Origin of the sequence: Streptomyces radicis (assembly GCF_003626575.1) — a bacterium.
Classification (GTDB): Bacteria; Actinomycetota; Actinomycetes; order Streptomycetales; family Streptomycetaceae; genus Streptomyces; species Streptomyces radicis.
The window spans coordinates 112,355-224,873 of the sequence record NZ_RBDY01000010.1 but is presented as its reverse complement, the minus strand read 5'-3'; the positions used below and the strand labels follow the sequence as shown (position 1 = coordinate 224,873).

Sequence of the window (112,519 nt, the reverse complement as noted above, 5' to 3'; positions counted from 1 at the left end):
GAGGCGCGCGCCGAGGGCGTCGAGGTGGAGGCGGGCGACCTTCTCGTCCAGGTGCTTGGGGATCGTGTAGACGCCCGTGGGGTACTCGTTGGTCTTCGCGAACAGCTCGATCTGGGCGATCGTCTGGTTGGCGAAGCTGTTGGACATGACGAACGACGGGTGGCCCGTGGCGTTGCCGAGGTTCAGCAGGCGGCCCTCGGACAGCACGATGATCGTGTGCCCGTCGGGGAACGTCCACGTGTGGACCTGCGGCTTGACCTCGTCGCGGACCACGCCGGGGAGCTTGGCGAGGCCCGCCATGTCGATCTCGTTGTCGAAGTGGCCGATGTTGCCGACGATCGCCTGGTGCTTCATCCGGGCCATGTCGGCGGCCAGGATGATGTCCTTGTTGCCCGTGGCGGTGACGAAGATGTCGGCGGTCTCGACGACGTCGTCGAGGCGGGCGACCTGGTAGCCGTCCATCGCGGCCTGGAGGGCGCAGATGGGGTCGATCTCGGTGATGATGACCCGGGCACCCTGGCCGCGGAGGGACTCGGCGCAGCCCTTGCCGACGTCGCCGTAGCCGCAGACGACGGCGACCTTGCCGCCGATCAGGACGTCGGTGGCGCGGTTGATGCCGTCGATGAGCGAGTGGCGGCAGCCGTACTTGTTGTCGAACTTCGACTTGGTGACGGCGTCGTTCACGTTGATCGCGGGGAACAGGAGCGTGCCCTCGCGGAACATCTCGTAGAGGCGGTGGACGCCGGTGGTGGTCTCCTCGGTGACGCCGCGGATCTCGGAGGCGGCCTGCGTCCACTTGCGGGGGGACTCGGCGACCGTGCGGGTCAGCAGCTCCAGGATGACGCGGTGCTCGTCGCTCTCGGCGGTGGAGACGTCGGGGACCGTGCCCGCCTTCTCGTACTCGACGCCCTTGTGGATCAGGAGCGTGGCGTCACCGCCGTCGTCCAGGATCATGTTGGGGCCGCCGGTCGGGGTGTCGGACCAGGTCAGCGCCTGCTCGGTGCACCACCAGTACTCCTCGAGGGTCTCGCCCTTCCAGGCGAAGACCGGGATGCCGGCGGCGGCGATCGCGGCGGCGGCGTGGTCCTGGGTGGAGAAGATGTTGCACGAGGCCCAGCGGACGCGGGCGCCGAGCGCGACCAGGGTCTCGATGAGCACGGCGGTCTGCACGGTCATGTGCAGCGAGCCGGTGACGCGGGCGCCCGCCAGCGGCTGGCTGGCGGCGTACTCCTCGCGGATCGCCATCAGGCCGGGCATCTCGTGCTCGGCGAGGGTGATCTCCTTGCGGCCGAAGTCGGCCAGCGAGAGGTCGGCGACCTTGAAGTCCTGAGCGGTGGAGTCGCTCGTTGACATGACGACTGCTCCTCAAAGCGATGCGATGCGGACACGATGCGGCCACGGGCATGCGGACATGAGCGCACGTCCGAAACCCCGCAGTCCGTCGGAGGGCCTTCTTACCCCTCGGCCGGGCCGACCCTCGGGCCGCCCGACTGCCATCAGCAGCGACGTCGACTTCCGGCCCGAATGTACACCGAGGCCCCCGGCGCGGCTCAAGACGGCCGGTGATTCCCGGCCAGAATCAGGTCATGGATCAGGTCGCGGATCAGCTCAGGGCGCGGTGGTGGCGCGGAACAGGGTGCCCTCGCCGGTGGTCAGGACGGCCTCCCCGGCGGGAACGTACGCCGACTCGCCGCGTTCCAGGGTGAGTTGGGCGCCGTCGGGCCCGGTGAGCATGGCGCGGCCCGCCGTGCAGAGCAGGATCTGCGGGGTGCCCGATGGCAGGGCGCGGGCCGGGTCGCCCGCGGCCAGCGGGAGGCGGGAGAGGCGGAACTCACCGATGGGCGCGGGGTACACCTCCTCGCCCGAGCCGTCGGGGGCGGGCGCGGGCCGCAGCACGCCGGGGGGCGCCGCCTCGAAACGGACGACGCGCAGCAGCTCGGGGACGTCGACGTGCTTGGGCGTCAGGCCGCAGCGCAGGACGTTGTCCGAGTTGGCCATGATCTCGACGCCGAGTCCTTCGATGTACGCGTGCGGGACCCCGGCGCCGAGGTAGAGGGCCTCGCCCGGCGCGAGGCGTATGTGGTGCAGCAGCATCGCGGCCAGGACGCCGGGGTCGCCGGGGTAGTGGGTGGCGAGGGCGGCGTAGGGCGCGTACTCCGGGCGCTCGGGCGCGAGCCGCGCCGCCGCCTCGGCCGCGGCGTTCACCGTGGCGGCCATGGCCTCGGGCTCGGCGGTGAGCACGGCGGTGAGGACGTCGCGCAACGCCTCGCCCTCGGGGCGGGCGCGCAGCAGGTCGGCATACGGCTTGAGGCGCGGGACGCCGAGCCCGTCGAGCAGCTCGGCGGCCTCGGCGGCGGGCCTGAAGCCGCACAGCCCGTCGAACGGGGTGAGCGCGCAGATCATCTCGGGCTTGTGGTTGGCGTCCTTGTAGCTCCGGTGGGGGGCGTCGAGCGGGACGCCGCGCGCCTCCTCGTCGGCGAAGCCCTCCTGAGCCTGGCCGAGGTCGGGGTGGACCTGGAGGGACAGCGGGGTCTCGGCCGCCAGGAGCTTCAGCAGGAACGGCAGCCGCGGCCCGAACGCCTCCACGGTCGGCCCGCCCAGCTCGCCCACGGGGTCGGCGGCGATCGCGTCGGCCAGCGAGACGGGCCCGGCGCCGCGGTCCACGCGGGAGGGCGCGCCGGGGTGGGCACCCATCCACAGCTCGGCCTGCGGGTCGCCGGTCGGCGCGGTGCCGAGCAGCTCGGGCAGCGCGGTGGCCGAGCCCCACGCGTAGGTCCTGATGGTGTTGACGAGGCGGTCCATCGGTGCGTGAGTCCTTCGGGGCTTCGAGAGCGGCGGCGGAGAGGCAGCGGCCCGGGCGTCAGGAGCCCGAGCCCGCGGCCAGGGCGAGATAGACGGCGGCGAAGTCGAGCTGGGCGACGAACTCGGCGGCGGTCTCGAGGGGCCCGCCGCCCCGTGCGAAGGCCAGCTCGCTGAACGCCACGCCCCGCTCGAACGCCAGGGCGCGCGCCGCCGAGGCCGCGCCGGGCACGCGGGGCGCGCCGGGCGCGTTCTCCGGCGCGGCGGGGTCGGGTGGCGCCTCGGAGTCCGTGTCGCTCAGCAGCAGGACGCGGGCGCGGAGCGGCTGGGGCTCCTCGACGCGGTCGCGGAAGAAGTCGTCCGGATCGGCGCCCGGCACCAGGCTGCCGCCGAGCAGCGCGCCGTGCTCGGTGAACGCGCCGGGCACGGGCGCGGCGAGCGCGGGCCGGGCTGCGAGGCCGGTGAGGGTGGCCGCGGCGTGCCGGGCGGCGGCGTGCGCGAGGGGGCCCTCGCTCCACAGCAGTGGCACGGTCGCGGCGAACTCGGCGGCGAGGGCCTTGGCGACGTTGTCGTGGGTACGCGTGGTGGGGCCGCAGCGCTCGGCCACGGCGTCGAGCCGGTCGGCCATGGCCAGGACGTCGGCCGCGGGCGCGGTGAACAGGCCGAGCCGGTCGCCGAGCGGCAGCAGCGGCGCGATGAGCGCCCACGCGGGCCCGGGTGCCAAGGGGTGGTCCGCGGGCTCGGCGTGCGGGGCGGGCCCGTAGGGGATGCCGAGGCCGCGGCGGTGGGCGGTGGCCTCGGCGAGCGGCGAGATCTCGGGCGCGACGGTGACGGTGGCGCAGCCGCGGCGGTACGCGGCCTCGAGCAGCAGCGTCAGCCCCGGCTCTGCGCCGTCGGCGGAGAGGATCAGCAGCAGGTCGAGCGGGCCGACCCAGCGGGGCAGGTGCCAGGTGAGCGCGCCGGGGTCGGCGAAAGGACCCGTCGGCTCGATGGGGGCGACGCGGACGCCGTCCCCCGCGAGGGCGGCGAGCAGCCCGGCGGCCAGCGGAACGGCGGGGCCTGTGCCCGCGATCAGCAGCGTGCCGGGGCGGTCGTCCGGGGTGAGGCGGGCCACGGGCGACTCGTCGGCCGCGCGGGCCGCGGTGCGCACATGGGCGCCCGCGCCGGCGACGGCACGGAGGAGGCCGCGGCTGTCGGCGCGGACGAGCGCGTGCGGCTCGTCGAGCAGCGTTTCGTCGATCATGGCAACTCCGGTGCCGGGCCCCGGGGTCAGCCGGTGCGGCGGGCTTCGCTCTCCAGCAGGGCGGGGATGCCGTCCTGCACGGGGTAGGCGAGCGAGCAGCCCTCGCCGTTGCACACCAGCTCCGAGCCCTCCTCGCGGAGGGTGGCGTGGCACGCGGGGCAGACGAGGATGTCAAGCAGTGCGGCCTCGACGAGCGGCATGGCGTCCCTCCCTGGGTGACCGGCTTCCGCTGGTCACCCTACCCGGAGGGACGCCGCACAGACATCCGGAAGCCGGGGGCCGGGGCTCGTCAGCCCCTGACGATCGCCAGGACCTCGTCGCGGACGCGGTCGACGGTGGCGCTGTCGCGGGCCTCGATGTTGAGGCGCAGCAGCGGCTCGGTGTTGGACGGCCTGAGGTTGAACCACCAGTCGTCGGCGGTCACGGTGAGGCCGTCGAGCTCGTCGAGCGTGACGCCCGGCCGGTCGGCGAACGCGCCCTTGACCGCGGCGGCGCGGCCCGCCTGGTCGTCGACGCGGCTGTTGATCTCGCCGGACGAGGCGTACCGGTCGTACGCCGAGACCAGCTCGGACAGCGGCCCCGGCTGCTCGCCCAGGGCGGCCAGCACATGGAGGGCGGCGAGCATGCCGGTGTCGGCGTTCCAGAAGTCGCGGAAGTAGTAGTGCGCGGAGTGCTCGCCGCCGAAGATGGCGCCGGTTTCGGCCATCTCGGCCTTGATGAACGAGTGGCCCACGCGCGTGCGGACCGGGGTGCCGCCGTGTTCCTTGACGACCTCGGAGACGGTCCACGAGGTGATCAGGTTGTGGATGATCGCGGACCCGGGCGCCTTGGCCAGCTCGCGGGCGGCGACCAGGGCGGTGATGGCGGACGGGGGCACGGGCTCGCCGCGCTCGTCCACGACGAAGCAGCGGTCGGCGTCGCCGTCGAACGCGAGGCCCGCGTCGGCGCCCGTGGCCCTGACGCGCGCCTGGAGGTCCACGATGTTGGCCGGGTCGAGGGGGTTGGCCTCGTGGTTGGGGAACGTGCCGTCCAGCTCGAAATACATGGCGTCGAGCTCGATGGGCAGCCCGGCGAAGACGGTGGGGACGGTGTGGCCGCCCATGCCGTTGCCCGCGTCGACGACGACCTTGAGCGGGCGGATGGAGGTCAGGTCCACGAGGGACGTGAGGTAGCCGGCGTAGTCCTCGAGGACGTCCCGCCTGTGGATGGCGCCCCGCGTGGCGGCCGGCTCGGGGGCGCCCTCCGCCAGCCAGCGTTCGACGAGCGCGCGGATGTCGGCCAGGCCGCTGTCCTGCCCGACGGGCCTGGCGCCGGCCCGGCACATCTTGATCCCGTTGTACCGGGCGGGGTTGTGGCTCGCGGTGAACATGGCGCCCGGCAGGTCGAGCGCGCCGCTCGCGTAGTAGAGCTGGTCGGTGGAGCAGAGCCCGATCTCCGTGACGTCCGCGCCTCGTCGCGCGGCGCCGCGGCCGAACGCGTGGGCGAGGCCGGGGGACGAAGGCCGCATGTCGTGGCCGATGACGATGGCGCGTGAGCCGGTGATCTCCGTGAAGGCGGCGCCGAAGAGCTCGGCGAGGCGCTCGTCCCACTCGTCGGGGACCACACCTCTGACGTCGTAGGCCTTCACGATCTGTGACAGGTCCGGCACAGCTAACCCCTTGTCTTGAGGTCTTGAGGATGGGCGGTGTGTGCTGTCAGGAGCGCTCCGCACCTCAATGTACCGGCCGGGCGTTACGGCTCAGGTGAACGCAGGATCCGCAAGTGCCCGCGGCGGGCGACCTCCATGGGGTCGGCCCCGGGGGCGGCGACGGGGGGCGCCTCGCGGCGCTGGGGGGCGCGCGCGGCCTCGCGCACGGCGTCGGCCAGGGCCTCCAGGTCGTCGGTGCTCGGCCGGGCCGCGCCCGCGTCGACGGCGAGGCGGACGACCTCCCAGCCACGGGGGGCGGTGAGCCGCTCGGAGTGCTCGGCGCACAGGTCGTAACAGTGCGGCTCGGCGTAGGTGGCGAGGGGGCCGAGAACGGCGGTGGAGTCCGCGTAGACATAGGTCAGCGTCGCGACGGCCGGGCGGGCGCACGCGGTGCGCGAACAGCGACGTACGGGGCTCACGATGGTGAAACGTACCGCACTCCTGAGCGGGTCGCGACGGATCGGCGCCGCGTCACCCGCCCGTGTCGTGACAGGGCGCCCGGCCTGTACGGATTCGTCGCAAGGGTCACCGTCGGGGCCGGAACGCGAGCGGTGCGCGGGTGCGTTCTGACCCCGCGGCGCCGCGTCCTCTATGGTCGTTGCGATGGACACTTCCGGCAGCGTCCCCCCCGTCCCGTCCGGCCCGGCCGACCGTCATCGGCACCGGGACCGGCACGGCCGCGGCATGCGCGGACCCGTCGCCCCGCCGCAGGTTCCGCTCGCGGTGAGCAGGGCGGACACGTTCGACTCCCTCGTGCACGACTCGGCCGAGCGGCTGCGGCGGCGGCTGCCGCAGCTGGCGGGCGTGGACTTCGGCGTGCGGGAGGTGCCGTTCCTGCCGCGGGACGGCGAAGGGTCGGCCGACGGGGTCGTCCCGCTCGGCGGTGTCGAGCGGGCCTCGGGCGGGCGGCCCGACCGGATCGTGGTCTACCGGCGGCCCGTCGAGCTGCGCAGCCGCGACAAGGACGAGCGCGCGCAGCTCGTGCACGAGGTCGTCGTGGAGCAGGCGGCCGAGCTGCTCGGCCTCGCGCCCGAGTCCGTCGACCCCAAGTACGGGCAGGAGTGAGCCCGCCGCTCAGTCGGCGAGCACGGACAGGTCGGGGGCGGTCTCGGGGACGGCGACCGTGGAGCGGTCGTCGGGCACGGTCTGCACGGTGAACGTGTCGCGCCCCTCGCTCTCCATGCTCAGCGTCCGCGCCGCGTAGAGGGGGCCGCCCGACGGCTCGATCGTCAGGGCGTAGAGCCCCTCGGTGCCGTCGGGGACCTCGGGCGCGAACGTCAGCGTCGTCGCGCCGTCCACGGTGTAGGTCTCGGTGACCGGCTCGCCGCCTTCGGCTCCCGCGGACAGGGTGACGTCGACCTCGACCGCGTCGCCAGGGGCGACCAGGGAGAGCTGGGTGCCGTCCGCCGAGCTCCCCGAGATCGTGGCGCGGCCCTCGACGGGGGCGGTGCCGGTGATGTACGCGGCCTCGCGCTCGTCGTCCTCGCCGCGCACCACCTGGAGGGCCGCGACAACGGGGCCGCCGCCCGATCCCTCGGCGGGCGTCAGCACCAGGGAGCCCGTCTCCCCCTGGGTGAGGGGGCCGAGGTCGACGGCGGTCAGCGTCCCGGCGTGGACGGAGACCGTTTCGTTCCCCGCGGGGGTGATGGTGCCCGATGGCCCGGCCAGGGAGACGTCGAGCGTGAGGTCCTCGTCGCCCGGCGCGAACGCCACGAGCCGCACGCTCTCCGCGTCGCCCGGGATGCCCGGGAGCACGGCCTCCCCGGCGGGGGCGGTGCTGGGGGGCAGCCAGTCGGAGCCGCGTTCGCTGTCGAGCGCCTCGATCTGCGCGCCCACGCGCCCGGTGCGGGCGGCGACCCGCACGGCCAGGTCCTCGACCTCGTCCGCGTGCAGCGTCGAGAGCCGGATCGGCACGGTGGCGCCGCCTGGCACGGTGATGCCCTGGCCCGCCTCCGCCTCGATGCGCCCCTCGGGCCCGTAGAGGTCGATGTCGACGACGGTGGCGGCCTCGTCGGGGTTGGTGATGTGGACGTAGTCGGAACGGCTCTCCGCGGTGCTCGCCCCGGCGAACCAGAAGTCCGTGTCCGGGATCTGGCACGACGTGCCGAGCAGGCCGCTGCCGACGCCCGAGGTGACGGACGTGGTCTGCTGCACGGTCCAGCCGGGGGCGAGCGCGCCCTCAGCCGTGCCGGTCAGGGCCGGGGCCCCCGCGTCCCTGACGCGCGTGGTGACCGGCGTGCCCGGGGCCTCGAGGGTGACGACGGGCTCGGGCGCCTCGTTCTCGCCGTCCTCCTCGTCCTCGTCGGGGGCCTGCGCGCCGGGGGCGTGCTCGGCGGCGGGCAGCAGGGCCGCGGCGCCCGCCTCATCGCCCTCGCCCGCCCCCTCGCCAGCACCGGCGGTCGGCGGGGTGAACGCGGTGTACCACGTCGATGACGCCTCGGCCGCCGTGGGGCGTGGGCAGGTGAGCGCGGTGCGCTGGACCGGCTGTGGGCTGCCGAGCTCCAGGGTCTCGATCTCGTCGTCGCCCGAGCCGAGCGAGGCGAAGCCGGTCACCGCGGCCAGGGCGGTGACGACGGCGATGAGGGAGAGGGACGCGCGGTTCACTGCTGAGGGCTCCCGTCGCCGTGGTCGGCCGGATAGTCGTACGGCGCCGTGTGTGGGGGGTCGGGGTCGTAGTAGGGCTGTTGCTGCTGCGGGATCTGGTCGCCGTAACGCTGCTGCTGAGGCTGCTGCGGGTACTGCCCCTGGTGCCCCTGGTCCTGGTAGCCGCCCTGCTGGTAGTACCCCTGGTCCTGGTACGCGTCGCGGTAGGGCTCGTGGTACGGGTCGGGGTAGCCGGGGTAGGGCGCGGCGGGCTCGGGGTCCTGGGCGGGCGGGGCCTCGGGCGGCGCCAAGGGCTGGGCGGGGATGCCGGGGAACTCCGCGGTCTCCGGGCCCTCGCCCGCCTCATCGGGAACGCCGGGGGCCGCCGCGGCGGCCGCGGCGGCCTCGCGCCTGGCGCGGCGGCCCGTCGGGGGCGCGGTGGGCGCGGGCTCGTCGGGCAGGTCGTCGTCCAGCTCGCGGCGGCGGCCCGGCAGCGCGAGGACCGTGAGGACCAGCAGCCCGAAGCCCTGCGCCCAGGTCCACAGCGTGTGGCCGCCCGAGGTCTCGTGGACGATGTCGAGGCGGCCGCCGTTCGCGGGCAGCTCGAAGCCCTGGGCCCAGTCGCCCACGGTGACGGGCGTCAGCCGCTCGCCGTCCAGGGTGGCCACCCAGCCGTCCGACGCGGCGTCGGCCATCCGCACCACGCGGCCCTCGGGCCCCTCGGGCACGTCGGCGTGGACCTCGACGGCCTCGGACGCGACGGGCACGGCCGCGGCGGCCCCGCCCTGCTCATCGGGGGGCACCACCATGACGCGGGAGACCTCGCGGTCCACCCGCCACAGGGCGCTGCCGTCCTCCTGGCTGAGGCGCTGGAGCCCCGGGGTGGTGTCGAGCACGCGGTGCAGCTCGCGCGGGGAGCCGTCCTGCACCAGGACGTAGCGCACGGCGTACGCGGCGAGCACGGTCGTCTGGTCGGCCCCTGAGCCCGCGGCGAGATCGCCGACGGCGGCGCTCAACGGGGCGTTCTCGCCGAGGAGTTCGGCGAGGTCGGCGTCGCCGAGGCGGGCGCCGGAGCCGCGGACCAGGGTGTAGTCGACGCGCCCGACGGGCCCGTCGGGCTCGCCGCCGCCCTCGAGCACCAGCGTGCGGGCCTGGTCGCGCGTCGAGCTCTCCTCCGCGACGAACGCGGGCACCTGCACGGGGTTGGCGCGCTCCAGGGGGCCGTCGGCGCCGCCGATGATCCATCCGGCGGCCACGAGCAGCGGGCCCGCCGCGGCGGCGCCCGCGATGGCGACGGCCAGGGGCTGGCGCCAGCCGAAGCTCTGCGCGGCGACCCGGTACCTGGCGCCGTCGGCGCCGAGGACGGCGGCGCTCAGCAGGGCGAGGCCGTAGACGAGGGTGGCGGGCCCGGCCCAGCCCTCGCCGTCGGACCAGACGGCGAAGAGGAGCGCGACCAGCGCGGTGGCCCACGCGGCGGTGACGGCCAGGCGCCGCTCGTGCCGCAGCAGCGCGGCGAGCGCGGCGAGCAGCAGCCCGATCAGCAGCCAGGTGCCGGGGGTGCCGGGGCCGCCGGGGTTGATGTTGAGGAGCTGGAACGCGTCGGCCCCGCCCGTCTCGAACGGCAGCCCGGCCTCGGCCAGGAACGCCTCGGGGTCGAACAGCGCCGACCACGACCACGGTCCGAGCAGCAGCACGGGCGTGGCCAGCAGGGCGGCCATCCTGACGGCCTTGGCGCGCAGCAGCCCTGGCTCGGGGCGCGGCGGGAGGGCGACGGCGGCGAGCGCGAGGACGGCGGCCATCGGCCAGACCACCGGGGTGAACGCGGTGCAGACGGTCAGCAGCAGCGCGGTCGCCCAGACCGCGCGCCACGAGCCGCGCCCGCCGCCCGCGGCGTACCCGGCGGCGGTGACGGCGGCGCGGGCCATCGGCGGGAGCAGCACGGCGAGGATCGCGGTGCCGACGCGGCCACCGGCGAGCGCGCCGGTGACGGCGGGCAGGAAGGCATAGGCGATGCTGCCCCACGCGCGCAGCACGCGGGACATGACCAGGGGCCTCGAGGAGAAGTACGCGCTCGCGCCGGCGAGCGGGACCGAGGCGACGAGCAGCAGGGTCATGGCGAGCCCTGTGCTGCCGAGCAGGGCCGTGGACAGCAGGGCGAGCAGGGCCAGATGGGGCGGCGCCGACTCGTCGCCGCCGACGCCGATGGGCTGCCACGTCTCCAGGTAGCGGTCCCACAGGGCGCCCGCGTCGGCGGGCGCGGGCAGCAGGGCGCCGCCGGTGAGCGCGCCGCCGCCGATCAGGTCGCGGCACGCGAGCAGCGCGGCGATCAGCAGGACCGCGAAGAGCATGGGGCCCGGCTTGCGGACCAGGCGGCGGACGCGGGCGAACTGCTCGACCTGGAGGTCGTCGGCCTCGTCGTCCGTGGGCCCCGACTCGACCGCGCCGTGTCGGCCGCCGGCCGCGGCCGCGGGCTCGGAGCGGCCGCCGACGTTGCTGACGACCTGTTCGACGGTGGTGCGGATCGTGGCGAGCGGCGGCGGGAAGAGGGGCCGCAGCTCCCCCGGGTCGACCGCGGCGGCCGCCTTGGCGCGCCGACGGCGGGCGCCGAGCACGCGGCCGGGGCGGAGCAGCGCGGACAGCAGCCCGGCGGCCTCGTCGAGCGCGCGCCCTGGGAGCTTGCCGACGAGGTAGCCGAGGACGCGGAGCAGCGTGCCGAGGACCAGCCGGAACAGCACCCAAGGGAGCGTGCGGCCACGGGCGTTGACCAGCAGGGCGTAAGCGGCGGCGGCCTTGTCGACGCGGTGCGGGCTGCCGCCGAGGCGCCCCGCGCAGTCGATGGAGCGGCGCTCGCGCGAGGCGGCCTCGGCGTGCCGCAGCACGGCGCCAGGGGCGATCAGCACGCGGTGGCCCGCGGCCTGGGCGCGCCAGCACAGGTCGACGTCGTCGCGCATGAGCGGCAGGCGCTTGTCGAAGCCGCCGAGCTGCTCGTAGACGTCGCGCCGGATCAGCATCCCCGCGGTGGAGACGGACAGGACGGGCCTGACCTGGTCGTGCTGGCCCTGGTCCTGCTCGCGGCGGTCGAGGCCCGTCCAGCGGCGGCCGCTGTTGGCGATGGAGACGCCGACCTCGAGCAGCTGCCTGCGGTCGTACCAGCCGCGGAGCTTGGCGCCGATGATGGCGGCCGACGGGCTGGCGTCGGCCTGACGGAGCAGCTCGGCGAGGGCGTCGGGCTCGGGGGCGGCGTCGTCGTGGAGGAGCCAGAGCCAGTGGACGGGCTCGCCGTGCGGGAGCTCGGGGAGGTCGTAGGTGCTCGTGTCCCACGTGCGGGTGACGGGGTCCCAGGCGTTGGGGCGGCGGAGATAGGGCAGGTCGTCCGGGGTGAGCACGGGCGCGGTGCGGGCGGCTTCCGCGACGGCGCTGCCGAAGCCGGTGCGGCGGGCGAGGTGGAGGACGCGCTCGGCGCCGAGGGCCTCGGTGACGAGGGTGGCCGACGCGTCGGCGCTCCCGGTGTCGGCCGCGATGACGTCCTGCGCGGGCCGGTCCTGTCCGAGCAGTCCGGCCAGGACGTCGGGGAGCCAGCGTTCGCCGTCGTGCGAGACGAGCACGGCGGTGACGACGTGCCGCGGGAATTCGGGATGGGCGGCCTGCTGCGGCGCCTGCTGGCTGTGCACGGACATCGAGGTGCGGGCCCCGGTTCGCTGGACGGTGTGGACGCCGCCGCCCTCGAAGGTGGCGGAGCAACGTCTCGGACAGCGCACCACACTAGCGCTTGGGACCGTCACGGCCCGCCGGAGCGCCCGCGGGGGAACCCGTCCGTAATGGGTTCGGGCGGGGGGTGGTCAGACAGCGGCCTTCTTCAGGCGGCGGCGTTCACGTTCGGACAATCCACCCCAGATTCCGAAGCGTTCATCGTTGGCCAAGGCGTATTCGAGACATTCCGAACGGACCTCGCACGCGAGGCACACCTTCTTGGCCTCGCGCGTGGAGCCGCCCTTCTCGGGGAAGAAGGACTCGGGGTCGGTCTGGGCGCACAGCGCGCGCTCCTGCCAGCCAAGTTCCTCGTCGGCCTGGTCGACCAGCAGTTGTTGGAACAGCTCGGTCATATGGGCGCCCCTCGTCTTCTTTGCTTCCCCGTGATGCCGCCGTTATCGATACCGCTCGAACGACATGAGTGAAATTACAGGTGGGGTGCTCAGCGGCAGTCAAGCCACGATCAGTTATTCACCCGATGATTCACCCTGTGGCACCACAAGCGCACGGAAAGTGTTCAAATCGACACAAACTATGCCTGCTCGCACAGCTTGCGACCGCGTATTCCGGTCGTTCTCCCCTCACTTCGCACACCTCTCACGAGGGAGGACGAGCCGGGGTCCCGAATCGTTGCCCGCCGCTTCCCATCGAGACACGGATCACGGTGGGGTCACGGATGCGCAACGGCGTCCACGCCCGCGGACGAGGGCGCACCTGTCCGATCCGGGCACGCATAAACCTTTCCTCGACCTCGCCGACCTGAAGTGGTGAAAGAATGTCGACGGCCGCGCGCTGACGTTGACACCCACGCGCGACCGCATCCGTCGTGACGCCCACCCAGAGAAGCACCGAGACGACAAGACCTCATGGACAACGACAACGCCATCGCCGGTGACCCCACCGCGCTGCCGCACCTGCTGCCGCCCCCCGCCGAACACCCCGCCACCGTCGCGGAGTTCGCCGCGCTCATCGCCGGGATCGCGGAGGACGGGAGCTGTTGGCGGCCCCTGGTGCGGTACGACGCGGCCAGCCGGTGGTACCACCGGCTGCTCACCGGCCCCGGCTATGAGGTCTGGCTGCTGAGCTGGGTGCCGGGGCAGGGCAGCGGACGGCACGACCACGGCAGGTCGTCGGGCGTCTGCGCCGTCCTGTCGGGGGCGCTCACGGAGAGCGCCGCGGGGCGCGGGGAGCGGGTGCTCACGCCGGGCTCGATGCGGGCGTTCGCGCCCGGGTACGTCCACGAGATGGTCAACGTCTCGCTCGAGCCCGCCGTCAGCCTGCACGTGTACTTCCCCGGCCTCACCGAGATGCGCATGCACCCGCGGCTCGCCGCGTCGGGGCGCTCGGCGGGGGAGGAGCCCGTGCCCCGGGCGACCCTCACCTGCTGACAGACTGGGGCACATGCAACGCATCGTGGTCCTGTCCGGCGGCATCGGCGGCGCCCGCTTCCTGCGCGGCCTGCGGCGCGCCGCCCCCGACGCGGACGTCACCGTCATCGGCAACACCGGGGACGACATCCATCTGTTCGGCCTCAAGGTCTGCCCCGACCTCGACACGGTGATGTACACGCTGGGCGGTGGCATCCACGAGGAGCAGGGCTGGGGGCGGGCGGACGAGACGTTCACCGTCAAGGAGGAGCTGGCCGCCTACGGCGTGGGACCCGAGTGGTTCGGCCTGGGTGACCGGGACTTCGCCACCCATGTCGTCCGCACCCAGATGATCGCGGCGGGCTACCCCCTGAGCGCCGTCACCGAGGCGCTGTGCCGACGCTGGGAGCCTGGCGTGACGCTGCTGCCGATGACGGACGACCGCGTCGAGACACATGTGCTGATCGACGACGGCGACAGCGGGCGCAAGGCCGTGCACTTCCAGGAGTACTGGGTGCGGCTGCGCGCGGCCGTCCCCGCGCACGCCGTCGTGCCGGTCGGGGCCGAGCAGTCGCGGCCCGCGCCCGGCGTGCTCGAGGCGATCGCCGCGGCCGACGTCATCCTCTTCCCGCCGTCCAACCCCGTGGTGAGCGTCGGCACGATCCTCGCGGTGCCCGGCATGCGCGAGGCCATCGCCGACGCGGGCGTGCCGGTCGTCGGCCTCTCCCCCATCGTCGGGGACGCGCCGGTGCGCGGCATGGCCGACAAGGTGCTCGCCGCGATCGGGGTGCCCGCCACGGCGGCCGGCGTCGCGCAGCACTACGGCTCAGGGCTGCTGGATGGCTGGCTCGTGGACTCGGTGGACGCCGGTGCGGTCGAGGCGGTGGAGGCGGACGGCATCCGCTGCCGGGCCGTTCCGCTGCTGATGACCGACGCGGCGGCGGCCGAGGCCATGGCGCGCGAGGCGCTGGCGCTCGCGAAGGAGGTGGGCGCCGCGTGAACGCCTCGCCCGCCCCCGGCTACCGCGTCTGGGCGCTGCCCGGCATCCCCGAGGTCAGGCCGGGGGACGAGCTGGCCAAGCTGATCGCGGACGCGGCCACCGCGCCGGGGCTGCCCGGGCTCGCCGACGGCGACGTGCTGGTGGTCACGTCGAAGGTCGTCAGCAAGGCCGAGGGCAGGGCGCGGCGGGCCGAGGGCAGGGACGAGGCGATCGACGAGGAGACCGTCCGCGTCGTCGCGCGCCGGGGACCGGCCAGGATCGTGGAGTCGCGGCACGGCTTCGTGATGGCGGCGGCGGGCGTGGACGCCTCCAACACCCCACCGGGAACGGTGCTGTTGCTCCCCGAGGACCCGGACGCCTCGGCCGAGCGGATCAGGCGCGGGCTGCGGGACCTGCTGTCCGTCGAGGTCGGCGTCGTGGTCACCGACACGTTCGGCCGCCCGTGGCGCGAGGGGCAGACGGACGTGGCGATCGGCGCGGCCGGGGTCGAGGTGCTGAACGACTTCCGCGGCACGACCGACCCCCACGGGAACGAGCTCGGCGTCACCGTGACCGCCGTCGCCGACGAGCTCGCGGGCGCGGGCGAGCTGGTCAAGGGGAAGGTCGACGGGCTGCCGGTCGCGGTGATCCGCGGCCTGGCCCACCGGGTCATGGACGCGGGCGGCACCGCGCGCGACCTGATCAGGCCCGCGGCCAACGACATGTTCAGGCTCGGCACGTCCGAGGCGGTCCGCGAGGCGGTGACGCTGCGGCGGACGGTCAGGGCGTTCACCGAGGCGCCGGTGGACGGCGCGGCGGTGCGCCGCGCGGTGGCCGCGGCGATCACGGCGCCCGCGCCGCACCACACGACGCCGTGGCGCTTCGTGCTGCTGGAGTCGGCCGGGGCGAGGGCGCGGCTGCTCGACGCGATGCGCGACGCGTGGGTCGCGGACCTGCGCGGGGACGGCAGATCCGAGGAGAGCGTCGCCCGCCGCGTGCGCCGCGGCGACGTCCTGCGCGCGGCGCCGTATCTGGTGGTGCCCTGCCTCGTGGCCGAGGGCGCCCACCCCTACCCCGACGCCCGCAGGGCGGCGGCCGAGCGCGAGATGTTCGTGGTCGCGATGGGCGCGGCCGTGCAGAACCTCCTGGTCGCCCTCGCGGGCGAGGGCCTGGGCTCGGCGTGGGTCTCCTCGACGATGTTCTGCCGCGACGTGGTCCGCGAGGTGCTGGCGCTCCCGGCGTCGTGGGACCCGATGGGCACGGTGGCGATCGGCCACGCGGCCACCCCACCCGCCCCCCGCCCCCCGCGCGACCCGGACGCGTTCGTCGAGGTGCGCTGAGGCCGCGCCGCTCAACAGCCGCTCAACAGGCGAACTCGTCCGCCTTCTTCGGGGGTTGTGCCTCCGACGGGGGTGTGGTCGGGGGTGGGGCGGGGAGGGGGGTGTCGGTTCTCAGGGAGTGGAACAGGCGGGTGGCCTCCTGCTCGTTCCAGCGGACCGTCGAGCCCAGGCCGGGGACGTGGTGGGAGGCGTCCTTCAAGGGGACCGACGCGAACTGGGCACCGTCCGTGGTGAAGTGGCGCATCAGGCCCGCGAGTCGGAGCATCTCTTCGGCGCCGAAGCCAGGGTCGACGCGGACGGAGTCGAGGAGGGCGTCGGCCGTCGTGCTGACCTGGGCGGGGTTGAGCAGGACGCCCGTGCTGACCGCCTCCTTCAGGAACGCGGCGAGGAAGCGCTGTTGACGCTCCATCCGGTCGAGGTCGGACGTGCCGTCGAGGTGGCGGGCGCGGACGTAGGCCAGGGCCGTCGGGCCGTCGAGGGTGCTGGTGCCCGCGGGGAGGTCGAGCCCCGAGTAGGGGTCCTTCAACGGGCGCTTGGCGCAGATCTCGACGCCGCCGATCTCGTCGACCGCGCGCATGAAGCTGACGAAGCTGACCTCGAGGTAGTGGTCCACGCGCAGGCCCGTCAGGTCCTCGACCGTGTTGACCATGAGCGATGGACCGCCGTGCGAGAGCGCGGCGTTGAGCTTGTCGGCGTGCGGCTCGTGGTGGCTGCCGTCGGGGGTGAAGGTGTGCTCGGGGAGCTCGGCGTAGGAGTCGCGCGGCAGGCTGACGACGGTCGCGCGCTCGCGGGACTCGGACACGTGCAGCAGGAGAACGGCGTCGGCGCAGCGGCACGAGGCGTCGCCCACGTGGTACTTGGCGCGTTCATCGGCGGACAGGCCGTCCCTGCTGTCGGTGCCGATGAGCAGGATGTTCAGGCCGCTGCCCGCCTCGGGGCGGTCGCGCAGACCCGAGAACGGGTCGACGCGGCGGACGTTGTGCTCGGCGGAGGTCACCATCGCGTGGCCCACTCCGCTGGTGAGCAGCACCAGGGCGGCGAGTGCCCCGGCGATCCGGAGAGCCTGGCGGCGGCGGTTTCGGCGTCGGACCTGCATCGTCGGTCACCTCCCGCCCGTCACCGTATGTCCATACGATCTACGGCCTGGGGTGGCGCGCGCCCGGGTCGCCCGATCGCGGTAACGTGAGCCGGTGACCACCATTCCGACCCCCGCGGTGTCCGTGATCATGCCGGTGCTCAACGAGGAGCGGCACCTGCGCGACGCGGTCCGGCACATTCTGGAGCAGGAGTATCCCGGCGAGATCGAGGTGGTGATCGCCCTCGGCCCCTCGTCCGACCGCACGGACGAGATCGCCGCCGAGCTGGTCGCCGCGGATCCCCGGGTGCGCACCGTGCCCAACCCCACGGGCCGCACCCCCGCCGGGCTCAACGCCGCGATCAACGCCTCACGCCACCCCGTCGTGGTGCGCGTGGACGGGCACGGCATGCTCTCGCAGGGCTATGTCGCCACCGCCGTGCGGCTCCTCGACGAGACAGGCGCGGCGAACGTCGGCGGCATCATGCACGCCGAGGGCGAGAACGACTGGGAGCGCGCCGTGGCCGCCGCGATGACGTCGCGGATCGGCGTGGGCAACGCCGCGTTCCACACCGGTGGCGCGGCAGGGGAGGCGGAGACGGTCTACCTCGGGGTGTTCAGGCGCGAGGTGCTCGAGCAACAGGGCGGGTACAACGAGGAGTTCATCCGCGCGCAGGACTGGGAGCTGAACTACAGGATCCGGCGGGCGGGCGGGCTGATCTGGTTCTCGCCCGAGCTGCTGGTGTCCTACCGGCCCAGGCCCTCGGTGCGTGCGCTGGCCAAGCAGTACCGCAACTACGGGCGTTGGCGGCACGTGGTGGCGCGTTACCACGCCGGGTCGATCAACCCCCGCTATCTCGCGCCGCCCGCCGCGCTGCTGGCGATCGTGGCGGGCATGGTGGCCGGAGTGGCCCTGACGCCCTGGGGGTTCGTCGTCCCCGCGGGCTATCTGGCCGCGATAGGCCTCGGCTCGCTGCCCGCGGGGCGCGGCCTGTCGGTGGGGGCGCGCGCGCGGATCCCGCTCGCGCTCGCGACGATGCACCTGTCGTGGGGCTGGGGCTATCTGACCAGCCCGAGGAAGCTGGCGCGCACGGTGATCGCCTCGCGCCGTGACCCGGTCACCGCGCCCTGACCCCGAGCCCGGCCTACCAGGTGTAGGCCGGGTTCACGCTCATGCAGCTCTCGTCGTCGCCGCCCAGGATCGACTCCTCGTCGACGACCGGCCCCTCGTCGTCGGTCTCGCCGCCCGCGTCGCCCTCGGTGGGCTCCGCGCCCGCGGCGGGGAACGCCGTGCCCTCGCGCCAGTCGGCGCCGATGACCACGGTGACGGACTCGACGGTCGCCGACACCAGCACCGCTTCGGCGGGGATGCCCAGGGCCTCGGCGACGGCGTGGGCGTTGGCCTCGTTGCCGCCGTCGGGGTGGAGCACCTGGGTGGCGGGGGCCGAGACCTCGGTGGCGTCGGTGCCCGCGAGCAGGAAGCCCTGGCGGTGCAGCTCGTCGGTGATCACTCCGGCCCGGCCGTCGACCGGGGCGTTCACCTGGTCGCCCGTGCCGTTGCGCACGGCGACGGGGATGTCGGCCGCCGGGTCCGCGGGGGTCTCGGGCGACTCGCTCGCGCCGCCGCCCTCCCCCTCGTCGGTGGGCTCGGCGGGCTCGGCGTCCTGGTCGTCGAGCGGTATGTCGCCACGCACCAGCTCGAACAGGTCCGCCGCCTTCTCCGGGTCGGGGATCACCGTGGCATCGGGGTTCAGCGGGTCGGGGAGCCAGGGCAGGGTCACGCTGTTGATGCGGTCGCCAGGGACGTCGCGCAGGTCCTCGCCCAGCTCGTAGAGCCGCTGCACGGAGCCCAGGCCGTGGTCGACGGTGAGGGCGCTGGTGGCGGCCTCGGCGAGGTCCATGAGCTCGGTCGGGTTGGTGAGCGACGTGCCGGACTGCAACTCGTCGGCCATGTTGCTCAGATACATCTGCTGGGCGCGCGTGCGCCCGATGGCGTCGCTGCCGTTCTCGAAGCCGTGCCGGGTGCGCAGCCACTGGAGGGCCTGCTCGCCCTCGACGACGGTGGTGCCCTCCTCGAGGCGCAGCTGGGAGCGGTCGTCGTAGATGTTGGCGTCGACGCAGACCGGGACGCCGCCGACCGCGTCGGCCATCTCCACGACGCCGGCGAAGTCCAGCAGCATGAAGTGGTCGATCGGGATGTCGGTCATCCGCTCCCAGGTGGCGACGACGCAGCCGGGACCGCCGTGGTCGAGCGCGGAGTTGATGCGCGCCCTGGCCACCTCGGGGTAGACCTCGCCGGTGTCGGGGTCGGTGCACTCGGGGATGGAGACCATGGTGTCGCGCGGGACGCTGATGAGCGAGATGTTGCTGCGGTCGGCCGAGGCGTGCATCAGCAGCTGGACGTCGGCGCGCTGGCCGCCCTCGCCGCCGCCGCCGAGGTCCTGGTTCTCGTCGCCGGTGCGGGAGTCGGAGCCGAGCAGCAGGATGTTGAGCGGCGTCTGGCCCGCGGCGTTGGGCTCGGCGCGCTCGAGCTGCTCGCCGCTGAGGTTCAGCTCGTCCTTGGTGAGGTTGCTGTTGAGGTGGCGGAGGTAGAGGAATCCGGCGACGGCGACCGCGACGAGGACGAACGCGAGCCCCGCGGACGTCCAGACGAGGACGCGGCGCCAGCGGGGCTTCTTCTTCCCCTCGCCGCGGCGGGCGCGCCCCGACCCCGTGCCGTCGCCGCCCTCCCCACCGCCGTCGCCCCGGTCGCCCCCGTCGCCGGTGCCGCCGTCGGCCGACGGCCTCGGCGGGGGAACGGCGTGGTCGCCGTTCGTGTTCCGGTAGAGGCTCTCGTCCCAGCCGAGCTGCTCGGCTCTGGAGACCCCATGTGCGGGGCCACCCTCGTTCTCACCGGGTATGCCGGTACTCCGCACGGGAATCCCCCACAATCCTCAGATCCGCCGCGCCGTCATGACGCGCAGACGTCCTCGTCGTCCGCCGTGATGCCGTCGACGTCCTCGGGCCGCTCGGGGGCGACCTCGATGGGCTGGCCCGCGCCGGCGAAGTCGTCGCCGAGGACCAGCACCATCGGCTGGTCGCCCGCGTCCTCCGACCCCTCCTGGAGCGCCGAGTCCGGCAGGCCCATCAGCTCGGCCAGGGTGGCGGCCATGCCCGCCTGGTCGCTGCCGAACTCCAGGGTGGTCTCCGCCTGGGGGGCCGCGGCGTTGCCCTCGTTGGTGGCCAGGGTCATGCCATGGGTGTTCTGCATCCAGGCGAGCGTCTCCTGGGCGGCGCCCATGACGTCGCCGCCGTTGTAGACGTCGACCCGGACATCGGCGGCCGGGACGGCCTCGGGCTGCTCCTCGGCGTCCCCGCCCTCCTCCGAGCCGCCCTCCTCGCTCCCGTCCTCCGTCATGGAGACGTCCTGCTGGAGCATCTGGAAGATCGGGCGGGCCCTGCCCTCGTCCAGCACGACGGTGGCCCTGGCGTCCTCGGGCTCGTCGGGGTTGTCGACCACGGGCAGGGTGACAAAGGTCATGTCCGACATCGGGACCTGGCCGACCTCGGACGCGAGGCCGTAGAGCTTGTCGATGCTGCCGATCTCGGTGTCCACCGCGAGGGCCTTGGTGGCGGCGTCGGCGAGGTCGTAGAAGCTGCCGAGGCTGGAGAGCAGGTCGCGCTCGGTGATCTGCCGGGCCATCGACGCCAGGAACTGCTGCTGGAGCTCGATCCTGCTGAGGTCGCTCCCGGTGCCGACCGAGTAGCGGGTGCGGACGAACGCCAGCGCCTCCTCGCCCTCCAACACGTGGTTCCCCGCGTCGAGTTGGAGGTGGGACTTGGGGTCGTCTATGGGCTCTTCGACGCAGACGGGCACGCCGCCGACCGCCGACGAGAGGTCCTTCACGGCGTTGAAGTCGGCCATCATGAAGTGGTTGATGCTGACCCCGGTCAGCTCCTCCACCGTGCGCCACACGCAGCCGGGGTCGCGCCCGTCGGTGCCCATGCTCTGGTTGAAGCGCACCCCCTGTGAGCCGGGGATGGTGACCGTCGACCCGTCCTCCTGCACGACCTCGCAGTCGGGGATGTCGGTGATCAGGTCGCGCGGGATGCTCAGCCCCGTGGCGTTGGTGCGGTCCTCGGAGAAGTGCATGAGGATCGTGGTGTCCGCGCCCTCGCTCGCGTCGCCGCCGTAGCTGTCGTTGCCGTCGCCGTCACGCGTATCGGTGCCGATGAAGAGGATGTTGACCGGCTCGTCCGACTGGTACGGGTTCTCGATGCCGACGTCGTACTTCTCGATGTTGTTGTTGAACCGGTTGTAGAGGTACCACCCGGCGGCGCAGCCGACGATCAGCAGCATCGCGAGGGTGCCGCCGATCCACATGAACACCCTCTTGGTGCGCGAGCGTTGCTTCTTGGCCTTGCGGCTCGCGCCCTTGCGGCGGCTGCCCCCGCCGCCGGTGGCGCGGCGGTCGCGCTGCGGCGGAACGGGCCGGTCGCCCGCGGGCGACTTCTCCCGTTCACCTGGCGCCGTCGCCGCCGACGACGACGGACCGCGACGCTGAGGCGGCGGAGCGTTATGTGAACCGCGCGGCCGGTTCGACGAGGACGGTCCCTGCTGCTGCGGCCGTTCGCCCTGTCGTGCCCCGGGCAGCCGCAGCTCGTAGGTACCGGTCTCCGGGTTGAACACCCACTGATCCGCGGGATCGATGTCTCCCGCACCCCCGCGTCCCTGCGCTTCCACGAGTCCGTGCGCCCTCCGCTGTGCCTACTAGAGGATCAGACGGCACACACTAGCCGCCAGGTTCCGCGCCCTGCGATCGCGGTGACACACACCACCTCGAGCGGTGGGGGTAATCATCCGGCTAGTGACCCTTTTCAGGGTTTTTCGAAGCGGCTCTCTTTACGTTCGCATGGGATTAACGATCGATATCCGTAACGGGGAACGCGTGGGTCCGGGGCGCGCGGGGGTCGCCCTGGGCCGTGGAGCCCCGGGGAACGCCATGGTGGAGGAGCCAGCCCGTCGCCGCGGTCACCAGGAGCGCGACGGCCACGGCCAACGCCAGCCACAGCGGCCAGCGGTGGCCGCCGCGGGCCTCGGACCCGGATCCCGGCCCGGATCCCGGCTCGGACGGCGGCTCGGGTGACGGCTCGGGCCGCGGCGCGACGAGCCGGTGGTAGGTGGGCTGTTGCGGCACCCTCATGGGCACGATCCTGGGGGCGCCCGGCGCGGGCGGCCACCGTCAGTCGGCGAAGTGGGTGACGCGCTCACTCTCCCGGCGCGCGGCGAGGGCCTCGGGGGCGAGGCGTTCGGCGTTGCGGCAGAGCACCACGGAGGCGCCGACGGCGAGCGGGGCCAGCAGACCCGTGGAGATCCCGGCCCAAGTGCCGTAGCCCACGAGGGACATGACGCGCGAGCCGGTGGTGAGGCCCAGGGTGTCGGCGTCGGCGCGGGCCCGTTCGACGGCCAGGCCGCCGGTGAGTTCGGCGCCGTCGACGACATAGGCGACATCGGACGGCCCGGTCGGGTCGTAGGCGGCGAACGTGTCCGGCTGGACCGGCACCGCCACCGCGTAGTCGGTGAACCCGGCGGGCGGCCGGGGAAACCGCGCGCCCAGGGGGCGCAGGGCGAGGGCAACGCGCTCCCCCGGGCACGCGCGCGCGGCCTCGAGCGTGTCGGGGCCGCTGACCACCAGGTCGGCGGCGGCGGGGTCGCCCCCGACGTCGGCGACGACGCCCGCGGCGGAGCACGCGAGCAGCCAGACGGCGGTCTGCCAGTGGGCGGGGAGGTGGAGCGCGAGCCGGTCGCCGCGCTCGGCGGCCAGCTCGTCCTGGAGGAGATTGGCCGTCTTGGCCACCCAATTGGCGAGGGTGGCCACGGACAGCTCGACCCGTTCCCCGGTGGCGTCGTCGTAGTACGTCACCAGCGGCCGGGCGCCATCCGTGGCGAGCGCGGAACGCAGCAGGTCGGCGGGGGTGCGGTCGTGGATGTTCATCGGCGCAAGGGTACGCGGGGGCGCCGCTCCCGGCGGTGGACGGGCGGGGCGGCCCCGCCTGACCCAGGGTCATCGTTCGGTCACCCACCGATGGACAGCGGTTGGATTCTGTGCGGAAGATCCAGATATGCGCTCATTTCTGGTATCTCCTCTTGCTTCCGCGATCGGCGCTGCCTGCGCGGCCGCCGTCGCCCTCCCCCTGCTGCTGCCGGGCAGCGCGGTCGCGCAGCCCGCGGAGGCGGGCGCGCGGGCCGGCGGCACGCAGTCGCTCGCGCTACGACCCCTCGACTTCGAGACCCGCTCGGGCGGCGATCCCGGCGGCGGGTCGCCCGAGCCCGTCGAGCCCCTGGGCACGCGTGGCCTTCCCGCCACGGACACCGACCCGTTCTCGCTGCTCGGCGTCGTCTGGGACGACCCGTCCGACGAGCTGAACGGCACAGTGCAGGTGCGCGCGAGGGACGCGGCGACCGGGGACTGGTCGGACTGGCTGGCCCTGGAGCCCGGCGCCGACCACGCGCCCGACCCCGGCACCGCCGAGGCGGGCGCCGACCACGTGCGCGGCGGCACCGCGCCCCGCTGGGTCGGCGCCTCCGACGGGGTGCACGTCCGGGTCGAGCCGGGCGGGGGCGCGCGGGCCGCCGAGCTGCCCGACGGGCTCTCGGTCGAGCTGATCGACCCCGGCGTGGGCGAGGCGGACGGGGAGCTCGCCGGCGAGGTCGCGCCAGGCGGCGGCGCCGCCGCGGGCGACCACGAGGGGCCGCGCCCGCCCATCGTCATCCGCTCCCAGTGGGGCGCGGACGAGGGCCTGCGGGAGAGCGGCTTCGTCTACACCGACTCGGTCAAGACGGCGTTCGTCCACCACACCGCGGGCGGCAACAACTACGCGTGCTCCGAGGCCCCTTCGCTGCTGCGCGGCATCTACCGCTACCACGTGGAGAGCCAGGGCTGGCGCGACGTGGGCTACAACTTCTTCGTCGACAAGTGCGGAACGATCTACGAGGGCCGCGCGGGCGGCGTCGCCCTGCCCGTGCAGGGCGCGCACACCTACGGGTTCAACCACAACAGCATGGGCGTGGCCGTCCTCGGCACCTACTCGAGCACCGACCCGGGCCGTGACGTGCGGGACGCGCTGTCGCTGCTGACCGCGTGGAAGCTCGGCCTGCACGACCGCGACCCCGCGGCCAGCGCCAACCGCACGTCGGGCGGCGGGAAGTACCCCGTGGGCACCACGGTCAAGCTCAACAACATCTCGGGCCACCGCGACGGCTACGCCACCGAGTGCCCCGGCGACGCGCTCTACGACGACCTGCCGACCATCCGCGACACGGCCCACCGCCTCCAGGGCCGGTGACGGGGGGCGCGCGGGGAAACCGTTAGCCTGTTCGACCGTGCCGGACCCCAGCCTCACCCGCGCCTTTCGCCCCCCTGGCCCCTTCGACCTGCGCCGCAGCATGCTCGTGCTGCGGCGCGGCCCTGATGACCCGGCGTTCCGCGCGGGGCGCGACGGGGTGGTGTGGCGCGCGACCCGCACGCCGGCGGGCCCGGCGACCCTGCGGCTGACGGAGGCGGCGGACGGCGCGGCGCCCCGGGTGACCGCGGCCGCGTGGGGCCCGGGCGCCGCGTGGGCGCTCGACCGGCTGCCCGCGCTGCTCGGCGCCGACGACGAGCCCGAGGCGTTCGTCCCCCACCACCCGCTGATCGCCGAGTCGCTGCGCCGCAACCCCGGGGTCAGGCTGATCCGCACGGGTCTGGTGATGGAGTCGCTGATCCCCTCGGTCCTCGAGCAGCGGGTCACCACCGAGGAGGCGTACCGGGCCTGGCGGCTGCTGCTCAGGTGGTACGGCGAGCCCGCGCCAGGGCCCGGGGCGGCGGCGGGGATGTATGTGATGCCCGAGCCGCGGGCGTTCGTCCTCATCCCCTCGTGGGAGTGGCACCGCGCGGGCGTGGACCCCAAGCGCTCCGCCGCGGTGGTGCGCGCGGCGCGGGTCGCGCGGCGCATGGAGGAGGCGGCGGCGATGGCGCTGCCCGAGGCCATGGCGCGCCTGACGGCCGTGCCCGGCATCGGCCCGTGGACCGCGGCGGAGACGCTGCAACGCGCCAACGGCGACCCCGACGCCCTCACCGTCGGCGACCTGCACCTGCCGAGGATCGTCGGCTACGCGCTCGGCGGCGAACGGGACGCGGACGACGACCGGATGCTGGAGCTGCTCGCGCCCTACGCGGGGCAGCGCCACAGGGCCGCGCGGCTCGTCCTGCTCACCGGGATCGCGCCGCCCCGCCGCGCGCCCCGCCAACGCCACGCCAGGATCGCCCGCTTGTAGTCCTCTTTACCCTGGAAGAGGTGGTGTCGAGGGAAAGGGCGAAGGGGAGTGGGACGATGACCGAACGCAAGCCACCGGGCGTGCCCTTCGAGTCCTGGGTCGACCGGCGGATCCGCGAGGCCGAGGAGCGGGGCGAGCTCGCCGATCTGCCGGGCGCGGGCAAGCCGTTGCGCGGGCTGAGCCAGCCGTACGACGAGCTGTGGTGGGTGCGGGAGAAGATGGCGCGCGAGGGCCTTTCGTACCTGCCGCCGACGCTCGCGCTGCGCAAGGAGGCCGAGGACGCCCGCGCCGCGGTGGACCTGGCCCGCTCCGAGCCTGAGGTGCGCGCGCTCCTCGACGAGGTCAACGTCAAGATCCGCGAGGCGATCCGCCGCCCGCCGGACGGCCCTCCGCTGAACCTCGCGCCGTTCGACGTGGACGCCGAGGTCGCCAGGTGGCGGGCCGCGCGCGAGGCGGGCTGAGCCCCGGGGCCACCCTCGGGGCTCGACGCCCCGGCTACAGCGGGCGCTTGCGCAGCTCCATGATCTCCCTGCGCCTGGCCAGCCGGTGCGTGCGGCGGATCTGCGCCTCCTGGAAGCGGCGGCGGTCGCGGTCGTCGCCCGGGACGACGGGCGGCACGGGGCGCGGCCTGCCGCCCTCGTCGACCGCGGCGAAGACCAGATAGGCGGTGCCGACGCGGGTCGCGGGCGTCGACTCGTTCCACCGCTCGGCCAGCACCTTGACGCCGATCTCCATGGAGGTGCGGCCCGTCCAGTTGACCTGGGCGTGCACATGCACGAGGTCGCCGACCTTGACCGGCTCGAGGAAGACCATCTCGTCCATCGACGCCGTGACCGCGGGCCCGCCGGAGTGGCGGCCCGCGACCGCACCGGCCGCGTCGTCGACGAGCTTCATGATCACGCCGCCGTGCACCGTGCCCAGGAGGTTCACATCGGCCTGCGTCATGATGTGCGACAGGGTGGTGCGGGACGCCGCGGTGGGTTTACCCGGAAGGTCGGCCATGGGCCTAAGCGTAAGCGGGGTCGCGCGCCCCGGCGGATTGCATCAGCTCTGCCACAGTGCGGACCCGGCTGTCCGTTCGGCGGTCGGGGGCGGCACACTGGCATGTCATGAGCGACTGGCCCGACGGTTGGACCGACGACCACCAGGCCCGCCCCCCGCATCCCCAGGGGGGTAGGGGTCAGGACCGCTATGGACAGGGCAGCGGCAGCGCCCGACCCGAGAACGCCCGGGTCATGCCGCACGTCGGAAGACCGCCGCGCCAGCGGGCGCCCCGGCACGACGACGCGTACGACTCCGGATACAACGAGGGCCAGCTCTACCAGGGCAACGGCCAGGGCCGCCGCTCCCCCGCGCCTCCCCCACCCCCGCCCCCGCCCGAAGGCCACGACCCCTATGACGACCGCGACCCCGGGCCGCGCCGCCCGCGCGGCCCGGTCAACTGGCGCCGCCGCATCGGCTTCACGGCGCTCGCGCTGGCCCTGGTGCTGCTGGTGACGGGCGTGGGCATCTACTTCTGGGCGGACGGCAAGCTGCGCCGCGAGGTCGACCTGGCCTCCGTCGAGGACCGGCCGACCGGCGGACAGGGCACCAACTACCTGATCGTCGGCTCCGACAGCCGCGAGGGGATGAGCGAGGAGGAGCAGCAGGAGCTGCACACCGGCTCCACCGAGGGGCAGCGCACGGACACGATCATGATCCTGCACGTGGGCGACAACGGGAACACGATGGTCAGCCTGCCGCGCGACTCATGGGTGACCATTCCCGAGTTCACCGGCTCGGTCTCGGGGAACCGGATACCCGCGCAGCAGCAGAAGCTCAACGCCGCCTACGCGATCGAGGGCCCCGAGCTGCTGGTCCGCACGATCGAGTACAACACCGGGCTGCGCATCGACCACTACGCCGAGATCGGGTTCGGCGGCTTCGCCAACGTGGTGGACGCCCTCGGCGGCGTCGAGATGTGCTTCGACGAGCCGATCCAGGACGAGAACTCGGGCGCCGACTTCGAGGCGGGCTGCCACCAGCTGAACGGCGCCGAGTCGCTGGCGTTCAACCGGCAGCGGTACCAGGAGGCCATGGGCGACCTGGGGCGCACCCAGAACCAGCAGGAGTTCCTCGGGACGCTCGCCGACCAGGCCGCGTCGCCCTCGACGCTGCTCAACCCGTTCACACTCTTCCCGACCATGAACGCCGGGCTCGACGCGCTCATCGTGGACGAGGACATGAGCCTGTGGAGCCTGCGCGCGATGTTCTGGGGGATGCGCGGCGCCGAGCGCATGAACATCCCGGTCGCCGACCCCGGCTACGCCACCGAGCACGGCTCGGCGGTGCTGTGGGACATGGAGCTGACCGAGCAGCTGATCTCCCAGCTGGAGAACGACGAGCAGGTCACCGTCACCACCGAGTGAGCCGACCGCCGCCGGGCCCCCCGCGCCCGGCGGCGTGCCTCACCCCACCCCTGTCACCGGGCCGCCCGGGTCACTGGGCGCAGAGGCAGAACGGGTGACCCACCGGGTCCGCGTAGACCCGCCAGCCGCGACTGCCCCCGTTGTCGCCCTCGAGCAGCGTGGCGCCGAGCCGCAGCACCTCGCCCTCGGCCTCGTCGAGGCGCTGCTTCGGCACGTCCAGGTCCAGGTGGAACTGCTGCGCGTGCTCCGTGCCCGGCCAGCTCGGCGCCCGGTACCCCTCGGACCGCTGGAACGCCAGCGTCCGCCCGTGCGGCCCGTCGAGCTCGACCCACGCGTCGTCGCTGCGGTCCTCGGCGACCTTCCAGTCGAGCACCGCGGCGTAGAACGCCGCGAGCGCGCGCGGCTCGGGACAGTCCAGGACGGTGACCCCCAGCGTGGCGATGGCCATGTGCTTCTCCTTCCACGCGCGTTACCCGTTGGGCGCGTCTGATGGTAACTGTGACAGTTACCACATCATGGCGGCTCACCGGTAACGTTGCAAGCGTGGGAGAGAAGGAGACGCCCGGCGGTCTCGTTCTGATCGAGGAATTGATCAATACGGTCGATCTGGAGTCGGGAGAGGACCGCCTGGCCGGGGCCGATGGCCTGGCCGCCCTCGCCGACCGGGCCGGGGTCGCGCTGACGGCCGCCGACCGCGCCGGGGTGGTGGCGCTGCGCGAGGGGCTGCGGGAGGCGTGTCTCGCGCACACGGGACCGGCGATGCGCGAGGGCTCGGCCGAGGCGCTGACCGAGGCGTTCGCGGGCGCGCCGCTCGCGCTCCGCGTGGACGGCGCGACGGGGGGCGTGGCGCTGGTCCTGGCGCCGGGGCTGCGCGGCGCGGCGGCGCTGGCCGCGCGGGTGGCCGCGTTGGTCGCGGTGGCCGAGGCGGACGGGACATGGCGGCGGCTCAAGGTGTGCGAGGCGGACACGTGCCGGTGGGCGTACTACGACCACAGCCCCGCGGGCCGCCGCCGCTGGTGCTCGATGCGGGTCTGCGGCTCGCGCGCGAAGATGCGCACCTACCGCGACCGGGCCAGGCGGCGCCAGGGCTGAGGCCGCCGGACTGGCCGGGGGGAACGGGCGTTCGTACACTCGTCACGATGCTGTCGCCCGCGGTACTGCCGTCCCCGGTGGCCGAGCTGCCCGACCCCGGCCCCGAGCTGGCCGCCGCGGGCGTGACGCTGCGGCTCAAGCGCGACGATCTCATCCATCCGACGGTGCCAGGCAACAAGTGGCGGAAGCTCACCCCCAATCTGCGCGCCGCGGCCGACCTCGGCCACGCGCGGCTGCTGACGTTCGGCGGCGCGTGGTCCCACCACATCGCGGCGGTGGCCGCGGCGGCCGCGGCCCAGGGGTTCGCCAGCACCGGCGTGATCCGCGGCGACGAGCTGGCGCGCGCGCCGCGCAACCCCGTGCTCGCGGCGGCGGAGGCGGCGGGCATGGAGCTGGTGTTCGCCGACCGCACCACCTACCGCGCGACCCTGCGCGCCCTGGACGAGCCGGCGACCCGCGCCCGCCTGGAGGAACGTTTCGGCCGCTGCTACGTCCTCCCCGAGGGCGGCTCCAACGCCCTGGCCGCGCGCGGCGCGGCCGAGATACCGCGCGAGCTTCCCGACCTGGGCCCGCAGGACGTCGTGTGCGTCCCGGTCGGCACCGGCGGCACGCTCGCCGGGATCGCCGCGGGCCTGCCCCCCGGCGCCACGGCCCTCGGCGTCGCGGTGCTGCGCGGCGGCGAGGGGTATCTGGAGGGCGAGGTGACACGGCTGCAACGCGCCGCGTTCGGCCGGGACTTCGCCAACTGGCGCGTCGCCCACACCCACCACGGCGGGGGCTATGGCCGGATACCTCCCGAACTGGCGGCGTTCGCCGAGGAGTTCGAGCGACGCCACGCGCTCCCGATCGAACGCCGCTACGTCGCGAAGGCGCTGCACTGCCTCAACGACCTGGCGACGGCGGGCACGTTCCCCCGGGGCACCCGCCTGACAGCGGTGATCACGGGCCCACCGGACGCGCCCTGAGGGGCCGACTGGCCGACTAGTGTCGGCGGCATGAGCACGACGCCTCGGGCACACGCCCCAGCCACCGCGCGCGAGACCGAGCGGTACCACCTCGATCAGCTCATCTCGGCGGCCGAGGCCGAGCACGGGCCGATCACCGACGAGGAGATCCGGGCGCTGCGAGAACGACTGCACGAGGCCCGCGAGAAGCAGGCGCCCGGCGGAGTGAGCACCGATCGGCGCCCGCGGGCGACGTCGTCCAGCTAGCCCTCCCCGACGCCGAAGAGGGGCAGGCACGGGTCAAGGCCCGTGATCTCCGTCGGGGGGTGGCCGGGTGCCTTGGCCTCCCATGTGGTGCGCGGGAGGCGCAGGCGGATCTCCGTCGCCGGGCCGCCGCGGACGACCAGGCGCTCGATGCCGTCGCGCTCGTAGCCCAGCTTGCGGGAGACGCCGAGGGACGCGGCGTTGTGGTCCATCGCGGACGAGACCGCCTCGTGCGCGCCCAGCCCGTCGAACGCCAGGCGCAGCACCGCCGCGCGCATCTCCGTGCCGATGCCGAGGCCCTGGTACGCGCGGCCGAGCCACGAGCCCGAGCTGGTCCGGCGCAGCACCGCGAAGTCGCGGGCGGAGAGGTCCTGCACGCCCACGGGGCGGCCCTCGAAGAAGACGGTGAGCTGGAGCGACCAGTGGTCCGGCGTCCAGGTGCCGCGGCGCAGCCAGTGGTGCTGGACGACGGAGCGGGCGCGCTCGGCCGCGGGCAGGTCGGTCCAGGGGTGCATGAACGGCATCTCCTCGGGCGGGTGGACGCCGAGCGCCGCGAGATCGGCCAGCGCCGCGAGCTCCTCCCCGTCCGGCAGGCGCAGCTCGAGCCGGGGCGTCGTCAGGCGGAGCCCGAGAAGGGGCCAGTGGTCGATCAGCATGCGCCGATTGTGCGGGGCCACGCGGTCGGCGGCATCAGGTTTTCGGTCCGCGGGGCGCGGGACCGCGGGCGCGGGGCCGTGCGGCGCCGCCTCAGCCCACGCTCTTCGCGCGCGCCGCCAGGAGCCGCGTGCAGCCCCACACACACGCCCACAGCGCGATGCCGATCAGCATGAGCCACCCGGCGATCTCGTAGTCCTCGCCCGAGCGCTGCGAGAGCGGGCTCGCCAGGTAGACGCACAGGATCGCGCCGATGACCGGGAGCGCGGTGGGGGCGCGGAAGTGCCGGTGCGCGACGCGGTCGCGCCGCAGGACGAGCACCGCGACGTTCACGACCGCGAAGACGCACAGCAGGAGCAACGACGTGGTGCCGCCGAGCGCGGTGAGGTCGGCGTAGCCGATGAGCAGGAACGCCAGCAGCGTGGTGAACGTGATCGCCACCCACGGGGTGCGGCGGCGGGGCAGCAGGCGGCACAGCGGGGCGGGCAGGGCGCGTTCGCGGGACATGCCGTAGAGCAGGCGGCTGGCCATGAGCATGTTGATCAGCGCCGAGTTGGAGACGGCGAACATCGTGATCCACGCGAACACGTCGATCGGGAAGTCGGGCGCGCCCGCCTGGACCACCTTGAGCAGCGGGGTGTCGCCCTCGCCCAGCTCGGCGGGCGCGACCAGGGTGACGCTGGCGACCGCGACCAGGATGTAGATGACGCCCGTGATCGTCAGGCCGATCAGCATGACGCGGGGGAAGATCCGCACGGGGTCCTTGGTCTCCTCGGCCATGTTCACCGAGTCCTCGAAGCCGACCATGGCGAAGAACGCGAGCGCCGTGGCCGCCGTGATCGCGCCGAAGGCCGTGTCGCCGCCCGGGGTCTCGAAGTCGGTCACGCGCGAGAACTCGCCGTTGCCCTGGAGCAGCGCCCACGCGCCGACGCCGATGACGATCAGCAGGCCGCCGAGCTCGACGGTGGTGAGGGCGACGTTGGCCTTGACGCTCTCGCCGACGCCGCGCAGGTTGACGAGGCTGATCAACGCCATGAAGCCCAGCGCGATCGCCATGGCGACGCGGCCCTGGTCGCCGTCCACGTCGAGCGCGGACAGCAGGTTGGCGGCGAACGCCTTGGACGCGCTCGACGCGGAGGTCAGCCCCGAACACATCACGGCGAACGTGACGAGGAAGGTCAGGAAGTGGATGCCGAACGCCCGGTGCGAGTACGCCGCCGCGCCCCCGGCCCTCGGGTACTTGGTGACCAGCTCCAGATAGCTCGTCGCGGTCAGCATCGCCACCAGGAAGGCGCACAGGAACGGCACCCACACCGCCCCGCCGACCTCGGCGGCGACCTGGCCCGTCAGGGCGTAGACGCCGGTGCCGAGGATGTCGCCGACGATGAAGAGGAGCAGCAGCCCGGGGCCCATGACGCGCTTCAGCTCGGGGCCGTCACCGGCGTTCCCCTCAAGCGCGTCAGGCCCGGCCCCCTGGTCGGGGGGAATGACGGCTTCCGCTCCCCCGTGATCGCTTTTCGGCATGCGAGGTGCTTTGCCGAATGGTCCGAGGTCAAACCCGAACGCACTCGAACCGGGGCGTGGCGATCACGCGGTCGGGCGGCCCAGGGCGCGATAGGTCCAGCCCGCCTTGCGCCACAGCGCGGGGTCCAGGGTGTTGCGCCCGTCGAGGATGTGCCGCTCGCCGACGACCTCGCCGAGCGCGGCGGGGTCGAGCTCGCGGAACTCCCGCCACTCGGTCAGGTGCAGCACGGCGTGCGCGCCCTGGGCCGCCTCGGTCGGCGAGTCCGCGTAGCGCAGGGTGGGGAAGACGCGTCGGGCGTTCTCCATGGCCTTGGGGTCGTGCACGGTGACCTCGGCGCCCTGGAGGTGGAGCTGGCCCGCGATGTTGAGCGCGGGCGAGTCGCGGACGTCGTCGGAGTCGGGCTTGAACGCCGCGCCGAGGACGGCCACGCGCTTGCCGAGCAGCGAGCCGCCGAGCGTCTCCCTGGTGAGGTCGACCATGTAGACGCGGCGGCGCATGTTGATCGAGTCGATCTCGCGGAGGAACGCCACCGCCTCGGGCGCCCCCAGCTCGCCCGCGCGGGCCATGAACGCGCGGATGTCCTTGGGCAGGCAGCCGCCGCCGAAGCCGATCCCGGCGCGCAGGAACTTCTTGCCGATGCGGTCGTCGTGCCCGAGGGCCTCGGCGAGCTTGACGACGTCGCCGCCCGCGGTCTCGCAGATCTCGGCCATGGCGTTGATGAAGGAGATCTTGGTCGAGAGGAACGCGTTGGCCGCCGTCTTGACCAGCTCGGCGGTCGGCAGGTCGGTGACGATGAACGGGGTGCCGTCGCCGAGCGGCCCGGCGTAGACCTCGCGGAGCAGCACCTCGGCGCGCTCGCCCGTGACGCCCGCGACGATGCGGTCGGGGTGCAGGGTGTCGTCGACGGCGAAGCCCTCGCGCAGGAACTCGGGATTCCACGCCAGCTCCGCGGCGTCCCCCGCGGGCGCCAGCTCGGCGACCCTGCGGGCCAGCCTGGCGGCGCTGCCGACCGGGACGGTGGACTTGCCCACGACGAGTGAGGGCCTGGTGAGGTGCGGGGCGAGGGAGTCGACCGCGCTGTCGACATAGCTCATGTCGCACGCGTACTCCCCGGGCTTCTGCGGGGTGTTGACGCAGATGAAGTGGATGTCGCCGAACTCCGCCACCGCCGCGTAGGACGTGGTGAACGACAGGCGGCCCGTCGATCCTGGCAGCCCGGCGACGTGCCGGCGCAGCATGTCCTCGAGGCCCGGCTCGTAGATGGGGGTCTCGCCGCGCGTCAGCAGCTCGATCTTCTCGGGGACGATGTCGAGGCCGAGCACCTCGAAGCCCAGCTCCGCCATGGCGGCGGCATGGGTGGCGCCGAGGTAGCCGAGGCCGATCACCGTGATCTTCGGGGACATGACTCCGAGCATAGACCCCGGTGTTGCCGGGCAGCCCACGTATCCATGGCCGCTCGTCCGGCCTAGGATGAGCAGCGAGTTAACAGTCGTTATCGTGGCGGATCGTCGCGGCGGATCGTCAGGGAGTGAGTGACGTGGCAGGAGCACCGGAGTTCGACCTCTACCGCCTCGCCGAGGAGCACGATCTGCTCCGGGAGTCGGTGCGGGCGCTGGCGGAGGCGAAGATCGCGCCGTTCGCGGCCGACGTGGACGAGCGCGGCCGTTTCCCGCGGGAGGCGCTCGACGCGCTCGTGGCGAGCGACCTGCACGCGGTGCACGTGCCCGAGGAGTTCGGCGGGGCGGGCGCGGACGCGCTGGCGACGGTCATCGTGATCGAGGAGGTCGCCCGCGTGTGCGCCTCGTCCTCGCTGATCCCCGCGGTGAACAAGCTGGGCTCGCTGCCGCTCGTGCTCTCGGGATCGAAGGAGCTGAAGGAGCGTTACCTCACGCCGCTCGCCAAGGGCGAGGCGATGTTCTCGTACTGCCTCTCCGAGCCCGACGCGGGCTCGGACGCGGGCGGGATGCGCACGCGCGCGGTGCGGGACGGCGACGTGTATGTGCTCGACGGCGTCAAGCGCTGGATCACCAACGCCGGGGTCAGCGACTTCTACACGGTGATGGCGGTCACCGACCCGGAGAAGCGGACGCGCGGCGGGATCTCGGCGTTCGTGGTCGAGAAGGGCGACGAGGGCGTGTCGTTCGGGGCGCCCGAGCGGAAGCTGGGCATCAAGGGGTCACCGACGCGCGAGGTCTACCTGGACAACGTCCGCGTCCCCGCGTCGCGCATGATCGGCGACGAGGGCACGGGCTTCGCCACCGCGATGCGCACCCTCGACCACACCAGGATCACGATCGCGGCGCAGGCGGTCGGGATCGCGCAGGGGGCGCTCGACTATGCGAAGGGGTATGTGCGGGAGCGCAAGCAGTTCGGCAAGCCCGTCGGGGACTTCCAGGGCGTGCAGTTCATGCTGGCCGACATGGCGATGAAGCTGGAGGCCGCGCGCCAGCTGACCTACGCGGCCGCCGCCAGGTCCGAACGGAACGACGCGGACCTGACGTTCTTCGGCGCGGCCGCCAAGTGCCTGGCGTCCGACGCGGCGATGGAGATCACGACGGACGCGGTGCAGCTGCTCGGCGGCTACGGCTACACGCGCGACTACCCGGTGGAGCGCATGATGCGCGACGCCAAGATCACCCAGATCTACGAGGGCACGAACCAGGTCCAGCGGATCGTGATGGCACGGAACCTCCCGTAGCGGGGCGGACCGCGGGGGCCGCTCCGAGCCGATCGCGGGCGCCGAGGAACACCCCCGCCAGTGCCGGTGGGGCGTTCGCCTGTCCGGGGATCAGCGCTTCACGCCGCGGACGATCAGGGTTCCGATGTGTCCCTCGGTCGGGGCGTCCAGGACGGTTGCTTCGACGTCCCGGAAACCGCTCTTGGCGAGAAGCGCGGACCACGTGCGGGGCGTGTAGCTGTACCGGTAGGTGAACATGGCCTTGCCCGCGAAGCCGCCCTTGTACATCCCCTGGGGGCCGTAGGCCCCGGGGATGGGCGGCGGTTGGGAGAAGGCCAGCGTGCCATCAGGGTTGAGCCGCTCGGCGATCAGCGGAAGGAGTTTCGCCGGGTCGGTGAACCACACCGCTCCGAAGATCGAATAGATGGCGTCATACGTCTCGGTGCTCGCCGCCAGGTGCTCGAGCACTTCCGCGCAAATGAACTCCGCTCCCGTGGGCCCCCAGCGTTCGGTCAGATGTGTGACGGCGACCGGAGACAGATCCAGGCCCGTGACCTTGACTCCCTGGCTCAGGAGAAACGCCAGAGCCCGCCCGGAACCGCAGCCGATCTCCAGCGCCGTTCCTGGTGATCCCAGGAGCTCGGGGCCCGGGCCGTGCCCGGCGTACTGCGTCCAGCAGAACACCGGGTCAGCCTCGAGGGCCTTGTCCTTCGTGCTCTCGGCGAAGGTGTCCCAGAGTTCGCGTTCGGCGTCGATGTCGTGCTGAGCGGGCAACTGTCGGCCTCGGTTCCATGTGGTTGGGTCGGTGCCCCCGCTCCGGGGAGACGGGGGCACCCGGTACGGGTGATGTCAGTGGCTGTCAGGGACCTTGTTGTCACACGGAGAGCACTCCGCCGCGTCCATGCCCCACAGTTCGGCGTCCACGGCGAATCCGTTGTCCCGCAGGATGTCGGCCGTCCGCGTCACGGTGCCGTCGCAGCGCCGCTGGATCAGGGGCGCATGATGCTTGTAGTGGCCGCTGTTGTACTCGTCGCACAGGGCGAAGTACAGCGGGGTGTCCAGGATCAGGGCGTGCACGGCCACGTCCACCGTGTAGCCGACGCCCATGTCCACGCCTTTCCGCTCCATGGCGGTGATCGTGTACGCGACGGCCTGACCCAGCAGCCGTTCGGCGGTGTCACGGGTCATGACGCTGTTGTCGCGCAGCAGGAGCGCGATTTCTCGATCCCACAGCGTCGGCTCGGTGTCGGTGATCAGGTGGGGCACTCGGTGGGCCAGTGCGTTGAGGATGATCTGCGGGTCACGGGTGCGGGGCCGAACGGCTGTGCTCATCGTGCGTACCTCCAGGGAGAAGGGTTGCCTCCGGCTGTCAACTGGCTGTGCCAAAGACGCTACGGAGACCGGAAGTTGCGGATCCATGGAATTGCACGAGCTTGCACGCCGATTCGCACGGCCCGTCGCACGCCATTGACGCCTTCTCCCCAGGTCAAAGATGCTGGTGCAAGCCCGGGCAAGTGCCTGGACCAAGGAGGCTGTCATGACCGTGGAGTTCGTCGGGATCGACCCCGACACCGACCGGGACCACTGCCCCACTGTGTGGGTGGACCCGGAAGCTCAGGAGATCTTGTTACAGGGGTGGAAGCCGACCCCCGAGACGCAGGCGGACTGCGAGGGAAGCAGCCCCGCGAACGGTCCGGTGCCCGACAGTGAGGCCGTCGTCAGGATTCCGGCCCGGATGATTCCGATGATCAGGGAGGCGTGTGATGTCGTCGAGCGTGCCCAGCTTCGCTGAGCTGCTCGGCCGGTGCGAACGATCCGCCGTCCACCTGGAGCTGCGCGACTCGTACGCCGCCACCGACCGGTTCGAGGCGTGGCAGCGCGGGAAGCGGATCGACTGGGAGGACCGCGCGTCATGGTGGCATCCCTACGACCAGCTGATCGCCGACACCGTGGCGCGGGGAGTGGTGATCCGCAGGGCGCGGGTGATCTCCGAGCCGGTGTCGGAATACATCCGGTGGGAGCACTACGTCACGCGCGCCAACGTCACCGCGGGGGAGCAGGTCCGCTGGCTCCCCCGGCGGAATGCCACCGCCATCGCCCTGCCGGGGAACGACTTCTGGCTGTTCGACGACGCGCTGCTCCGGGTGCACCACTTCTCGGGTGACGGCGTGGTGGTGGAGGACGAGATCACGGCGGACCAGGAAGCGGTGACGCTGTGCTCCGCCGCGTTCGAAGCCGTCTGGGAGCGAGCGATCCCGCACCACCGGTACACGGTCTGACGAGAGCCAGCTCCTTGCCCCCACACCCCTCTTCACGCGTTCAGCAGGCCCGGGAGAAACTGGCGGGCCGCCTGCGTGAGATCCGGCGGGACGCGGGGATCAGCGGGCGGGAGCTGGCCGTCAGGTGCGGTTGGTCGGAGTCGAAGTCATCCCGGATCGAGAACGCCAGGACGCCTCCCTCCGATGCCGACATCCGAGCGTGGTGCCGAGCCTGTGCCGCTGACGACCAGACCCCCGACCTGATCGCGGCCAACAGGCAGTCCGACGAAGCACACGTGGAGTGGAGACGGCTTCAGCGCACCGGCCTCCGGCGCCTACAGGAGAGCACCGGGGACCTGTACCGACGGACCACGACCTTCCGCGTCTACGTATCCGATGTGATCCCCGGCTTCGTCCAAACGGCGGGGTACGCCTCGGCACTGCTGTCCTCCATCGCGGATTTCCGAGGGACACCGGACGACGTGCGCGCGGCGGTGGCAGCCCGGATGCGGCGGAACGAGGTGCTGAGCGAGGGCGGGCGCCGGTTCTCCTTCGTGCTGGAGGAGTCGGTGCTGCGCTACCGGCTGTGCAGCGCCGCGACCATGGCGGCGCAGCTCGGCCACCTGCTGGGAGTCATGGACCTGCGGAACGTCGCCGTGGGCATTGTCCCGTTCGCGGAACAACGGGCCGTGTGGCCCATGCCGACCTTCACGATCTTCGATGACCGAAGGGTGCACGCCGACACCTTGGACGCCGCGTCCACGCTGATTGAGCCCAGCCAGGTCGAGCTGTACACCCGTGCCTTCGAACGTCTCTCGCGGCAGGCCGCGCGGGGAGCGGCGGCCCGCGCCCTCATCGCGGACGCGGTGGCATCCCTGGGCTGACCCCCGTGGACCGCGGCGGCGCGCGGACCCGCTCTCACCGCGGGGCGCGCTTCGCCGCCTCCGCCTTGCGCTCGTGGACGATGGCCTCGATCCCGTCCAGGATGAAGTCGAGGCCATAGGCGAAGTCCTCATCCGCGCCCGCGGCCTCGGGGCCGAAGACGCCCGCCTCCACCACCCGCGCCAGCGCCGGGTAGCGCCCCGATCCGATCACGCGGGCCAGCAACTCCCCGTAGACCTCGCCCCACTCCTGATAGGTCACGCCGGTGCGCGGCGCGGCGCGGCTCAACGTGATCTCCTGACGGACCTCGCTCAGCACGTAGTTGGTGAGGAGCATCAGCACGCCGACCATGTCGTCCTGGGCGAGGCCGCTGCCGTCGAGCGACGCGAGCACGGCCTCCATCCACGCGAGGTTGTTGGGCCCCATGGGCGGGCTGCCGATCGGGACATCGATCATCCAGGGTCGGTCGAGCAGCATCGTGCGGCACTCGCGCGCGTACGCGGTCAGCCGCCCCCGCCAGTCGTCGGGCCAGTCCGACGTGTCGGGGCGCCCCGTCGCCATCTCGAACATCAGGTCGACCAGGTCGTCCTTGCCCGGGATGTACCGGTAGAGCGACATCGTCGTCACGCCGAGCCGCTCGGCGACCTTGCGCATCGAGACGCCCACCAGGCCCTCGGCGTCGGCGATGTCGATGGCGGTCTGGACGATCCGGTCCACGGTCAGGGTGCCGCGCGGCCCTCTGCTGCCCGGCCCCTTGGTGCGCCACAGCAGGTCCACCGCCGCCTGGAGGTCGCGACGGGCCCGGCGCTGCTCGGTCATCCTCGCCCCTCACTGAAGTGATTGACGGCATCCTAAAACTGTGTAGGGTGTATACCCAAGTCTACGACGTACACAGTTTCTCGGACACGGGGATGGGGATGGGGAGATGGCAGAGCACGCGATCGTGACGGAGGGGCTGCGCAAGCGATATCGCGACACCTACGCGCTCGACGGCGTCGACCTCGCCGTGCGGACCGGCACGGTGCACGGCCTCCTGGGGCCGAACGGCGCGGGCAAGACGACGGCCGTGCGCGCGCTGGCCACGCTGCTGCGCTACGACGCGGGGCGCGCGGAGATCCGCGGGTTCGACGTGGCGCGGCAGCCGGAGGAGGTGCGCGAGCGGATCGGGCTCACCGGGCAGTACGCGGCGGTCGACGAGCAGCTCAGCGGGCGGCAGAACCTCGTGATGTTCGGCAGGCTCCACAAGCTCGGCCGCGCGGCGGCCAAGCGGCGGGCCGACGAGCTGCTCGAGCGCTTCCGGCTGACCGAAGCGGCGGGGAAGAACGCGGGGGCGTACTCGGGCGGGATGCGGCGCCGCCTCGACCTGGCGGCCAGCCTGGTGCGCTCGCCCGAGGTGCTGTTCCTCGACGAGCCGACCACGGGCCTCGACCCGCGCAGCCGCAACGACGTGTGGGACACGATCCGTTCGCTGGTCAAGGGCGGCACCACGGTGCTGCTGACCACGCAGTACCTGGAGGAGGCCGACCAGCTGGCCGACCGGATCTCGGTGATCGACGCCGGGCGCGTGGTCGCCGAGGGCACGGCCGACGAGCTGAAGGCGACGATCGGCGCCGACCGGGTCGAGGTCGTCGTCAGGGACGCCGCCGACCTGTTCGGGGTGGCCGCGCTCATCTCCCGCGTGTGCGGGGTCGAGCCCGAGACCGACCAGGACACGCGCCGGGTGAGCGCGCTGGTGGCCGACCGGGTCACCGCGTTGACCGAGGTGGTCAGGGCGCTGCACGCGGCGGGCGTCGTGGTGGAGGACATCGGCACCCGGCGGCCCACGCTCGACGAGGCGTTCCTGCGGCTCACCGGGCGAAGGACGGCGGAGAAGAGCGTGAGCGCGACGGGGGTGGCCCGATGAGGCGGACGCGTCGGGCGATGGCCGACGGCCTGACCATGACCCGACGGAACATGGCGCACCTGGTCAGGACGCCCGAGGAGGTGGCGCTCTACTTCCTGCTGCCGATCATGTTCGTGCTGGTCTTCGGCTATGTCTTCGGCAGCGGCATGGCCCTGCCCGACGGCGGCGACTACCGGGAGTTCCTGCTCCCCGGGGTCTTCGCGATGACGATGCTCTACGGCCTCGGCGCGACCGGCTCCGCGGTGGCGGTGGACGCGGGGCGTGGCGTGATCGACCGCTTCCGCTCGATGCCGGTGGCCCGCTCCGCGCTGCTGACCGGGCGGAGCACGGCGGACCTGCTGCGGGCGCTGCTCGAGACGTCGGTGCTGCTCGTGTGCGGGCTGCTGGTCGGCTGGGAGTGGCACCGGGGCGTCGGCAGGGCGCTGGCCGCGGTGGCGCTCGTGCTGGCGCTGCGGGTGGCGATCACCTGGATCGGGATCTATCTGGGCCTGGTCGTACGCGACCCCGACACGGTCGGGATGATCGTCTTCCCGCTGGCGTTCCCGCTGACCGCGGTGTCCAACGTCTTCACCGCGCCCGAGCTGATGCCCGACTGGCTGGGGACGGTCGCCGAGTGGAATCCCCTGTCCGCCACGGTGACCGCGATCCGTGAGCTGTTCGGCAACCCGGGCCTGGGCGGCGGGGGTTGGGCGAGCGACAACGCCCTGCTGCTGGCCATCGGATGGCCTGTGCTCCTGACGGCGATCTTCGCGCCGCTCTCGGTGCGGACATACCAGAAGCAGGGCGACTGAGCGCCGCCCCCGAGAACGCGGCAGGCCCCGCGGGGTGGGCGGGGCCTGCCGTTGTCACGTAGTCACGCTGTCGCTCGTCGGGTCACGGGATCAGAGAACGACGCCCTTGCCCGCGAGGTAGGCCAGCGGGTCCACGTCCGAGCCGTAGTCGGGGCCCGTGCGGACCTCGAAGTGGAGGTGCGGACCCGTGCTGTTGCCGGTCGAGCCGGACAGGCCGATCTGATCGCCGGCGTTCACCGTCTGACCGACGCCGACCGATATGGACGACAGGTGGGCGTACTGGCTGTAGTGCCCGTCCGCGTGGCGGATGACGACCTCGTTGCCGTAGGCGCCACCGCTGCCCGCGGTCACGACCTCGCCCGCGCCGATCGATGACACGGGGGTGCCGGTGCCGACGGGGAAGTCCACGCCGGTGTGGTAGCCGGAGGACCAGGAGGACCCCGCGACGCGGTAGCCGGTGGTCACCGAGGCGTCGACCGGGGAGACGAAGCCGCCTGCGGCCTCATCGGCGGGCTCGGGCGCCGGGGCGGGCTCCTCGGGCGCGGGCTCCGGCTCGGCGGCGGGCGCGGGCTCGACGGGCTCGGCCGTGGCCTCGACGGGAGCGCCGATGACCAGCTTCTGACCGGGACGGATCAGATTCGGGTCCTCGCCGACCACGCCGCGATTGCCGTCGTACAGCTCCTCCCAGCCGGGGAGGCCCTCGGCGCGGGCGATCTTGGACAGCGAGTCGCCGCTGACCACGGTGTAGGTGTCATCGGCGGGGGCGGCGTTGGCCGCTCCTGCGGCGACGAACGGCAGCGCCACACCGGCGCCACCGGCCATCAGGACCAGGGAGATACGTGAGATGCGCCGTGCGCGTGGGCGACGGTGACGTCCGCGTGCGGACATAGGTGTGCTCCTCTCGAACGCCTGCGAGGTGAGCTGTCGGGTTCGGGCCGGAGTCGCCCGGCCCCTGGGACCACTGGGATCCCGGGGGCTTCACCCCGAGCCGGTGCGTAGGACAACGCCCCGGCGAATGGTGGGTCCCCCGCTCCTGTCAGACGGAAGTGCTGCGGTTCCCGCTACCGGTGACAGGATTCGGCGTCCGGAGCGGCCCGCCGCGGGGGTGCGGCGCTGGAGCACGTTAAACCGATGAATTCGGACGAGACAACTAAGAGCGGATGATCACACCATGATCGGCGATACCGGTATGGACCGTTCCGCGACCGCCCGTGACCGCTCAACGACGCAACGCGATCGGGTGTTGGCGCATGCCGCCCCCCAACTCGCGGCGGGGCACGGACACTTGGCGACGGAACGGCCGGGGCGCCGCCGCGCGGGGCGGACGGGCGGCGACGCCCCCGAGTGAGGTCGGTCACCAGCCCGTGCCGCCTCGGCGTTATCCACCTTGATGAGCCAATTGCCCGAATCGCCCGTTCTGGGGTTCCCGAGGGGCCGTCAGGCGGCGTCGAGCTCCTCGATCGTCGCGAGCGACGGGCCACGCCGCGCGGACAGGTCGCGGGACACGGCCTCCGCGTCGCGCAGCACGCGCACGGCGTTCCCCCAGGTCAGCTTGGACAGGTCGGCGCGCGACCAGCCCCGGTCGAGCAGCTCGGCGATCAGCCGGGGATAGCCGGACACGTCCTCGAGCCCGTCGGGTAGGAACGCCGTGCCGTCGTAGTCCCCACCCAGGCCGATGTGGTCGACGCCCGCGACCTCGCGCATGTGGTCCAGGTGGTCCGCGACGGTCGACACCGTGGCGCGCGGGCGCGGGTGCTCGGCCTCGAACTCCGCGAGCAGCCGCAGCGCGGGCTCGGTGTGGTCGAGCGCGTGGCGGCCATGGGCCTCCAGGTGGGCCGCCGCGCGCTTGTCCCACGCCGACGCCTCGGGCAGCACGAAGGAGGGCACGAACGTGGCCATCGCCACCCCGCCGTTGCCCGGCAGCAGCGCCAGCACGTCGTCGGGGATGTTGCGCGGGTGGTCGCACACGGCGCGCGCGGAGGAGTGCGAGAAGATCAGGGGCGCCTCGGTCACCGCGAGCGCCCCGCGCATGGTCGAGGGCGCCACATGGGAGAGGTCGACAAGCATCCCGACGCGGTTCATCTCGCGGACCACCTCCTCACCGAACGCGGAAAGGCCGCCGTGGCGCGGCTCGTCGGTCGCGGAGTCGGCCCAGTCGATCGTGTCGTTGTGCGTCAGCGTCATGTAGCGGACGCCGAGCAGGTGGAACGCGCGGAGCGTGCCGAGTGAGTTGGCGATGGAGTGCCCGCCCTCGGCGCCCATGAGCGACGCGATACGGCCATCGGCGCGCGCGGCCTCCATGTCGTCGGCGGTCAGCGCGGGCCGCAGCTCCGAGGGGTAGCGCTCAGCGAGCCTGCGCGCCATGTCGATCTGCTCGAGGCACGCGCTCACCGCGGCCTCCCCCGCCAGGTCGGCGCGCACATAGACCGACCAGAACTGCGCCCCCACCCCGCCCGCGCGCAGCCGCGGCAGGTCGGTGTGCAGATGGGCGCTCTGGTCGGTCGCGATGTCGCGCCGGTCGAGGTCGTAGCGCACCTGCTGGCGCAGCGCCCACGGCAGGTCGTTGTGCCCGTCGACCACGGGGTGCTCGGCGAGCAGCTCACGGGCGCGGGCGAGGGAGTCGGTCATGCCCTGGCCTCCTCGCGCTGCGTCAGGGTGGCGCGCAGCCTGCGGCCCTTCTCGACGGCCTGCTCCTTGAGCCGGTCCTGGAACGCGGTCATCGCCTCGCGCAGCGCCGCGTCGTGCGCGGCCAGGGTGCGGACGGCGAGCAGCCCGGCGTTCCGCGCGCCGCCGACCGAGACGGTCGCGACGGGCACGCCCGCGGGCATCTGCACGATGGAGAGCAGCGAGTCCATGCCGTCCAGGTGCGCCAGCGGCACCGGGACGCCGATGACCGGCAGCGGCGTCAACGACGCGATCATGCCGGGGAGATGGGCCGCTCCCCCGGCGCCCGCGATGATCACCTTGAGCCCGCGCCCCGCGGCCTCCTCGGCGTAGCCGACCATCTCGTGCGGCATGCGGTGCGCGGAGACCACGTCGGCCTCGAACGGTACGGCGAACTCCTCGAGGGCCTCGGCGGCGCCGCGCATCACGGGCCAGTCGGAGTCGGAGCCCATGACGATGCCGACCAGGGGCGGCGCGGGGCTGTTCATTCGTCGATCGTCCCTCTGAGGTAGTCGGCGGCGTGCCGGGCCCGCTCGATGACATCGGGCAGGTCGTCGCCGTAGGTGGTGACATGGCCGACCTTGCGGCCGGGCTTCACGTCCTTGCCGTACATGTGGATCTTGAGCCCCGGGTCGCGGGCCATGCAGTGCAGATACGCGGGGTACATGTCGGGGAAGTCGCCGCCCAGGACGTTGGCCATCACGGTCCAGGGGGCGCGCGGGCGCGGGTCGCCGAGCGGCAGGTCGAGCACGGCCCGCAGGTGGTTGGCGAACTGCGAGGTGGCGGCGCCGTCCTGGGTCCAGTGCCCGGAGTTGTGCGGGCGCATGGCCAGCTCGTTGACCAGGATCCGCCCGTCGGCCGCCTCGAACAGCTCCACCGCGAGATGGCCCACGACGCCGAGCTCGCCCGCGACGCGCAGCGCGAGCTCCTGGGCGTGCGTGGCGCGCGCCGCCGGCAGGTCGGGCGCCGGGGCGATCACGGTGTCGCACACGCCGTCCACCTGGCGGGACTCCACGACGGGGTAGGCGACGGCCTGGCCGTGCGGGGAGCGGACGACGTTCGCGGCCAGCTCGCGGACGAAGTCGACCTTCTCCTCGGCGAGCACCGGCACCCCGGCCAGGAACGGCGCGGCGACGTCGGCGGCCTCAGCGGCGGACCGCACGACCCACACGCCCTTGCCGTCGTAGCCGCCGCGCGTCGTCTTGAGCACCACGGGGAAGCCGCCCACCTCGGCGGCGAACCGCGCCACGTCGGCCGGGTCGCGCACGATCCGGTGGCGGGGGCAGGGGATGCCGAGCGCGCCGAGCCGGGCGCGCATCACGCCCTTGTCCTGGGCGTGCACCAGGGCGTCGGGGCCCGGCCTGACGGGGATGCCCTCGGCCTCGAGCGCCCGCAGATGCTCGGTCGGCACATGTTCGTGATCGAACGTGATCACATCGCACCCTCGGGCGAACGCACGCAGCGTCGCGAGATCGCGGTGGTCGCCGACGACCACGTCGCCCGCCACGAGTGCCGCCGAATCCTGCGGGGTGTCGCTGAGCAGCCGGAACCTGATGCCGAGCGGGATGCCCGCCTCGTGCGTCATCCGGGCGAGCTGACCGCCTCCGACCATGCCGACCACGGGAAATGTCACACAGCCAGCGTATCGGGCGCGTTCGGACACCGGCCCGGCGCCCGGAACCGGCCGCCTCCCCCGTACGTCCCTCGGGGAGTGACAGCGGTGGGATGACCGCGGTGGAAGGGGTTCCTTGGACAGCGGCTCGGCCCGCCGCGGGGCGGCTCGTTAGCATGGCGACCATGAGCGACCGGCGCACGCTCCGCGACCGCCTGCGCGGCATCGCCCAGGAGGCCGCGAAGTTCGGCACCGTGGGCGCGTTCGGCTTCCTCGTGAACGTGGTGGTCTTCAACCTGTGCGCGCACGTCGCCGACCTCGCGCCGCTGCGCGCGGGCGTGATCGCGACCTCCGCGGCGATCTGCACGAACTACCTCGGCAACCGCCACTGGACCTACCGGCACCGCGACAAGACGGGGCGCAGCAGGGAGGCGGGCCTGTTCCTGCTGTTCTCGTGCGTCGGCATGGTGATCGAGAACGGCGCGCTCGCCCTGTCGCACTACGGCCTCGGCTTCACCTCGCCCCTGGCGGACAACCTCGCGAAGAACGTCATCGGCCTGGGCATCGGCTCCCTCTTCCGCTTCTGGTCCTACCGCACGTGGGTCTTCCGCACGGTCACCCCGCCCGCGGCGGCCCCGGAGGACGAGACCGCGTCGGTGGCCGCGCTCACACCCCGGCGGGAGGCTGCTCCGCCTCGCGGCTGAGGAAGATCGCGAACACCGGGGGCCGCTGCTGGAGGAGCTCGAGGCGGCCGCCGTCCGCCTCCGCCAGGTCGCGGGCGACGGCCAGGCCGAGGCCCGTGGAGTTGTGGCCGCTGACCGTGCGCTCGAAGACGCGGGAGCCCAGCTCGCCCGGCACGCCGGGGCCGTTGTCCGTGACCTCGACGACCACCTGGTTCCCCGTGGTCCTGGTGCGCAGGGCGACCGTTCCCGCGCCGTGCATCAGGGAGTTCTCGACGAGGCACGCGAGCACCTGCGAGACCGCGCCTGGGGTGCCGACCGCGCGCAGGCCCTGCTTGCCCGAGTGGACGATGACGCGCTCGGCGCTGCGGTAGGCGGGGCGCCACTCCTCGACCTGCTGGATCACGATCTCGTCCAGGTCGAAGCCCACCGCCGAACCCAGCCTGGGATCACGGGAGTTGGTGAGCAGCCGCTGCACCACGTCGGTCAGCCGCTCCACCTGCGCGAGCGCGATGGCCGCCTCCTCCTTGACCGTCTCGCGGTCCTGGGTGGCGATGATCTCCTCCAGGCGCATCGACAGCGCCGTCAGCGGCGTGCGCAGCTGGTGGGAGGCGTCGGCGGCCAGCCGCCGCTCCGCGGTGAGCATGCGCGCGATCCGCTCGGCGCTCGCGTCGAGCACGTCGGCGACCCGGTCGAGCTCGGGAACGCCGTAACGCCGGTGGCGCGGGCGCGGATCGCCCGAGCCCAGCCGTTCCGCCGTCTCGGCCAGGTCGGTCAGCGGCGCGGACACCCGGCGCGCCTGCCGCACCGCGAGCAGCGCCGCGGCGGCGACGGCCAGCAGGGAGACCACCAGGATGATCACCAGCATCCGGTTGATCTCGTCGTCGACCTCGCTCCTCGCCTGCTCGACGGTGATCGTCTCGCCGTGCGCGCCGGTCGCATCGGCCGCGAGCGTGGCGCCGTCGTGGCGGCGGCCCAGGGTGACGTCGGGGGCGTCGGGGAGGTCGATGCGGACGAAGCGGTCCGCGGGCGCCGAGGCGCGCAGCTCGGCCTCGGTGACCGGCTCGCCCGAGGCGATGCGGCTCTCCACGTCGGCGAGCACGCGCGCCACCTCGGCCTCGAGGCGGTCGCGGGCGCTCGACTCGATCGTGCGCGTCTCGACCGCGAAGAGGGAGAGCCCGAAGACGGCGATGACCACGAGCACCACGGCCAGCGTGGAGTTGATCAGGCGGCGCCGCACGCCTCCCCGCCCCCCGTCAGCTCTTCTCGAACCGGAATCCCACGCCCCGGACCGTCGCGATGTACCGGGGGTTGGCCGCGTCGTCCCCGAGTTTCTTGCGCAGCCAGGAGATGTGCATGTCCAGGGTCTTGGTGGACGACCACCACGTGGTGTCCCACACCTCGCGCATCAGCTGCTCGCGCGTGACCACGCGGCCCGCGTCGCGCACCAGCACGCGCAGCAGGTCGAACTCCTTGGCGGTCAGGTGCAGCTCGTCCTCGCCCATCCAGGCGCGGTGCGACTCGACGTCGATGCGGATGCCGTGCACGGCGGGCGCCGGGACGCTCTCCACGGAGCCGCGGCGCAGCAGGGCCCGCACCCTGGCCAGCAGCTCGGCCAGCCGGAACGGCTTGGTGACGTAGTCGTCGGCGCCCGCGTCCAGGCCCACCACGGTGTCCACCTCGTCGGCGCGGGCGGTCAGCACCAGCACCGGCAGCCCGAGCCCCTCGGTGCGCAGCCTGCGGCAGACCTCGAGGCCGTCCATGCCCGGCAGCCCCAGGTCGAGCACCACGAGGTCGACGTCGCCCCGCAGCCCGGCCCGCAGCGCTCCTGGACCGTCCTCCCTGACCTCGACCTCGTATCCCTCGCGTCGCAGCGCCCGGGCCAGAGGCTCCGAGATGGACGCGTCGTCCTCGGCGAGCAGTACTCGGGTCATGCGCTGATGGTAGACGGCAACGGGGGGCGCGTTCCGGTCAGTCGCCGAAGGGTCGGTCGAAGGGTCGGTCGAACGGTCAGTCGCCCGTGGGCGCGGCCAGCTCGGCCCACACGGTCTTGCCCCCGGTGGCGGGCTCGGTGACCACGCCCCAGTCGAGGCACAGCCGCTGCACGATGAACATGCCGTGCCCGCCGGGGCGTCCCACGCGGCGCGTGGTGCGCAGCGCGGGGATCCCGGCGCCGCGGTCGGCGACCTCCACGCGCAGCAGCTTGGCGCCGCGCCCCAGGCGCAGCTCGTCGGGGCCCTCGGCGTGCAGGCAGGCGTTGGTCACCAGCTCGGAGACGACGAGCAGCACGTCCTCGGCGAGGGCGCGCGCCTCCTCGGTGGCGGCGGGGAGCCAGCCCCAGTCCTGTAGCGCGGCGCGCGTGAACTCGCGGGCCCGCGAGACGACCCCGCTCGAGCCCACGAGACGCAATCGGCGCACCTGCTGGATGTGCTCGGCCTCCTGGACGTGCCGCCCTCCCTGGACCGGCCGCTCCTCGTCGTTCCCCATGACGGTGTCGTTCCGTGCGATGTCGTTGCGCGTGATGGCGTCGCCGCGCGTGATGGGGTCGTTGCGCGCCATCGCGGGCGCGGGCGGCTCCGGGCTCTGATCGCCCATGGGAGATGGCCGTGTCACACCCATGCGCGCCTCCCCTCACCGCAGTGCCGCTCCGCCGGCCGGCCCGCCATGACCGTCCCCCGGCCCGGCGTGAGTGGTCTTCTGCCCCTCTGGACGGCGACCACACCCGACCGATCCTGGCAATAGTGTGACCCGGCGGACCCGTTCCGTACAGCGGGCCTCCGACCGGTCAGTCCGTGGGCATGGCCGCGAGGGCCTCCTCCACGCTGCGGTGGACCGTGAAGACGGCCGTGGCGCCCGTGATCTCGAAGATCCTGGCCACGATCGGGCTCATGGCGGCCAGGTGGACCTGCCCGCCCGCGGCCTCCGCGTCCAGGCGCGTGGCCAGCAGCACGTTGAGGCCCGTGGAGTCGCAGAACGCGAGCCCCGAGCAGTCGATGAGGATGCGCGGGCAGCCCTCGGCGACGCACTGTCCCAGGACCTCACGCAAGGCGTCGGCGGAATGGTGATCGAGCTCACCCACGGGGGCGACCACCGCGCCCGAGCCGACGCGCCGCACCTCGACCGTCAACGAACGCCGGTTCGCGTCCTCCGGCACCGCACGGTCCATGCAGCCCCCTCCGAGTCGGAAGCCCGTTCCTGGCCAGGTTCGAAACCTTAGCCCCTGAGGCGACGCCCCAACACCCGAACAAGTCTCGCTTTCCTCCGAATTCGGACGTAAGGGACTTGCCACGGGCGGTGAGTGACCGGTAGGTCTAGAGGACATCGGATGGTTGTCCACCCGGCTTTGGAGGCGCCGCAACACCAACGCACGTACGGCTTCGGCAGCCATATGCCGAGTGAAGAGACGGAGGACACATCATGTCGTCACCGGCCCCCCACATCTCAGAACCGCGTACCGACGCCAGCAAGGCCGACGCGCAGTCCTCCCCCGCCACGCGAGAGTCGGCGGTGGACGACGTGCTCGCGTCGCTGCCCGAGATCCCACCGTTCGACGAGGTGGCGCCGCTGGACGCGCGTGCTCTGTCGAAGAGCCTCTTCGAGCGCCTCGCGGTCCTCGACGAAGGCACTCACGAGTACGCGTATGTACGCAACACCCTGGTCGAGCTGAATCTCGCGCTGGTGAAGTTCGCCGCGTCGCGGTTCCGTTCGCGCAGCGAGCCGATGGAGGACATCGTCCAGGTCGGAACGATCGGTCTGATCAAGGCGATCGACCGCTTCGAGGCCGATCGGGGCGTGGAGTTCCCCACGTTCGCGATGCCGACGATCGTCGGCGAGATCAAGCGTTTCTTCCGCGACACCTCCTGGTCGGTCCGGGTCCCGCGGCGGCTTCAGGAGCTCAGGCTCGACCTGGCGAAGGCCGGGGACGAGCTGGCCCAGAAGCTGGACCGCTCCCCGACCGTCGCCGAGCTCGCCGAGCGGCTGAGCATCAGCGAGGAGGAGGTCGTGGAGGGCATGGCCGCGTCGAACGCGTACACGGCCAGCTCCCTGGACGCGCAGCCGGACGAGGACGAGGCCGAGGGCACCTTGGCCGACCGCATCGGCTACGAGGACCACGGCCTCGAGGGGATCGAGTACATCGAGTCCCTCAAGCCGCTGATCGCGGAGCTGGCGCCGCGCGACCGGAAGATTCTCTCGCTGCGCTTCGTCGCGAACATGACGCAGTCCGAGATCGGCGAGGAGCTTGGCATCTCGCAGATGCACGTCTCCCGGCTGCTGGCCCGCACGCTGGGTCGGCTGCGCCGCGGACTGCTGGTCGAGGAGTAGCCGGGGAGCAGCCGAGGAGCAGGGGCTTCGAACGCCGACGGCCGGTCGCCTTCCCCGCGGGGTGGGGCGGTCGGCCTTCGGCGTTCCTGGGCTACGGCGTTCCGGGGCTACGGCGTTCCGGCGTCCCGGTCCACGACTCCGGCTCGGGCTCGGGCTCGGCGAGGGCCAGGGCGCCGGGGATGGCCTCGAACGCCTCGGTCATCAGGGCGCACAGGGCGTCCCGGTCCGCGCCCTCGGCGCGCCCCGCGCGCCCCGCGCCCTCGGCCGACCAGCGGCCCACGGCCCAGTGCCAGGCGGTGAGCATGATCTCCATCAGGATGAGGTGGCGCAGCCGCGCGGCGCGCCCGTCGTCGCCACGGCAGCCGCGGGCCAGCTGGATGTCGAGCACGCGCTCGGTGACGTCGGCGCAGTGCCGAAGGCTGTGCGCGACCAGCGCGGGGGTGCGGTCGCACAGCGCGCGACTGGCCACGAAGCGCCCCTCCCAGCCCTCGGCCATCCCGCGCACGGAGGCGAACAGGGCCGCCTCGTAGTCCTCGAGGGGCGCGCGGCTCGGCGGGCGGCGCTCGATCTCCGCGACATACGCCGCCCACAGCTCCTTCTCGGGCGCGAGGGCCACGTCCTCCTTGGAGCTGAAGTTCCGGAAGAAGGTGCGCTGCGAGACGTCGACCGCGGCCACCAGCTCGTCGAGCGTGGTCTCGCCGAAGCCCTGCCGCGTGAACAGCCGCAACGCCTCCTCCACCAGCGCGCGCCGCGTGCGCAGCTTCTTCCGCTCGCGCAGCGTCAGGTCGGTGTCACGGGTCGGGGCGGTCATGAGGCGAGTCTATCGACCGCTTTCGCTGGCGAGCAGCATTCGCCAGTTGCCAGCTAACGCCGGTCACTGGCATATTTCTCGGAGCCGGACCGTCGGGGTCAGGCACCGCACCGCACCGCACCGAGGAGCCAGCCATGCGCGCCTGGACCATCGACCACTCCGCCCCCGACCACCTCGCCCTGGCCGAGCACCCGGATCCGGAGCCGGGCCCCGGCCAGGCGTTGATCGAGGTGGCCGCGTTCTCGCTCAACTACGGCGAGGCCGTCGGCGTCGTCCCGCACGGCGAGAACGGCACGGTGCCCGGGTGGGACGCGGCGGGCGTCGTGGTGCGCGCGGCGGCGGACGGCTCGGGACCCGCGGTGGGCACCCGGGTGGTGACGCTGGGGCCGGGGGGCGCGTGGGCGGAGCTGCGCGCCGTTGACACGGACTGGATCGGCACGCTCCCCGAGGGCGTGGACCTGGGGGAGGCCAGCACGCTTCCCGTGGCGGCGGGCTCGGCGCTGCGCGGGCTGCGCCGCCTCGGCCCGATCCTGGGCCGCCGCGTCCTGGTGACGGGCGCGGGCAGCGGCGTGGGGCGTTACACCCTGCAACTGGCCGCGCGCGGCGGGGCGCATGTGATCGCGCTCACCACCGACCCGGCCAAGGAGGAGACGCTGCGCGCGCTGGGCGCGCACGAGGTGGTGGTCGCCGACCGCGGCGCCAGCGGGGGCGCGTGGCTGGTGGAACGCCTCTCCGACGGGCCCGTGCACGGGGTGATCGACATGGTGGGCGGGGCGATCAGGGTGGCGGCGTACCGGACGGTGGCGCCCGGCGGGACGTTGATCGCCATGGGCCACTCGTCGGGGGCCGCCGAGACGTTTCCGCACGGCGACTTCGCGGGGCCGCTCGGCCACGACCGGGCCATCACGTCGTTCTTCCTGCTGCACGACGGGGCGGGGATCGGCGCCGACCTGACGTGGCTCGCCGGGCTGCTCGCGAGCGGCGGCCTTGACGCGGGCGTCGGCTGGCGCGGGCCCTGGACCGGCGGCGCGGAGGCCCTGGCGGCGCTGGCCGAGGGCAAGGTGCCGGGCAAGGCGGTGCTCGATCTGCCCTCGGCCACGTGACGCGCGCCCGAGGGCCACGGAGGGGAATGGGCGTGCGAGGGATGAATAATCATCGCGGTGGGGAGGCCGCGGTGGTTAGTGTGCCCGGCATGGAGCGGATGGTTCTCTCGGTCAATCTCGGCAGGGCGAGCGCCGCGGCGCCGACGGACTCGGCCAGCGGCCTCACCGGCATCGACAAGCGCCCGGCGGAAGGACCCGTGGCGGTCGCCGCCCCAGGGCCCAAGGGGGTGGGGGGCAGCGGTCTCGCGGGGGACGCGGTGTGCGACCTCCGCCACCACGGCGGCGACGACCAGGCGGTCTACGTGTACGCGCGCGAGGACCTCGACCACTGGGGGCGCGCGCTGGGGCGCGAGCTGCCGGGGGGCGTGTTCGGGGAGAACCTCACCACATCGGGCATCGACGTCAACGACACGCGCGTCGGCGAGCGTTGGCGCGTCGGCCCCGACCTGGTGATCGAGGCGAGCAGCTGCCGCGTGCCGTGCCGGACGTTCGCGGACTGGCTGGGCGAGCAGGGCTGGGTGAAGCGTTTCACCAACGAGGCGAGGCCCGGCGGGTACTTCCGCGTGCTCCAGCCCGGCACGATCCGCGCGGGCGACCCGGTGGAGGTGCTGTACCGCCCGGACCACGAGGTGTCGGTGTCCTTCCTGTTCCGCGCGCTCACGACGGCGCCCGAGCTGCGGCCCCGGCTGATCGCGGCGGGCGAGGCGTTGCATGAGGAGGAGCGGGCGCGGGCCGCCACGTGGGCGGCGCAGGCGGGGAGTTCGCCGAGCGCGGCGGCACCGGCCGCGGGGGCCGCGGAGGCGGCGCCGACGGCGTGAGGCGTCCGAGCCGGCCCGAGCCTGGGGATCCCAGTTGACTTCCTCTCCCGCCCAAAGGCGGGAGAGGAAGTCAACTTCCCTCCGGCTGAGCGGGCTGAGTACCCTCCAGGGCCTCGGCGAGCGCGCGGGCGTGCAGGTGGCGGTGGATGTAGAAGGCCAGCCCGACGCTGATCAGCGCCACGGCGAAGAAGGGGGCGCGCAGGGCCGCCTCACGCGAGACCTGCGCCTCGACCAGGGCCACGAGGCCGCCGAGCGCCAGGATGCCGAGCGGCATCGCGCCCCAGCCGAGCAGCCGGTAGACGCTGTTGACCCGGCCCAGCAGATGATCGGGAATGATCGTCTGACGAAGCGAAACGGTCGTCACATTCCAGAGCACCACGCCAAACCCGGTCGCTCCCATAACCGTTCCGACCAGCCAGGCGTTCGACGCGAACCCCGCCACCACATGGGCCACGAGGTCAAGGGCGCACAGCATCAGCAGCGAGCCGGTCGCGCCGATGCGGCGGGTGACCCGGCCCGCCAGCATGCCGCCGAGGAAGCCGCCCACGCCGCCCGCCGACACCAGCAGGGCGAAGCCGAGCGCCCCGAGCCCGAGCACCTCCTGCGCGTACAGCACATAGATGGCCGCGACCCCCGCGCCACCGGCGTTGAACAGGGCCAGCGCGATGGCCAGTCGGCGCAGCACCGGGTTGCGCCAGAGCCAGCGCACGCCCTCGGCGATCTCCGCGCGCATCGAGCGGCGCGCGGGCGCGGCGGCGCCGTTGTCCGCGTCGGCGCCGTTGTCCGCGGGGGCGCTCCGCGCGCGGAACGTGCCCCGCAGGGTCAGCAGCAGCACCGCCGCGACCAGCGCCGTTCCCGCGTCGAACGCGAACGGCACGGCCAGCGCGAGCCCGATCAGCACGCCGCCGAGCGGCCCGGCCAGGAAGTCGTCGGAGACGATCTGGGCGGCCATCAGGCGGCCGTTGGCCTCGGAGAGCCGCTCGCGGGAGACGACGGAGGGCAGCAGCACCTGCGCGGTGTTGTCGAAGAGCACCTCGGCGAAGCCGAGCGCGAGGGCACAGGCGTAGAGGAGCGGCAGGGTCATGGCGTCGAACGCGACGAGCAGCCCGACCGTTCCGACGACGGCCGCGCGCGCCAGGCTCATCGCGAGCAACACCCGCCGCCGGTCGAGCCGGTCGGCCAGGACCCCCGCGGGCAGGCTGAACACCAGCCAGGGCAGCCGCAGGGCCAGGCCCATGAGCGCCACGAGAAAGGCGTCCGTGGTCAGCTCGGTGGCGAGCCAGGGGAAGGCGATGCCGGTGGCGCCCTGGCCGAGGTTGGTGACGGTGGTGGCCGACCACAGCTTCCAGAAGGGCGCGCCGAAGCCGCGTTCGCGCGCCCCCGCCGCCCCGTCTCCGGCCCGCGCTCCGGCCCTGTCCCCGGCCTGATCCTCGGTGTCCGTCATCCCCGCTCCCCTCGGTGCCGCCCGTCGACCCTAAGCCTTCGCCGGGCGGGGCGTCAGGCCACGCGGTGGCCGCCCTGCCAGACGGCGGCGACCAGGGGGACACCGGGGCGGTAGGCGAGATGGCTGGGCGAGGGCGCGTCGAGGAGCGCGAGGTCGGCGCGCGCGCCGGGCGTGAGGTGCCCGATGTCGGCGCGCCGGAGCGCGGCGGCGCCCCCGGCGGTGGCGGACCACAGCGCCTCGTCGGGGGTCATGCCCATCTCGCGGACGGCGACGGCGACGCAGAACGGCATGGAGCTGGTGAACGACGAGCCGGGGTTGCAGTCGGTGGCGAGCGCGACGACGGCGCCCGCGTCGAGCAGGCGGCGCGCGTCGGGGTAGGGGGCGCGGGTGGAGAACTCGCACCCCGGCAGCAGGGTCGCCACCGTGGAGCCCTGGGCGAGGGCGTCCACGTCGGCGTCGGTGAGGTGGGTGCAGTGGTCGGCCGAGGCGGCGCCGAGCTCGACGGCCAGCCGGACGCCGGGACCCGCGGTGAGCTGGTTGGCGTGGACGCGCGGGAGCAGGCCGCGGGCGCGGCCCGCGGTGAGGACGGCGCGCGCCTGGTCGGCGTCGAACGCCCCCTCCTCGCAGAACACGTCGATCCAACGGGCGTGCGGGGCACAGGCGTCGAGCATGGGGCCGGTCACGCGGGCGACATAGGCGTCGGGGGCGGCGGCGTACTCGGCGGGGACGACATGGGCGCCGAGGTAGGTGGTCTCCTCGGCGTGCTCGCGGGCGACGCGCAGCGCCCGGGACTCGTGCTCGGCGGTGAGGCCGTAGCCGGACTTGACCTCGACGGTCGTGGTGCCCTGGCGGCGCATCTCGGTGAGCAACGCGGTGAGGTTGGCGGCCAGTTGGGCGTCGGTGGCCCGGCGGGTCGCGGCGACGGTGGTGCGGATGCCGCCCGCGGTGTAGGGGCGGCCCGACATGCGGGCGTTGAACTCGTCGGTGCGGTCGCCCGCGAACAGCAGGTGGGAGTGGGAGTCGACGAAGCCGGGGATGACCGCCCGCCCGCCCGCGTCATGGTGACTGTCAGTGGGGGGTGTTTCACTGTGGGTACCGATCCAGGCGATGCGGCCGCCGTCGATGACGACGGCCGCGTCGTGGATCAGGCCGAGGGGTCCGGAGCCGAGGGAGGGGTCGTTGGTGACAAGCGTGCCGATGTTGACGATGGCGGTGCTGGCGGTGGGAGCGCTGCTGGTGGGGTCGCCGGTGGGAGCCGTGGCGGGGGTGGTGGTCCCGTGCGCGGTGGCGTGCTGCTCTGGCATGGGGTGGTCCTCACCGGGTGGTCCGCAGCGCGGAGATGGCCTCGCGCAGGGCTTCGGGGATGTCGTGGACGAGCTGGTGGGCGCCGTCCCTGACGATGTGCAGGCCGCCGACGACGGTGTGTCGCACGTCAGCGGCGGTGGCGGCGTACACGGCCGCCTCCAGGGCCATCCGCCGGGGCGGCCCCGCGGTCCTGACGCTGTCGAGGGCGACGGTGGTGAAGTCGGCGAGGGCGTCGGGTTCGAGGCGCCCGGCCTCGGGCCAGCCGAGGGCGGCGTGGCCCTCGTCGGAGGCGGCGCGCAGGAGTTGGCCCGCGGTGAAGTGGCCGCGCGCCCTGGTGCGCAGGCGCTCGTGCTCCTCGACGGCCCTGGCCTCGGCGAGCAGGTCGATCACGGCGTGGCTGTCGCTGCCGACGCACAGCGGGCTGCCCGCGGCGCGCAGCGGCCCCGCGGGCCCGATGCCGTCGGCGAGGTCGCGCTCGGTGGTGGGGCACAGGCACACGGTGGTGGCGCTGCGGCCCAGCAGGGCGATGTCCTCGTCGGTGAGGTGGGTGGCGTGCACGGCGGTGGTGCGCGGGCCCCACACCCCGTGGTCGTTCAGGAGTTGGGTCGGGGTGCGGCCGTGTGCGCGCAGGCAGTCCTCGTTCTCCCTCGGCTGTTCGGAGAGGTGGACGTGCAGGGGCCGCCCCCGCTCCTGGGCGAAGCGGGCGACGGTGGTGAGCGCGTCGGCGGGGACGGCGCGCACGGAGTGGATCGCGGCGCCGAGCCGCGCGGTGGGGCCGCCGCTCAGGGCGTCGGCGCGCTCGGCCCACGCCTCGGCCGTCCCGTCGGAGAAGCGCAGCTGGGTGCCGGAGAGCGGCTCGCCGAATCCCGCGGCCAGATAGCACGTGTCGAGGAGGGTGATCCTGATGCCCGCCGCCGTGGCCGCGGCGACGAGCGCCTTGGCCATGAGGGCCGGGTCGCCGTAGCGGGTGCCGCCGGGGCCGTGGTGCACATAGTGGAACTCACCGACGCAGGTGATCCCCGCCAGCGCCATCTCGGCATAGACGGCGCGGGCGAGCGTGTAGTAGCTGTCCGGCGTCAGCGCGGCGGCCATCTCGTACATCGCGGTGCGCCACGTCCAGAAGGTGCCGCCGCCCACCTGGGTGGCGGAGCGCAGGGCACGGTGGAACGCATGGCTGTGCGCGTTGGCCAGGCCAGGCAGCGTGAGCCCGCGCAGCGTGACCGCGCCGACGGGCGGGGCCGCGGTCCCCGGGCGGACGGCGGTGATGCGGCCCGCGGGCGAGGTGGCGATCAGCACGCCCTGCTCGACGGTGGCGCCCAGCCAGGCGTGTTCGGCCCAGTACGTCTGCGTGGTCAGCGGCACAGCAGGCCCTCCAGCACGTCCGCCAGGGCGCTCACCCCGGCCAGGCAGTCGCCCTCGTCGGCGTGCTCGGCGGGGGCGTGCGAGACCCCGGTCGGGTTCCGCACGTACAGCATGGCCGTGGGGACGGCCCCTGAGAGGATCCCGGCGTCGTGTCCCGCGCCGGTCGGCAGCGCGGGGGCGCCGCCGAGCAGCCGGGCCGCCCGGTCGCGCAGGTCGGCGGCGAAGGTGACGCCCTCGGTGTGGGACTCGCGGGTGACGGCGACGGTGACGCCGTCCCGGCCGCCGCGCTCGGTGGCGGTGGCCTCGATCCCGGCCACCAGGTCGTCGAGGGTCCCGGCGTCGGGGGCGCGGGAGTCGAGCCAGCCGGTGACCAGCGAGGGCACGGCGTTGACGGCCCCGGGGTCGACGGTCACCCTGCCGAAGGTGGCCAGGGCCCCGGCGAGCCTGGCGCGCTTGCGGGCGGCGAGGACGGTATGGGCGTAGGTGAGCATGGGGTCGCGCCGGTCCTCGATGCGGGTGGTCCCCGCGTGGTTGGCCTCGCCGTGGAAGTCGAACCTCCAGCGGCCGTGCGGCCAGATGGCCGAGGCCACCCCGAGGGGCCGTTCGAGGTCGACCAGGGCCCGGCCCTGCTCGATGTGCAGCTCGACGAACGCGCCGATGCGGGCGAGCCGTTCGGGGTCGGGCCCGAGGGCGCCCGGGTCGTGCCCCGCGCGCTCCATCGCGTCGGCGAGGGAGACGCCGTCGGCGTCGGTCAGCGCGCGGGCCCGGTCGGGGGCGAGCAGCCCGCAGCTGAGCCGCGAGCCGACGCAGGCCACTCCGAAGCGCGCGCCCTCCTCGTCGGCGAACGCCACGACGCCGAGCGGCCGGTGCCCCGGGGCCAGGGCGCCCCTGGCCCTGAGGGCGTCGAGCGCGGCGAAGGCGGAGACGACGCCGAGCGGCCCGTCGAACGCCCCGCCGTCCGGCACGGAGTCCAGGTGCGACCCGGTGACCACGGCGTCACCCGCGGCGGGGTCGCCGAGCCAGGCCCACTGGTTGCCGTTGCGGTCGACCTCGTGGGCGAGGCCGCGCGCCCGCGCCTCGTCGGCGAACCAGACGCGCAGCTCACGGTCGACGCCCGTCCAGGCGTAGCGGCGGTATCCCGTGCCGGGCCCACCCGCCCGGCCCACGGACAGCAGGTCCCGCCACATCTCCGCGAACGCCTCGGTCACCGGGTGCCTCCCTCGTCGGTTCGGTCGTGCGCGGCGCGCGGGTCAGCGACGCTCGCGCATCGGGACGCGCACGCCGCGCGCCTCGGCCACGGCCTCCGCCTCCTCGTACCCCGCGTCCACGTGCCGGATGACGCCCATGCCGGGGTCGTTGGTGAGCACCCGCCGGATCTTCTCCCCCGCCAGGACGGTACCGTCGGCGACGGTGACCTGCCCCGCGTGGATCGAGCGGCCCATGCCCACCCCGCCACCGTGGTGGAGGGAGACCCAGGAGGCGCCGGAGGCGACGTTCACCATGGCGTTCAGCAGCGGCCAGTCCGCGATCGCGTCCGAGCCGTCGCGCATGCCCTCGGTCTCGCGGTACGGGGAGGCGACCGAGCCGCAGTCCAGGTGGTCGCGGCCGATCACCACGGGCGCGGCCAGCTCGCCACGGGCCACCATGCCGTTGAAGCGCTCGCCCGCGCGCTCCCGCTCGCCGTATCCGAGCCAGCAGATGCGCGCCGGGAGCCCCTGGAAGCGCACGCGCTCCCCGGCGAGCCTGATCCAGCGGGCCAGCGGCTCGTTGTCGGGGAAGAGGTCGAGCACCGCGCGGTCCGTCGCCGCGATGTCGGCCGGGTCCCCGCTCAGCGCGGCCCAGCGGAAGGGGCCCTTCCCCTCGCAGAAGAGCGGCCTGATGTACGCGGGCACAAAGCCGGGGAAGTCGAACGCCCGGTCGTATCCGGCGAGTTGGGCCTCGCCCCGGATGGAGTTCCCGTAGTCGAATACCTCGGCGCCCGCGTCCTTGAAGCCGACCATGGCCTCCACGTGCCGCGCCATCGACTCCCTGGCCCGCAGGGTGAAGCCCTCGGGGTCGCTGGCCGCGTAGTCCGCCATGTCCTCGAACGGCACGCCCACCGGCAGATACGCCAGCGGGTCGTGCGCGCTCGTCTGGTCGGTCACGATGTCCACGGGCGCGCCGGACGCGAGCAGGCGCGGCACGGCCTCGGCGGCGTTCGCCACGACGCCGACCGAGAGCGCCCTGCGCTCGTCGCGCGCCCGCGCCGCCCTGGCGAGCGCCTCGTCGAGCGAGTCGGCGCGCTCGTCCAGGTAGCCGTGCGCGATGCGGCGCTCCAGCGCCCTGGGGTCGCAGTCGACGCACAGGGCGGCGCCGCCGTTCATGGTCACGGCCAGCGGCTGGGCGCCGCCCATCCCGCCGAGCCCCGCGGTCAGCGTCAGCGTCCCGGCGAGCGAGCCGCCGAAGCGCTTGGCGGCGACGGCGGCGAACGTCTCGTAGGTGCCCTGGAGGATGCCCTGGGTCCCGATGTAGATCCACGATCCCGCGGTCATCTGCCCGTACATCGTGAGCCCAAGGCGTTCCAGCCTGCGGAACTCCTCCCAGGTGGCCCAGTCGCCGACGAGGTTGGAGTTGGCGATCAGCACGCGCGGCGCCCACTCGTGCGTCGTCATCACGCCCACAGGGCGCCCCGACTGGACGAGCATCGTCTCGTCGGGACCCAGCGTCCGCAGCGTGGCGACCATGGCGTCGAACGACCGCCAGTCGCGCGCGGCCCGCCCTGTGCCGCCGTAGACGACCAGCTCGTCGGGGTGCTCGGCGACCTCGGGGTCCAGATTGTTCTTGAGCATCCGCAGCGCCGCCTCCTGCGGCCAGCCGCGGGCGCTGAGCGCGCTCCCCCTCGGCGCGCGGACGGGTCGGGGTCCTGCCATGGCCAGCCTCCCCTGTCTCGGCGGTGGTGGGCTGAATATTCACTCACCTTAGGGCCTGAATAATTTCAGTCAACCACGCCCGGGCAGATCGTCGGACTGTCATGCTTGTCTTAGGGCAGGGTTCTGTCCATGCGACGCGACCTGGCAGTCAGGGCGGCGCTCGAACGCCGCCTGATCACCCCCGACCACCCGGTGGCCGCGCTGCTCGACCTCGACGGGGTCAGAGAAGCGGCCACCGCACTGCACTCGGCCTTCGCCGAGGTGACCGCGCCCGGCCAGCGGGTGCTGCACACGTTCGCCGTGAAGGCGGCCTCGCTCGTCCCGGTGCTGCGGCTGCTCGACGGCTTCGGCATCGGCTGCGAGGTGGCCAGCCCGGGCGAGCTGGCCCTGGCCCGCGCGGCGGGCCTCGCGGCCGACCGCATCGTGCTCGACTCCCCGGCCAAGACGGAGGCGGAGCTGCGCGAGGCGTTGGCCCTCGGCATCGCGCTCAACGCCGACAGCGCGCAGGAGCTGGCCCGCCTCGACGCGCTCATCGCCGACGAGCCGACGTCGGCGCCGCCGCTGGGCCTGCGGATCAACCCCCAGCTCGGCGGCGGCACGATCGACGCGATGAGCACGGCGACGCCCACGGCCAAGTTCGGCGTGGGCCTGCGCGACCCGGGCGCCAGGGAGTGGGTGGTGCGGGCGTTCATCGACCGGCCCTGGCTGACGCGCCTGCACTGCCACGTGGGCTCGCAGGGCATGGCGCTCGAACGGATGGCGGCGGGCGTGCGCGCCCTGTACGAGCTGGCCGAGGAGATCAACGCGGCCGCGGGCACCCGGCGCGTGGACACGCTCGACATCGGCGGCGGGCTGCCGGTGGACTTCGCGTCGGACGAGAGCGCGCCCGCGTTCGCGGAGTACGCGCGGCTGCTGCGGGCGACCGTGCCGGGGCTGTTCGACGGGCGGTACGGGCTGGTCACGGAGTTCGGCCGCGCCCTGCTCGCCAAGTCGGGCCTGGTGCTGGCGCGCGTCGAGTACACGAAAACGACCGGCGGCCGCCCGATCGCGATCACCCACGCGGGCGCGCAGGTCGCGGTGCGCACGGTGTTCGCGCCCGCCTCGTGGCCGCTGCGGGTCGCGGCCTACGACGCGACGGGGGCGCCGAAGCGGGGGCCCGCGGTGCGGCAGGACGTGGCGGGCCCCTGCTGCTTCGCGGGCGACCTGGTCGCCCGCGACCGCGCTCTCCCCGCGCTCGAGCCCGGCGACCTGGTGGCCCTGCTCGACACGGGCGCGTACTACGTCACGACCCCGTTCGGCTACAACGCCCTTCCGCGCCCCGGGATCTACGGCTACCACGCGGAGGAGGCCACCCCCACGACGTTCACCACCCTGCGCCGCCCCCAGACACTGTCCGAGCTGGTCCAGGAGTACGGCGGCGATTGCTGATCGCACCGCGTGCGGCTCAACGCACCGCGTGCGGCGGAGCGGTTCACCGGCGCTCCGCGCCGGTCCTTCCCGCCCACCCGCCCTGGACCGGTGGTCGGCGAAGGCCGCCGGACAACGGCGGCACACGCTGCGGGCCGGGCTTGCGCCCGCTCCCTTCCGGGGCGGAGAACGCCGCGCCAGCGGCACCGCTCAATCCAGGAACAGGCCACGTTCCGTCGCGCGGACGTCGAAGTGGTCGAGGCGGGGCTGGGCGTCCGGCAGGGCGTCGCACAGCGCCTCGAGCACCAGGCGGCTCAGCAGCAGCGGCCCGCAGGCCGTGTCGAACGACAGGGCCGTGCTCACCGGCGCCGAGAGCAGCAGGTCGTCGGGGTGCGCCACGGGCGCCACCGCGCTGTCGGCCACCGTCACCACCCGCAGCCCCGCGCCGCGCGCCGCGTCGAGCGCCTCGCCCACCTCGCGCGGGTGGCGCGGCAGCGCGAAGCACAGCAGCGCGTCCGCGCCCGCCTCGGCCGCCGCCTCGATGCGGTCGATCAGCACCGAGCCACCCGAGTCGAGCAGCCGCACGTCGGGGTGGACCTTGGCCGCGAAGTAGGCGAAGCCGTACGCCTCGGCCGCCGCCGCCCGCAGGCCGAGGACCGGCAGCGGGCGCGAACGGGCGAGCAGCCGCCCGGCCTCGGCGATCCGGTCGGTCAGGTCGGGCTCGGCGAGGGCCGCGGCGAGCCGCCGCAGGTGGTCGATCTCGGCGAGGACGGCCCGCTGGTGGGCGTTGACCGGCTCGGCGGGCTCGGCGACGGCGGCGGCCTTGCCGTTCCGCAGGCGTTCGCGCAGCCGCCGCCGCAGCGCGGGGTAGCCGTCGAAGCCGAGCGCCACCGCGAAGCGGGTCACCGACGGCTGGCTGACCCCGGCCCGCTCGGCCAGCTCGACGCTCGAGAGGAACGGCGCCTCGTCGCCCGCCCGCAGCACGCACTGGGCGATGCGCCGCTGGGTGGGGGTCAGCCGATGCCCCTCGAACAGCGTCGACAGCCGTGCGCTCGCCTCGCTCATCCGGCAGATTCTATGCGCCGGAAATGGGGGGCTACCCCTAGTGTCAAGGGCGCCTGCTACCCGTACGGTGAAGGTCATGACGAGTGGCCGAGACGCCGACCTGAACCAGGACTCCGATCTCAAGCGGGATCTCGAGGCCGCCGTGCAGACTCGCAAGGAGCTGGGCGAGACCTACGAGACGGAGCTCGTGGAGTCCTTCCTGGAGAAAGTGGAGCAGCACATCGACAGCACGGTCGACAAGCGGGTGCGTCGGCAGCTCGCGGAGCAGCAGATGGTGATCGCCCGCGGCGGACGTTCCCCGGGCGGTGACGAGGGCGGCGGCCCCGGGCCCGCGTTCGGCCTGGCCGCGCTGTCGCTCGTGCTCGCGATACCGCTGTCCGCGATCGCCGCCGTGCAGACGGGCCTCGCCGGGCTGCTGATCTGCTGGGGCGGCATCGTCGGGGTGAACGCCTGCTACGCCGGGCGCGACGCGCTGCGCCGCGGCCTGGGGCGGGGCGACCGCGAGGACTGGTGAGCGGACTGGTGACCTGGCCCTGTCCGGGGCGCCGGGAAGAGGTTGGCGGGGACCGCCGCACCCCGGCGCGAGCGCCAGGGGCGGGACGACGGCGGTCCCCGCGGGGACGCGGGCCGGGTCGGGGCCTCGCGTCCGGGCGACCAGGGAGGTCCGGGAGCCGCTCCGGAGGTCTCTGGTGCCGACACCGAGAACTCTGCCGGAGCGGTGTTAACGACGCGTTGCCCGGCCGTGACACTTCAGGATCTCTTACGCCACGTCGCTATTTCTCCCCGCCCGACCAGCGCGACCGGCACGACCCGCGCCCCCCGCACCACGACCCGCGCCCCCGCGTCACTTCTCCCCGGCGAGGAACGCCAGCAGGTCCTGGCGGCTGACGACCCCCGTGGGCTTGCCCTCCACCAGCACCACCGCCGCGTCCGCGCCCTGGAGGACGGCCATCAGGTCGCCGACCGGCTCGCCCGACCCGACATGCGGCAGCGGCGCGCTCATGTGCTTCTCCAACGGGTCGTCCAACGCCGCCCGCTGGGTGAACAGCGCGTCGAGCAGCTCGCGTTCGACCACCGAGCCCACGATCTCGGCGGCCATCACGTCGGGGTGCCCCGCGCCCGGCTTGACCACGGGCATCTGCGAGACGGCGTACTCGCGCAGCACGTCGATCGCCGCGCCGACCGTCTCGTCCGGGTGCATGTGGACGAGCGACGGCATGCCGCCCTCCTTGCGGCGCAGCACGTCCCCGACGCGCGTCTGCGGGCCGCCGTCCTCGAGGAAGCCGTAGTCGGCCATCCACTCGTCGTTGAAGATCTTGCTGAGGTAGCCGCGGCCGCCGTCGGGGAGCAGGACCACCACGACGTCGTCGGGGCCGAGCCGCCGGGCGACGGTGAGCGCGCCGACGACCGCCATGCCGCACGAGCCGCCCACCAGGAGGCCCTCCTCCCTGGCCAGGCGGCGGGTCATGCGGAAGGAGTCCTTGTCGGAGACGGCGACGATCTCGTCGGCGATGTCGGGGTCGTACGCGGTCGGCCAGAAGTCCTCGCCGACGCCCTCGACCAGGTAGGGGCGGCCCGAGCCGCCGGAGTAGACGGAGCCCTCGGGGTCGGCGCCGATGACCTTGACGCGGCCCTCGCTGACCTCCTTGAGGTAGCGCCCCGTCCCGGTGATGGTGCCCCCGGTGCCGACGCCCGCGACGAAGTGGGTGACGCGCCCCTCGGTCTGCCGCCACAGCTCGGGGCCCGTGGTCTCGTAGTGGGACCTGGGGTTGTTCGGGTTGCTGTACTGGTCGGGCTTCCAGGCCCCCGGCGTCTCCCTGACCAGCCGGTCGGAGACGTTGTAGTACGAGTCGGGGTGCTCGGGGTCGACGGCGGTGGGGCAGACGACGACCTCGGCGCCGTAGGCGCGCAGGGTGTTGATCTTGTCGAGGGACACCTTGTCCGGGCAGACGAACACGCAGCGGTAGCCCTTGCGTTGGGCCACGATCGCGAGGCCGACGCCGGTGTTGCCCGACGTGGGCTCCACGATGACGCCACCGGGGCGCAGCTCGCCCGACCGCTCGGCCGCCTCGATCATCCGCAGCGCGATCCGGTCCTTCACGGAACCGCCGGGGTTGAAGTACTCCACCTTGGCCAGCACGGTGGCGGAGATGCCCTCCGTCACCGCCGTGAGCTTGACCAACGGGGTATTGCCGACAAGGTCGATCATCGACTCGTAATACTGCACCTGGTTCTCCGGACCTCAGGGATTCACTGGGGACGGGGTGGGGACGGGTTCTTCCGCCCACCGGAGCTTGAACCCTATTGCGTTGCGCGGCGGGCCGCGCTGGGCACGACACAAGTGGAGGCACGGCACGGACAGGAGGCGTGGAACGCGGATGTCGAGGGCGAGGGTGGCGCGAAGGATCGCGACCGCCGCGGCGTACGGCGGCGGGGGGCTCGGGCTGCTCGGCGGCGCGGCGGCGGGCCTGGTGCTCACCGAGGTGCGGTACACGCGCTGGCGCGTCGGCAAGGGCACCGAAGAGGACCCCCCGGTGGCCGAGGGCATCTACGGAACGGCGTTCGCGGCCGCGCCGGGCCCGCCCTGGCGCCTCGCGATGCTGGGCGACTCGACGGCGGTCGGCCTGGGCGTGCGGCGCGCGGGACAGACACCGGGAGCGTTGCTCGCGTCGGGGCTCGCGGCCGTGTCCGAGCGCCCCGTCGAGCTGCACAGCGTCGCGCTCTCGGGCGCCGAGTCGTCCGACCTGGAGCGGCAGGTGTCGCTCCTGCTGACCGAGCCCGGCCGGGCGCCCGTGCCGGATGTGTGCGTGATCATCATCGGCGCCAACGACATCACCGGGCGCGTTCCCCCGGCGCGTTCCGTCAAGTACCTGGCCGAGGCGGTGGCCAGGCTGCGCACCGCGGGCTGCCAGGTCGTCGTGGGGACGTGTCCCGACCTGGGGTCCGTCGAGCCGATCGGGCAGCCGCTGCGCTGGATCGCGCGACGCCTGTGCAGGCAGCTGGCCGCGGCGCAGACGATCGCGGTGGTCGAGCTCGGCGGCAGGACGGTGTCGCTCGGGGCGCTGCTGGGCCCTGAATTCGCCGCGAACCCACGGGAGTTGTTCGGCCCCGACCGCTACCACCCCTCCGCCGAGGGCTATGCCACGGCCGCGATGGCGCTGCTGCCCACGGTGTGCGACGCGGTGGCCGCGTGGCCCGCCGAGGAGCGGGCCGAGGCCAGGCGGCGCGAGCGGCTGCTCCCCGTGGCGGCCGCGGCGGCGCGCGCGGCCTCCGAGAGCGGCACGGAGGTGAGCGCGGCTGACTCGGGCGGCAGGCGCGCGCCCTGGGCGCTGATGCGCCGGCGCAGGCGCCGTCCGCTCCCCGAGGAGGAGCGGCACCATGACGAGGGCCGTCACGAAGAGGGCCAGCAGGACCGCGAGATGACCCCCATGTGATAGCCAGGCACGTGACGGCCGCGCCGACACCCGGCGCGGCCCACCGCACAGCCAACGGGAGGCACCGTGCCAGAAGCAGTGATCGTCTCCGCCGTACGCTCCCCCATCGGGCGGGCGTTCAAGGGGTCGCTCAAGGAGCTGCGCCCGGACGACCTGACCGCCGCCATGGTGCGGGCCGCCCTCGACCGGGTGCCGGAGCTCGACCCCGGGGACATCGACGACGTGATGCTCGGCTGCGGCATGCCGGGCGGCGAGCAGGGCCACAACCTCGCCCGCGTGGTCACCGTCGCCCTGGGCCTCGACGACGTGCCGGGCTGCACGGTCACCCGGTACTGCGCGTCGTCGTTGCAGACCACGCGGATGGCCTTCCACGCGATCAGGGCCGGGGAGGGCGACGTCTTCGTCTCCGCAGGCGTCGAGACGGTCTCGCGCAGCGTGAACGGTTCGTCCGACGGCCAGCCCGGCAGCCACAACCCCCTCTTCGCCGCGGCCCGGACGAGGACCGCCGAACGCGCCGAGCACGGCGGCCAGGGCTGGCAGGACCCGCGCCTCACCGGCGAACTCCCCGACGTCTACATCGCGATGGGCCAGACCGCGGAGAACCTCGCGCGCGCGAAGGGCATCACGCGCGAGGAGATGGACGCGTTCGGCGTCCGCTCCCAGAACCTCGCCGAGAAGGCCATCGCGGATGGCTTCTGGCAGCGCGAGATCACCCCCGTCACCACCCCCGACGGCACGGTGGTCGCCGCGGACGACGGGCCGCGCCCCGGCGTCACCCTGGAGGGCGTCGCGGGCCTGAAGCCCGCGTTCCGCCCCGACGGCCTGGTCACCGCCGGGAACTGCTGCCCGCTCAACGACGGCGCCGCCGCGCTGGTGGTGATGTCCGACACGAAGGCGCGCGAGCTCGGCCTGACCCCGCTCGCGCGGATCGTCTCCACCGGCGTCTCGGCGCTCTCCCCCGAGATCATGGGCCTCGGCCCGGTCGAGGCCAGCCGCAGGGCGCTGGCCCGCGCGGGGATGTCCATCGGCGACATCGACCTGGTCGAGATCAACGAGGCGTTCGCCGCCCAGGTCATCCCGTCCTACCGCGAGCTGGGGATCGACCTCGACCGGCTGAACGTCAACGGCGGGGCCATCGCCGTGGGTCACCCCTTCGGGATGACGGGCGCGCGCATCACCACCACGTTGATCAACTCCCTGAGCTGGCACGACAAGCAGATCGGCCTGGAGACGATGTGCGTGGGCGGTGGGCAGGGGATGGCGATGGTGCTCGAGCGCCTGTCCTGAGCGGGGCGTGCGGTGCGCATGGTAGACAAGTGACCCCCGTCACCCGGTATATCCGGGCGATACCGAAGCGGGCCCGGGATGTGATCCATGCCGCCGCCCGGGGAGAAGTCGCAGGTCAGCCGGGTATGGGGGGCGCGTTCAGGACGAAAGACCCGTCCCATTCATGACCTTGCGCACTGCACGCCGTGGCCGCGCCCCGGAAACCTGGGATAAGAAGTCAGGGACCAAGAGCACTGGGAGCGACTCCGTGAGCGCCATATCCGTGATCCTGCTGGCGGCGACAGGCACCGCCCTCGCCCTGGGCGCCGTGGCCCTGCGCACCACCCGTCACCTGCGCGCCGAGCTGGCCACGCTCACCGGCGAGCTGGCCGAGCGCGCCGCCGCTGACGAGGCGCGCCCCGAGCGCGCCGAGATCCCCGCGCAGGAGATCCGCCGGGCGGTGGCCGAGGCGCTGGCCGACGAGCGGGAGCGCGAGCTGGCCGAGGCGCGGGCGTACTGGGCCGAGCAGGAGGCCAGGGAGCACGAGGGCCCTGGCGCGCTGCTCGCGGGGCGCGGGCTCGGGTACGAGGTCGCGGACGCCGACGAGGAGCTGCTCGACGCCCTGCTCGAGCGCTACCTGCTGAGCGACTCGGGCTATCCGGCGGGCGAGCGGGGCGAGCCCGAGGCCGGGAGCGGGGAGTCGCCCGAGCTGGCCGCGGCCCGCCGCCGCCACCCCTCGCACCCGGGGTTCACGCTGTCGGGAGAGCCCGTGGAACGCGGCGACGCGGAGGAGTACCGGCGCACGGCCGACCGGCTGGCCCGCCTCGCGGACGCGCACACGCCGCTCGCGGACGTGCGCCGCGGGCCGCTCGGCACGCTGGACATCTTCCTGTTCGCCGACGGCACGACGCTGTGTCTCTCGCCGAGCCACCAGGAGGCGGCGGAGCGGCTCGCCCTGGCGGTGCGGGAGGGCGACTGCCCGGTGCTGATGGGGGGTTCGGCGGTGTCGGGGGCGTTCGCGCTGACGTTCTCGTGCGGCGCCGACAGCGTCTATCTGCTGGCCGACCGCGTGGTCGCCTCGTCGTACCTGAGCGAGTGAGGAGCGGCCCGATGAACAGAACGGACAGGGCGGACCGGGCGGGCGCGGTGGACACCGGCCCCTTGGACGCGGCGGTCGACGCGGAGGCGGACCGGCTGCGGCGCCTGCCGGAGAGCAGGCTGCGCCGGGGCGCGGCGGCCGAGGCGCTCGCGCTGGCCCGCGCGCTGGCCGACCGGGCGCAGCGCCTCGAACGCCCCGACTTCCCGCCGCGGCCCTTTCCCGACGCGGGGATCCACACGGTGGGCGACCAGGTCGCGGTCGCGGGGCACGACCTGTCCGAGGCCCTGCGGGCGGTGGACGACGAGGCCCTGGCCCTGCGGGAGTTGGCCGGGGCCCTGGCGCTGCTGCCCCGGCGGGGCGGCTGACGCCAAGAGGTGAGCAGAGGTGAGCAAGCGGAAGGGCCCCCGCCTCGGCGGGGGCCCTTCCGGCTGTGTGATGTCCTGCCGCCCGGGGCGGCACGCGCGCTAGTCGCCCTGAAGGATGGCGATCAGGCGCAGGAACTCGAGGTAGATCCAGACCAGGGTCAGGGTCAGGCCGAACGCGGCCAGCCAGGACTCCTTCTCCGGGGCGCCGTAGGTGATGCCGTCCTCGACCATCTTGAAGTCCAGGGCGAGGAAGCACGCGCCCAGGACGACGCCGATGATGCCGAAGACGACGCCGAGGCCGCCGTCCCGCAGGCCCAGGCCGTTACCGCCGCCGATCATGGCGACCACGACGTTCACCAGGGACAGCAGGATGAAGCCGAGCGCCGCCGCCATCACGAAGTGCATGAAGCGGGTGGTGACCCGGATGATCCGCTGCTTGTACATGAACAGCACGCCGGCGAAGACCGCCATGGTGCCGATCACGGCCTGCATCGCCGCGCCCGGCGCCGCGGCGTTGATCGCGTTGCTGATGGAGCCGAGGAAGAGGCCCTCGAACACCGCGTAGGAAAGGATCAGCGCGGGGGACGCCTCGCGCTTGAAGGACTGCCACAGGCCGAGGCCGAGGGCGACCAGGGCGAAGAGAATGCCGAGGCCCACCGGCATGTCGGTGACCCAGGCGACGGTCGCCGCGGCGACCACGGTGCCCAGGGTGAGCGCGGTGCGCGAGACGACGCTGTCGATCGTCATCACGCCGGCGCGCGCGGGCGCCGGCGGCACAGCTCCGCCCTGGGGACCCACCTGCGGCTGCGCGTACGGGTTCCCCGGCTGCGCGTAAGGATTGGTCGGTGCCCCAGCGTACGGATTCCCGGTCTGCGGCTGCGGTCCGGCGTTGAAGCCGGCGTAGCCACCGTCCCGACTGAACCCCCGACGCGTGAAGACCGGGTTGCTGCTCCTCATCTCACTCCTCCATGGCCGCACGGCACGGCCTTGACTACCAGAGTAATGCGTTAGCAAAGACTGCACGGTAGTGCACTCGTAGAAACGAGCGGTAGGGGTGTGTTGGTTCCCTCTGCACGCCCCTGCCCGCTCAACGAGCGGGCGGGGCGGCGAATTCCCGTCGGCCCGCCCTGCCGTGGGCGTGGGTGGCGGGGGTGGGCGGGAGGGCTGTCAAGATCCTCGGCCGTAAGCTCTGGGGTGCCCGGAGCCGGACTTGAACCGGCACGGCCCGAAGGCCAGCGAGTTTTAAGCTCACCGTGTCTGCATTCCACCATCCGGGCACAGATCCCAAGCCGTACCGGGCGCGTCCGCGCCAGTCTCTGTACTGAGCTTATCCGGCCACTTCCCCCGAACACCGGTGCCCTAGACAGAAGTTGTCTGATTTTATGAGCCCCTGATGGCGCGTCACCACCACGGGGGCCGGTCACAGGCCGATCGGGCTGGCGGAAGGCTCTGTTCCGCCGTTCGAGGAATGACGCAAATCAACCCTCCGCATCCACTTAGGTACGCAGGGATGTCGTCGCGCCCGCCCGGCCAGGTCAGGCCCGTCTCCTACCTGAGGAGGACGCGGGGGCGGCGCGGGTACCTCTGAAGGACGCCACGGAACCCACACGCGGAGGGATCCCGGGCCATGGCGTCCTCCGCGAGGATGGTGGTCAGGCCACCGACCCGTCCGAAAGCCGCCGTTCGACACCCCCCCGTACGACGAACGACAGGAGAGACCCGTGTCCACCTTCGCCGCTCCGCCTCCCGCCCACGCGACCGCGGCGGCGGCCGCGCGAGCCACGGACCTGACCAAGGTCTACGGGGAGGGGGAGACGAGGGTCGTGGCGCTCGACGGGGTCTCGGTGGAGTTCGTCCAGGGGCAGTACACCGCGATCATGGGCCCCTCCGGGTCGGGCAAGTCCACGCTGATGCACTGCATGGCCGGGCTCGACACGATCTCGAGCGGCTCCACCCGCATCGGGGACACCGAGCTGACCGGCCTGGGCGACAAGAAGCTGACACAGCTGCGCCGGGACCGCGTCGGCTTCGTGTTCCAGACGTTCAACCTGCTGCCCACGCTCAACGCCCTTGAGAACATCAGGCTCCCCATGGACATCGCGGGCCGCAAGCCCGACAAGGAGTGGATGGACCGGGTCATCGCGACCGTGGGCCTGGCCGACCGGCTCAAGCACCGGCCGAGCCAGCTCTCCGGCGGCCAGCAGCAGCGCGTCGCGGTGGCCCGCGCGCTCGCGGGCAAGCCCGACATCGTCTTCGGCGACGAGCCCACCGGGAACCTGGACTCGCGCGCGGGCGCCGAGATCCTCGGCTTCCTGCGCAACTCCGTGCGGGAGCTCGGCCAGACCGTCGTCATGGTCACGCACGACCCCGTCGCCGCCTCGTACGCGGACCGCGTCGTCTTCCTTGCCGACGGCCGGATCGTCGACGACATGCCGGAGCCGACCGCCGAGCTGGTCCTCGAGCACATGAAGCGTTACGACGCCAAGGGGCGCACCAGCTGACACGCGCGCCGCCTCCGCGCCGCTCCCACGCCCACCGTTCACCGGTCTCACCCCATACACCCCTAGGTGCTGCTCCATGTTCAGAACCGCCCTGCGCAACGTGCTCGCGCACAAGGCCAGGCTCTTGATGACCACCCTCGCGGTGCTGCTCGGCGTGGCCTTCGTGGCCGGCACGCTGGTCTTCACGGCCACCCTCTCCGAGGCGTTCCAGCGCAGCTCTGAGGAGGGGCTGACCCATGTCGACCTCGCCATAGAGCCGGACGAGGACAGCGAGGCCGCCGAGTCCACGCCCGGCGGCGCGCGGAACCTCGGCCAGGACCTGCTCGACGACGTGGCCGCACTGCCGGGCGTGGAGTCGGCCATCGGCGAGGTGACCGGCTTCGCCGCCCTGGCCGACCGGGACGGCGACCTCGTCGGCGACGGCTTCGCCACCAACGGCGCCAACTACGCGGCGGGCAGCGACGGCACGGCCGAGGACGAGCGCTACCCCATGGCCGAGGGCCGCGCCCCCGAGCGCGCGGGCGAGATCGCGCTTGACTCCACGACGGCCGAGCGCACCGGGTACGGCGTGGGCGACACCGCGCGCGTCTCGGTCGACGGGCCCGTGCGCGAGGAGACCGTCACGGGCGTCTTCACCACCGACGACGGCAACGTCGCAGCGGGCGGCACGCTGGTGCTCTTCGACACGGCGACGGCACAGGACCTGTTCACCGCCCCCGGCGAGTACACGCGGATCACCGTCACGGCCGGGGATGGCGTGTCGCAGGAGGAGCTGCGCGAGGCGGCTGCCCCGCTGCTGCCCGACGACGCCGAGGCGCTCACCGGGGAGCGGCTGGCCCAGGACCAGGCGGACGCGATCGAGGCGGGCACCAGCGGGATGCGGACCGCGCTGCTGGCGTTCGCCGGGATCGCGCTCTTTGTCGGCGTCTTCATCATCGCCAACACCTTCACCATGCTGGTCGCCCAGCGCACCAGGGAGCTCGCGCTGCTCCGCGCGGTCGGGGCGAGCCGCCGCCAGGTGACGCGTTCGGTGCTGATCGAGGCGCTCGCGGTGGGCCTCGTGGCCGGGGCGACGGGCCTCGCGGCGGGCGTCGGGATCGCGGTGGGCCTGCGCTCCCTGATGAACGCGCTCGACCTCACCGTGCCCGACGGGCCCTTGATCGTCTCGGGCTCGGCCGTGGGCGTCTCGCTCGGCGTGGGCGTCGTCGTGACCGTGCTCGCCGCGTATCTCCCGGCCAGGCGCGCGGCGAAGATCCCGCCGGTCGCCGCGATGAACAGCGTGCACGCCCCCGCGACCGCGCGCGGCCTGCTCGTGCGCAACAGCATCGGCGCCCTGTTCGCGGCGGGCGGCGCCGCGCTCACGGTGGCGGGCATCGGCTCGGGCGACAAGGGCGCGACGATGGGCGCGGGCGCCGGGCTGCTGGTGATCGGCGTCTTCATCCTGACGCCGCTGCTCTCGCGCCCGGTGATCGCCGCGACCAGGCCGCTGCTCTCGGTCTTCGGGGTCTCGGGCAAGCTGGCCAGGCTCAACGCCGTGCGCAACCCCCGCAGGACGGCCGCGACGGCGTCGGCGCTGATGATCGGGCTCACGCTGATCACCGGCATGACCGTGATCGCCGACTCGATGTCCAAGGCGATCGAGCGGATGGCCAGCGAGTCGCTGCGGTCCGACTACCTCGTCTCCATGGCCAACTTCAGCCCGCTCTCGACCGAGGTCGAGCAGACCCTGGCCGAGCAGCCCGACGTCACGGTCATCACCGGGCTGCGGTCGTCGCCCGCGCTCGTCGCGGACGACCCGGACGCGCGGACGCTGACGGGCGCGGACCCGGCCGCGTTCGAGCAGCTGACCGATCTCGACTTCGAGGACGGCTCGTTCGAGGGCTTCGGCGGCACGGGCGTCCTGGTGGACGAGGCGACGGCGGACGACTTCGGCTGGGCGCCGGGCGACACGTTCACCACGACGTTCGAGGACGGCGCGACGCGGGAGCTGACGGTCGCGGGCGTCTTCTCGGGGAACCAGCTGTTCACCGGCGTCGTGCTGGACAGCGCCACGCTCGACCCGCACATGGAGCGCGTGCAGAGCTTCGAGGTGCTGCTCAAGACCGAGGGCGGGGCGAGCGAGGCGGCCAAGTCGGCCCTCGAGGGCGTCCTCGGCGACAACCCCGCGGTGCTCGTGCAGGACAAGGAGGACGTCTCCGAGGACATCGCCTTCGTCTTCACGCTCCTGCTCAACATGCTGTACGCGCTGCTGGCCATGGCGGTCATCGTGGCGGTGCTCGGGGTGGTCAACACCCTGGCGATGTCCGTCTTCGAGCGGAAGCAGGAGATCGGCATGCTGCGGGCGATCGGTCTTGATCGCCGGGCGACCAAGCGGATGGTGCGTCTCGAGTCGATCGTGATCGCGCTGTTCGGCGGGGTGCTGGGCGTCGGGCTCGGGGTGTTCTTCGGCTGGGCCGTGGGCGAGCTGATCAGCGACTACCTGACGACCTACGAGATGGTGCTGCCCTGGGCGCGCATCGGGATCTTCCTCGGCCTCGCGGGCCTGGTGGGCGTGCTGGCCGCGCTGTGGCCCGCGCGCCGGGCCGCGCGGCTCAACATGCTGGAGGCCATCAAGGCCGAGTGAGGCGGGGCGCCGCCCATGGACGAGGGGTGGTGGCGGGCCGACAGGCCCGCCACCACCCCTCGCGGTCGTCGGGGGTCAGCTCGCCTCGGTCCAGGCGCGGGGGCGCAGCGGCAGCCCCGACGCGCCCCGGGAGGTGGGGCGGACGGCGAGGGTCTGGTTGACGCCGATGCTGCCGCGTTCGAACGCCAGGGCCGAGGCGGCCATGTAGAGCCGCCAGACACGGGCGCGCCCCGCGCTGGTGAGCCGGACGGCCTCGGACCAGTGGCGCTCCAGGTTGCGCACCCACTGGCGCAGCGTCATGGCGTAGTGCTCGCGCAGCGACTCGACGTCCCTGACCTCGAACCCCGCCCGCTCGAGCAGGGCGACGGTGCGGCCGACGGGGGCGAGCTCGCCGTCGGGGAAGACATAGGCGTCGATGAACGGGTCGGGCCTGTACGTCCGGCCCGCGGGGAGGGGGCGGCGGGCGATCTGGTGGTTGAGCAGCCGCCCGCCTGGCCGCAGCAGCCCGAACACCTGGTCGGCGTACGCGCGGTAGCGGGTGGCGCCGACGTGCTCGGCCATGCCGACGGACGAGATCGCGTCGAACGGTCCGTCCGCCGTCTCGCGGTAGTCCTGGACCCGGATCTCCACGCGGTCGGACAGGTCCTCCTTGGCGACCCGGTCGCGGGCGTACGCGGCCTGCTCGGCGGAGAGCGTGATGCCCACGGCGCGCACGCCGTGGTGGCGGGCGGCGTGCAGCACGAGCGAGCCCCAGCCGCAGCCGACGTCGAGGAGCCGCTGGCCCTCGCGCAGGCCGAGCTTGCGGCAGATGAGCTCGAGCTTGGCGGTCTGCGCCTCCTCGAGGCCCGCGCCCTCGGCGGTCTCCTCGCCCCACACGGCGCACGAGTAGACCATGGAGGGGCCGAGGACCAGCTCGTAGAACTCGTTGCCCACGTCGTAGTGATGGCTGATGGCCTGCCGGTCGCGGCGCAGCGAGTGCAAAGGGCCGGTGCGGCGGCGGACTTCCTCGGGGGGCAGGGGTGGCGGCACGGGCAGCTGGGGCCCGGCGAGCTGGATGAGGTCGCGCCCGGCGGCGAGCGTCTGGCGGGCGGGGGTGGCGCGTTCGGCCTGGATCGGCTCGAGCATGCGGTCGAGCACGGCGTAGAGGTCGCCCTCGACGTCGATCTCGCCCGCCACCCACGCGCGGGCCAGGCCCAGCTCGCCCGGTCTGAACAGCACGCGCCGCAGGGCCCGCCGGTGCCGGACCACGATCGCGGGGCCGCCGGGCGGCCCGGCCTCGCTGCCGTCCCACGCGCGCAGCCTGACGGGCAGCGGGGATCCCAGGAAACGTTCGACGACCGTGGCGAGCCGGGGGGCGAAGGGCATGGGACACACCTCCATGAATGAGGACAGGTCGGTGTCGATCAACCTTGGCACCCAGTGACGGCTGAACACCCCCGAGCCACCGTCGATTCCCGCGGTGGGCCCCTTTTGGCAGACACCGGACAAACGGCGGGGCGGGTGGCCGCATGTGGCCACCCGCCCCGCCGTGTCGGGCGTCGAACGCCGCGTCAGCTCGCCGCGGCCCTCTGCTTCTCGCGGCTTCCACCGCTCTCGGGAGCCGCGCCGCTCGGGCCGCCTGCGGCGGGCGCCGCCGCGGCCGTGACCGGGGCCGCCGCCTCGTAGAACTCCTCGCGCGGGCGCTCCATGGCGCCGAGCGCCACCACCTCGCGCTTGAGGAACAGCGCCAGGGTCCAGTCGGCGAAGACGCGGATCTTCCGGTTCCACGTGGGGACCGCCATGCCGTGGTAGCCGCGGTGCAGATACCAGCCGAGCCTGCCGCGGAAGCGGAGGGTCAGCTTCCCGAGCTTGATCATGGCCACGCCCTTGCGCAGCCCGAGCCCGGCGACGGCGCCGAGGCTGGCGTGCTTGTACTCCTTCTGCGGGAAGCCGCGCATCCCGGCGATCACGTTGTCGCCGAGGAGCTTGGCCTGCCGCAGCGCGTGCTGGGCGTTGGGCGGGCACCAGGCGTTCTCCTGCCCGGCGGCGCGGGCCGCCAGGTCGGGAACCTGGGCGTTGTCCCCCGCGGACCAGATGTGGTCGGCGCCGGTGACCTGGAGGGTGGGCCGGGTGTCGACGTGGCCGCGCGGGCCGAGCGGCAGGCCGTAGTGCGCGAGCGCGGGGTTGGGCTTGACGCCCGCCGTCCACACGAGGGTGTTCGAGTCGGCGGTGACTCCGTTGCTCAGCTCGACGTGGCCGTCCACGCAGGAGACGAGCGATGTGCCCAGGTGGACCTCGATGCCGCGCTTCTGGAGGTGCTCGAGGCCCCACTCGCCGAGCTTGGGCCCGACCTCGGGGAGGATCTTGTCGGCGACGTCGACGAGGAGGAACCGCATGTCCTCGCGGCGGATGCCGGGGTAGTACCTGGTGGCGTCGCGCGCCATGTCCTCGACCTCGCCGATGGTCTCGGCGCCGGCGAAGCCGCCGCCCACGAAGACGAACGTCAGCGCCTTGCGGCGGACGTCCTCGTCGGTCGTCGAGTCGGCCTTGTCGAGCTGCTCCAGGACGTGGTTGCGCAGGCCGATGGCCTCCTCGACGCCCTTCATGCCGATGCCCTGCTCGGCCAGGCCCGGCACGGGGAACGTGCGGGAGACGGCGCCGAGGGCGACGACGAGGTAGTCGAAGGGGACCTCGTAGGGCTGGCCGACGAGCGGGGAGACCGCGGCGACCCTGCGGTCCTGGTCGACGGAGGTGACCCGGCCGGTCAGCACCTCCGCCTTGGGGAGCACGCGCCGCAGCGGCACCACGACGTGCCGGGGAGAGATGCTTCCGGCCGCCGCCTCGGGCAGGAACGGCTGGTAGGTCATGTACGAACGCGGGTCGACGACGGTGACGGTTGCCTCGCCGTAGCGCATCTTCTTCAGGATGCGGCGGGCTGCGTACAGACCGACGTACCCGCCACCAACGACGAGAATTCGGGGACGCTCCGTGGTGCTCATATCGTCGAGTATCCACCCGTCTCGGGGGCCAGCTCGTGAGGGGGTTCACAAGGTTGGTCGCGAGTCGTGCTACACTCCCGGGCCCGCTGAGGTGGGGTGCTGCCCCGCGAGGGGAACGCCGCAGGTGGGAGCGGTGCGCACGCGGACCGGACGCCGGGGACGCCGGTGGGCCCGCGAAGGGCACGGCGCGTTCCCGGCCCTCGGGGGGCCTTCCGGGTGACTCGGGCACGCCGCCGGAGCGCGCATCATGTGAAAAACTTCACGAGGGGTTCCCGCGCGGGGGCACGACATGGGGCGACGACCCGTACCGCCAGGACGCCGACATCAGGAAGCTCAGCGGCCCCTCGGGGCCCTACCGGCTCCGGATCGGTGGCTACCGGGTCGCCCACCGGATCGACGACGGCGAGCTCGTCATCCTCGTCGTCAAGGTCGGCGATCGGCGGGACGTCCACCGCGGCCGGTAGGCGCTCAGGCCACAGACCAGCCGATGCCGTCGAGGATGTCGTGCTCGCTCACCACGACCTCGCGCGCGCCGGTGCGTTCCATGACCTTCTGGAGGACCAGCGCACCCGCGCCGATCACGTCCACGCGGCCCGGGTGCATGACCGGGATCGCGGCGCGTTCGCCATGGGTCGCCGCGAGCAGGCGGGCCGTGACCTCCCGCACGCCGTCCGCCGTGACCCTGGAGTGGTGGATCGCCGCCGAGTCGTACGCGGGCAGGCCGATGGCGATGGCCGCGACCGTGGTGACCGAGCCCGCGAGGCCGATCAGGGTGTGGGTCTCGGTGAGCGGGACGCGTTCCGCGGCGAGGTCGAGCGCCGCCTCGATGTCGGCGGTCATGGCGGCGAGTTGGGCCCCGGTCGGCGGGTCGGACAGGCCGTGGCGCTCGGTCAGCCTGACGCAGCCGATGTCCACGCTGCGGGCCGCCCGCACCGCCGTGTCACCCAGCACGAACTCCGTGGAGCCGCCGCCGATGTCGAGCACCAGGTACGGCGGCGCGACCGTGCCGCGCAGCTCGCGCGTGGCGCCCGTGAACGACAGCGCCGCCTCCTCGTCGCCCGTGATCACCTCGGGCACGATGCCGAGGATGTCCTGGACGCCACGGGTGAAGTCGTCGCGGTTGGACGCGTCGCGCGACGCGGAGGTGGCGACGAAACGCGTGCGGTCGGGCGTGATGCCGTGCCCGCGGATCGCGGCGGCGTACGCGCGGCACGCGGCGAACGTGCGCTCGAGCGCCTCGGGCGCCAGGCGGCCCGTGCGGTCGACGCCCTGGCCGAGCCGCACGATCTCCATCCGGCGGTCGAGATCGACGAGCAGCCCGGTCGCCGGGTCCGCGTCGGCGATCAGCAGGCGGATCGAGTTGGTGCCGCAGTCGATCGCGGCGACCCGGGTCACCGCGCCGCCTCGGGGGCCGCGTCCGCGCTCACGCACGGGCCCTTGCGCCACCACTCGGGCAGCATCGCGAGCGCCTCGTCGCCCAGGGGGTTGACGCCGGGGCCCGCGGCGAGGGAGTGGGCGACCAGGACGTGCAGGCACTTGACGCGGTCGGGCATGCCGCCCGCGCTGGGGAAGCCGGGCAGCGGCCCCAGGGCGTCGCGGCGCGCGAGGTAGTCCTCGTGGGCGGCGCGGTAGGCGGCGGCCAGCTCGGGGTCATCGCCGAGGCGGGCCGTCATCTCCTTCATCACGCCGTCCGCCTCGAGCGTGCCGATCGCCGAGGCGGCGCGCGGGCAGGTGAGGTAGTACGTGGTGGGGAACGGGGTGCCGTCGGGCAGGCGCGGAAGCGTCTCGACCACGTCGGGGTTGCCGCAGGGGCAGCGGTGCGCCACGGCGTTGAGGCCGCGGGGCGGGCGGCCGAGCTGTGCCTCGACGGCCGCGGCGTCCCGCGGGGTGGGGATGTTCACGAAGGGTGCTCTCTGTCGCATCGTCGTCGTGTCGTCGTCGTGCCGTCGTTCACCGGCGATCGCCCGGCGTTCATCGGCCCTGGCGTCCGTCGGCGCCGTCCGCCTCGTCGAGGCCCTCCCAGAGGTTCTCGTACCAGGGGCGGGCGGCCGGGGCGCCGCGGGTGGAAAGGCGGTCGCCGCTGTCGTCCTCGGCGGCGCCCGGCAGGATGTACCCGGTCTCGCCGGGACGCACGAAGTTCAGCCGCTCGCGGGCCTGCCGCTCGACATAGGCCGGGTCCTGCCAGCGGGCCTTGGCGTCGCGCAGCTCCTCGACGCGCTGCCGCTCCTCCTCGGCCTGGCGCCGCAGGTCGTCCACGTCGGCGCGCTGCTGCACGTACTGGCGCAGGGGGTAGGCGAGGGCGACGATCAACGAGCAGACGACCAGGGCGAGAACGGCGGCCCTGCCGGTGAGGCGGCTGCGGCGGGGCGGGCGCCGCAGGCGCCTTGTCTGCGCGCGGTAGACGCGCGCCGCCGCCTGCTCGCCCAGTGCCCTGATCCTGGTGGCGGTGGAGAAACGGTCCCGGTCCGCGGCCACGGCGCCTCCTGTTCGCCCGCCCGAGTGCCTGTCCCCGCCACCGTACGGGACGGATGGCGGGGACGTGGCGATAGGCCGACGGTCAGTCGCGGAAGCGCGGGAACGCGGAACGCCCGGCGTAGACCGCCGCGTCGTCCAGGATCTCCTCGATCCGCATCAGCTGGTTGTACTTGGCGACGCGCTCGGAGCGGGCCGGGGCGCCGGTCTTGATCTGGCCGCAGTTGGTGGCGACGGCCAGGTCGGCGATGGTGACGTCCTCGGTCTCGCCGGAGCGGTGGGACATCATGCACTTGAAACCGTTGCGCTGGGCCAGCTCGACGGCGTCAAGGGTCTCGGTCAGGGAGCCGATCTGGTTGACCTTGACCAGCAGGGCGTTGGCGGCCGACGCGTCGATGCCGCGCTGGAGCCGCTCGGGGTTGGTGACGAAGAGGTCGTCGCCGACGATCTGGACCTTGCCGCCGAGCTCGGCGGTGACGGCCGCCCAGCCGTCCCAGTCCTCCTCGCTCAGCGGGTCCTCGATGGAGACCAGCGGGTAGGACTCGACCAACCCGGCGTAGTACGCGATCAGTTCCTCGGCGGACAGGGACTTGCCCTCGAAGGTGTAGGCGCCGTCGGAGTGGAACTCGGTGGCGGCCACGTCGAGCGCGAGCGCGATGTCCTGGCCCGGGGTGTAACCGGCCTTCTGGATGGCCTCGACGATGAGGTCGAGGGCGTCGCGGTTCGACGCGAGGTCGGGGGCGAAGCCGCCCTCGTCGCCCAGGCCCGTGGACAGGCCGCGCTCCTTGAGGACCTTCTTGAGCGTGTGGTACGTCTCGGCGCCCCAGCGGACGGCCTCGGAGAACGACTCCGCGCCGATGGGGGCGATCATGAACTCCTGGATGTCCACGTTGGAGTCGGCGTGCGCCCCGCCGTTGAGGATGTTCATCATGGGGACCGGGAGCAGGTGCGCGTTCGGCCCGCCCAGGTAGCGGAACAGCGGGAGGTCGCGGGACTCGGACGCGGCGTGCGCGACGGCGAGGGAGACGCCGAGGATGGCGTTGGCGCCGAGCGAGGACTTGTCCGCGGTGGCGTCCAGGTCGAACATCGCCTGGTCGATGAGGCGCTGCTCGGTGGCGTCGTAGCCGACCAGCTCGGGGCCGATCTGCTCGATGACGGCGAGCACGGCCTTCTCCACGCCCTTGCCGAGGTAACGGTCCTCGATCCCGTCGCGCAGCTCCAGCGCCTCGAACGCCCCGGTGGAGGCCCCTGAGGGCACCGCGGCGCGGCCGGTGCTGCCGTCGTCGAGGCCGACCTCGACCTCGACCGTGGGATTGCCTCGCGAGTCAAGGATCTCGCGGGCGACGACGACGTCGATGGACGGCACGGAGTTCTCCTTAGGTCCAGGTGGCTGGGTAGCTGTTGTCGTTGGCGTCGTGAAGCCCTCTGAGCCTAACCGCCCCACGGACCCACGCTTGCGCACGGTCGTGGCAATCCCGCGGGGGGCGCCGCGTCGCCGCAGTTCAGGGGTGGTGCGATCTTTTTGTTTACAAGGTGAAGAAAACCCGGTGCGGGGCGACGCCCCGCACCGGGTGAGGGTGGGTCGGCCCACCGCGGCCCTCGCGTCAGAGGGTGAGCTCCTGACCGGGGATGATCAGGTCGGGGTCGTCCCCGACCACACCGGCGTTGTCGGCGTACAGCTGGTACCACGTGGTGCCGAACGCGGCGGCGATGGCGGAGAGCGTGTCGCCGCGCACGACCGTGTACAGGTCGCCCGTGGACTCGGCGGCGCCCGTGGGCGCCTCCTCGGTCGGCTCGGGGACCGGCGCGGGCTCGGGCTCGGGCGCCGGGGCGGGCTCCGGCGCGGGCTCGGGGGCCGGGGCGGGCTCCTCGGCGCCGCCGCCGGTGTCCACGTCGGCGGCGGGGCCGCCCGCGGAGAGTCCGGCCTGCGCGCCACAGACGGGCCAGGCGCCGGGGCCCTGCATGCTCAGCAGCTCCTCGGCGGCGGCGATCTGCTGGTCCTTGCTCGCCAGGTCGGCGCGCTCGGCGTACTGGGTGCCGCCCGCGGCCTCCCAGCTGGACTGCGAGAACTGGAGCCCGCCGAAGTAGCCGTTGCCGGTGTTGATGGACCAGTCACCGCCGGACTCACATTGGGCGACGGTGTCCCAGGTGTCGACGGAGGCGGCGCCGGCGCCGGTGGCGCTCAGCAGCGGGATGGCGACCGCGGCACCGGTGACGGAGGCCGCCGCGGCGAGTCGGGTCGGCTTGGACGGACGGCGATGACGGCCCTTGCCCGTGAACAGCATGTCGTTCCTTCTCACCGACGCCTGCGAGGTGAGCTGTCGGGTTCGGGCCAGGTGAGTTGCCCGGTCCCAAGGGCGTTGGTGCCCCGGGGACTTCACCCCAAGCCGCTCTCGGTCCTGTGGGTCCGGCGCGGCGTCCGTGGCCCGGTGCGGTGCGCTCCGGGTCTCGGGTTCGGGTCCCCCGCTCCTGCCTGCGGTGCTGCGCGATGGTGGTCTCCCGGGCCGGCGGCAGGATTCGGCGTTGACGGCCTCGGCGCCCGACGAGGCGCCGGGCGGAGGGACACTAAACACACGCCAGCTAACGGTTCAAGAACGATGAAGATCGTCGGCGTGGCGGGGCTTGACGCGCCAAGGGTCGCATCCACGCAGGTCAGCGGGGCCACGGACAGGTCGGACGAGTCGGACACTCCAGGAATGCGGGGAGATGATGGTCACACTTATCCGCGCGTGAAGTTGCTCTGGCGAACGGCCGACTAACGTCCCGTGACCGTCAAGTCGAGGCGCTGACCCGGGAGTATGTAGTCCGGATCATCACCAATGACCGTTTCATTCTTGGCATGGAGGGTGGGCCAGCCGCCTGGTACCCCGTACTCCACCGCGATGGCGGACAGCGTGTCCCCCCGGCGGACCTCATACCGCTCCGCGTGGCGGCCCGAGCCCTCCTCGTCCGCGCGACCGGCCTCCGCCGGGTCGGGGTCGCCGCGGTGGCGTCCGCTCCCCGTGCGGTCGGTGCCGTCCGTTCCGCCGTCGTCGCCCTCGCGCTCCGCGCGCCCGTCCGCGGAGCCGCCCGTGGCGCCGCCGGGTTCGGGGTCGTCCGTGGCGTCCGCGCCGTCCTCCGTCGCCTCGCCCGACGGCGTCCGCGGGGAGGGCGACGAGGTGCTGGGCTCCTCCCCTGCCCCCACCTCCGCCTCCGCCGCGCCGTCGTCCGCCGAGCCGCTCTCGGACCCGTCGTCGGCGTCGCCCTCGGGTGACGCGCGCTCCTCGTCCGCGCCCGGCGTGCGCTCGGGGGCGGCCGACTCCTCGGGCCCGCCTATCTCCTCCTCGGCCTGCGCCTCCTCGGCCTCCTCCGCGCGGTCGGGGTCGTCGCGCTCCTCGCGGAACTCGGGCCACAGCCCCGAGAGCACGCCGCACGAGGGGAACGCCTCCTTGCCCTGGGCCAGCAGCATCCGCTCGGCCACCGTGATCTGCTGGGCGCGGCTGGCGAGATCGGGCCTGCCCGCGAACTCGAGGCCGCCGTACTCCTCCCACATGGCGATGGTCAACTGGAGGCCGCCGAAGTACCCGTTGCCCGAGTTGGCGCTCCACACGCCGCCGCTCTCGCACTCGGCGGCCCGATCCCATGTGTCGTCCGACACGGCCTGCGCGGGCCCCCCGCTCAGCAGCGGCAGGGCGATGCCCGCGCCCGTGACGCCGGCGGCGACAAGAAAGGCCGGAGCCTGTCGCGGACGACGATGACGACCAGTCCCGGAGCGCATCTGATGGGCCTCCCATGCGAACAGTGATGCGGTTGAGGGGGAACCTAGCCCTCCCCACACTCGATCACAAGCCGATCCCGCCCAGATCACACGCAGATCACACCGGTGACGGGGCGTCACCTTCGGGGGTGAACTCGACGGGCAGTGACCGCAGCCCGCGCATGATCAGCCCGCCCCGCCAGCGCAGCGCGCGGGGGTCGGCGGCCAACCGGACGTCAGGAAGCCTGCGCAGCAGCGTCTCGAGCGCCGCCCTGCCCTCGATCCTGGCCAACGGCGCGCCCAGGCAGTAGTGGATGCCGTGGCCGAAGCCGAGATGGGGATTGTCGCCGCGGCCGAGGTCGAGGGTGTCGGGGTCGGCGAACCGCTCCGGGTCGCGGTCGGCCGCCGCGAGGACGACGAGGACCGGGTCGCCCGGCGCGACGCGTTGCCCGCCCAGGGTCAGCGGCTCGGTGGCGAACCGCCACGTGGCGAGCTCCACCGGGCCGTCGTAGCGCAGCAGCTCCTCCACGGCCGAGTCGAGCAGGCTCCCTTCGCCCTCGGCCGACGCCCGCCGCAGCCGCGCCAGTTGGGCGGGGTCGCGGAGCAGGGCCAGCATGCCGTTGCCGATCAGGTTGACGGTGGTCTCGAAGCCCGCGAAGAGGAGGATGAACGCCATCGCCGCGGCCTCCTCCTCCGTCAGGTGCTCGCCGTGGTCGGAGGCGCGGATCAGGCCGGAGATCAGGTCGTCGCCGAGCGCCCCGCGCTTGCGGTGGATCAGCTCGCCCAGGTAGCCGCGCATGCGCTTGACCGCGCGCCCCACTCCCCCGCGCTTGCCCGAGGTGTGCAGCATCATCCCGGCCCAGTCGCGGAAGTCGTCCTGGTCCTCGGGCGGGACGCCGAGCATGTCGCAGATCGCGTAGATGGGCAGCGGGAACGCGAACTCGTCGATCAGGTCGGCGCTGCCACGCCCCGCGAACCCGTCGGCGAGCCGGTCCGCGAGCGCGCGCACGCGGGGCTCGAACGCGGCCACCCCGCGCGGCGTGAACGCCGTGGACACCAGGCGCCGCAGCCGCGTGTGGTCGGGCGGGTCGATGTTGAGGAGGTGGGTCATGACGTTCGCGCCGCGCTCGCCGGGGATGCCGACGCGGCCCGAGGCGTGGTCGGCGGCGCGGTGGCGCCCGGGGTTCTTGCTCAGCCGCGGGTCGGCCAGCGCGCGGCGGGCGTCGGCGTAGCGCGTGACGAGCCAGGCCGCGACGCCGCTCGGCAGCACCTCGCGGCGAACGGGCGCGTTCTCCCGCAGCCACGCGTACGCGGGGTAGGGGTCGGCCGCGAAGCCCTCGCCGAACAGGGCGTGCTCAGTCATGGGCGGGCCGCCGGTCCGGGATCACCGCCGAGACGCGGAAGCCGCCCGCGTCCGTCGGGCCCGAGACGAAGCCGCCGCCCAGGGCCGTGACGCGCTCCTTCATCCCGATCAGGCCGTTGCCGCCGCTTGGCAGCCGCGCCCCGCCGCCGCCGCTCGGCGGGGCGTTCTGCACGAGGACGGCGACCTCGCCCTCCCGGTGCGCCAGGCGCACCTCGGCCGAGGCGCCCGCGGCGTGCTTGTGGACGTTGGTCAGCGCCTCCTGCACCACCCGGTACGCCGTCGACTCGACCTGCTCGGCATAGCCGCGCGGCTCGCCCTCGACGCTGAGGTCCACCGTCATCCCCGCCGCCCGCGACTGGTCGACGAGCGCGGCGAGCTGGGTGAGCGAGGGGCCGCGCTCCGGCGCGCGGGGGCGCTCGGGGTCCGGGGCGGGCGCCTGGGCGCGGGCGGACGCGGCGATCTCCGCGAGCCGGGAGGGCGCGTCCTGGCGCGTGTCCTGCTCCCGCGCGCGCAGCACGCCCAGCATCGTGCGCAGCTCGGTGAGGGCCTGGCGGCCCATGTCGCCGATGAGCGCGGCGTTCTTCGCGGCCTTCTCCGGGTCCTTGGCGGTCACGGCCTGCAACGCCGCCGCGTGCACGACCATCAGGCTCACCCGGTGCGCGACCACGTCGTGCATCTCGCGGGCGATGCGCCGCCGCTCCTCCCCCCTGGCCCACTCGGCGCGCTCCTCCGCGCGCTCGGCGAGCAGCGCGAGCTCGCGCTCCAGGCCGTGCGCCCGGTCGCGCAGCGACTCCACGAGCCGCCGCCTGGCCCGCACGTACATGCCGAGCAGCACCGGGGGAACGACGGAGGCCACGCCGAACAGCACGGAGACCAGCGGCGTGAACCAGGCCGGGAGCGCCTGCTGCCGCAGCCCCTCGTCGCGCTCCATGAACAGGGCCACCACGATCACCGAGCCCACGCCCTGCATCGCGGCGAGCGTGCCGATGATCCGGCGGGGCGCCTCGGTGCTGGCGAGGGTGTAGAGGCCGACCAGGGCGAGCATCGCGCCCATGTTGGCCGGGAGGAGGCCGATGGCGACGAGGATCACGGCCAGTGGCCAGCGCCGTCTGACGACGAGGGTCAGCCCGGCGAGCGCGCCGGGGACGACGACCAGCCAGACGGGCAGGCCCGTGCGGGCGGCGAACACGACGCCCTGCGCCCCGCACTCGGCGGCCGAGGCCAGGGCGAGCGCGCCGTCGAGCAGGACGCTGCGCCGCCGCGTCCACCAGAGCAGCCTGAACCCCCGCTCGCCCGGCTCCGCGGCCCCCCTCGCTTTCATGTCGACCAGACTAAGGGCGGGATCCACCGCTTTTCAGTCCGGTACCGCTCCCTTGTACCGTCGCACCGGTGGCGGATCGCCTGGCATAGTGTGGGGTGCCGGTCGGAAGGGGCCTGGTCCGCCAGCCGTTTCGCCCGACAGGCAGTCCCCCGTGGTGTAATCGGCAGCACATACGACTTTGGATCGTATGGTCCAGGTTCAAGTCCTGGCGGGGGAGCCTCTCACGAGGCGTGGCCGAGGTGACGCAGGCAGAGCTGCTCATCGGCCCGCAGCTGGAGGACGACGGAGTCGTAGGGGCCGCGTTCCAGCGCGAACTCCTGGGCGAGACGCCGTATCTCCGGCAGCGCGTGCGCGTAGTCGCCGATGTGCATCAGCGTCGCCGCGTACTGCTTGCGCAGCCCCCGCACGATCGGGGACGCCTCTCCATAGCGCCCCGTGGCCAGCGGCAGGGTGCGGCTGAGCAGGTCGGCGGCGCGGGGGTACTGCCCGTGCGCGACAAGGTGCCTGACCTCGTCGAGCACGGTGGTGAGGTCGGGCTCGGCGGGCCTCGCGGGCGGCCAGGGCGCCATCGGGTGCCAGAACGGGCGGGTCGGGTCGAGGGGCGCGGTGGTGCCCGCGGGGTTCGCCGGGAGCAGCGGGATCAGCGCCGCGAACAGCTGGTGCGCGTCGCCCGGCCGGTCGCCAGGGTCGCGGGCGAGGAGCCGGTGGATCAACGCCGCGAGCCGGGGCGGGGCGTCGGGCCGCAGGCTGGTCAGCGGAACGGGGTCCTCGTGCAGCTTCTTGTAGAGGAGCCCGGCGGCGTTGGGCGCGGTGAACGGCGCCTGCCCGGTGAGCAGCTCGTACCCGATGGCGCCCAGCGCGTAGAGGTCGGCGGACGGGCCGACGGGCGGGTCGCCGACGGCCTGTTCGGGCGCCATGTAGACGGGGGTGCCGAGCAGCGTGCCGGTGCGGGTGAGGCGGGTGTCCTCGCCGTCGCCGCGGGCGGCGGCGATGCCCAGGTCGAGGATGGTGACGCGGCCGTCGGGGCGGATCATCACGTTGCCCGGTTTGAGGTCGCGGTGCACGATCCGCACGGCGTGCACGGCGGCGAGGGCCGAGCAGAGCTGGGCGAGCACGGCCACGGCCCAGTGCCAGGGGTAGGGGTCGTGCTCGGCGAGGTGGTCGCCGAGGTCGCAGCCCTCGATCAGCTGCATCACCAGGAACAGCTCGTCGCCGTCCTGTCCCGCGTCGTGCACCGCGACGAGCCCCGGGTGGTCGACGCGGGCGGTGACGCGGCACTCGCGCAGGAAGCGGCGGCGCAGCTCCTCGGGCTCGGTGGTCCCCGAGGTGGCGGCCAGCCGGTCGGCGTGCAGCAGCTTGACGGCGATGCGGCGGCCGCCGAGCGCCAGGTCGTTCCCGGCCCAGACCTCGCCCATGCCGCCCTTGCCGAGCGGCTCGGTCAGCTCGTAACGCCCGCCGAGGAGCCTGGCGTTCACCTGCCCTCCTGCTTGCGCAGCAGCTCACCCAGCTCGTCGAGCTCGGAGGCGACCTGGCGCATGCGGGGCGAGGTGGGGGACGGCGGCGCGGGTGCGGCCGGTGCGGGGACGGCCGGTGCGGGGGCGGCGGGTGCCGGGTGGACGGGGACGGAGGCGGGAACGGGGACGGAGGCGGCGGGCGGGGGGTAGCCGTAGCCGTGCGGGGCGCCGTAGCCCGTGGGCCGCGGCGCCGGATACGGGCCGGGCGCGGGCGGGGTGTCGTCGAGCATCGCGGCGTGGATCGTCGCGCCGATCAGGAACGCCACGAGGTAGAGGCCGACCAGGGCGCTGCGCGGCCCTTCGTCGTCGGTCGGCACGGTGCTGATGAGCACCACCTCGCTGACGGTCAGCGAGACCATCAGCGCGAGCACCGCCCAGTCGACGGCGCGGCGGCGGATCACCACGACGCGCAACGCCGGGACCCAGGCGAGCAGGCCGAGCGACAGGACGGGGAAGAGCGCGAAGAGGGCGCGCACGACCTTTCTGCCGCGCGCCCCGCGCGCCCCGCGCGTCGGCCCGGGCTGGGAGGGCGGCTGAGGGTGGTGCGGGTGCGTCGCGGGTGGCGGACCGTACATCCGCACTCCCCCCTCGGTGTGTGGCGGTGGACGCCGCGTGGGGCGTCGCCGAAGAAGGCTGATGATATCCGCCCGCCGCCGGGGGGTTGTGGTCAGTCGCCCGGGTCGAGCGCCCCCTCGGTCAGGCCGTCCACGGTGCCCTGGACGAGCGTGCGGCCGAGCCCCGCGGCCTGCCGGAGCGCGGCCTCGAACGCCACCAGGTCGCGGAAGCGGCGGCCGTAGCGGCGCTGGGCGTCGAGCGGGAGCCTGGGCACCTTGAGCCGCCGGACGTCGACGCGGGTGGCGCTCGACGCGTAGCTGCTGGCCTGGCGGGTGTTGGCGGTGGAGCGCAGGAACCCCGCGAGGAACCACGGGTCGAGCGCGTCGGGCGCCGGGCGCAGCAGGCACGTGTGCCGGTCGGGCGGCCCGCCGTCGGACTCCTGGGAGTCCGGGGAGTCCTCGGTGACGACGCGGGCGGCGGCGCCGTCGGGCCCCGCGGCCAGCAGGAGCGGGACAAGGACGTCGCCGGGCGCGGGGGCGGTGGGCGCGGTGTGGATCTCCAGGGCGCCGGTGCGCGCGAGCTCGCCGATGGTGAGCGTGGTCCAGCGCGGTCCCGCGGGCCCTTCGCCCGGCGCCGCGGGTCCGGGGGCGAGGTCGTGGGTGCGGCGCAGGGTGGCCCGGAGGTCCTGGTGGACGGCGGCGAGCTCGGCCGTTCCGCCCGTCTCGGCGGGGGGCGGCAGATGGCGGCCAGGAGCGAGGTCCACGTCCTCGTCGAGCAGGTCGATGACGGGCAACGCGCGGTGCGTGCCCGGCCGTTCGGGCAGGTCGCCGTCGCGGTCGAACGCCGTCCACGCGTCCTCGACGGTGCGGCGCAGCGCGGGCCAGTCGAGGGGCCCTCGGCCCCTGGCGCGGTGGGCGGTGGCGGTGTCGACGACGAGGAGGCGCGGGTCGGGGGCGGGGCTCGCGCCCGGCGCGCGCAGGATCCACAGGTGCAGGGGGAGGCTGTGCGGGGGCGCGGCCCCCGCGGGCAGCGCGACGACTGCGCGCAGGGCGCCGCGGCGCAGCAGCGCGGCGCGGACGCGGCGGCCCGTGCGGCGGGACGCGGCGGCGGGCGGCATGAGGAGGACGGCGGTGCCGCCGGGGCGCAGCCTGGCCAGGGCGTGCTGGACCCAGGCGAGCTCGGACTCGGTGCGCGCGGGGACGCCGTACTCCCAGCGGGGGTCGTAGGTGAGCTGGTCATGGCCCCAGTTCCGCTCGTTGAACGGGGGGTGGCACAGCACGGCGTCCGCGGTGAGGCGGGGGAACGCCTCCGCGGTGAGGGTGTCGCCGCCGACGGCGCGGACGGTGGGGGTGCCGCGCAGGGCGAGCCGCAGGCCGCCGAGGCGGACGAGGGTGGCGTCGGTGTCCTGCCCGTACAGCTCGGCGGGCGGCCCGCCGTCGGCCGCGCGGGCGGCGGCGAGCAGGGTGCAGGGCCCGCACGCGGGGTCGAGGACCGTGTCGGCGGGTCCGGCGAGGGCCGCCATCAACGCGGCGGTCTCCTGCGGGGTCCGGGTGAGCTGGCGGGCGGCGGTGTCGAGGTGCCTGGCCAGCAGGAACTCGAACGCGGGCGCGGGGCCCGCCTCGGCGGCGAGGGCCGCCGCGGCCGACGCGAGCGGGTCGGCGCCCTCGGGGGCGCGCTCGCCATGGGCGATGAGCTGCTCGCCGACGCGGGCGAGGGCGTCGGCCTGGCCCGCGGGGTCGGCGGCGACGAGCCCCCACAGCCGCTCCCTGAGCGGGACCTCGGCGAGCTTCCCCTGATCGCGCAGCCACCGTTCGACCTCGGCGAGGGAGAAGGTGGGGCTGGCTTCGGTGCCGCCGATGGGGCGGGGGAAGTGGGCGTAGCGGCGGCGCCAGTTGCTGACGGCGGCGCGGCCCACGCCCGCGAGCCGGGCGATCCCCGCGGCGGTGACCTCGGTCTGCTGCCCCGGCACGTGGCTGTCTCCGTTCTGGCGTGGCGTGTTCCGACCTTACCGGTGTCTCTGTCCACACCGATACACGGCAAACGTCCGGACGCCCAACGGAATTCCTGTTGACTCGGTTCACAGGCTGTGCTCTGATTAACCGCGCCGGACCACAGGGGGCCGGTTGATTCGGAAGGGAATCACTGCCATGACCGCCACACGCTCACGCCGTTTCGCCGGAAGGCGGAGGTCCGCGTTCGCCGGGGCGGCCGCCGCCCTGCTCGCCATGGGCGCGCTGAGCGCGTGCTCGAGCGAGGAGGAGCGGGCCGAGGAGGCCGTCGAGGAGGCACTCGCGGACCTGGAGGAGCTGGGCGAGACCACCGCGGGGGGCGCGGCGGGCGAGGACGGTGCCGAGCAGGAGATCTTCGCGGCGGGCGAGACGGCCGTCTTCGACAACGGCGTCGAGTACACGGTCTCGGCGGCCGAGCCGTACTCGCCGTCGGAGTGGGCCGTGGGCCACACCGAGGGCAACGAGCCGCAGGTCGTCTCCCTCACCGTGACCAACAACGGCGCGGAGACCTATGACACCTCCTTCATCCTCACCACCGCGCGGATCGGCGAGGACGGCGTCGAGGCGGAGTTGATCATCGACGACCCGGTGGGGCTCGGCCCCGGCGGGTCGGTGGCGCCGGGCCAGAGCGCCACCGCCGACTACGCCTTCGACATCCCGGCGGGCGAGCCGTCGTTCTCGCTCACGGTCGAGGAGCTGCTGGAGTTCGGCGCCACGTGGGACCTGACCCTCTGACGGCCACCCGGCCCCTTCCCGAAGGAGAACGACCGTGAGCTCACCGCATCTCGCCTCGCACCGGCGGGGTCACAACGGCCCGGGCGGCGTCGCGGGGGCGCCGCCCGGGCGCCCCGCGCCGCCCCGGCGCCCCGCCACCGTGCTGGTCCTGCTGCTCTCGGGCCTGCTCGCCGTGGCCGCCGCCGTCGGCGGCCTCCTCTCCATCGCGGCGAACGGCGAGGCCTGGGCCCGCGCCGACATCGGCGACGCACTGGGCACCGAGCTGCCGGCCGAGGGAGAGCTCGACGCCCTGACCGCGCTGCTCGTCGACGAGCGCGAGTCCGAGCTGGCCGCGCTCGGCGCCTTCCTGATCCTCGTCGCCGTGCCGCTGCTCGTCTGCGTCCTGCTGAGCCTCAAGGCGGCGACCTGGGCGCGGGTGCTCGTCACGCTGACGGCCTCGGGCACGCTCCTGGCGTTCCTCGCCGTCACCGCGGGCGACACGCGCGGCGCCCTGGTGGCGGCGGGGGCGTTCGGCGCCCTGGCCACCGTGGCCACCCTGATCGCCTGCTGGCTGCCCGCGACCAACCGCTACGCGCGGGAGGTCGGGGCGGCCAGGCGGGCCCGGCGCTGACCCACCGATCGGTCCGACCGACGGGCCGTCAACCCCCGGGTGGGCCCGGCGCCGGCCGGGGGCGTGCGGCGAGGGCGAGTCACCCTCCGCCGCACGCCCCCGGAATCCGCGCGCTCCCTGCGAGCGCCTCACGCCCCCGGGATCGTCGTCAGGAACTCCCCCGTCCACGCCAGCAGTTCGCGCCCGGTCAGCGGCTTGCCGCCGATCCGGGCCGTCGTCGGCCGGGGCACGAGGACCTGGCGCGTGGCGCGTTTGACCACCGAGCCGGGGTAGACGCGGTTCAGCCTGAGCTCCTGCGACTCGCGCAGCTCGACCGGCGAGAACCGGATGCGGCTGCCCTGGAGCGTCACATCGGTCACGCCGCACGAGCGGGCCAGCATCCGCAGCCCGGCGACCAGCAGGAGGTTCTCCACGGGCTCGGGCAGCGGGCCGTAGCGGTCGGCCAGCTCCTCGCGGACCGCGCGGATGTCGTCCTCGGTGTTCGCCGCGGCGATCGCCCGGTACGCCTGGAGCCGCAGCCGCTCGCCCGGCGCGTAGTCGTGCGGGACGTGCGCGTCCACCGGCAGCTCGATCTTGACCTCGAGCAGCGACTCGTCAGGCTCGCCCCCGCCCTCCTCGAGCGTCGAGCGATAGTCCGCGACGGCCTCCCCCACCATCCGGACATACAGGTCGAACCCGACACCCGCGATGTGCCCCGACTGCTCGCCGCCCAGGAGGTTCCCCGCCCCGCGGATCTCCAGGTCCTTCATCGCGACATACATGCCCGCGCCCATCTCGGTGTGCTGCGCGATCGTCGCGAGGCGCTCGTGCGCGGTCTCGGTCAGCGGCTTCTCCGGCGGGTAGAGGAAGTACGCGTACCCGCGCTCCCGCCCGCGTCCCACCCGCCCGCGCAGCTGGTGCAGCTGCGAGAGGCCGAACGTGTCGCCGCGCTCGACGATCAGGGTGTTCGCGTTGGAGATGTCGATCCCCGACTCCACGATCGTCGTGGAGACCAGCACGTCGAAGCGCTTCTCCCAGAAGTCCACGACCACCTGCTCGAGCGACGACTCGCCCATCTGCCCGTGCGCCGTGGCGATCCGCGCCTCCGGAACGATCTGCCGCAGCCGCGCCGCGACCCGGTCGATCGAGTCCACGCGGTTGTGGATGTAGAAGACCTGGCCCTCGCGCAGCAGCTCACGCCGCACGGCCGCCCCGATCTGCCGCTCCTCGTACGGGCCGACGAACGTCAGCACCGGGTGGCGCTCCTCGGGCGGCGTCGTGATCGTGGACATCTCGCGGATGCCCGTGACCGCCATCTCCAGGGTGCGCGGGATGGGCGTGGCCGACATGGTCAGCACGTCCACGTTGGCGCGCAGCTTCTTCAGCTGCTCCTTGTGCTCGACGCCGAACCGCTGCTCCTCGTCCACGATGACCAGGCCGAGGTCCTTGAACTTCACCTCGGAGGAGAACAGCCGGTGCGTGCCGATCACGATGTCCACCGTGCCCTCACGCAGCCCCTCGGTCACCGCCCTGGCCTCGGCCTCCGACTGGAAGCGCGACAGCGGGCGCACCTCGACGGGGAACTGCGCGTACCGCTCGGAGAACGTCCCGAAGTGCTGCTGCACCAGCAGCGTCGTCGGCACCAGGACCGCGACCTGCTTGCCGTCCTGCACGGCCTTGAACGCCGCGCGCACCGCGATCTCCGTCTTGCCGTAGCCGACGTCGCCGCACACCAGGCGGTCCATCGGCACGGACTTCTCCATGTCCTCCTTGACCTCGGAGATCGTGGTGAGCTGGTCGGGCGTCTCCAGATAGGGGAACGCGTCCTCGAGCTCCCGCTGCCACGGGGTGTCGGGCGCGAACGCGTGCCCGGGCGCCGCCATGCGCGCGGAGTACAGCTTGATCAGGTCGGCGGCGATCTCCTTGACCGCCTTGCGCGCCCGCGCCTTCGTCTTGGTCCAGTCCGCGCCGCCGAGCCGGTGCAGCGAGGGCGCCTCGCCGCCGACGTACTTGGTGACCTGGTCGAGCTGGTCGGTCGGCACGAACAGCCGGTCGCCAGGCTGCCCGCGTTTCGCCGGGGCGTACTCGACCACCAGGTACTCGCGCGTGGCGCCCTGCACGGTCCGCTGCACCATCTCGACATAGCGGCCGACGCCGTGCTGCTCGTGGACGATGAAGTCGCCCGGCTCCAGGGTCAGCGGATCGAGCGTCTTGCGGCGCCTCGCGGGCATCCGCGCGCCCTCGCGGCCCGCGGCCTTCTGGCCGGTCAGGTCGGTCTCGGTGAGCACGGCCAGCCTGAGCGCGGGCGCGAGGAAGCCGTGCTCGACCGCGCCGCACGCCACCTGGACGACCGAGGGCGTGATCTCGCCGTCGAGCGGGGTGGTCAGGCGCGCCGCGATGCCCTCGCCGCCGAGCACCTCGGTGGTGCGGGCGGCCGGGCCCTGGCCCTCGGTGAGATAGACGACGCGCCAGCCGTCGGCGAGCCAGCCCTTGGTGTCGGCGAGCGCGCGCGCGGTGTCGCCGCGGTAGGTCTCGGGGGCGCGCAGGCCGAGGCGGACGGTGTCGTCCTCGGAGTCGTCCGCCGCGTCCTGGGAGAACGGCGAGACCGACCACCACAGCATCCCGAGCTCGGCGGCGTGCTCGCGGATGTCGGCCAGGCCGCGCAGCGAGGCCGCGCCGACGTCGATCGGCGCCTCGCCCGTGTCGGCCATCGCGGCGGCGGCCCACGACGCCTGGAGGAACTCCTGGCTGGTGGCGACCAGATCGGCCGCCCTCGACCTGACGCGTTCGGGGTCGCACACCACGGCCATGCTGCCCGCGGGCAGCACGTCGAGCAGCAGCTCCATGTCGTCCACCAGAACGGGGGCGAGCGACTCCATGCCCTCGACGGCGATGCCCTCGGCGATCTTGCCGAGCAGCTCGTCGAGGCCCGGGTGCGCGCGGCGCAGCGCCGCGGCGCGCTCCCGCACGTCGTCGGTCAGCAGCAGCTCACGGCACGGCGGCGCCCACAGGCCGTGCTCGGCGACCTCGAGGGAACGCTGGTCGGCGACCTTGAAGTAACGGATCTCCTCCACGTCGTCCCCCCAGAACTCCACCCGCAGCGGGTGCTCCTCGGTGGGCGGGAAGACGTCGAGGATGCCGCCGCGCACGGCGAACTCGCCGCGCTTCTCGACCAGCTCGACGCGGGCGTAGGCCGCGGCGGCCAGCCGCTCGGTCACGTCGGCGAGATCGGCGGTCTGCCCGTTGCGCAGCGCCACGGGCTCGAGGTCGCCCAGCCCTGCGACCTGCGGCTGGAGCACCGAGCGGACCGGGGCGACCACGACGGAGACGGGCCCGGCGCCCGGGTCGTCGGTGGTGGGGTGCGCCAGCCGCCGCAGCACGGCGAGGCGGCGGCCCACCGTGTCGGCGCGGGGCGAGAGCCGCTCGTGCGGCAGCGTCTCCCACGCCGGGTACTCCACGACGCCGTCCGCGGGCAGCAACGAACGCAGCGCGGCGGCCAGGTCCTCGGCCTCGCGGCCCGTCGCGGTGACGGCGAGCACCGGGCGGCCCGCGGCGCGGGCGAGCGCGGCGATGGCGAACGGGCGGGCCGCGGGCGGGCCGACCAGGTCCACCTGGCGCCGCCTGCCTTCGGCGGCCGCGGCGACCGCCTCGGCGAGGGCGGGCTCGTGGGTGACGGCGTCGAGGAGGCCGTACAGACTCATGGCGGGCTTTCCATCCGGAGGGTTCGACGGGTGCGGGTGAACGGGGGGGGTGAACGGTGGGAGTGGGGGCGGGGAGGCAACGCGAAGCGCCCGGCACGCGCTGCGGGCCGGGGGTTCCAGGGTACGCGCCGGGCGCGTGGGGCGGCGTGGGGTGGGGCCGGACCCGGAGTCCCCAGAACTCCACAACCTCCCAAAGATCTCCCCAGCCGCCCCGGGTGTCTCCTCGTGAAGCCTCAACTACATTCGCGGGACGCCGACATCGCCGCAGCCCGGAGGTGGCCCATGGGGCCTGGCCTGTTGGACCGTTCACGGATCGTCGCCCCGCCCGGCTGGAGCCGCTGGCTGATCCCGCCCGCCGCGCTCTCGGTGCACCTGGCCATCGGGCAGGCGTACGCGTGGAGCGTCTTCAAGCCGCCGCTCGAGGAGACGCTCGACCTCAGCGGCACCCAGAGCGCGCTGCCGTTCCAGCTCGCCATCGTCATGCTGGGCCTGTCGGCCGCGTTCGGCGGGACGCTCGTGGAGCGCAGGGGGCCGCGCTGGGCGATGTTCGTCTCGGCGGTCTGCTTCTCCAGCGGCTTCCTGATCTCCGCGCTCGGCGTGTGGACCGAACAGTTCTGGCTGATCGTGCTCGGCTACGGCTTCGTCGGCGGCATCGGGCTGGGCATCGGGTACATCTCGCCGGTGTCCACGTTGATCAAGTGGTTCCCCGACCGGCCCGGCATGGCCACCGGCATCGCGATCATGGGCTTCGGGGGCGGCGCGCTGATCGCCTCGCCGTGGTCGAGCGAGATGCTGGACGCGTTCGGCACCGACACCGGGGGCATCGCCACGACGATGGCCGTGCACGGCGCCGGATACGCGGTGTTCATGTCGCTCGGCGTGTGGCTGGTGCGCGTCCCCGCGCCCGACTGGCGCCCCGCGGGGTGGGAGCCGCCCACCGCCTCCGCGGACCGGATGGTCACCACGGGGCAGGTCTCGGCGCGGAACGCCATCCGCACGCCGCAGTTCTGGTGCCTGTGGATCGTGCTCTGCTGCAACGTCACCGCGGGCATCGGCGTCCTGGAGAAGGCCGCGCCCATGATCCAGGACTTCTTCGCCGACACCGGCGCCCCGGTCACGGCGACCGCGGCGGCGGGGTTCGTCGCGCTGCTCTCGCTCGCCAACATGGTCGGCCGCATCGTCTGGTCCTCCACGTCCGACCTCGTCGGGCGCAAGAACGTCTACCGCCTCTACCTCGGCGCCGGAGCGCTCCTCTATCTCACGCTGGCGCTGGCAGGGGACACGTCGCGGCCGCTGTTCATCGCGGCGACGCTGCTCCTGCTCTCCTTCTACGGCGGCGGCTTCGCGACCATCCCCGCGTATCTCAAGGACCTCTTCGGCACCTACCAGGTGGGCGCGATCCACGGGAGGCTGCTGACGGCCTGGTCGGTCGCGGGCGTCCTCGGGCCGCTGATCGTCAACGCCATCGCGGACAGCCAGGAGGAGGCGGGGCGGAGCGGGCCCGACCTGTATGTGCTGTCGTTCGTCACGATGATCGCGCTGCTGGTGGTCGGCTTCATCGCCAACGAGCTGGTGCGCCCGGTGAACGCCAAGCACCACGAACCCCCGCCGCCCGAGCGGCAGGCGGAACGGGAAGGACAGGCGGAACGGGAAGGACACGAAGGAGCGGCCAGGCGATGAACAACCGACGCACCCTGCTCGTCCTCGTCTGGCTCTGGGCCGGACTGCCGCTCGGCTACGGGCTGGTCGAGCTGATCCGCAAGGCCACCCAGCTGTTCACCGGCTGATGTCGGCTGATGTCCCTCATGCCTCCGTGTCCGCGCCCGCCACGCGGACGGTGGGCTCGTTGCGCACGGGGAAGCTGACCGAGGAGGCGACGAAGCAGATCTCGTGCGCCCGCGTGTGCAGCTCGATGGCCTTGGCGACCATGCCCTCGTCGGCGACGGTCACGACGGGGCGCAGCACCACCTCCGTGAACCGGCCCCCGCCGCCCGGCGTCTCCCGCATCGTGCCGTGGGCGCCGTCCTCGTAGGCGGTGACGACGATCCGCTGGAGCGAGCACAGCGCCAGATAGCTGAGCATGTGGCACTGGGAGAGGGAGGCGACCAGCAGCTCCTCGGGGTTCCAGCGCTCGGGGGTGCCGACGAACGCCGGGTCCGCGCTGCCCGGGATCGTCACCGTCTTGCCGGGGGCCACGACCTCGTGTCGTCGGCCGTATCCGCGGTAACCGGCTGTCCCCGCCCCGGTGTTGCCCGTCCAGCGCACGCTGACGTCGTACTCGTGCTCTCGGCTCCTGGCCATCTCACGCTCCTTTTCGTCCGCCCGTGACGCTACCGGCTCCGCGGCCGCGACCGGCAACGCCCGATTTCGCCGGGAATGACGTGAGCATGCCGTCAAACCGTTACCTGCCGCATGCCGCGAAGAAACGTTCCGCCGGAAGCATGGCCGACGCATGGCACGCGGCTCTGCCGAGCCGAACCCCACCCCCACACACAGGGAGTTCGCGTGATCCAGTTGCGCAACGCCAGCCGCACGCGTTCGGTCTACGCGCGTCGACGTCTGGGTGTACTCGCCGCCCTCACCGGTCTCATATCCCTGGCCGCCCTGTTCACCGGTCCCGCGGCGCAGGCGGCACTGCCGACGCCGGTCAGCGCGGCAACGGCCCGTTCCTATCTCGCCTCACTGTCGGTCGCGACCGAGGACCGCACCGGCTACGACCGCGACCTCTTCCCCCACTGGAGCACCCAGAGCGGTAGCTGCAACACCCGCGAGGTCGTCCTCCAGCGCGACGGCGACAACGTCGAGACCGACTCCAGCTGTGCCGCGGTGAGCGGCAGCTGGTACTCCGTGTACGACGGCGCGACCTGGTCGGCCGCCTCCGACGTGGACATCGACCACATGGTCCCGCTCGCGGAGGCCTGGGACTCGGGCGCCGACGCGTGGTCGACGAGCCAGCGCGAGGCCTTCGCCAACGACCTGACCAGGCCCCAACTGCTCGCCGTCACCGACAACGTCAACCAGTCCAAGGGCGACCGCGACCCCGCCGAGTGGCTGCCGCCGCTGAGTGGCTACCACTGCGTCTACGCCCGCGCGTGGGTGCAGGTGAAGTACCACTACGGCCTGTCGGTCGACTCGGCCGAGAAGAGCGCCCTGACCAGCATCCTCAACGGCTGCTGAGCCCTCACCCCTTCGGGAAGGCTCCCCTCCTCCGCCGCCCTTCCGTGCTCACAACTCGCGGGCGCCGGAGGAGGGGTCACCCGTCTCGGCGTCAGGCCCCACCGCCGAGAACGACCTTCCGACCGCCCGGCGCGAACGCGCCGAACGACTGCTCCCGGGCCGCCGCGGCCCCCTCGGGTGTGCGGGCCTCGTCGGTCGCCCATCGGCCGATCAGTGCGGGCAGCTCGCCGAACAGCCTGCCGCTCCAGCGGCCGTCGCTGCCGTCACCGACCTCGACGGCGTGAAAGATCATTGAGTGGCTCATGGCCCCGTCTCCCCCTCTTCGTCATGGGCCGCCGCGGGCCCACCCGCGCGCCACCGTAGTCCTCCTTCCTCTGATTCCGAGGTGGCCCTGTCGGCCGATCACCGGTGACGTCCGGCCGTGTCACCAGTCGTGCACGGTGCCGTCGATGAGGCGGTTGACCGGGAGGTAGGCGGGTCGGTACGGGAAACGGGCGGCCGCCGCGTCGTCCAGCTCGACGCCGAGCCCCGGGGTGTCGGAGGGGTGGAGCAGGCCGTCGGTGAAGGTGTAGCTGGTGCGGAAGACCTCCAGCGTCTCGGCCGAGTGCCGCATGTACTCCTGTATGCCGAAGTTGTGGATGGCTATGTCGAGATGGAGGGCCGCCGCCATGCCGACCGGCGATATGTCGGTGGGGCCGTGGATGCCGGACTTGGCGCCGTAGTGCGCCGCGAGGTCGAGCAGCTTCTTCATCGCGGTGATGCCGCCGGTGTGTGTGACGGCGGAGCGGACATAGTCGATCAGCCGCTCCTGGAGGAGCAGGGTGTAGTCATGCGGGGAGTTGAACACTTCGCCGATGGCCAGCGGCGTGGTGGTGTGCTGGCGGATCAGGCGCAGGGCGGACTGGTCCTCGCCGGGGGTGGCGTCCTCCAGCCAGAACAGGTCATAGGGCTCCAGGGCCTTGCCGAGCTTGGCGGCCTGGATGGGCGTCATGCGGTGGTGACCGTCGTGGAGCAGGGGCAACTCGGGGCCGAACTCGTGCCGCACGGCCTCGAAGACCGTGGGGATGTGGCGCAGATAGGCGCGGGTGTCCCAGGTCTCCTCGACGGGCAGCGCGGTGGGGCGGGCGGGCTCGTAGTCGTACCGCTGTCCCCCACCGGCGGAGGACGAGGCGACGCCGTAGACCGAGTCGAGGCCGGGGATGCCGGTCTGGACGCGGATCGCGCGGTACCCGGCCTCCTGGTGGGCGCGGACGGAGTCGAGCAGCTCGGGGATGTCGCGCCCCGAGGCGTGCCCGTAGGCCAGCGCGCCGGTGCGGGAGGCGCCGCCGAGCAGCTGGTACACCGGCATGCCCGCGGCCTTGGCCTTGATGTCCCACAGGGCCATGTCGACGGCGGCCGAGGCGGCCATGGTGACGGGGCCACGGCGCCAGTACGCGCCGCGGTAGAGGTACTGCCAGGTGTCCTCGATGCGGTGGGCGTCACGGCCGATCAGCAAGGGGGCGACGTGCTCGCGGAGATACGACTCGACGGCCAGCTCCCGGCCGTTGAGCGTGGCGTCGCCGAGGCCCGTGACGCCGTCCGCGGTGGTGATCCGGAGGGTCACGAAATTCCGGCCGGGGCTGGTGACAACCGTCTCCGCTGACTCGATCTTCATGGCATCCAGCTTCCAGGAGTCCGGGGATCTTCGGTACTGACCTTCGTAAGGAAAGTCATTGACTTTCGTCAGTGGTGAGCTCGGTGACGACGACGCCATAGTGGAACAGCTCGATGGCGGGGAAGCTCTGGCCGGTCAGGTCACGCAGCGCGCCCGCTTTCTCCGCGATCCTCGGCCGCACGGTCAGGGGTTCGGGGTGCTGACTGACGAACCAGACGAAGGAGCGTCCGTCCTCATGTTCCATCCTCCCCACCAGCACCCGTGGATCGTCCACGGTCACCTCGGGCGCGACGCCCGCCACTTCGGCGAGTGCCGCGTACAGCCGCCAGGTCGGCTCCGGGTTCACCCGGGGCGTGAGGGCCGCCATGTGCTCGATCGGATAGGTGCACAGCACCAGGCGTCCGCTGCCCGCCGCGTTCTCCAGCAGGAAGGGGCGGCCGTGCGCGTCGGTCGCGACGACCTCGGCCTCCCTCGGCTCGACGGGCAGGTAGGAGCGGGAGTTCTCCGTCCCGGCCACGGGGAAGACCAGTTCCTCGCCGGCCCGGATCGTGCCGAAGTCCCGGCGGAAGGTGACGCGCACCTCGTCGTCCTCGATCGGGTCGACCAGCCCGTAGCGGAGCTGCTTGACCACGCCGAAGGTCTCGTCGAGCTTGGGCCACCACGGTCCGCGCTGCACGCCGTGTTCGCCGACGAAGTAGGAGGCGTAGACGGTGGCCCCCGCGTGCGCCCGCTCGACGAGGTGGCGCCAGCCGGGGGCGGTCAGTTGCTTGGCCGAGGGCAGCAGGTAGAGGGCGCAGTCGTCGGGCAGCCCGTCGGCCTCGCGCGCCACCCCGACCGGCAGATCGGCCTCCCTGGCGGCGACGTAGGCCTGCCGGGTGTGGGCGAAGACGCTGGTGTGGTCCTCGGGTTGGGTGAAGGGGTAGGGCTTCTCCAGGAAGGACGAGACGACCAGCGCCACCTGTGTGTCGGGGCGGCGCAGGCGGGGGGCGTCCACGGCGCGCAGCACATCGGTGAAGCGCCGCACCTCGCGCAGCTGCTCCTTGGGCCGCCCCTGGTCGTCGGTGAGGCCGAAGTGCATCTCGAACGGGTGGTGGCTGTACGGCTCCTGGTTCCACAGGGCGTCGTAGTCCGTGTTGTTCCACGGGATCCAGCCGGTGGCCCCGGCGAGCAGGGTGTTGTGGAGTACCTGGCGGTAGTAGTGGGTGGCGTTCTTCTCGGAGACATAGTCCGAGGTCACCCCGAACTCCTCCATGATCACCGGCTTGCCGCCGATGGGGCCGAGCAGTTCGCAGACGAAGGCCGCGCCCAGGTGCTGACGGACGGGGTCGGTCTCCATGCGGTAGACATGCGGCCCGTGGAAGTCGATCAGCGGCTCCAGGTCGCGGATACGGAAGCCGTTGTCCGCGCCGGTGACCTCGACGCCCCAGGCGCCGTCCCCGATGGAGACGGGCTGCCGGACGCCGGCCTCACGCGCGGCGTTGATCAGGGTGGCGGCCCAGGCGGTGACGGCCGCCGGGTCGAGCGTGCCGATGCCGCGGGACTGCCAGTGGCCATAGATCGGGATCTCGTTGGTGAGGAGCCAGGCGGCGACGGCCGGGTGGTCCTTCCACCGCCCGGCCAGCTCGCGGACATACCACTCCTGCTGGGCGACGAAGGAGGCGTCGCCGAAGATGTCGCGGCCTCGGCGCCAGGCCGGGTCCCAGTTCTGGCCGGACATGTGGCCGACGAGAAAGGTCGGGATGGTGGTCATGCCCAGGGCGTGGTGCCGATCGAGGAAGTCGTCGTAGCGGGCGAGCATGTCCGGGTCGAGGGTGTTCTCGGCGGGCATGAAGTCGGGCCAGTAGAAGAAGGAGCGGGTCAGCGTGATGCCGTGATCCCGCATGACGCGCAGCTCCTCGTCGATGACATCGGGCTGGTAGTCCCGCCACATGAGTGGGCCGCCGGTGCGGGACCAGTAGTTGACCCCGACCCAGACCGTCGAGCCGTCGATCTTCGCCGCGTTGCGCTTCATGGGCCCAGGTATATCGTTTTACCAACTCATTGTCGACAGTCGGGAGGTGGGGGTGGGGGTGGATGTGCCGCCGGTGACTACGCTCTCATCCGTGGCGGGACAGATGGAGCGGCGCAAGCCCGGCAAGGCGGCCAAGCCGACGATCGCCGATGTCGCGGCGCTCGCCGGGGTGTCCGTGTCGGCCGTCTCCAAGGTGGTCAACGACCGGGGCGGGATCTCGGCGCCGACGCGCAAGAGGGTGCTGGACGCCGCGGCCAAGCTGCGGTGGTCGCCCTCGGCGACGGCGGTGGCGCTGCGGGGCGCCCGCACCCGGGCGATCGGGATGGTCGCGGGCCGGTCGACGGATGTCCTGGCGACGGACCCGCACTTCACGCTGCTGATCTCCGGCATCGAACGGGAGCTGGCCCCGGCCGACTTCGGGCTTCTGCTGCACATCGTGGGCGAGGAGCCGGGGGCGGAGGAGCGCGCATACCGGCGCCTGGCCGAGGAGCGGCGGGTGGACGGGGTGATCCTCACGGAGTCCCGGATAGGCGACCCCAGGTTCGAGCTGCTGCGCCAGCTGCGGCTGCCCGCCGTGCTGGTGGGCGAGCCCTGGCGGGAGGATCCGGTGGCATCGGTGGGGGCCGAGGACCAGGAGGCGGGCCTGCGGGATGCCGTGCGCCACCTGCTGGAGTGGGGGCATCGCAGGATCGCCTACGTGTCCGGGCCCGAGGATCGGGTGCACACGGTGTACCGGCGGCGGGTCTTCCGATCGGCGCTGGCCGAGCGGGGGTTGCGGCCGTGGCGGGTGCTGGTCTCGGACTTCTCGGCCCAGGACGCGGTCGCGGCGACGCGGGAGCTGCTGGCGGCGGACGCGGCCGAGAGGCCCACGGCGATCCTCTTCGCCAACGACACGATGGCCGTCGCCGGGATGAACGCCGCCCGCCGCCTGGGGTTCGACGTGCCGGGGGAGCTGTCGGTGCTCGGCCATGACGATCTGCCGCTGGGCGAGTTGGTCTTCCCGCAGCTCACCACGGTGGCCCAGGACGTGGAGGCCCTGGGCCGGGCGGCGGCGGTCGAGATGTTCCGGCTGCTCGACCTCCCGCACTCACCGCCCCCGGCGATTCGCCCGCCGACGTTGATCCCGCGGGAGTCCACGGGGCCCGTGGCGGACGGGAGTTGAGGCCGGGCGTCTCCGTGGGGCGCTGCCGTGGCCGACGTCCGCGCGGAGCGGCCGTCCGCTGACCGGCAGGCGGTTCGCCGACCTGGAGCGTTCGTCACTCGGCGCCGCGTGCCGTTGCGGCTGCCTCGACGGCGTCGAGCCACAGGGGGCCGAACGCCCGTCCGTCGACCCGGGTGACGACGGTGACGGGGCACTCGGCGTCGGGGGCGGGGTCGGGCTCGAAGTGGAGCACGCCGTCCCGGAGGACCGTGGTCAGGTGGCGTTCCGCCGTCTCCGCGCCGAGCCATCCCGCGGCGATCGCACAGGTCACCGGGTCATAGTGAAAGTTGAGGAGGTCATCGGGCAGACCCGGGTGGTCCTGGCCCAGAGTGGTCATGTCGGCATCGACGGCGCGGGCCTCCGCCTGCCGCGCCAGGATGTGGCCCATCGCGCCCGCGCGGCGCAGCCGGGGCAGGTCGCGTCGGGTGAGCCAGGCGGAGAGCGTGGCGGGGAGGGTGACCAGCGTCAGGTGCCCGGCCGCCGCGACGACGGCCGCCGCGGCGTGGGTGTCCCACTGGATGTTCCAGTCCCGCTCCGGTCCCCAGGGCGGCAGCCCCTCACCCGGCGGCACGACCCAGCCGCCCATGGTGACCACGGTGCCCGGGCGAGCGCCCCGGGGCGGACGGCCTCGAGCACGGCGAGGTTGGTCAGCGGGCCGATGGTCACGAGGGTCGCGCCGAGGTCGATGGCGCGCTCCAGGGCGTCGAGGGCCGCTCCCGCGGGGGCGGGCCTGGCGGGCGGGTCGAGGGGCCAGTGCCGTGGGTCGCCGGTGGCGGGCTCGGCCACCTCCCGCCTGGTCAGCGACATCGCGGCCCCGGCCACCACGGGGATGTCGTCCCGGCCCGCCAGCCGGAGCATGTGCTCGACGCATCCGGCGCGGCGGCCTCCGGGGTCGATGGTGGTGGTGATGCCGACGAGTTCGGCGTCTGGCCAGCCGAGCAGCATGGCCAGGGCACAGGCGTCGTCGGGGTCACCGCCCAGGTCGGTGTCGAGGTGGAGGCGCGCCATGGCACGCATCCCATCACGGCCGCGCGTCGCGGTCCCGCCTCGCGTCCCGGTCCCGCCGCGCGTCGCGGAGGGTTGTCAAGAAGGCCATGACGGCGTCGCGTTGTTCGGCGAGGCCGACCACCGACCCCTCCGGCGCGGGGGCGAAGATGTCGACCACGTCGTCCGGGCCCCCGGGTCCGCCCGAGCCGCGGACGTATGCCTCCCGCCCATGGGAGAACTGCCGCAGCAGCCCCGAGGGGTGCACCTCGGGCCTGGCGCCCTGGCAGCAGAGCAGGCGGCCCTGGCGCTCCAGGTGTTCCCGGGCCCGGGTCAGGCAGGCGAGGTAGTCGTTGCCGCCGATGCGCGTCTCGGTCCCGCCGTCGATCAGCAGGATCACGGCCCGGGAGGCGGCGCCGACGCGGATGGTGACGTCGCGGGCCACCACCCCGTCGCGGTCGACCGTGCGAAGGGGAAGGTCCTCGGTCCAGTCGTCGGCGCCGTCCCCGCCGGGCGGCCTCGGTTCCGTCGGGGCGTCCATGAAGGAGCATTGTGGCAAAGGAGGTTCACAACGACGAGTCACAACGACGTTTCACAGCGGTGGTTCACAGCCATGGTTCACAGCCGTAGTTCGCGGCCCGGCCAGCGGGTGCGGAGCCAGCGGTCGTGGGTGGCGACGACCACCGCGCCCGGTCCTGTGCCCAGGGCCTCCTCGAGCTCGTCGGCGAGCCGGGGCGAGAGGTGGTTGGTGGGCTCGTCGAGCAGCAGCAGGTGGGGCGGGTCGGCGACCAGCAGGGCCAGCGCCAGGCGGCGGCGCTGCCCGACCGAGAGACGGCCGACCGGCGTGTCCAGGTCCCGCGGCCCGAGCAGGCCGAGGGCGTCGAGCGGCAGCGCCTCGGCCCGTTCGGCGCCCACCGCGGCCGCGTAGATCGCACGGGCGTCGCGGTCGGCCCTGGGGAAGACGGTGTCCTGGGGCAGCAGCCCGACGGTCGTGCCGGGTCGGCGGGTCACCTCGCCGTTCACCGCCACGGTACCGGCGAGCACGCCGAGGAGGGTTGTCTTGCCCGCGCCGTTCGCCCCGGTGACCAGCAGCCTGTCGGTCGCCGTCACCTCAAGGCGTTCGATGGCCAGCCGCCCCGGCACGGCGACGCCCCGCAGCGCCACCAGGACCGGTGGCTCCCCGTCCGCCGCCGGGTCCCCGCCCGCCGTGAGGGCGGGCGGGCGGAAGCGCAGGGGCGGCGGCGGCGCGGGAACGGGGTCGCGTTCGAGGTCGGCGAGCCTGCGGGCGGCGTTGCGCACGCGGCGCGAGATCTGCTTCTGCACCCGGCCCCCGGCGTGGCCGTAGCCCATCTTCTCGTTGTCGCGCGGCCCCCGGTCGGGCGCGACGCGGTGGGCGGTGACGGCGGCGCGCTCGCGGAGCGCGGCGATCTCGTCGAGCCATGCGGCGTGGCGCTCCTCCCAGCGGGCGCGTTCGGCGCGCCGGTGCGCCTGGTACGCGGTGTAGGAGCCGCCGTGGCGGACCGGTCCTTCCAGGGCCGGATCGAGGTCGACGATGTCGGTGCAGACGGCGTCGAGGAAGGCCCTGTCATGGCTGGCGGCGACCAACGCCCCTGGCAGGGCGCGCAGTTGGTCTTCGAGGAACGCGGTTGCCGCGTCGTCGAGGTGGTTGGTGGGCTCATCGAGCAGCAGCGCGGTGGGGCGCCGCACCAGCAGCGCGGCCAGCGCCAGCCGCCCACGCTGCCCGCCGGAGAGCGACCCCAGGGCGCGGTCATGGGCCACGCCCCCGAGCCCCAGCCCGTCGAGCACGAGCCCCGCGCGCCGGTCGGCGTCCCACGCCTCGCGCGCCGCAGCCCGTTCGAGGCGCCGCCCGTACGCGTCGAGCGCCTCGGCATGACCGGGCGCGCCCTCGGGGGTGGTGGCCAACGTCTCGGTGAGCCGGTCGAGTTCGGCGAGGTCGTCGCGGGCCTCGCGGAGCGCATCGTCGAGCACGTCCGCGAGCGTCGCCCCGGCGTCATAGGGCATCTCCTGGTGGAGAAAGCCGAGGTCGGGGGGCCGGGTCACGGTGCCGTGGTCGGGTTCGTCGTGCCCGGCGAGGATGGTGAGCAGGGTGGATTTGCCGACCCCGTTCTCCCCGACGAGGCCGACGCGCCGCCCGGGCGCGACGGTGAGCGAGACCCCGTCGAGCACCCGCCGGGCGCCGAGGGTGCGGACGAGGTCGTGGGCGAGCAGGGCTGGTTGGGGCATGGGACACCACCGGGTGAACGGTTCGGTTGCCCGCCGGGCGACCCCCGCACACGGGCACGGGCACAGACACGGACAAGCGGGCACGGACAAGCGGGCACGGACAAACAGGCATGAACGATCGGGCATGAACGATCAGGCATGGACAAGCGGGCGCGGGCGAGCAGGCACGGGCGAGCAGACGAGGACCAGGACCGTTCAGCGCTCGGCGAGGCGGCCCTCACGCAGCTCGAGGCGCCGCTCGACCCCGATCTCCGCCAGGAACCGCTCGTCGTGGCTCACCACGACGAACGCCCCCTCGTACGCGGCCAGCGCGCCCTCAAGCTGGGCGACGCTCACGAGGTCGAGGTTGTTGGTCGGCTCGTCGAGCAGGAGCAGCTGCGGCGCGGGCTCCGCGTACAGCGCGCACGCCAGCGTGGCGCGCAGCCGTTCGCCGCCGGAGAGCACCCCCACCGGCAGATGGGCGCGGGGGCCGCGGAAGAGGAACCGAGCCAGCAGGTTCATCCGGTCCGAAGGAGCCATGCCGGGCGCGAAGTGCACGAGGTTCTCGGCGACGGTGCGCCCGGGGTCGAGGAGGTCGAGCCGCTGGGAGAGGTGGGCGACCCGGCCCTCGGCGCGCTGGATCCGGCCCTCGTCCGGCTCCCGGTCGCCGTGAAGCACGCGCAGCAGCGTTGACTTTCCCGCGCCGTTCGGGCCCGTGAGGGCGATGCGTTCGGGGCCCCTGACGGTCAGGTCGACGCCGTCGCCCGCGAAGATCTCCCGCTCGCCGTGCCGCACCCTGATCCCCTCGCCGAGGAAGAGGGTGCGCCCGGCGGGAACGCGGGTGCCCGGCAACTGCAACGCGATCTTCTGCTCGTCGCGCAGGGCGCGCCCGGCCTCGTCGAGCCGCGCCTTCGCCTCGCCGACGCGCGCGGCGTGCACCTGCCCCGAACGCCCGGCGGCCTCCTGGGCGCCGCGCTTCAGGTTCCCTGCGACGATGCGGGGCAGACCGGCGTCTTTGAGGGTGCGCGAGGCGTTGCTCGCGCGCCGCTCGGCCCGTTCGCGCGCCTGCTGCGCCTCGCGCTTCTCGCGCTTCAGCTCCTGCTCGGCGTTGCGGATGTTCTTCTCGGCGACCTCGCGCTCGGCCACCACGGCCTCCAGGTAGGCGGTGTGGTTCCCGCCGAACGAGCGGATGGCGCCGCGGTCGAGCTCGACGATGCGGTCCACGCGGTCGAGCAGCGCCCGGTCGTGGCTGACGAGCAGCAGGCAGCCGTGCCAGTCGTCGAGCACGGCGGTGAGGCGTCGGCGGGCGTCGAGGTCGAGGTTGTTCGTCGGCTCGTCGAGCAGCAGGACGTCGGGGCGCCCGAGCAGCTGCCCGGCCAGGCCGAGCGAGACGACCTGGCCGCCGCTGAGGGTGGCGAGCGGCTGGTCGAACGCGAGGTGGCCGAGGCCGAGCCGGTCCAGCTGGGCGCGGGTGCGCTCCTCGATGTCCCAGTCGTCGCCGATGACGGCGAAGTGTTCCTCGTCGGTGTCACCGGACTCGATGGCGTCGAGGGCGCGGACGACGGGCGCGACGCCGAGCACGTCGGCGACCGTCCCCTCGCCCGTGAGGGGCAGGGTCTGGGGCAGATACCCGACCTCGCCGTGCACGGTCACGGCGCCGCGGGTGGGCCGCAGCTCCCCGGCGATCAGCTTGAGCAGGGTGCTCTTCCCGGCACCGTTGGGCGCGACGAGCCCGGTGCGGCCCGGGCCCACGGTGAACGACAGGCCGGTGAAGACGGGGGTGTCGTCGGGCCAGGAGAAGGACAGGTCGGAACAGACGATGAGGGCGTCGGACATCGAAGAGACCTCGTTGCGAACGCGGGCGCGCCTGGGGCGCCCGGCGGGGGCGGGAACAGGGGGACGACAAGGCAGCCCGAACGGCGGCGCGCACACGCACGCCCACGATCGGCCAGCTCCGGATCTCACCCGGAGATGTCGTCGTCACCTGCCACGCTGGATCTCCCTCCGCAACGGATCAACGGGCCACGCTGAGGCCACACGCTGAGGCCACGCTGAGCGCGGAACACCCGCCCCTCGCAGGGTAACAGCCCACCAGGACAGCGGACGCCGAGGTCGAAGGAGCCGGTACGCGCGAGGGGGCCGGGCCCCCGGTCCCCACCGGCCGCCGCCCCGCCCAGCGACACCGACACCGACACCGACCCACCACGCCCACCGACGCCGAACTCCCGCCGCCCCTACGGCCTTTGAAGTCCGAACGGGCAGCCGTCCCGGTTCACGTGCGAAGCATTGACACAAAAACCCCGCATCTCTAAGTTCAACGGCAGCATGAGAGCGCTCTCAGCCGTATCCACTCCCCCACCGGTTGCGAGGTACCCCAGCACATGCGGTCCCACATTCCTCTTCGACGCACCGCCTTGACGCTGACCGCCGCGGCCACCGCCGTGGCGGGGCTGGCGCTGGTGCCGGGCTCCGCGAACGCCGCGGAGGTGCCCGTCGGCAGCGGCAGCTATTCGGACGAAAGGCCCGCGGGCACCAACGGCCCCCAGAACTCGCAGGGCGCCGCGGTCACGCCCCAGGTGACCGAGGCCATGGCCGATCAGCCCGTGCCCACGAACGACTGGTGGTCGTCGCTGGTCTTCAAGCGCTACGCGGACCAGCCCCACTCCCAGCCGATGTTCGGCCACCCGCTGAGCTACCAGGCGGTCGACTCCGGCCTCGAGGTCGGCTATCCGACCCAGCCCGACGTCAGCGGCGTCTCCTACCACTTCCCGCACCAGGCCGATCTCACCGTCGGCGTGGCCGGGCTCAACTCCCCCGACACCAAGGCCGACGGCTGGTCCGACTGGACCGTCAGCCCCTACTGGGAGGGCGGCGGCGCCACCCTCCGCGCCACCATCGGGCATGGCAGCCCCTATGTGTACGCCGAGACCTCGGGCGGCGCCGCGCAGGTCACCGCGGCGTCGGCGCCCGAGGTGTTCGCCGACGAGGGCAGCCTGCTCGGCATCTCCGTCAACGGCCACGACTACGCCCTCTTCGCCCCGAGCGGCAGCGACTGGACCGTCTCCGGCTCGCAGATCACCGCCGACCTGGGCGGCCAGGACTACTACTCGCTCGCGGTGCTGCCGAGCCGCGACGCCCTCGACCTCTACGCCCAGTACGCCTACAGCTTTGTCACCGGCTCGACCGTCACCTGGGACTACGACGAGGCGGGCGGCAGCGTCAGCGCCACCTACGCCCTCAAGACGGAGGCGCGCGAGGGCTCGGAGACGGGCAGCGTCATGGCGCTCTACCCGCACCAGTGGCAGTACACGAGCGACGAGCTGACCGCCCACGAGTACGTCTCGCCGCGCGGCACGATGCGGGTGCGGGACGGCGCGTCGTTCACCACCACCCAGGACGTCACCGGCGTGCTGCCCGCGCTGCCCGAGTCCTCGGGCGTGGACACCGGCCACCTCACCAACCTGGTCAACGACGTGGCCTCGTCCGCCGACATCCCGGTGGGCGACACGTACTGGAGCGGCAAGGCGTTCGGCAGGCTGGCCCAACTGGTGCCGATCGCCGACCAGATCGGCGCGACGACCGCGCGCGACCAGCTGCTCGACGCGATCAAGTCCCGCCTGGAGGAGTGGTTCACCGCGGGCGGCGACACGCAGTTCGCCTACGACTCCGAGTGGCGGACGCTCACCGGCTACCCGGCCTCCTACGGCAGCGACGTCGAGCTGAACGACCACCACTTCCACTACTCCTACTATGTGATGGCCGCGGCGATCGTCGCGCAGTACGACCCGGCCTGGGCGGAGGACTCCGCGTGGGGCGGGATGGTGAAGGAGCTGATCGGGGACGCGGCCAACCCCGTGCGCGGCGACGACCGCTACCCGTTCCTGCGCGGCTTCGACGTGTACGCGGGGCACAGCTGGGCCTCGGGGCACCAGGGCTTCGCCGCGGGGAACAACCAGGAGTCCTCGTCCGAGTCGATCAACCTCAGCGCGGGCCTCATCCTGTGGGGCTCGGCGACGGGTGACACCTCGCTGCGCGACCTCGGCGTCTACCTGCTGACCACCGAGTCGGAGGCGATCCGGCAGTACTGGTTCGACGGCGACGAGCAGAACTTCCCCGCGGACTACCAGCACAACACGCTCGGCATGGTGTGGAGCAACGGCGGCGCGCACTCCACCTGGTGGACCGGCAACCCCGAGGAGATCCACGGCATCAACGTCCTCCCGGTGACCGGCGGTTCGCTGCACCTGGCGCGCGACAAGGACGCCATCGTCCGCAACCTGGAGGAGCTGGTCGAGGAGAACGGCGGCCCGCCGGTGGAGTGGAAGGAGATCCTCTGGGAGTTCCAGGCGCTCGCCGACCCGGCCGCGGCCAGGGCGGCCTACGACGGGGACGGCGGGGGCGTGGGCTCGCCCGAGGCCGGTGAGTCGTGGGCGCACGTCTACCACTGGATCTACACCCTGGACTCGATCGGCGCCCCTGACACCGCCATCACGGCGGACAGCCCGACGGCGGCGGCGTTCTCCCAGGGCGGCACCGTCACCTATGCCGCGCACAACTACGGCGACGCCGAGCGGACCGTGACCTTCTCGGACGGCGCCCAGCTCACCGTGGGGCCCAACTCGTCGGCCAGCCGGACCGGCTGAGGGCGAACGGCGCTCCGACGGCGCACGGCGCGACGCCGCCCGCCCACCCCTCGATCGGGGTGGGCGGGCGGTCGTGGTGTCGGGCCCCGGCGCGGCCGGGGCGGGGGTCACTCGGTGGCGATGGCGTTCAGGACGTTCATCCGGCCGGCGCGGAACGCCGGGATGAGCGCCGCGAACAGGCCGACCACCGCCGCGCCGAAGAAGACAAAGATGATCGTCCCCCAGGGGATCTCCAGGACCTCCATGCCCTCCATGGCGAGGATCTGCTGGCCCGAGAGCCCCCAGACCATGCCGAGTCCGAGGCCGACGAGGGCGCCGAACAGGGCGATGACGATGGACTCCATGCAGATCATCGCGCGCAACTGGAGCCGGGAGAGGCCGATCGCGCGGGTCAGGCCGATCTCCCTGGTGCGCTCGATGACGGACAGGGCCAGGGTGTTGACCACGCCGAGGATGGCCACGATGATCGCCAGCGCGAGCAGGCCGTAGACCATGTTGAGCAGGATGCCGACCTGGCTCTGGATCAGGTCCTTGTACTCGGCCTGGTCCCTGACGTCCATCTGCGGATACGGCTCCATCGCCGTCTCGAGGGCGGCGCGGGTCGCCTCCTGCTGCCCGTCCGCCGCGGTGGCGAAGACGACGAACGGCAGCGCACGCCGCTCCTCGGGGACATGGCTCTCCATGGTCTCGAGGCTGACGTTCCACGCCGATGACATGGTGGCGCCGGTGTTCACCACGGCGGCGACGGTGAGGGCGGCGGCGTCGCCCCCGTCGAACGTCAGGGTCACCTCGTCGCCCACGCCGACGCCCGCGGTCTCCGCCCAGTCGGCGGCGACCGAGACGGCGTCGCCCTCGTAGACGTCGGTGAAGTCGCCCTCGGCGACGTTCATCTCGACCGCGTCGGCGTAGCTCGACGGGGAGGCGCCGAGCCAGATCTCCTCGGTCGACCCGTCGGCCGCCTCGATCTCGCCCTCCATCTGGTGGACGGGGGCGACCTCGCCGAGCCCTTCGACCGCCTCGTCGATGGCCCGGGAGACCTCGGGGAGGACCGGGGTGAAGTTCCCGGTCTGGATGATGTAGTCGGCGCCCAGGGCGTTGTCTATCTCGTCGGTGGCGGAGGCCACCATCGAGGAGCCGACCACCGAGAGGCCCGCGACGAGCGCGAGGCCGATCATCAGGGCGGAGGCGGTGGCGCCGGTGCGCCTGGGGTTCCGCAGGGCGTTGCGCTCGGCCAGGCGGCCCACGGGCCCGAACATCCGCAGCAGCACCACGCTGAGCGCGCGGACCACCAGCCCGACCAGCGCGGGGCCCACCAGGACCAGGCCGAGGAGGCTGGCCAGGATGCCGAGCGCCAGGAGCCCCGACGCGCCCACGGAGTCGTCGGTGGTCGCGGTGCCGAGCAGGGAGGCGAGGCCGATCACGGTGAGGGTGGCCCCGATGCCCGCGCGGATGCGGCCCGCGCGGATGTCGCCCGGCATGCCCGGGTCGCGCAGCGCGGCCATCGGGCTGATCTTCCCGGCCCGGCGCGCGGGTATGTAGGCGGCGATCACGGTGACCAGCACGCCGAGCACGACGCCGACGAGCGGCACCCACCAGTCGATGGTGAGGTCCTCGGTGCTGAGGTTGAGGCCGAGCGCGCTCATCACGGCCATCAGCCCGACCGCCAGGCCGATGCCGACGCCGAAGCCGACGAGGGAGGCGATCGTGCCGAGCAGGAGCGCCTCGATGAGCACCGAGCGGTTGACCTGGCGGCGGCTCGAGCCGATGGCCCGCATCAGGCCGATCTCGCGGGTGCGTTGGGCGACCAGCATCGAGAAGGTGTTGACGATGAGGAAGATCCCGACGAGCAGCGCGAGCCCGGCGAAGCCGAGCAGGATGTACTCGAGGATGGACAGCACCTCGCCGATGGCGTCCTGGTTCTCCTCGATGTACTCGTCGGCGGTCTGGAGCTTGTAGGTGTCGGCGCCGAGGGCGGCGGCGATGTCGCCCTTGAGCGCCTCGTCGGTGATCCGGCCGTCCGAGTCGACGTAGATGTTGGTCAACTCGTCGGTGCCGCCGAGCAGATACTCCTGGGCGCGGGGCATGTCGGTGTAGAAGATGGCCGCGCCGGGGTTGGTGACCTCGAACTCCGCTATGCCGGAGACCGTCACGGAGAAGTCGCCGAACGCGGTGACCAGGCGCAGGTCGTCGCCGAGCGCCAGGTCGTTGTTGTCCGCGGTGTCGAGGTCGACCATCACCTGGCCGTCGCCCTCGGGGGGCGAGCCCTCGACGACCTCCATGGAACGGGTGTCGATCTCCGACCAGTTGGAGACGATGGTGGGCGCCCCGGTGCTGGGGCTGATGCT

The 112,519-nt window shown here is 73.4% G+C and carries 99 protein-coding genes, 2 tRNA genes, 1 pseudogene and 2 riboswitches (2 of these 104 cut by a window edge); of the genes and pseudogenes, 39 read left to right on the top strand and 63 right to left on the bottom strand.

Annotation, left to right across the window (positions count from 1 at the left end; translation table 11 throughout):
* From ahcY to D7318_RS16290, 6 genes are all read right to left on the bottom strand, one after another.
* Positions 1-1,353: the 5' portion of an adenosylhomocysteinase gene (gene ahcY, locus D7318_RS16315; protein ID WP_120697835.1), read on the bottom strand. Its footprint begins 81 nt before the window's first position; 1,353 of the gene's 1,434 nt are visible here — the first part of the coding sequence; its start codon is at positions 1,351-1,353; its stop codon lies beyond the left edge, outside the window.
* Between the two features lie 255 nt (positions 1,354-1,608).
* On the bottom strand, positions 1,609-2,802 hold the full coding sequence (gene manA, locus D7318_RS16310) for a mannose-6-phosphate isomerase, class I (RefSeq protein WP_120697834.1): 1,194 nt from the start codon (positions 2,800-2,802) through the stop codon (positions 1,609-1,611).
* Positions 2,803-2,860: 58 nt separating this feature from the next.
* Positions 2,861-4,042, bottom strand: coding sequence for an SIS domain-containing protein (locus D7318_RS16305; RefSeq protein ID WP_120697833.1), 1,182 nt, complete (start codon positions 4,040-4,042; stop codon positions 2,861-2,863).
* 26 nt (positions 4,043-4,068) lie between these two features.
* The gene (locus D7318_RS16300; RefSeq protein WP_120697832.1) at positions 4,069-4,242 is read right to left on the bottom strand and encodes a Trm112 family protein; all 174 of its coding nucleotides are present in this window, start codon (positions 4,240-4,242) and stop codon (positions 4,069-4,071) included.
* An 89-nt stretch (positions 4,243-4,331) separates the two neighbouring features.
* Entirely contained in the window at positions 4,332-5,690 is a 1,359-nt protein-coding gene (locus D7318_RS16295; RefSeq protein WP_120697831.1) for a phosphomannomutase/phosphoglucomutase, read from the bottom strand.
* 83 nt (positions 5,691-5,773) lie between these two features.
* Positions 5,774-6,148: a DUF3499 domain-containing protein gene (locus tag D7318_RS16290; protein ID WP_183091438.1), complete on the bottom strand. Its 375-nt coding sequence runs from the start codon at positions 6,146-6,148 to the stop codon at positions 5,774-5,776.
* Positions 6,149-6,332: 184 nt separating this feature from the next.
* Here D7318_RS16290 and D7318_RS16285 point away from each other — a divergent pair, with 184 nt between their 5' ends.
* The gene (locus D7318_RS16285; RefSeq protein ID WP_120697830.1) at positions 6,333-6,794 is read left to right on the top strand and encodes a metallopeptidase family protein; all 462 of its coding nucleotides are present in this window, start codon (positions 6,333-6,335) and stop codon (positions 6,792-6,794) included.
* A 9-nt stretch (positions 6,795-6,803) separates the two neighbouring features.
* On the opposite strand, the gene D7318_RS16280 is transcribed toward D7318_RS16285, so the two are convergent.
* The 3 genes from D7318_RS16280 to D7318_RS16270 all read right to left on the bottom strand — a co-directional run bounded on the left by D7318_RS16280 (position 6,804) and on the right by D7318_RS16270 (position 12,415).
* A complete protein-coding gene (locus D7318_RS16280) occupies positions 6,804-8,333 on the bottom strand; it encodes a DUF5719 family protein (RefSeq protein ID WP_120697829.1) in 1,530 nt (509 codons plus the stop codon).
* Positions 8,330-11,989 (bottom strand): glycosyltransferase family 2 protein, encoded by a 3,660-nt coding sequence (locus tag D7318_RS16275; protein WP_120697828.1) that lies wholly within the window; start codon positions 11,987-11,989, stop codon positions 8,330-8,332. The genes D7318_RS16280 and D7318_RS16275 overlap by 4 nt, the downstream gene beginning before the upstream one ends.
* A gap of 162 nt (positions 11,990-12,151) precedes the next feature.
* Positions 12,152-12,415, bottom strand: coding sequence for a WhiB family transcriptional regulator (locus D7318_RS16270; protein ID WP_049578918.1), 264 nt, complete (start codon positions 12,413-12,415; stop codon positions 12,152-12,154).
* Between the two features lie 513 nt (positions 12,416-12,928).
* On the opposite strand from D7318_RS16270, the gene D7318_RS16260 reads away from it, so the two are divergent.
* The 3 genes from D7318_RS16260 to D7318_RS16250 are packed head-to-tail and all read left to right on the top strand — an operon-like array spanning position 12,929 to position 15,748.
* On the top strand, positions 12,929-13,450 hold the full coding sequence (locus D7318_RS16260) for a cysteine dioxygenase (RefSeq protein WP_120697826.1): 522 nt from the start codon (positions 12,929-12,931) through the stop codon (positions 13,448-13,450).
* 13 nt (positions 13,451-13,463) lie between these two features.
* Positions 13,464-14,429, top strand: a complete 966-nt coding sequence (gene cofD, locus D7318_RS16255) for a 2-phospho-L-lactate transferase (protein WP_183091437.1) — start codon at positions 13,464-13,466, stop codon at positions 14,427-14,429.
* On the top strand, positions 14,426-15,748 hold the full coding sequence (locus tag D7318_RS16250) for a coenzyme F420-0:L-glutamate ligase (protein ID WP_120697825.1): 1,323 nt from the start codon (positions 14,426-14,428) through the stop codon (positions 15,746-15,748). Before cofD ends, D7318_RS16250 begins: the two co-directional genes overlap by 4 nt.
* Positions 15,749-15,770: 22 nt before the next feature.
* Here D7318_RS16250 and D7318_RS16245 read toward each other — a convergent pair whose 3' ends face one another.
* Positions 15,771-16,844, bottom strand: coding sequence for an LCP family protein (locus D7318_RS16245; protein WP_120697824.1), 1,074 nt, complete (start codon positions 16,842-16,844; stop codon positions 15,771-15,773).
* A gap of 94 nt (positions 16,845-16,938) precedes the next feature.
* On the opposite strand from D7318_RS16245, the gene D7318_RS16240 reads away from it, so the two are divergent.
* Positions 16,939-17,955 (top strand): glycosyltransferase family 2 protein, encoded by a 1,017-nt coding sequence (locus D7318_RS16240; protein WP_268987343.1) that lies wholly within the window; start codon positions 16,939-16,941, stop codon positions 17,953-17,955.
* A 13-nt stretch (positions 17,956-17,968) separates the two neighbouring features.
* Here D7318_RS16240 and D7318_RS16235 read toward each other — a convergent pair whose 3' ends face one another.
* The 4 genes from D7318_RS16235 to D7318_RS16220 all read right to left on the bottom strand — a co-directional run bounded on the left by D7318_RS16235 (position 17,969) and on the right by D7318_RS16220 (position 22,798).
* Positions 17,969-19,738, bottom strand: a complete 1,770-nt coding sequence (locus tag D7318_RS16235; RefSeq protein ID WP_230423778.1) for an LCP family protein — start codon at positions 19,736-19,738, stop codon at positions 17,969-17,971.
* A gap of 35 nt (positions 19,739-19,773) precedes the next feature.
* Entirely contained in the window at positions 19,774-21,492 is a 1,719-nt protein-coding gene (locus D7318_RS16230) for an LCP family protein (RefSeq protein WP_329604580.1), read from the bottom strand.
* A gap of 229 nt (positions 21,493-21,721) precedes the next feature.
* Positions 21,722-22,006, bottom strand: a complete 285-nt coding sequence (locus D7318_RS16225; protein WP_120697822.1) for a hypothetical protein — start codon at positions 22,004-22,006, stop codon at positions 21,722-21,724.
* Positions 22,007-22,045: 39 nt separating this feature from the next.
* On the bottom strand, positions 22,046-22,798 hold the full coding sequence (locus D7318_RS16220; RefSeq protein WP_120697821.1) for a TIGR03089 family protein: 753 nt from the start codon (positions 22,796-22,798) through the stop codon (positions 22,046-22,048).
* Positions 22,799-22,925: 127 nt separating this feature from the next.
* Here D7318_RS16220 and D7318_RS16215 point away from each other — a divergent pair, with 127 nt between their 5' ends.
* From D7318_RS16215 to D7318_RS16205, 3 genes are all read left to right on the top strand, one after another.
* Entirely contained in the window at positions 22,926-24,149 is a 1,224-nt protein-coding gene (locus tag D7318_RS16215) for a peptidoglycan recognition protein family protein (RefSeq protein ID WP_120697820.1), read from the top strand.
* Positions 24,150-24,249: 100 nt separating this feature from the next.
* Complete coding sequence (locus tag D7318_RS16210) at positions 24,250-25,119, top strand: DNA-3-methyladenine glycosylase family protein (RefSeq protein WP_230423790.1); 870 nt, start codon at positions 24,250-24,252, stop codon at positions 25,117-25,119.
* Positions 25,120-25,175: 56 nt separating this feature from the next.
* Complete coding sequence (locus D7318_RS16205) at positions 25,176-25,580, top strand: DnaJ family domain-containing protein (protein WP_120697818.1); 405 nt, start codon at positions 25,176-25,178, stop codon at positions 25,578-25,580.
* Between the two features lie 34 nt (positions 25,581-25,614).
* Here the strand turns inward: D7318_RS16205 and D7318_RS16200 are convergent, their stop codons facing one another.
* Positions 25,615-26,121 (bottom strand): acyl-CoA thioesterase, encoded by a 507-nt coding sequence (locus D7318_RS16200; RefSeq protein ID WP_120697817.1) that lies wholly within the window; start codon positions 26,119-26,121, stop codon positions 25,615-25,617.
* 107 nt (positions 26,122-26,228) lie between these two features.
* Between D7318_RS16200 and D7318_RS16195 the strand changes: the two genes are divergently transcribed.
* Positions 26,229-27,527, top strand: a complete 1,299-nt coding sequence (locus D7318_RS16195; RefSeq protein WP_120697816.1) for an LCP family protein — start codon at positions 26,229-26,231, stop codon at positions 27,525-27,527.
* A gap of 70 nt (positions 27,528-27,597) precedes the next feature.
* Here the strand turns inward: D7318_RS16195 and D7318_RS16190 are convergent, their stop codons facing one another.
* On the bottom strand, positions 27,598-27,975 hold the full coding sequence (locus D7318_RS16190; RefSeq protein ID WP_120697815.1) for a VOC family protein: 378 nt from the start codon (positions 27,973-27,975) through the stop codon (positions 27,598-27,600).
* Between the two features lie 95 nt (positions 27,976-28,070).
* On the opposite strand from D7318_RS16190, the gene D7318_RS16185 reads away from it, so the two are divergent.
* The 3 genes from D7318_RS16185 to D7318_RS16175 are packed head-to-tail and all read left to right on the top strand — an operon-like array spanning position 28,071 to position 29,830.
* The gene (locus tag D7318_RS16185; RefSeq protein ID WP_230423777.1) at positions 28,071-28,619 is read left to right on the top strand and encodes a CGNR zinc finger domain-containing protein; all 549 of its coding nucleotides are present in this window, start codon (positions 28,071-28,073) and stop codon (positions 28,617-28,619) included.
* Between the two features lie 47 nt (positions 28,620-28,666).
* Entirely contained in the window at positions 28,667-29,584 is a 918-nt protein-coding gene (locus tag D7318_RS16180) for a 1-aminocyclopropane-1-carboxylate deaminase/D-cysteine desulfhydrase (RefSeq protein ID WP_120697813.1), read from the top strand.
* 30 nt (positions 29,585-29,614) lie between these two features.
* Positions 29,615-29,830, top strand: coding sequence for a YdcH family protein (locus tag D7318_RS16175; RefSeq protein WP_120697812.1), 216 nt, complete (start codon positions 29,615-29,617; stop codon positions 29,828-29,830).
* Here the strand turns inward: D7318_RS16175 and D7318_RS16170 are convergent.
* The 3 genes from D7318_RS16170 to D7318_RS16160 all read right to left on the bottom strand — a co-directional run bounded on the left by D7318_RS16170 (position 29,827) and on the right by D7318_RS16160 (position 33,409).
* Positions 29,827-30,483, bottom strand: coding sequence for a GNAT family N-acetyltransferase (locus D7318_RS16170; RefSeq protein ID WP_120697811.1), 657 nt, complete (start codon positions 30,481-30,483; stop codon positions 29,827-29,829). The two genes, D7318_RS16175 and D7318_RS16170, sit on opposite strands and share 4 nt — an antisense overlap.
* A 91-nt stretch (positions 30,484-30,574) precedes the next feature.
* On the bottom strand, positions 30,575-32,005 hold the full coding sequence (locus D7318_RS16165) for an APC family permease (protein ID WP_120697810.1): 1,431 nt from the start codon (positions 32,003-32,005) through the stop codon (positions 30,575-30,577).
* 63 nt (positions 32,006-32,068) lie between these two features.
* Complete coding sequence (locus tag D7318_RS16160; RefSeq protein ID WP_120697853.1) at positions 32,069-33,409, bottom strand: UDP-glucose dehydrogenase family protein; 1,341 nt, start codon at positions 33,407-33,409, stop codon at positions 32,069-32,071.
* Between the two features lie 134 nt (positions 33,410-33,543).
* Between D7318_RS16160 and D7318_RS16155 the strand changes: the two genes are divergently transcribed.
* Positions 33,544-34,704 (top strand): acyl-CoA dehydrogenase family protein, encoded by a 1,161-nt coding sequence (locus tag D7318_RS16155; RefSeq protein WP_120697809.1) that lies wholly within the window; start codon positions 33,544-33,546, stop codon positions 34,702-34,704.
* A gap of 90 nt (positions 34,705-34,794) precedes the next feature.
* Here D7318_RS16155 and D7318_RS16150 read toward each other — a convergent pair whose 3' ends face one another.
* Positions 34,795-35,457 carry a class I SAM-dependent methyltransferase gene (locus tag D7318_RS16150; protein WP_120697808.1) on the bottom strand — a complete coding sequence of 221 codons (663 nt, stop codon included), beginning with the start codon at positions 35,455-35,457 and terminating at the stop codon, positions 34,795-34,797.
* A 75-nt stretch (positions 35,458-35,532) separates the two neighbouring features.
* Entirely contained in the window at positions 35,533-36,015 is a 483-nt protein-coding gene (locus D7318_RS16145; RefSeq protein ID WP_120697807.1) for a hypothetical protein, read from the bottom strand.
* Positions 36,016-36,220: 205 nt separating this feature from the next.
* Here D7318_RS16145 and D7318_RS16140 point away from each other — a divergent pair, with 205 nt between their 5' ends.
* From D7318_RS16140 to D7318_RS16130, 3 genes are read left to right on the top strand one after another with little or no spacing between them, the layout of a single operon-like run.
* Positions 36,221-36,475, top strand: a complete 255-nt coding sequence (locus tag D7318_RS16140) for a hypothetical protein (RefSeq protein WP_120697806.1) — start codon at positions 36,221-36,223, stop codon at positions 36,473-36,475.
* Positions 36,447-36,962: a DUF6879 family protein gene (locus tag D7318_RS16135; protein WP_120697805.1), complete on the top strand. Its 516-nt coding sequence runs from the start codon at positions 36,447-36,449 to the stop codon at positions 36,960-36,962. Before D7318_RS16140 ends, D7318_RS16135 begins: the two co-directional genes overlap by 29 nt.
* A gap of 14 nt (positions 36,963-36,976) precedes the next feature.
* Positions 36,977-37,825, top strand: a complete 849-nt coding sequence (locus tag D7318_RS16130) for a helix-turn-helix domain-containing protein (RefSeq protein ID WP_120697804.1) — start codon at positions 36,977-36,979, stop codon at positions 37,823-37,825.
* Positions 37,826-37,859: 34 nt separating this feature from the next.
* Here D7318_RS16130 and D7318_RS16125 read toward each other — a convergent pair whose 3' ends face one another.
* Complete coding sequence (locus D7318_RS16125; RefSeq protein ID WP_120697803.1) at positions 37,860-38,642, bottom strand: TetR/AcrR family transcriptional regulator; 783 nt, start codon at positions 38,640-38,642, stop codon at positions 37,860-37,862.
* A 106-nt stretch (positions 38,643-38,748) separates the two neighbouring features.
* On the opposite strand from D7318_RS16125, the gene D7318_RS16120 reads away from it, so the two are divergent.
* Together D7318_RS16120 and D7318_RS16115 are read left to right on the top strand one after the other, a co-directional pair.
* On the top strand, positions 38,749-39,726 hold the full coding sequence (locus D7318_RS16120; RefSeq protein ID WP_120697802.1) for an ATP-binding cassette domain-containing protein: 978 nt from the start codon (positions 38,749-38,751) through the stop codon (positions 39,724-39,726).
* Positions 39,723-40,517: an ABC transporter permease gene (locus tag D7318_RS16115; protein ID WP_120697801.1), complete on the top strand. Its 795-nt coding sequence runs from the start codon at positions 39,723-39,725 to the stop codon at positions 40,515-40,517. The genes D7318_RS16120 and D7318_RS16115 overlap by 4 nt, the downstream gene beginning before the upstream one ends.
* A 90-nt stretch (positions 40,518-40,607) precedes the next feature.
* Here the strand turns inward: D7318_RS16115 and D7318_RS16110 are convergent, their stop codons facing one another.
* The 4 genes from D7318_RS16110 to D7318_RS16095 form a co-directional block, all read right to left on the bottom strand.
* Positions 40,608-41,405 (bottom strand): LysM peptidoglycan-binding domain-containing M23 family metallopeptidase, encoded by a 798-nt coding sequence (locus tag D7318_RS16110; protein WP_120697800.1) that lies wholly within the window; start codon positions 41,403-41,405, stop codon positions 40,608-40,610.
* 3 nt (positions 41,406-41,408) lie between these two features.
* Positions 41,409-41,581, bottom strand: a riboswitch (cyclic di-AMP (ydaO/yuaA leader).
* Positions 41,582-41,954: 373 nt separating this feature from the next.
* Positions 41,955-43,145 (bottom strand): dipeptidase, encoded by a 1,191-nt coding sequence (locus D7318_RS16105; protein ID WP_120697799.1) that lies wholly within the window; start codon positions 43,143-43,145, stop codon positions 41,955-41,957.
* Positions 43,142-43,669 (bottom strand): 5-(carboxyamino)imidazole ribonucleotide mutase, encoded by a 528-nt coding sequence (gene purE, locus D7318_RS16100; RefSeq protein ID WP_120697798.1) that lies wholly within the window; start codon positions 43,667-43,669, stop codon positions 43,142-43,144. Before purE ends, D7318_RS16105 begins: the two co-directional genes overlap by 4 nt.
* On the bottom strand, positions 43,666-44,814 hold the full coding sequence (locus D7318_RS16095) for a 5-(carboxyamino)imidazole ribonucleotide synthase (protein ID WP_120697797.1): 1,149 nt from the start codon (positions 44,812-44,814) through the stop codon (positions 43,666-43,668). The genes purE and D7318_RS16095 overlap by 4 nt, the downstream gene beginning before the upstream one ends.
* Positions 44,815-44,978: 164 nt before the next feature.
* Here D7318_RS16095 and D7318_RS16090 point away from each other — a divergent pair, with 164 nt between their 5' ends.
* Positions 44,979-45,497 carry a GtrA family protein gene (locus D7318_RS16090; RefSeq protein ID WP_120697852.1) on the top strand — a complete coding sequence of 173 codons (519 nt, stop codon included), beginning with the start codon at positions 44,979-44,981 and terminating at the stop codon, positions 45,495-45,497.
* On the opposite strand, the gene D7318_RS16085 is transcribed toward D7318_RS16090, so the two are convergent.
* From D7318_RS16085 to D7318_RS16070, 4 genes are all read right to left on the bottom strand, one after another.
* On the bottom strand, positions 45,460-46,713 hold the full coding sequence (locus tag D7318_RS16085) for an ATP-binding protein (protein ID WP_120697796.1): 1,254 nt from the start codon (positions 46,711-46,713) through the stop codon (positions 45,460-45,462). The genes D7318_RS16090 and D7318_RS16085 overlap by 38 nt on opposite strands.
* Positions 46,714-46,729: 16 nt before the next feature.
* Complete coding sequence (locus D7318_RS16080; protein WP_120697795.1) at positions 46,730-47,407, bottom strand: response regulator transcription factor; 678 nt, start codon at positions 47,405-47,407, stop codon at positions 46,730-46,732.
* Positions 47,408-47,483: 76 nt separating this feature from the next.
* Positions 47,484-48,068, bottom strand: coding sequence for an ATP-binding protein (locus D7318_RS16075; RefSeq protein WP_408055495.1), 585 nt, complete (start codon positions 48,066-48,068; stop codon positions 47,484-47,486).
* A 190-nt stretch (positions 48,069-48,258) separates the two neighbouring features.
* On the bottom strand, positions 48,259-48,639 hold the full coding sequence (locus D7318_RS16070; RefSeq protein WP_120697793.1) for an STAS domain-containing protein: 381 nt from the start codon (positions 48,637-48,639) through the stop codon (positions 48,259-48,261).
* Between the two features lie 251 nt (positions 48,640-48,890).
* Between D7318_RS16070 and D7318_RS16065 the strand changes: the two genes are divergently transcribed.
* Positions 48,891-49,796 carry an RNA polymerase sigma factor SigF gene (locus tag D7318_RS16065; protein ID WP_120697792.1) on the top strand — a complete coding sequence of 302 codons (906 nt, stop codon included), beginning with the start codon at positions 48,891-48,893 and terminating at the stop codon, positions 49,794-49,796.
* A 91-nt stretch (positions 49,797-49,887) separates the two neighbouring features.
* On the opposite strand, the gene D7318_RS16060 is transcribed toward D7318_RS16065, so the two are convergent.
* Positions 49,888-50,607, bottom strand: coding sequence for a TetR/AcrR family transcriptional regulator (locus tag D7318_RS16060; RefSeq protein WP_120697791.1), 720 nt, complete (start codon positions 50,605-50,607; stop codon positions 49,888-49,890).
* Positions 50,608-50,741: 134 nt separating this feature from the next.
* Here D7318_RS16060 and D7318_RS16055 point away from each other — a divergent pair, with 134 nt between their 5' ends.
* Both D7318_RS16055 and D7318_RS16050 read left to right on the top strand, forming a co-directional pair.
* Positions 50,742-51,710: a zinc-binding dehydrogenase gene (locus D7318_RS16055; protein WP_120697790.1), complete on the top strand. Its 969-nt coding sequence runs from the start codon at positions 50,742-50,744 to the stop codon at positions 51,708-51,710.
* A gap of 89 nt (positions 51,711-51,799) precedes the next feature.
* Entirely contained in the window at positions 51,800-52,528 is a 729-nt protein-coding gene (locus D7318_RS16050; protein WP_120697851.1) for an MOSC domain-containing protein, read from the top strand.
* 70 nt (positions 52,529-52,598) lie between these two features.
* On the opposite strand, the gene D7318_RS16045 is transcribed toward D7318_RS16050, so the two are convergent.
* From D7318_RS16045 to hutU, 5 genes are all read right to left on the bottom strand, one after another.
* The gene (locus D7318_RS16045; protein ID WP_120697789.1) at positions 52,599-53,972 is read right to left on the bottom strand and encodes an MFS transporter; all 1,374 of its coding nucleotides are present in this window, start codon (positions 53,970-53,972) and stop codon (positions 52,599-52,601) included.
* Positions 53,973-54,025: 53 nt separating this feature from the next.
* Positions 54,026-55,276 carry an imidazolonepropionase gene (hutI, locus tag D7318_RS16040; RefSeq protein WP_120697788.1) on the bottom strand — a complete coding sequence of 417 codons (1,251 nt, stop codon included), beginning with the start codon at positions 55,274-55,276 and terminating at the stop codon, positions 54,026-54,028.
* Between the two features lie 10 nt (positions 55,277-55,286).
* Positions 55,287-56,639, bottom strand: coding sequence for a formimidoylglutamate deiminase (locus tag D7318_RS16035; RefSeq protein WP_120697787.1), 1,353 nt, complete (start codon positions 56,637-56,639; stop codon positions 55,287-55,289).
* A complete protein-coding gene (locus tag D7318_RS16030; protein WP_120697850.1) occupies positions 56,630-57,826 on the bottom strand; it encodes an allantoate amidohydrolase in 1,197 nt (398 codons plus the stop codon). Before D7318_RS16030 ends, D7318_RS16035 begins: the two co-directional genes overlap by 10 nt.
* A 63-nt stretch (positions 57,827-57,889) precedes the next feature.
* Complete coding sequence (hutU, locus tag D7318_RS16025; RefSeq protein ID WP_120697786.1) at positions 57,890-59,548, bottom strand: urocanate hydratase; 1,659 nt, start codon at positions 59,546-59,548, stop codon at positions 57,890-57,892.
* Positions 59,549-59,677: 129 nt separating this feature from the next.
* Here hutU and D7318_RS16020 point away from each other — a divergent pair, with 129 nt between their 5' ends.
* Entirely contained in the window at positions 59,678-60,976 is a 1,299-nt protein-coding gene (locus D7318_RS16020) for a type III PLP-dependent enzyme domain-containing protein (protein WP_120697785.1), read from the top strand.
* Between the two features lie 189 nt (positions 60,977-61,165).
* Here D7318_RS16020 and D7318_RS16015 read toward each other — a convergent pair whose 3' ends face one another.
* On the bottom strand, positions 61,166-62,020 hold the full coding sequence (locus D7318_RS16015) for a MurR/RpiR family transcriptional regulator (protein WP_120697784.1): 855 nt from the start codon (positions 62,018-62,020) through the stop codon (positions 61,166-61,168).
* A 76-nt stretch (positions 62,021-62,096) separates the two neighbouring features.
* Here D7318_RS16015 and D7318_RS16010 point away from each other — a divergent pair, with 76 nt between their 5' ends.
* A complete protein-coding gene (locus D7318_RS16010; RefSeq protein ID WP_120697783.1) occupies positions 62,097-62,534 on the top strand; it encodes a hypothetical protein in 438 nt (145 codons plus the stop codon).
* Positions 62,535-62,864: 330 nt separating this feature from the next.
* On the opposite strand, the gene D7318_RS16005 is transcribed toward D7318_RS16010, so the two are convergent.
* Positions 62,865-64,247, bottom strand: a complete 1,383-nt coding sequence (locus D7318_RS16005) for a cystathionine beta-synthase (protein WP_120697782.1) — start codon at positions 64,245-64,247, stop codon at positions 62,865-62,867.
* Between the two features lie 151 nt (positions 64,248-64,398).
* Between D7318_RS16005 and D7318_RS16000 the strand changes: the two genes are divergently transcribed.
* The 4 genes from D7318_RS16000 to D7318_RS15985 all read left to right on the top strand — a co-directional run bounded on the left by D7318_RS16000 (position 64,399) and on the right by D7318_RS15985 (position 68,184).
* Positions 64,399-65,454 (top strand): SGNH/GDSL hydrolase family protein, encoded by a 1,056-nt coding sequence (locus D7318_RS16000; RefSeq protein ID WP_183091436.1) that lies wholly within the window; start codon positions 64,399-64,401, stop codon positions 65,452-65,454.
* A 66-nt stretch (positions 65,455-65,520) separates the two neighbouring features.
* A complete protein-coding gene (locus D7318_RS15995; protein WP_120697780.1) occupies positions 65,521-66,741 on the top strand; it encodes an acetyl-CoA C-acetyltransferase in 1,221 nt (406 codons plus the stop codon).
* 247 nt (positions 66,742-66,988) lie between these two features.
* The gene (locus D7318_RS15990; RefSeq protein ID WP_120697779.1) at positions 66,989-67,819 is read left to right on the top strand and encodes a hypothetical protein; all 831 of its coding nucleotides are present in this window, start codon (positions 66,989-66,991) and stop codon (positions 67,817-67,819) included.
* An 11-nt stretch (positions 67,820-67,830) separates the two neighbouring features.
* Positions 67,831-68,184, top strand: coding sequence for a hypothetical protein (locus D7318_RS15985; RefSeq protein WP_183091435.1), 354 nt, complete (start codon positions 67,831-67,833; stop codon positions 68,182-68,184).
* 99 nt (positions 68,185-68,283) lie between these two features.
* On the opposite strand, the gene D7318_RS15980 is transcribed toward D7318_RS15985, so the two are convergent.
* Together D7318_RS15980 and D7318_RS15975 are read right to left on the bottom strand one after the other, a co-directional pair.
* Positions 68,284-69,141: a Bax inhibitor-1/YccA family protein gene (locus tag D7318_RS15980; protein ID WP_120697778.1), complete on the bottom strand. Its 858-nt coding sequence runs from the start codon at positions 69,139-69,141 to the stop codon at positions 68,284-68,286.
* A 238-nt stretch (positions 69,142-69,379) separates the two neighbouring features.
* Positions 69,380-69,461: transfer RNA gene (locus D7318_RS15975), tRNA-Leu, on the bottom strand.
* A 444-nt stretch (positions 69,462-69,905) separates the two neighbouring features.
* Between D7318_RS15975 and D7318_RS15970 the strand changes: the two genes are divergently transcribed.
* Together D7318_RS15970 and D7318_RS15965 are read left to right on the top strand one after the other, a co-directional pair.
* The gene (locus D7318_RS15970) at positions 69,906-70,685 is read left to right on the top strand and encodes an ABC transporter ATP-binding protein (protein WP_120697777.1); all 780 of its coding nucleotides are present in this window, start codon (positions 69,906-69,908) and stop codon (positions 70,683-70,685) included.
* 76 nt (positions 70,686-70,761) lie between these two features.
* Positions 70,762-73,308, top strand: a complete 2,547-nt coding sequence (locus tag D7318_RS15965) for an ABC transporter permease (RefSeq protein WP_120697776.1) — start codon at positions 70,762-70,764, stop codon at positions 73,306-73,308.
* A 75-nt stretch (positions 73,309-73,383) separates the two neighbouring features.
* Here D7318_RS15965 and D7318_RS15960 read toward each other — a convergent pair whose 3' ends face one another.
* Together D7318_RS15960 and D7318_RS15955 are read right to left on the bottom strand one after the other, a co-directional pair.
* Positions 73,384-74,673, bottom strand: a complete 1,290-nt coding sequence (locus tag D7318_RS15960) for an SAM-dependent methyltransferase (protein ID WP_120697775.1) — start codon at positions 74,671-74,673, stop codon at positions 73,384-73,386.
* Between the two features lie 185 nt (positions 74,674-74,858).
* Positions 74,859-76,286 (bottom strand): NAD(P)/FAD-dependent oxidoreductase, encoded by a 1,428-nt coding sequence (locus D7318_RS15955; RefSeq protein ID WP_120697774.1) that lies wholly within the window; start codon positions 76,284-76,286, stop codon positions 74,859-74,861.
* Positions 76,287-76,570: 284 nt separating this feature from the next.
* On the opposite strand from D7318_RS15955, the pseudogene D7318_RS34950 reads away from it, so the two are divergent.
* A pseudogene (locus D7318_RS34950) lies at positions 76,571-76,750 on the top strand (type II toxin-antitoxin system RelE family toxin); the annotation flags it as partial.
* 4 nt (positions 76,751-76,754) lie between these two features.
* Here D7318_RS34950 and D7318_RS15945 read toward each other — a convergent pair.
* From D7318_RS15945 to D7318_RS15910, 8 genes are all read right to left on the bottom strand, one after another.
* The gene (locus D7318_RS15945) at positions 76,755-77,681 is read right to left on the bottom strand and encodes a Ppx/GppA phosphatase family protein (protein WP_120697773.1); all 927 of its coding nucleotides are present in this window, start codon (positions 77,679-77,681) and stop codon (positions 76,755-76,757) included.
* Entirely contained in the window at positions 77,678-78,187 is a 510-nt protein-coding gene (locus tag D7318_RS15940) for a DUF501 domain-containing protein (RefSeq protein ID WP_230423775.1), read from the bottom strand. The genes D7318_RS15945 and D7318_RS15940 overlap by 4 nt, the downstream gene beginning before the upstream one ends.
* A 70-nt stretch (positions 78,188-78,257) precedes the next feature.
* Positions 78,258-78,761 (bottom strand): FtsB family cell division protein, encoded by a 504-nt coding sequence (locus D7318_RS15935; protein ID WP_120697771.1) that lies wholly within the window; start codon positions 78,759-78,761, stop codon positions 78,258-78,260.
* 82 nt (positions 78,762-78,843) lie between these two features.
* Positions 78,844-80,124, bottom strand: a complete 1,281-nt coding sequence (gene eno, locus D7318_RS15930; RefSeq protein ID WP_120697770.1) for a phosphopyruvate hydratase — start codon at positions 80,122-80,124, stop codon at positions 78,844-78,846.
* Positions 80,125-80,362: 238 nt separating this feature from the next.
* Positions 80,363-81,043 carry a LysM peptidoglycan-binding domain-containing protein gene (locus tag D7318_RS15925; protein WP_120697769.1) on the bottom strand — a complete coding sequence of 227 codons (681 nt, stop codon included), beginning with the start codon at positions 81,041-81,043 and terminating at the stop codon, positions 80,363-80,365.
* 3 nt (positions 81,044-81,046) lie between these two features.
* Positions 81,047-81,181, bottom strand: a riboswitch (cyclic di-AMP (ydaO/yuaA leader).
* Positions 81,182-81,513: 332 nt separating this feature from the next.
* Positions 81,514-82,515, bottom strand: a complete 1,002-nt coding sequence (locus tag D7318_RS34590; protein ID WP_120697768.1) for a LysM peptidoglycan-binding domain-containing protein — start codon at positions 82,513-82,515, stop codon at positions 81,514-81,516.
* Positions 82,516-82,612: 97 nt separating this feature from the next.
* On the bottom strand, positions 82,613-83,857 hold the full coding sequence (locus tag D7318_RS15915) for a cytochrome P450 family protein (RefSeq protein ID WP_120697767.1): 1,245 nt from the start codon (positions 83,855-83,857) through the stop codon (positions 82,613-82,615).
* Positions 83,850-85,178 carry a sensor histidine kinase gene (locus tag D7318_RS15910; protein ID WP_120697766.1) on the bottom strand — a complete coding sequence of 443 codons (1,329 nt, stop codon included), beginning with the start codon at positions 85,176-85,178 and terminating at the stop codon, positions 83,850-83,852. Before D7318_RS15910 ends, D7318_RS15915 begins: the two co-directional genes overlap by 8 nt.
* A gap of 145 nt (positions 85,179-85,323) precedes the next feature.
* Here D7318_RS15910 and D7318_RS15905 point away from each other — a divergent pair.
* Positions 85,324-85,395, top strand: a tRNA-Gln gene (locus D7318_RS15905).
* Between the two features lie 4 nt (positions 85,396-85,399).
* Here D7318_RS15905 and D7318_RS15900 read toward each other — a convergent pair.
* From D7318_RS15900 to D7318_RS15890, 3 genes are all read right to left on the bottom strand, one after another.
* The gene (locus D7318_RS15900) at positions 85,400-86,653 is read right to left on the bottom strand and encodes a serine/threonine-protein kinase (protein ID WP_120697765.1); all 1,254 of its coding nucleotides are present in this window, start codon (positions 86,651-86,653) and stop codon (positions 85,400-85,402) included.
* Positions 86,650-87,267: a hypothetical protein gene (locus tag D7318_RS15895; RefSeq protein WP_147437731.1), complete on the bottom strand. Its 618-nt coding sequence runs from the start codon at positions 87,265-87,267 to the stop codon at positions 86,650-86,652. Before D7318_RS15895 ends, D7318_RS15900 begins: the two co-directional genes overlap by 4 nt.
* 92 nt (positions 87,268-87,359) lie before the next feature.
* Positions 87,360-89,216: an N-6 DNA methylase gene (locus D7318_RS15890; protein WP_120697763.1), complete on the bottom strand. Its 1,857-nt coding sequence runs from the start codon at positions 89,214-89,216 to the stop codon at positions 87,360-87,362.
* A 178-nt stretch (positions 89,217-89,394) separates the two neighbouring features.
* Between D7318_RS15890 and D7318_RS15885 the strand changes: the two genes are divergently transcribed.
* Together D7318_RS15885 and D7318_RS15880 are read left to right on the top strand one after the other, a co-directional pair.
* Positions 89,395-89,991: a DUF4352 domain-containing protein gene (locus tag D7318_RS15885; protein ID WP_120697762.1), complete on the top strand. Its 597-nt coding sequence runs from the start codon at positions 89,395-89,397 to the stop codon at positions 89,989-89,991.
* Positions 89,992-90,025: 34 nt separating this feature from the next.
* Positions 90,026-90,601: a hypothetical protein gene (locus tag D7318_RS15880; RefSeq protein WP_120697761.1), complete on the top strand. Its 576-nt coding sequence runs from the start codon at positions 90,026-90,028 to the stop codon at positions 90,599-90,601.
* A 128-nt stretch (positions 90,602-90,729) separates the two neighbouring features.
* Here the strand turns inward: D7318_RS15880 and mfd are convergent, their stop codons facing one another.
* Entirely contained in the window at positions 90,730-94,281 is a 3,552-nt protein-coding gene (gene mfd, locus D7318_RS15875; RefSeq protein WP_120697760.1) for a transcription-repair coupling factor, read from the bottom strand.
* A 282-nt stretch (positions 94,282-94,563) separates the two neighbouring features.
* On the opposite strand from mfd, the gene D7318_RS15870 reads away from it, so the two are divergent.
* Positions 94,564-95,961 (top strand): L-lactate MFS transporter, encoded by a 1,398-nt coding sequence (locus tag D7318_RS15870; RefSeq protein ID WP_120697759.1) that lies wholly within the window; start codon positions 94,564-94,566, stop codon positions 95,959-95,961.
* Positions 95,958-96,068 carry an MFS transporter small subunit gene (locus D7318_RS35120; protein ID WP_413470593.1) on the top strand — a complete coding sequence of 37 codons (111 nt, stop codon included), beginning with the start codon at positions 95,958-95,960 and terminating at the stop codon, positions 96,066-96,068. Before D7318_RS15870 ends, D7318_RS35120 begins: the two co-directional genes overlap by 4 nt.
* Positions 96,069-96,084: 16 nt before the next feature.
* On the opposite strand, the gene D7318_RS15865 is transcribed toward D7318_RS35120, so the two are convergent.
* On the bottom strand, positions 96,085-96,582 hold the full coding sequence (locus D7318_RS15865) for an OsmC family protein (RefSeq protein ID WP_120697758.1): 498 nt from the start codon (positions 96,580-96,582) through the stop codon (positions 96,085-96,087).
* Between the two features lie 204 nt (positions 96,583-96,786).
* Between D7318_RS15865 and D7318_RS15860 the strand changes: the two genes are divergently transcribed.
* On the top strand, positions 96,787-97,458 hold the full coding sequence (locus D7318_RS15860) for an HNH endonuclease family protein (RefSeq protein ID WP_230423773.1): 672 nt from the start codon (positions 96,787-96,789) through the stop codon (positions 97,456-97,458).
* Positions 97,459-97,549: 91 nt separating this feature from the next.
* Here the strand turns inward: D7318_RS15860 and D7318_RS15855 are convergent, their stop codons facing one another.
* From D7318_RS15855 to D7318_RS15845, 3 genes are all read right to left on the bottom strand, one after another.
* Entirely contained in the window at positions 97,550-97,762 is a 213-nt protein-coding gene (locus D7318_RS15855) for a hypothetical protein (RefSeq protein WP_147437729.1), read from the bottom strand.
* Between the two features lie 120 nt (positions 97,763-97,882).
* Positions 97,883-99,112 (bottom strand): D-mannonate dehydratase ManD, encoded by a 1,230-nt coding sequence (gene manD / locus D7318_RS15850; RefSeq protein WP_120697755.1) that lies wholly within the window; start codon positions 99,110-99,112, stop codon positions 97,883-97,885.
* Positions 99,113-99,167: 55 nt separating this feature from the next.
* Positions 99,168-101,123, bottom strand: a complete 1,956-nt coding sequence (locus tag D7318_RS15845) for a glycoside hydrolase 5 family protein (protein WP_120697754.1) — start codon at positions 101,121-101,123, stop codon at positions 99,168-99,170.
* Positions 101,124-101,226: 103 nt separating this feature from the next.
* Between D7318_RS15845 and D7318_RS15840 the strand changes: the two genes are divergently transcribed.
* A complete protein-coding gene (locus D7318_RS15840; RefSeq protein WP_120697753.1) occupies positions 101,227-102,285 on the top strand; it encodes a LacI family DNA-binding transcriptional regulator in 1,059 nt (352 codons plus the stop codon).
* A gap of 504 nt (positions 102,286-102,789) precedes the next feature.
* Here D7318_RS15840 and D7318_RS15830 read toward each other — a convergent pair.
* From D7318_RS15830 to D7318_RS15815, 4 genes are all read right to left on the bottom strand, one after another.
* Positions 102,790-103,332 (bottom strand): nucleoside hydrolase, encoded by a 543-nt coding sequence (locus D7318_RS15830; protein WP_183091434.1) that lies wholly within the window; start codon positions 103,330-103,332, stop codon positions 102,790-102,792.
* A gap of 13 nt (positions 103,333-103,345) precedes the next feature.
* The gene (locus tag D7318_RS15825; RefSeq protein ID WP_120697750.1) at positions 103,346-103,849 is read right to left on the bottom strand and encodes a hypothetical protein; all 504 of its coding nucleotides are present in this window, start codon (positions 103,847-103,849) and stop codon (positions 103,346-103,348) included.
* Positions 103,850-103,926: 77 nt separating this feature from the next.
* Positions 103,927-105,552 carry an ABC-F family ATP-binding cassette domain-containing protein gene (locus tag D7318_RS15820; RefSeq protein WP_120697749.1) on the bottom strand — a complete coding sequence of 542 codons (1,626 nt, stop codon included), beginning with the start codon at positions 105,550-105,552 and terminating at the stop codon, positions 103,927-103,929.
* A 195-nt stretch (positions 105,553-105,747) separates the two neighbouring features.
* Positions 105,748-107,367: an ABC-F family ATP-binding cassette domain-containing protein gene (locus D7318_RS15815; RefSeq protein WP_120697748.1), complete on the bottom strand. Its 1,620-nt coding sequence runs from the start codon at positions 107,365-107,367 to the stop codon at positions 105,748-105,750.
* A 545-nt stretch (positions 107,368-107,912) separates the two neighbouring features.
* Between D7318_RS15815 and D7318_RS15810 the strand changes: the two genes are divergently transcribed.
* Positions 107,913-110,174 carry a glycosyl hydrolase gene (locus D7318_RS15810; RefSeq protein ID WP_120697747.1) on the top strand — a complete coding sequence of 754 codons (2,262 nt, stop codon included), beginning with the start codon at positions 107,913-107,915 and terminating at the stop codon, positions 110,172-110,174.
* 107 nt (positions 110,175-110,281) lie between these two features.
* Here the strand turns inward: D7318_RS15810 and D7318_RS15805 are convergent, their stop codons facing one another.
* Positions 110,282-112,519, bottom strand: partial view of an ABC transporter permease gene (locus D7318_RS15805; protein ID WP_120697746.1) — the 3' portion only. The gene runs 351 nt beyond the window's last position; only the last 2,238 of its 2,589 coding nucleotides appear in the window; its start codon lies off the right edge, out of view; its stop codon occupies positions 110,282-110,284.

Excerpts from the sequence above, each read along its gene's own strand:
- D7318_RS15910 (WP_120697766.1), bottom strand. The coding sequence starts at position 85,178 with ATGAAAGCGAGGGGGGCCGCGGAGCCGGGCGAGCGGGGGTTCAGGCTG.
- D7318_RS15820 (WP_120697749.1), bottom strand. The coding sequence starts at position 105,552 with ATGCCCCAACCAGCCCTGCTCGCCCACGACCTCGTCCGCACCCTCGGC.
- D7318_RS16070 (WP_120697793.1), bottom strand. The coding sequence starts at position 48,639 with ATGGACCGTGCGGTGCCGGAGGACGCGAACCGGCGTTCGTTGACGGTC.
- D7318_RS16000 (WP_183091436.1), top strand. The coding sequence starts at position 64,399 with ATGTCGAGGGCGAGGGTGGCGCGAAGGATCGCGACCGCCGCGGCGTAC.
- D7318_RS16180 (WP_120697813.1), top strand. The coding sequence starts at position 28,667 with ATGCTGTCGCCCGCGGTACTGCCGTCCCCGGTGGCCGAGCTGCCCGAC.
- D7318_RS15980 (WP_120697778.1), bottom strand. The coding sequence starts at position 69,141 with ATGAGGAGCAGCAACCCGGTCTTCACGCGTCGGGGGTTCAGTCGGGAC.
- D7318_RS15830 (WP_183091434.1), bottom strand. The coding sequence starts at position 103,332 with ATGGCGCGCCTCCACCTCGACACCGACCTGGGCGGTGACCCCGACGAC.
- D7318_RS16090 (WP_120697852.1), top strand. The coding sequence starts at position 44,979 with ATGAGCGACCGGCGCACGCTCCGCGACCGCCTGCGCGGCATCGCCCAG.
- D7318_RS16205 (WP_120697818.1), top strand. The coding sequence starts at position 25,176 with ATGACCGAACGCAAGCCACCGGGCGTGCCCTTCGAGTCCTGGGTCGAC.
- D7318_RS16220 (WP_120697821.1), bottom strand. The coding sequence starts at position 22,798 with ATGAACATCCACGACCGCACCCCCGCCGACCTGCTGCGTTCCGCGCTC.
- D7318_RS15840 (WP_120697753.1), top strand. The coding sequence starts at position 101,227 with ATGGAGCGGCGCAAGCCCGGCAAGGCGGCCAAGCCGACGATCGCCGAT.
- D7318_RS15855 (WP_147437729.1), bottom strand. The coding sequence starts at position 97,762 with ATGAGCCACTCAATGATCTTTCACGCCGTCGAGGTCGGTGACGGCAGC.
- D7318_RS16105 (WP_120697799.1), bottom strand. The coding sequence starts at position 43,145 with ATGACCGACTCCCTCGCCCGCGCCCGTGAGCTGCTCGCCGAGCACCCC.
- D7318_RS16050 (WP_120697851.1), top strand. The coding sequence starts at position 51,800 with ATGGAGCGGATGGTTCTCTCGGTCAATCTCGGCAGGGCGAGCGCCGCG.
- D7318_RS16115 (WP_120697801.1), top strand. The coding sequence starts at position 39,723 with ATGAGGCGGACGCGTCGGGCGATGGCCGACGGCCTGACCATGACCCGA.
- D7318_RS15870 (WP_120697759.1), top strand. The coding sequence starts at position 94,564 with ATGGGGCCTGGCCTGTTGGACCGTTCACGGATCGTCGCCCCGCCCGGC.
- D7318_RS16210 (WP_230423790.1), top strand. The coding sequence starts at position 24,250 with ATGCTCGTGCTGCGGCGCGGCCCTGATGACCCGGCGTTCCGCGCGGGG.
- D7318_RS16045 (WP_120697789.1), bottom strand. The coding sequence starts at position 53,972 with ATGACGGACACCGAGGATCAGGCCGGGGACAGGGCCGGAGCGCGGGCC.
- D7318_RS16030 (WP_120697850.1), bottom strand. The coding sequence starts at position 57,826 with ATGTGGCGGGACCTGCTGTCCGTGGGCCGGGCGGGTGGGCCCGGCACG.
- cofD (WP_183091437.1), top strand. The coding sequence starts at position 13,464 with ATGCAACGCATCGTGGTCCTGTCCGGCGGCATCGGCGGCGCCCGCTTC.
- D7318_RS16080 (WP_120697795.1), bottom strand. The coding sequence starts at position 47,407 with ATGACCCGAGTACTGCTCGCCGAGGACGACGCGTCCATCTCGGAGCCT.
- mfd (WP_120697760.1), bottom strand. The coding sequence starts at position 94,281 with ATGAGTCTGTACGGCCTCCTCGACGCCGTCACCCACGAGCCCGCCCTC.
- D7318_RS16190 (WP_120697815.1), bottom strand. The coding sequence starts at position 27,975 with ATGGCCATCGCCACGCTGGGGGTCACCGTCCTGGACTGTCCCGAGCCG.
- D7318_RS16260 (WP_120697826.1), top strand. The coding sequence starts at position 12,929 with ATGGACAACGACAACGCCATCGCCGGTGACCCCACCGCGCTGCCGCAC.
- D7318_RS15845 (WP_120697754.1), bottom strand. The coding sequence starts at position 101,123 with ATGAAGCGCAACGCGGCGAAGATCGACGGCTCGACGGTCTGGGTCGGG.
- D7318_RS16300 (WP_120697832.1), bottom strand. The coding sequence starts at position 4,242 with ATGCCGCTCGTCGAGGCCGCACTGCTTGACATCCTCGTCTGCCCCGCG.
- D7318_RS15865 (WP_120697758.1), bottom strand. The coding sequence starts at position 96,582 with ATGGCCAGGAGCCGAGAGCACGAGTACGACGTCAGCGTGCGCTGGACG.
- D7318_RS16200 (WP_120697817.1), bottom strand. The coding sequence starts at position 26,121 with ATGGCCGACCTTCCGGGTAAACCCACCGCGGCGTCCCGCACCACCCTG.
- D7318_RS16245 (WP_120697824.1), bottom strand. The coding sequence starts at position 16,844 with ATGCAGGTCCGACGCCGAAACCGCCGCCGCCAGGCTCTCCGGATCGCC.
- D7318_RS16075 (WP_408055495.1), bottom strand. The coding sequence starts at position 48,068 with ATGGGCGATCAGAGCCCGGAGCCGCCCGCGCCCGCGATGGCGCGCAAC.
- D7318_RS16165 (WP_120697810.1), bottom strand. The coding sequence starts at position 32,005 with ATGCCGAAAAGCGATCACGGGGGAGCGGAAGCCGTCATTCCCCCCGAC.
- D7318_RS16225 (WP_120697822.1), bottom strand. The coding sequence starts at position 22,006 with ATGAGGGTGCCGCAACAGCCCACCTACCACCGGCTCGTCGCGCCGCGG.
- D7318_RS16140 (WP_120697806.1), top strand. The coding sequence starts at position 36,221 with ATGACCGTGGAGTTCGTCGGGATCGACCCCGACACCGACCGGGACCAC.
- D7318_RS16195 (WP_120697816.1), top strand. The coding sequence starts at position 26,229 with ATGAGCGACTGGCCCGACGGTTGGACCGACGACCACCAGGCCCGCCCC.
- D7318_RS16215 (WP_120697820.1), top strand. The coding sequence starts at position 22,926 with ATGCGCTCATTTCTGGTATCTCCTCTTGCTTCCGCGATCGGCGCTGCC.
- D7318_RS15985 (WP_183091435.1), top strand. The coding sequence starts at position 67,831 with ATGAACAGAACGGACAGGGCGGACCGGGCGGGCGCGGTGGACACCGGC.
- D7318_RS16175 (WP_120697812.1), top strand. The coding sequence starts at position 29,615 with ATGAGCACGACGCCTCGGGCACACGCCCCAGCCACCGCGCGCGAGACC.
- D7318_RS15955 (WP_120697774.1), bottom strand. The coding sequence starts at position 76,286 with ATGAGCACCACGGAGCGTCCCCGAATTCTCGTCGTTGGTGGCGGGTAC.
- D7318_RS16160 (WP_120697853.1), bottom strand. The coding sequence starts at position 33,409 with ATGTCCCCGAAGATCACGGTGATCGGCCTCGGCTACCTCGGCGCCACC.
- D7318_RS16285 (WP_120697830.1), top strand. The coding sequence starts at position 6,333 with ATGGACACTTCCGGCAGCGTCCCCCCCGTCCCGTCCGGCCCGGCCGAC.
- D7318_RS15965 (WP_120697776.1), top strand. The coding sequence starts at position 70,762 with ATGTTCAGAACCGCCCTGCGCAACGTGCTCGCGCACAAGGCCAGGCTC.
- D7318_RS35120 (WP_413470593.1), top strand. The coding sequence starts at position 95,958 with ATGAACAACCGACGCACCCTGCTCGTCCTCGTCTGGCTCTGGGCCGGA.
- D7318_RS16055 (WP_120697790.1), top strand. The coding sequence starts at position 50,742 with ATGCGCGCCTGGACCATCGACCACTCCGCCCCCGACCACCTCGCCCTG.
- D7318_RS16065 (WP_120697792.1), top strand. The coding sequence starts at position 48,891 with ATGTCGTCACCGGCCCCCCACATCTCAGAACCGCGTACCGACGCCAGC.
- D7318_RS16020 (WP_120697785.1), top strand. The coding sequence starts at position 59,678 with ATGCGACGCGACCTGGCAGTCAGGGCGGCGCTCGAACGCCGCCTGATC.
- D7318_RS15925 (WP_120697769.1), bottom strand. The coding sequence starts at position 81,043 with ATGCTGTTCACGGGCAAGGGCCGTCATCGCCGTCCGTCCAAGCCGACC.
- D7318_RS15915 (WP_120697767.1), bottom strand. The coding sequence starts at position 83,857 with ATGACTGAGCACGCCCTGTTCGGCGAGGGCTTCGCGGCCGACCCCTAC.
- D7318_RS16135 (WP_120697805.1), top strand. The coding sequence starts at position 36,447 with ATGTCGTCGAGCGTGCCCAGCTTCGCTGAGCTGCTCGGCCGGTGCGAA.
- D7318_RS16015 (WP_120697784.1), bottom strand. The coding sequence starts at position 62,020 with ATGAGCGAGGCGAGCGCACGGCTGTCGACGCTGTTCGAGGGGCATCGG.
- D7318_RS16305 (WP_120697833.1), bottom strand. The coding sequence starts at position 4,042 with ATGATCGACGAAACGCTGCTCGACGAGCCGCACGCGCTCGTCCGCGCC.
- D7318_RS16110 (WP_120697800.1), bottom strand. The coding sequence starts at position 41,405 with ATGTCCGCACGCGGACGTCACCGTCGCCCACGCGCACGGCGCATCTCA.
- D7318_RS15885 (WP_120697762.1), top strand. The coding sequence starts at position 89,395 with ATGACCGCCACACGCTCACGCCGTTTCGCCGGAAGGCGGAGGTCCGCG.
- D7318_RS16010 (WP_120697783.1), top strand. The coding sequence starts at position 62,097 with ATGACGAGTGGCCGAGACGCCGACCTGAACCAGGACTCCGATCTCAAG.
- D7318_RS15815 (WP_120697748.1), bottom strand. The coding sequence starts at position 107,367 with ATGTCCGACGCCCTCATCGTCTGTTCCGACCTGTCCTTCTCCTGGCCC.
- purE (WP_120697798.1), bottom strand. The coding sequence starts at position 43,669 with ATGAACAGCCCCGCGCCGCCCCTGGTCGGCATCGTCATGGGCTCCGAC.
- D7318_RS16060 (WP_120697791.1), bottom strand. The coding sequence starts at position 50,607 with ATGACCGCCCCGACCCGTGACACCGACCTGACGCTGCGCGAGCGGAAG.
- D7318_RS16270 (WP_049578918.1), bottom strand. The coding sequence starts at position 12,415 with ATGACCGAGCTGTTCCAACAACTGCTGGTCGACCAGGCCGACGAGGAA.
- manD (WP_120697755.1), bottom strand. The coding sequence starts at position 99,112 with ATGAAGATCGAGTCAGCGGAGACGGTTGTCACCAGCCCCGGCCGGAAT.
- D7318_RS34590 (WP_120697768.1), bottom strand. The coding sequence starts at position 82,515 with ATGCGCTCCGGGACTGGTCGTCATCGTCGTCCGCGACAGGCTCCGGCC.
- D7318_RS16125 (WP_120697803.1), bottom strand. The coding sequence starts at position 38,642 with ATGACCGAGCAGCGCCGGGCCCGTCGCGACCTCCAGGCGGCGGTGGAC.
- D7318_RS16145 (WP_120697807.1), bottom strand. The coding sequence starts at position 36,015 with ATGAGCACAGCCGTTCGGCCCCGCACCCGTGACCCGCAGATCATCCTC.
- D7318_RS16120 (WP_120697802.1), top strand. The coding sequence starts at position 38,749 with ATGGCAGAGCACGCGATCGTGACGGAGGGGCTGCGCAAGCGATATCGC.
- manA (WP_120697834.1), bottom strand. The coding sequence starts at position 2,802 with ATGGACCGCCTCGTCAACACCATCAGGACCTACGCGTGGGGCTCGGCC.
- hutU (WP_120697786.1), bottom strand. The coding sequence starts at position 59,548 with ATGGCAGGACCCCGACCCGTCCGCGCGCCGAGGGGGAGCGCGCTCAGC.
- D7318_RS16275 (WP_120697828.1), bottom strand. The coding sequence starts at position 11,989 with ATGTCCGTGCACAGCCAGCAGGCGCCGCAGCAGGCCGCCCATCCCGAA.
- D7318_RS16170 (WP_120697811.1), bottom strand. The coding sequence starts at position 30,483 with ATGCTGATCGACCACTGGCCCCTTCTCGGGCTCCGCCTGACGACGCCC.
- D7318_RS15895 (WP_147437731.1), bottom strand. The coding sequence starts at position 87,267 with ATGTACGGTCCGCCACCCGCGACGCACCCGCACCACCCTCAGCCGCCC.
- D7318_RS15810 (WP_120697747.1), top strand. The coding sequence starts at position 107,913 with ATGCGGTCCCACATTCCTCTTCGACGCACCGCCTTGACGCTGACCGCC.
- D7318_RS15825 (WP_120697750.1), bottom strand. The coding sequence starts at position 103,849 with ATGGACGCCCCGACGGAACCGAGGCCGCCCGGCGGGGACGGCGCCGAC.
- D7318_RS15960 (WP_120697775.1), bottom strand. The coding sequence starts at position 74,673 with ATGCCCTTCGCCCCCCGGCTCGCCACGGTCGTCGAACGTTTCCTGGGA.
- hutI (WP_120697788.1), bottom strand. The coding sequence starts at position 55,276 with ATGCCAGAGCAGCACGCCACCGCGCACGGGACCACCACCCCCGCCACG.